This is a genomic window from Cupriavidus sp. FW306-01-F10A (assembly GCF_058782785.1).
Map to the genome: position 1 here is coordinate 1 of NZ_JBYSYA010000006.1, position 114664 is coordinate 114664.

Annotated in this window: 95 protein-coding genes and 1 pseudogene (1 of these 96 cut by a window edge); 43 read left to right on the forward strand and 53 right to left on the reverse strand. The window is 67.1% G+C overall.

Going from position 1 to position 114664, the window contains the following annotated elements; translation table 11 throughout:
- Both AC3WLF_RS10650 and AC3WLF_RS10655 read right to left on the reverse strand, forming a co-directional pair.
- Positions 1-1494: DUF6600 domain-containing protein (locus tag AC3WLF_RS10650; RefSeq protein ID WP_492358186.1), on the reverse strand; the 1494-nt coding region annotated here is incomplete at its 3' end.
- 288 nt (positions 1495-1782) lie between these two features.
- Positions 1783-3111, reverse strand: coding sequence for a putative bifunctional diguanylate cyclase/phosphodiesterase (locus tag AC3WLF_RS10655; RefSeq protein WP_011617609.1), 1329 nt, complete (start codon positions 3109-3111; stop codon positions 1783-1785).
- A 245-nt stretch (positions 3112-3356) separates the two neighbouring features.
- Here AC3WLF_RS10655 and AC3WLF_RS10660 point away from each other — a divergent pair, with 245 nt between their 5' ends.
- The 8 genes from AC3WLF_RS10660 to AC3WLF_RS10695 all read left to right on the forward strand — a co-directional run bounded on the left by AC3WLF_RS10660 (position 3357) and on the right by AC3WLF_RS10695 (position 12906).
- On the forward strand, positions 3357-5012 hold the full coding sequence (locus AC3WLF_RS10660; RefSeq protein ID WP_492317312.1) for a methyl-accepting chemotaxis protein: 1656 nt from the start codon (positions 3357-3359) through the stop codon (positions 5010-5012).
- 18 nt (positions 5013-5030) lie between these two features.
- Positions 5031-5507 carry a chemotaxis protein CheW gene (locus tag AC3WLF_RS10665; RefSeq protein ID WP_492317311.1) on the forward strand — a complete coding sequence of 159 codons (477 nt, stop codon included), beginning with the start codon at positions 5031-5033 and terminating at the stop codon, positions 5505-5507.
- Positions 5504-6775 (forward strand): CheR family methyltransferase, encoded by a 1272-nt coding sequence (locus AC3WLF_RS10670; RefSeq protein ID WP_492317310.1) that lies wholly within the window; start codon positions 5504-5506, stop codon positions 6773-6775. The genes AC3WLF_RS10665 and AC3WLF_RS10670 overlap by 4 nt, the downstream gene beginning before the upstream one ends.
- Positions 6768-7454, forward strand: a complete 687-nt coding sequence (locus AC3WLF_RS10675; RefSeq protein ID WP_492317309.1) for a chemotaxis protein CheW — start codon at positions 6768-6770, stop codon at positions 7452-7454. The genes AC3WLF_RS10670 and AC3WLF_RS10675 overlap by 8 nt, the downstream gene beginning before the upstream one ends.
- Positions 7451-9706 (forward strand): hybrid sensor histidine kinase/response regulator, encoded by a 2256-nt coding sequence (locus tag AC3WLF_RS10680; protein ID WP_492351582.1) that lies wholly within the window; start codon positions 7451-7453, stop codon positions 9704-9706. Before AC3WLF_RS10675 ends, AC3WLF_RS10680 begins: the two co-directional genes overlap by 4 nt.
- Positions 9703-10722: a chemotaxis response regulator protein-glutamate methylesterase gene (locus AC3WLF_RS10685; RefSeq protein WP_492317307.1), complete on the forward strand. Its 1020-nt coding sequence runs from the start codon at positions 9703-9705 to the stop codon at positions 10720-10722. Before AC3WLF_RS10680 ends, AC3WLF_RS10685 begins: the two co-directional genes overlap by 4 nt.
- Before the next feature lie 54 nt (positions 10723-10776).
- Entirely contained in the window at positions 10777-11796 is a 1020-nt protein-coding gene (locus tag AC3WLF_RS10690) for a diguanylate cyclase domain-containing protein (RefSeq protein ID WP_492358187.1), read from the forward strand.
- Positions 11797-12126: 330 nt separating this feature from the next.
- Positions 12127-12906, forward strand: coding sequence for a DUF4397 domain-containing protein (locus tag AC3WLF_RS10695; protein WP_492317305.1), 780 nt, complete (start codon positions 12127-12129; stop codon positions 12904-12906).
- A 97-nt stretch (positions 12907-13003) separates the two neighbouring features.
- On the opposite strand, the gene AC3WLF_RS10700 is transcribed toward AC3WLF_RS10695, so the two are convergent.
- The 4 genes from AC3WLF_RS10700 to AC3WLF_RS10715 form a co-directional block, all read right to left on the reverse strand.
- Positions 13004-13306: a helix-turn-helix transcriptional regulator gene (locus AC3WLF_RS10700; protein ID WP_035824204.1), complete on the reverse strand. Its 303-nt coding sequence runs from the start codon at positions 13304-13306 to the stop codon at positions 13004-13006.
- 224 nt (positions 13307-13530) lie between these two features.
- Positions 13531-15033: a tripartite tricarboxylate transporter permease gene (locus AC3WLF_RS10705; RefSeq protein ID WP_010811082.1), complete on the reverse strand. Its 1503-nt coding sequence runs from the start codon at positions 15031-15033 to the stop codon at positions 13531-13533.
- Positions 15034-15045: 12 nt separating this feature from the next.
- On the reverse strand, positions 15046-15507 hold the full coding sequence (locus AC3WLF_RS10710; protein ID WP_492351584.1) for a tripartite tricarboxylate transporter TctB family protein: 462 nt from the start codon (positions 15505-15507) through the stop codon (positions 15046-15048).
- 442 nt (positions 15508-15949) lie between these two features.
- Entirely contained in the window at positions 15950-17440 is a 1491-nt protein-coding gene (locus AC3WLF_RS10715) for an MATE family efflux transporter (RefSeq protein ID WP_492317304.1), read from the reverse strand.
- A 229-nt stretch (positions 17441-17669) separates the two neighbouring features.
- On the opposite strand from AC3WLF_RS10715, the gene AC3WLF_RS10720 reads away from it, so the two are divergent.
- Both AC3WLF_RS10720 and AC3WLF_RS10725 read left to right on the forward strand, forming a co-directional pair.
- Positions 17670-18458: an MHYT domain-containing protein gene (locus AC3WLF_RS10720; RefSeq protein ID WP_492317303.1), complete on the forward strand. Its 789-nt coding sequence runs from the start codon at positions 17670-17672 to the stop codon at positions 18456-18458.
- A 142-nt stretch (positions 18459-18600) separates the two neighbouring features.
- Positions 18601-20028, forward strand: a complete 1428-nt coding sequence (locus AC3WLF_RS10725) for an NAD-dependent succinate-semialdehyde dehydrogenase (RefSeq protein ID WP_492358188.1) — start codon at positions 18601-18603, stop codon at positions 20026-20028.
- Between the two features lie 66 nt (positions 20029-20094).
- Here AC3WLF_RS10725 and AC3WLF_RS10730 read toward each other — a convergent pair whose 3' ends face one another.
- The 6 genes from AC3WLF_RS10730 to AC3WLF_RS10755 form a co-directional block, all read right to left on the reverse strand.
- Positions 20095-20478 (reverse strand): cytochrome C oxidase subunit IV family protein, encoded by a 384-nt coding sequence (locus AC3WLF_RS10730; protein ID WP_010811077.1) that lies wholly within the window; start codon positions 20476-20478, stop codon positions 20095-20097.
- A 5-nt stretch (positions 20479-20483) separates the two neighbouring features.
- Positions 20484-21191: a heme-copper oxidase subunit III family protein gene (locus AC3WLF_RS10735; RefSeq protein ID WP_492317301.1), complete on the reverse strand. Its 708-nt coding sequence runs from the start codon at positions 21189-21191 to the stop codon at positions 20484-20486.
- A gap of 26 nt (positions 21192-21217) precedes the next feature.
- A complete protein-coding gene (locus tag AC3WLF_RS10740; protein WP_492317300.1) occupies positions 21218-21865 on the reverse strand; it encodes a bb3-type cytochrome oxidase subunit III in 648 nt (215 codons plus the stop codon).
- Positions 21862-23619: a cytochrome c oxidase subunit I gene (ctaD, locus tag AC3WLF_RS10745; RefSeq protein WP_010811074.1), complete on the reverse strand. Its 1758-nt coding sequence runs from the start codon at positions 23617-23619 to the stop codon at positions 21862-21864. Before ctaD ends, AC3WLF_RS10740 begins: the two co-directional genes overlap by 4 nt.
- Before the next feature lie 10 nt (positions 23620-23629).
- Positions 23630-24988, reverse strand: a complete 1359-nt coding sequence (locus AC3WLF_RS10750) for a cytochrome c oxidase subunit II (protein ID WP_492358189.1) — start codon at positions 24986-24988, stop codon at positions 23630-23632.
- Between the two features lie 263 nt (positions 24989-25251).
- Positions 25252-25755: a hypothetical protein gene (locus AC3WLF_RS10755; protein ID WP_492358190.1), complete on the reverse strand. Its 504-nt coding sequence runs from the start codon at positions 25753-25755 to the stop codon at positions 25252-25254.
- Between the two features lie 283 nt (positions 25756-26038).
- On the opposite strand from AC3WLF_RS10755, the gene AC3WLF_RS10760 reads away from it, so the two are divergent.
- Together AC3WLF_RS10760 and AC3WLF_RS10765 are read left to right on the forward strand one after the other, a co-directional pair.
- Positions 26039-26218, forward strand: coding sequence for a hypothetical protein (locus AC3WLF_RS10760; RefSeq protein WP_010811071.1), 180 nt, complete (start codon positions 26039-26041; stop codon positions 26216-26218).
- 43 nt (positions 26219-26261) lie between these two features.
- A complete protein-coding gene (locus tag AC3WLF_RS10765) occupies positions 26262-26426 on the forward strand; it encodes a hypothetical protein (RefSeq protein ID WP_010811070.1) in 165 nt (54 codons plus the stop codon).
- A gap of 56 nt (positions 26427-26482) precedes the next feature.
- On the opposite strand, the gene AC3WLF_RS10770 is transcribed toward AC3WLF_RS10765, so the two are convergent.
- Positions 26483-27499, reverse strand: a complete 1017-nt coding sequence (locus AC3WLF_RS10770; protein WP_492358191.1) for a LysR family transcriptional regulator — start codon at positions 27497-27499, stop codon at positions 26483-26485.
- 131 nt (positions 27500-27630) lie between these two features.
- Here AC3WLF_RS10770 and AC3WLF_RS10775 point away from each other — a divergent pair, with 131 nt between their 5' ends.
- From AC3WLF_RS10775 to AC3WLF_RS10785, 3 genes are read left to right on the forward strand one after another with little or no spacing between them, the layout of a single operon-like run.
- Positions 27631-28941, forward strand: coding sequence for an MFS transporter (locus tag AC3WLF_RS10775; RefSeq protein WP_492358192.1), 1311 nt, complete (start codon positions 27631-27633; stop codon positions 28939-28941).
- A 27-nt stretch (positions 28942-28968) separates the two neighbouring features.
- Complete coding sequence (locus AC3WLF_RS10780) at positions 28969-30000, forward strand: histone deacetylase family protein (RefSeq protein ID WP_492358193.1); 1032 nt, start codon at positions 28969-28971, stop codon at positions 29998-30000.
- Positions 29997-31238: a Zn-dependent hydrolase gene (locus AC3WLF_RS10785; RefSeq protein ID WP_492358194.1), complete on the forward strand. Its 1242-nt coding sequence runs from the start codon at positions 29997-29999 to the stop codon at positions 31236-31238. Before AC3WLF_RS10780 ends, AC3WLF_RS10785 begins: the two co-directional genes overlap by 4 nt.
- Before the next feature lie 39 nt (positions 31239-31277).
- Here AC3WLF_RS10785 and AC3WLF_RS10790 read toward each other — a convergent pair whose 3' ends face one another.
- The gene (locus tag AC3WLF_RS10790; RefSeq protein WP_010811065.1) at positions 31278-31460 is read right to left on the reverse strand and encodes a rubredoxin; all 183 of its coding nucleotides are present in this window, start codon (positions 31458-31460) and stop codon (positions 31278-31280) included.
- Positions 31461-31578: 118 nt separating this feature from the next.
- Positions 31579-35592, reverse strand: a complete 4014-nt coding sequence (locus AC3WLF_RS10795) for a DUF748 domain-containing protein (protein ID WP_492358195.1) — start codon at positions 35590-35592, stop codon at positions 31579-31581.
- Positions 35593-35863: 271 nt separating this feature from the next.
- On the opposite strand from AC3WLF_RS10795, the gene AC3WLF_RS10800 reads away from it, so the two are divergent.
- Entirely contained in the window at positions 35864-37174 is a 1311-nt protein-coding gene (locus AC3WLF_RS10800) for an MFS transporter (protein WP_492358196.1), read from the forward strand.
- Between the two features lie 81 nt (positions 37175-37255).
- On the opposite strand, the gene AC3WLF_RS10805 is transcribed toward AC3WLF_RS10800, so the two are convergent.
- Positions 37256-38344, reverse strand: coding sequence for an extracellular catalytic domain type 1 short-chain-length polyhydroxyalkanoate depolymerase (locus AC3WLF_RS10805; protein WP_492358197.1), 1089 nt, complete (start codon positions 38342-38344; stop codon positions 37256-37258).
- Positions 38345-38584: 240 nt separating this feature from the next.
- On the opposite strand from AC3WLF_RS10805, the gene AC3WLF_RS10810 reads away from it, so the two are divergent.
- Entirely contained in the window at positions 38585-39364 is a 780-nt protein-coding gene (locus AC3WLF_RS10810; protein WP_492351595.1) for a Crp/Fnr family transcriptional regulator, read from the forward strand.
- Positions 39365-39394: 30 nt separating this feature from the next.
- Here AC3WLF_RS10810 and AC3WLF_RS10815 read toward each other — a convergent pair whose 3' ends face one another.
- The 4 genes from AC3WLF_RS10815 to AC3WLF_RS10830 all read right to left on the reverse strand — a co-directional run bounded on the left by AC3WLF_RS10815 (position 39395) and on the right by AC3WLF_RS10830 (position 42398).
- Positions 39395-40264 carry a DUF2950 domain-containing protein gene (locus tag AC3WLF_RS10815; protein WP_492317290.1) on the reverse strand — a complete coding sequence of 290 codons (870 nt, stop codon included), beginning with the start codon at positions 40262-40264 and terminating at the stop codon, positions 39395-39397.
- A 3-nt stretch (positions 40265-40267) separates the two neighbouring features.
- Complete coding sequence (locus AC3WLF_RS10820; protein ID WP_492317289.1) at positions 40268-41614, reverse strand: DUF3300 domain-containing protein; 1347 nt, start codon at positions 41612-41614, stop codon at positions 40268-40270.
- A gap of 49 nt (positions 41615-41663) precedes the next feature.
- Positions 41664-42038, reverse strand: a complete 375-nt coding sequence (locus AC3WLF_RS10825) for a hypothetical protein (RefSeq protein ID WP_492317288.1) — start codon at positions 42036-42038, stop codon at positions 41664-41666.
- Between the two features lie 69 nt (positions 42039-42107).
- A complete protein-coding gene (locus AC3WLF_RS10830) occupies positions 42108-42398 on the reverse strand; it encodes a transposase (RefSeq protein ID WP_492317287.1) in 291 nt (96 codons plus the stop codon).
- Between the two features lie 829 nt (positions 42399-43227).
- Between AC3WLF_RS10830 and AC3WLF_RS10835 the strand changes: the two genes are divergently transcribed.
- Together AC3WLF_RS10835 and AC3WLF_RS10840 are read left to right on the forward strand one after the other, a co-directional pair.
- Positions 43228-44187, forward strand: coding sequence for a LysR substrate-binding domain-containing protein (locus AC3WLF_RS10835; RefSeq protein WP_492317286.1), 960 nt, complete (start codon positions 43228-43230; stop codon positions 44185-44187).
- A gap of 406 nt (positions 44188-44593) precedes the next feature.
- The gene (locus AC3WLF_RS10840) at positions 44594-45259 is read left to right on the forward strand and encodes a response regulator (protein WP_010811055.1); all 666 of its coding nucleotides are present in this window, start codon (positions 44594-44596) and stop codon (positions 45257-45259) included.
- A 26-nt stretch (positions 45260-45285) separates the two neighbouring features.
- On the opposite strand, the gene AC3WLF_RS10845 is transcribed toward AC3WLF_RS10840, so the two are convergent.
- Together AC3WLF_RS10845 and AC3WLF_RS10850 are read right to left on the reverse strand one after the other, a co-directional pair.
- The gene (locus AC3WLF_RS10845) at positions 45286-45747 is read right to left on the reverse strand and encodes a MarR family winged helix-turn-helix transcriptional regulator (RefSeq protein WP_492317285.1); all 462 of its coding nucleotides are present in this window, start codon (positions 45745-45747) and stop codon (positions 45286-45288) included.
- A 34-nt stretch (positions 45748-45781) separates the two neighbouring features.
- Positions 45782-47377: an MDR family MFS transporter gene (locus AC3WLF_RS10850; RefSeq protein ID WP_492317284.1), complete on the reverse strand. Its 1596-nt coding sequence runs from the start codon at positions 47375-47377 to the stop codon at positions 45782-45784.
- 108 nt (positions 47378-47485) lie between these two features.
- Here AC3WLF_RS10850 and AC3WLF_RS10855 point away from each other — a divergent pair.
- A pseudogene (locus AC3WLF_RS10855) lies at positions 47486-47641 on the forward strand (DHA2 family efflux MFS transporter permease subunit); the annotation flags it as partial.
- A gap of 98 nt (positions 47642-47739) precedes the next feature.
- Here AC3WLF_RS10855 and AC3WLF_RS10860 read toward each other — a convergent pair.
- The 20 genes from AC3WLF_RS10860 to AC3WLF_RS10955 form a co-directional block, all read right to left on the reverse strand.
- Complete coding sequence (locus tag AC3WLF_RS10860; RefSeq protein WP_492358198.1) at positions 47740-48747, reverse strand: bestrophin family protein; 1008 nt, start codon at positions 48745-48747, stop codon at positions 47740-47742.
- Between the two features lie 276 nt (positions 48748-49023).
- Positions 49024-49428 carry a cupin domain-containing protein gene (locus AC3WLF_RS10865; RefSeq protein WP_035824145.1) on the reverse strand — a complete coding sequence of 135 codons (405 nt, stop codon included), beginning with the start codon at positions 49426-49428 and terminating at the stop codon, positions 49024-49026.
- 4 nt (positions 49429-49432) lie between these two features.
- Positions 49433-49912 (reverse strand): carboxymuconolactone decarboxylase family protein, encoded by a 480-nt coding sequence (locus AC3WLF_RS10870; RefSeq protein WP_035824143.1) that lies wholly within the window; start codon positions 49910-49912, stop codon positions 49433-49435.
- A 73-nt stretch (positions 49913-49985) separates the two neighbouring features.
- Complete coding sequence (locus AC3WLF_RS10875; protein WP_492317283.1) at positions 49986-50738, reverse strand: SDR family oxidoreductase; 753 nt, start codon at positions 50736-50738, stop codon at positions 49986-49988.
- Entirely contained in the window at positions 50735-50881 is a 147-nt protein-coding gene (locus AC3WLF_RS10880; RefSeq protein ID WP_161786873.1) for a hypothetical protein, read from the reverse strand. Before AC3WLF_RS10880 ends, AC3WLF_RS10875 begins: the two co-directional genes overlap by 4 nt.
- On the reverse strand, positions 50878-51315 hold the full coding sequence (locus AC3WLF_RS10885) for a GNAT family N-acetyltransferase (RefSeq protein ID WP_492317282.1): 438 nt from the start codon (positions 51313-51315) through the stop codon (positions 50878-50880). Before AC3WLF_RS10885 ends, AC3WLF_RS10880 begins: the two co-directional genes overlap by 4 nt.
- A 118-nt stretch (positions 51316-51433) precedes the next feature.
- Complete coding sequence (locus AC3WLF_RS10890) at positions 51434-51664, reverse strand: DUF2798 domain-containing protein (RefSeq protein ID WP_035824137.1); 231 nt, start codon at positions 51662-51664, stop codon at positions 51434-51436.
- Positions 51665-51754: 90 nt separating this feature from the next.
- Positions 51755-52480: a cysteine hydrolase family protein gene (locus AC3WLF_RS10895; protein ID WP_492317281.1), complete on the reverse strand. Its 726-nt coding sequence runs from the start codon at positions 52478-52480 to the stop codon at positions 51755-51757.
- 68 nt (positions 52481-52548) lie between these two features.
- The gene (locus AC3WLF_RS10900; protein ID WP_035824135.1) at positions 52549-53538 is read right to left on the reverse strand and encodes an alpha/beta fold hydrolase; all 990 of its coding nucleotides are present in this window, start codon (positions 53536-53538) and stop codon (positions 52549-52551) included.
- Positions 53539-53747: 209 nt separating this feature from the next.
- A complete protein-coding gene (locus tag AC3WLF_RS10905; protein WP_492356045.1) occupies positions 53748-54338 on the reverse strand; it encodes a TetR/AcrR family transcriptional regulator in 591 nt (196 codons plus the stop codon).
- A 78-nt stretch (positions 54339-54416) separates the two neighbouring features.
- Entirely contained in the window at positions 54417-55850 is a 1434-nt protein-coding gene (gene pdxR / locus AC3WLF_RS10910) for a MocR-like pyridoxine biosynthesis transcription factor PdxR (protein WP_492317279.1), read from the reverse strand.
- A 462-nt stretch (positions 55851-56312) separates the two neighbouring features.
- Positions 56313-59633: a hybrid sensor histidine kinase/response regulator gene (locus AC3WLF_RS10915; protein WP_492358199.1), complete on the reverse strand. Its 3321-nt coding sequence runs from the start codon at positions 59631-59633 to the stop codon at positions 56313-56315.
- Positions 59634-59723: 90 nt separating this feature from the next.
- Positions 59724-60377: a helix-turn-helix transcriptional regulator gene (locus AC3WLF_RS10920; protein WP_492340407.1), complete on the reverse strand. Its 654-nt coding sequence runs from the start codon at positions 60375-60377 to the stop codon at positions 59724-59726.
- A gap of 237 nt (positions 60378-60614) precedes the next feature.
- The gene (locus tag AC3WLF_RS10925) at positions 60615-61256 is read right to left on the reverse strand and encodes a response regulator (protein ID WP_492317276.1); all 642 of its coding nucleotides are present in this window, start codon (positions 61254-61256) and stop codon (positions 60615-60617) included.
- A 136-nt stretch (positions 61257-61392) separates the two neighbouring features.
- Positions 61393-64722: a hybrid sensor histidine kinase/response regulator gene (locus tag AC3WLF_RS10930; RefSeq protein WP_492358200.1), complete on the reverse strand. Its 3330-nt coding sequence runs from the start codon at positions 64720-64722 to the stop codon at positions 61393-61395.
- 466 nt (positions 64723-65188) lie between these two features.
- Positions 65189-67753 (reverse strand): fimbria/pilus outer membrane usher protein, encoded by a 2565-nt coding sequence (locus tag AC3WLF_RS10935; protein WP_492317274.1) that lies wholly within the window; start codon positions 67751-67753, stop codon positions 65189-65191.
- Between the two features lie 116 nt (positions 67754-67869).
- Positions 67870-68640 (reverse strand): fimbrial chaperone, encoded by a 771-nt coding sequence (locus AC3WLF_RS10940; RefSeq protein ID WP_492317273.1) that lies wholly within the window; start codon positions 68638-68640, stop codon positions 67870-67872.
- Between the two features lie 102 nt (positions 68641-68742).
- Entirely contained in the window at positions 68743-69291 is a 549-nt protein-coding gene (locus tag AC3WLF_RS10945) for a fimbrial protein (RefSeq protein WP_492317272.1), read from the reverse strand.
- Between the two features lie 417 nt (positions 69292-69708).
- Positions 69709-71157 (reverse strand): sensor histidine kinase, encoded by a 1449-nt coding sequence (locus AC3WLF_RS10950; protein ID WP_492317271.1) that lies wholly within the window; start codon positions 71155-71157, stop codon positions 69709-69711.
- Entirely contained in the window at positions 71154-71876 is a 723-nt protein-coding gene (locus AC3WLF_RS10955) for a response regulator transcription factor (RefSeq protein ID WP_492358201.1), read from the reverse strand. Before AC3WLF_RS10955 ends, AC3WLF_RS10950 begins: the two co-directional genes overlap by 4 nt.
- A 250-nt stretch (positions 71877-72126) precedes the next feature.
- On the opposite strand from AC3WLF_RS10955, the gene AC3WLF_RS10960 reads away from it, so the two are divergent.
- A complete protein-coding gene (locus AC3WLF_RS10960) occupies positions 72127-74097 on the forward strand; it encodes a ligand-gated channel protein (RefSeq protein ID WP_492317436.1) in 1971 nt (656 codons plus the stop codon).
- Between the two features lie 425 nt (positions 74098-74522).
- Here AC3WLF_RS10960 and treF read toward each other — a convergent pair whose 3' ends face one another.
- From treF to AC3WLF_RS10980, 4 genes are all read right to left on the reverse strand, one after another.
- Complete coding sequence (gene treF, locus AC3WLF_RS10965) at positions 74523-76310, reverse strand: alpha,alpha-trehalase TreF (protein ID WP_492358202.1); 1788 nt, start codon at positions 76308-76310, stop codon at positions 74523-74525.
- 123 nt (positions 76311-76433) lie between these two features.
- Complete coding sequence (gene mdtD / locus AC3WLF_RS10970) at positions 76434-77858, reverse strand: multidrug transporter subunit MdtD (protein ID WP_492352389.1); 1425 nt, start codon at positions 77856-77858, stop codon at positions 76434-76436.
- A gap of 117 nt (positions 77859-77975) precedes the next feature.
- Entirely contained in the window at positions 77976-79079 is a 1104-nt protein-coding gene (locus AC3WLF_RS10975; RefSeq protein ID WP_492317267.1) for a metal-dependent hydrolase, read from the reverse strand.
- Positions 79055-79678, reverse strand: coding sequence for a hypothetical protein (locus AC3WLF_RS10980; RefSeq protein WP_492317266.1), 624 nt, complete (start codon positions 79676-79678; stop codon positions 79055-79057). Before AC3WLF_RS10980 ends, AC3WLF_RS10975 begins: the two co-directional genes overlap by 25 nt.
- A gap of 278 nt (positions 79679-79956) precedes the next feature.
- Here AC3WLF_RS10980 and AC3WLF_RS10985 point away from each other — a divergent pair, with 278 nt between their 5' ends.
- From AC3WLF_RS10985 to AC3WLF_RS10995, 3 genes are read left to right on the forward strand one after another with little or no spacing between them, the layout of a single operon-like run.
- Positions 79957-82803 carry an AMP-binding protein gene (locus AC3WLF_RS10985; protein ID WP_492317265.1) on the forward strand — a complete coding sequence of 949 codons (2847 nt, stop codon included), beginning with the start codon at positions 79957-79959 and terminating at the stop codon, positions 82801-82803.
- A gap of 59 nt (positions 82804-82862) precedes the next feature.
- Entirely contained in the window at positions 82863-83882 is a 1020-nt protein-coding gene (locus AC3WLF_RS10990; RefSeq protein ID WP_492352386.1) for a TerC family protein, read from the forward strand.
- 11 nt (positions 83883-83893) lie between these two features.
- Positions 83894-84319, forward strand: a complete 426-nt coding sequence (locus tag AC3WLF_RS10995) for a universal stress protein (RefSeq protein ID WP_492317263.1) — start codon at positions 83894-83896, stop codon at positions 84317-84319.
- Positions 84320-84346: 27 nt separating this feature from the next.
- On the opposite strand, the gene AC3WLF_RS11000 is transcribed toward AC3WLF_RS10995, so the two are convergent.
- Entirely contained in the window at positions 84347-86545 is a 2199-nt protein-coding gene (locus AC3WLF_RS11000; protein WP_492358203.1) for a TonB-dependent receptor family protein, read from the reverse strand.
- Positions 86546-86858: 313 nt separating this feature from the next.
- On the opposite strand from AC3WLF_RS11000, the gene AC3WLF_RS11005 reads away from it, so the two are divergent.
- Positions 86859-87479, forward strand: a complete 621-nt coding sequence (locus AC3WLF_RS11005; RefSeq protein WP_010811027.1) for a flavodoxin family protein — start codon at positions 86859-86861, stop codon at positions 87477-87479.
- Between the two features lie 73 nt (positions 87480-87552).
- Here AC3WLF_RS11005 and AC3WLF_RS11010 read toward each other — a convergent pair whose 3' ends face one another.
- Positions 87553-88512 carry a LysR family transcriptional regulator gene (locus AC3WLF_RS11010; RefSeq protein ID WP_492358204.1) on the reverse strand — a complete coding sequence of 320 codons (960 nt, stop codon included), beginning with the start codon at positions 88510-88512 and terminating at the stop codon, positions 87553-87555.
- A gap of 120 nt (positions 88513-88632) precedes the next feature.
- Between AC3WLF_RS11010 and AC3WLF_RS11015 the strand changes: the two genes are divergently transcribed.
- Both AC3WLF_RS11015 and AC3WLF_RS11020 read left to right on the forward strand, forming a co-directional pair.
- Positions 88633-89802 carry a M20 aminoacylase family protein gene (locus AC3WLF_RS11015; protein WP_492358205.1) on the forward strand — a complete coding sequence of 390 codons (1170 nt, stop codon included), beginning with the start codon at positions 88633-88635 and terminating at the stop codon, positions 89800-89802.
- Between the two features lie 67 nt (positions 89803-89869).
- A complete protein-coding gene (locus AC3WLF_RS11020) occupies positions 89870-91195 on the forward strand; it encodes an MFS transporter (RefSeq protein ID WP_492358206.1) in 1326 nt (441 codons plus the stop codon).
- Between the two features lie 10 nt (positions 91196-91205).
- Here AC3WLF_RS11020 and AC3WLF_RS11025 read toward each other — a convergent pair whose 3' ends face one another.
- Complete coding sequence (locus tag AC3WLF_RS11025) at positions 91206-92027, reverse strand: HpcH/HpaI aldolase/citrate lyase family protein (RefSeq protein ID WP_492356050.1); 822 nt, start codon at positions 92025-92027, stop codon at positions 91206-91208.
- An 11-nt stretch (positions 92028-92038) separates the two neighbouring features.
- On the reverse strand, positions 92039-93211 hold the full coding sequence (locus AC3WLF_RS11030; protein ID WP_492317255.1) for a CaiB/BaiF CoA transferase family protein: 1173 nt from the start codon (positions 93209-93211) through the stop codon (positions 92039-92041).
- 125 nt (positions 93212-93336) lie between these two features.
- Here AC3WLF_RS11030 and AC3WLF_RS11035 point away from each other — a divergent pair, with 125 nt between their 5' ends.
- Both AC3WLF_RS11035 and AC3WLF_RS11040 read left to right on the forward strand, forming a co-directional pair.
- Positions 93337-94314 (forward strand): LysR substrate-binding domain-containing protein, encoded by a 978-nt coding sequence (locus tag AC3WLF_RS11035; RefSeq protein ID WP_492356051.1) that lies wholly within the window; start codon positions 93337-93339, stop codon positions 94312-94314.
- Positions 94315-94421: 107 nt separating this feature from the next.
- On the forward strand, positions 94422-95405 hold the full coding sequence (locus tag AC3WLF_RS11040) for a Bug family tripartite tricarboxylate transporter substrate binding protein (protein WP_492358207.1): 984 nt from the start codon (positions 94422-94424) through the stop codon (positions 95403-95405).
- Positions 95406-95787: 382 nt separating this feature from the next.
- Here the strand turns inward: AC3WLF_RS11040 and AC3WLF_RS11045 are convergent, their stop codons facing one another.
- On the reverse strand, positions 95788-96351 hold the full coding sequence (locus AC3WLF_RS11045) for a winged helix DNA-binding protein (RefSeq protein WP_492352379.1): 564 nt from the start codon (positions 96349-96351) through the stop codon (positions 95788-95790).
- 106 nt (positions 96352-96457) lie between these two features.
- On the opposite strand from AC3WLF_RS11045, the gene AC3WLF_RS11050 reads away from it, so the two are divergent.
- The 14 genes from AC3WLF_RS11050 to AC3WLF_RS11115 all read left to right on the forward strand — a co-directional run bounded on the left by AC3WLF_RS11050 (position 96458) and on the right by AC3WLF_RS11115 (position 112952).
- A complete protein-coding gene (locus AC3WLF_RS11050) occupies positions 96458-97576 on the forward strand; it encodes an LLM class flavin-dependent oxidoreductase (RefSeq protein ID WP_153953330.1) in 1119 nt (372 codons plus the stop codon).
- Positions 97563-98090 (forward strand): flavin reductase family protein, encoded by a 528-nt coding sequence (locus tag AC3WLF_RS11055; protein ID WP_492358208.1) that lies wholly within the window; start codon positions 97563-97565, stop codon positions 98088-98090. Before AC3WLF_RS11050 ends, AC3WLF_RS11055 begins: the two co-directional genes overlap by 14 nt.
- 26 nt (positions 98091-98116) lie before the next feature.
- A complete protein-coding gene (locus tag AC3WLF_RS11060) occupies positions 98117-98896 on the forward strand; it encodes a cyclase family protein (RefSeq protein WP_492317251.1) in 780 nt (259 codons plus the stop codon).
- A 44-nt stretch (positions 98897-98940) separates the two neighbouring features.
- The gene (locus tag AC3WLF_RS11065) at positions 98941-99996 is read left to right on the forward strand and encodes a porin (RefSeq protein WP_492358209.1); all 1056 of its coding nucleotides are present in this window, start codon (positions 98941-98943) and stop codon (positions 99994-99996) included.
- Between the two features lie 190 nt (positions 99997-100186).
- Positions 100187-101521: an MFS transporter gene (locus AC3WLF_RS11070; protein WP_492358268.1), complete on the forward strand. Its 1335-nt coding sequence runs from the start codon at positions 100187-100189 to the stop codon at positions 101519-101521.
- A 137-nt stretch (positions 101522-101658) separates the two neighbouring features.
- Positions 101659-103854, forward strand: coding sequence for a thiamine pyrophosphate-dependent enzyme (locus AC3WLF_RS11075; protein WP_492358210.1), 2196 nt, complete (start codon positions 101659-101661; stop codon positions 103852-103854).
- A gap of 79 nt (positions 103855-103933) precedes the next feature.
- Entirely contained in the window at positions 103934-105394 is a 1461-nt protein-coding gene (locus AC3WLF_RS11080; RefSeq protein ID WP_492358269.1) for an indolepyruvate oxidoreductase subunit beta family protein, read from the forward strand.
- A 36-nt stretch (positions 105395-105430) separates the two neighbouring features.
- Positions 105431-105886: an acyl-CoA thioesterase gene (locus AC3WLF_RS11085; RefSeq protein WP_492317247.1), complete on the forward strand. Its 456-nt coding sequence runs from the start codon at positions 105431-105433 to the stop codon at positions 105884-105886.
- Positions 105887-105948: 62 nt separating this feature from the next.
- Entirely contained in the window at positions 105949-108276 is a 2328-nt protein-coding gene (locus tag AC3WLF_RS11090) for a bifunctional salicylyl-CoA 5-hydroxylase/oxidoreductase (protein WP_492317246.1), read from the forward strand.
- Positions 108277-108310: 34 nt separating this feature from the next.
- Complete coding sequence (locus AC3WLF_RS11095) at positions 108311-109435, forward strand: cupin domain-containing protein (RefSeq protein ID WP_492356056.1); 1125 nt, start codon at positions 108311-108313, stop codon at positions 109433-109435.
- 70 nt (positions 109436-109505) lie between these two features.
- A complete protein-coding gene (locus AC3WLF_RS11100) occupies positions 109506-110417 on the forward strand; it encodes a fumarylacetoacetate hydrolase family protein (RefSeq protein WP_492317244.1) in 912 nt (303 codons plus the stop codon).
- Positions 110418-110469: 52 nt separating this feature from the next.
- A complete protein-coding gene (locus AC3WLF_RS11105; RefSeq protein ID WP_492317243.1) occupies positions 110470-111504 on the forward strand; it encodes a carbon-nitrogen hydrolase family protein in 1035 nt (344 codons plus the stop codon).
- Positions 111505-112275: a maleate cis-trans isomerase family protein gene (locus tag AC3WLF_RS11110; RefSeq protein ID WP_492352372.1), complete on the forward strand. Its 771-nt coding sequence runs from the start codon at positions 111505-111507 to the stop codon at positions 112273-112275.
- Positions 112276-112334: 59 nt separating this feature from the next.
- The gene (locus AC3WLF_RS11115) at positions 112335-112952 is read left to right on the forward strand and encodes a flavin reductase family protein (protein WP_492358211.1); all 618 of its coding nucleotides are present in this window, start codon (positions 112335-112337) and stop codon (positions 112950-112952) included.
- Between the two features lie 15 nt (positions 112953-112967).
- On the opposite strand, the gene AC3WLF_RS11120 is transcribed toward AC3WLF_RS11115, so the two are convergent.
- Positions 112968-113426 carry a MarR family winged helix-turn-helix transcriptional regulator gene (locus AC3WLF_RS11120; RefSeq protein ID WP_492356058.1) on the reverse strand — a complete coding sequence of 153 codons (459 nt, stop codon included), beginning with the start codon at positions 113424-113426 and terminating at the stop codon, positions 112968-112970.
- Positions 113427-113488: 62 nt separating this feature from the next.
- Positions 113489-114664 carry the 3' portion of a DUF3526 domain-containing protein gene (locus tag AC3WLF_RS11125; protein ID WP_492358270.1) on the reverse strand. Its footprint extends 222 nt past the window's final position, so only the last 1176 of its 1398 coding nucleotides appear in the window; its start codon lies beyond the right edge, outside the window; its stop codon occupies positions 113489-113491.

Here is a 114664-nt window from a genome sequence, read left to right on the forward strand (position 1 = left end):
GGCCAGGTCGTCCGTGGCGGGCCGCCCCGGCGGGCGGGCGGCGATGGCCTGGCGCTCGAAGCCAGGGCGGGCCTGCGGCGGCAGCGGCCGCATCGGGGCCGATCCCACCAGGCTGCCCTTGACCGGTGCCACCGGCGGCGCCCCCCTGGCCTCGCCTGCCGGCAGGTTGCGCCATTCGTCGCGATGCATGCCGCGCACCGGGCGGCCTTCGACGAAATTGCGTGCGGGCATGCCGGTGATGGCGCCGGGCACGTTGCGGTTGGCGTAAGGCGGCGGCCGGCGGTCGCCCATCACGATGTTGTTGACGGTGACGCGGTTGATGCGGGCGACATAGGTCGGGCTGGCGCGATAGACCGGCCGGTACGCGTCGCGCGGCCCCAGCGGATACCAGGCCACGCCCGGCCCGCTGCCAATGCGCACGCTCCAGTTCGGCCCGCTGGCGCCGACGAAGGCCACCACCGCGGGGGCGTAGCACGGGCGCACGCGCGGGCCCGGCACCCAGCCCCAGCGCGAGCCCACATAGGCCCAGCGGCCGTAGTGCGAGGGCGCGAAGCCCCAGGGCGCGTCATCGATCCAGGTCCAGCCCCACGGCGCGATCCAGGCCCAGTGCCCGACGCTGTAGGGCGCCCAGCCGGCGCTGACCACGCGCGGGAACCAGACCGCGCCGTAGCCGGGGTCTTCCTGCCAGTCGCCGTAGCCGTCCAGCGCGGCGTAGCCCGGCATCTCGCGCGGCACATAGCGGGCGGACGGCGAGGCGTCTTCGCGCGCGTCGCGGGCCGCGGTCCAGCGGTCGAAGGCATCTTCCGGCGCGCCGCCGCCACCGGCGTCGGCCAGGTCGGTGCCGGCAAAGCGCATGCGGTCGCCGCGCTGCAGCTCGATCGAGCGGCTGTCGCCGTAGACCACGGCGCTGCCGTGGCGCATGGTCACGGTGGTGGTGCTGCCGTCAGGCGCCACGTCCAGCCGGTAGTCGCCCGGCTCGCGCGGCACGAAGGCCAGGTTGGGGGTGTCGACCTCGACCGTCTGGCCCGGCGGCAGCGCGCGCACGCGCAGCTGCAGCGTGCCCTGGGTCAGCTTGACCTGCGTGGCGCTGTCGTCCAGGTTCAGGATGCTGGCCGCAGTGGCGCCGCCCAGCCGGACCGCCACCGTGCCGGCATGCAGCTCGGCACGGCCGCCGTGGTCCAGCCAGAGCCGGTCGCCGGTGGTGAAGGGCCGGTTCAGGCCGGCGGCAGCCCAGTCATCCGAGCCTGCCGGCGCAAAGCTGAGGTTGCCGTCGACGGCGGTCAGCGTGGCAATGCGCGAGGAAGGATCGGCTTGCTGGTACTGGCCGTCAGTCGTCGGCGCATCAAGATAGGCCTCGCCGGGGGGGCCGGCCGGCACCTGGGCCAGTGCAGCAGCCGCCACCGCCAGGCCGGCGGCGGCGGCCAGGGCCGTCAGCGCCAGCCTGCCACGGAATTGGCCACGAGCAGGGGGGACAGATTGGGAAGGATCGAACATGGAAGTCAGGACCAGGACAAAACGCATAACGCACCGGAGCGGCCGGTCGATGTCAGCGGCAACCCTAATGTCACCATACATTGCCCCGGAAGCCGCGGCACGCCCGGCGCGGCAGACTTTGTAAGTTCGTATTTCGCCATGCGGCCATGCCGCGCAGGCAGGACCGCTATCCCAGGCAGGCTGCGGGCGGGCGGGGGGTCAGCGGGTGCCCGGGACGGGCAGGCTCGCCGTCAAAGGTGGAAACAACTTCCCTGACAGGGCGGGGGGCAAAACGGGGGCGGAAGCGGCTCAGCGGCCGGACTGCTGGCGCAGCATTTCGGTCAGGCGCTCGGCCGGCATCGGGCGGCCGTACAGGTAGCCCTGCGCCTCATGACAGCCGTTGGCCAGCAGGAAGTCGCGCTGCTCGGGCGTTTCCACGCCTTCGGCGACCACGCCAATGTGCAGGCTTGCGCCCACGTTGATCACCGAGCGCACGATTGCGGCATCGACCGGGTCTTCGGTCACGTTGCGGATAAAGGACTGGTCGATCTTGAGCCGGTCCACCGGGAACGACTTCAGGAAGCTGAGCGAGGCATAGCCGGTGCCGAAGTCATCGCAGGTCAGCGTCACGCCGTCGCGGCGCAGCGCCTGCAGCTGGTCCGCGACCTCGTCGCCCTGCTGCAGCGCGATGGTTTCGGTGATCTCGATCTCCAGGCAGTCCGGGGCCAGTTCCAGCGCGCGCAGCACGTGGCGCACCTCGGTCAGCAGCCGGCTTTCGGACAGCTGGGCCGCGAACAGGTTGATCGCCACCCGCGGCGGCTGGGGAAAGGCCAGCGACCACGCGCGCGCCTGGGCGCAGGCGGTCTGCAGCAGCCACATGCCGACATCGCTGGCGATGCTGCTGCCGGCCAGGGCGTCGATGAAGGCGGCCGGCGCCAGCAGCCCGCGGGTCGGATGGCGCCAGCGCATCAGCGCCTCGGCACCGTGCACGCGGCCGTCGCGCAGGTCGACCTGCGGCTGGTACAGCAGCTCGAACTGGCGCTGGGCATAGGCTTCGTGCAATGCCTGCACCAGCGACAGCCGCGTGGTCACGTCCGAGCGCATCTGCGGCTTGAAGAAGCGGATGGTGCGGCCGCCGTCGTGCTTGGCGCGGGCCAGCGCCAGGCTGGCCGCGGCCAGCACGTCTGACCCCTGTTCGCCGGCGGCGGGGATCACGCAGGCGCCGATGCTGGCCAGCACATGGTGGCGGCCACCCGCGTTCTCATGCGGGGAGGACAGCATCGAGAGGATCGCCGCACCGACATGGCGCACCAGCGTGGGATCGGCAATGGAGGGGAGCAGCACACCGAACTCGTCGCTGCCAATGCGGCCGATGGCGGCGTCGCGCGGCGAGGCGTCGCGCAGGCGGCGGGCCACGCGCTGCAGGATCAGGTCGCCTTCGGCATGCCCGTGCATGTCGTTGAAGGCGCGGAAATCGTCAATGCCGATCAACAGCAAAGCACAGCGGGGCACCGCCTCGCTCTGCAGGCGTGCCTCCAGCCGCTTCAGAAATCCCTGGCGATTGTCAACGCCGGTCAGCGGATCGAGATCCGAGCCTGGCGAGGCGCCAGTCGCCTTCGCCCCCGACTTGGCCACCATCCCTGCCCCATCTGTAATTGTCGACATTGTTACCCGCTAGCAATTTAGCAAGTGTGACGAAAACTTGGAAAAAATCAAGCAGTTCCGATTGTGGCGGGAATGGCTATGCGCCCGCGCAACGGCGCCGCATTGCGCGTTGAATCGGCTCCCGGCTTACAGTACCCTACCGCGCATCGAGGCCGCCCGCCGCCGCCGCGCTGCCCCTTGCTACCCCGAGAGGCGCCCCTGAGGCGGCTTTGCGGGGAATGGCCGCTCCTGAACAAGAACATCACCGGGACCACACCGTGAACGAATGGACCATCCGCACGCGCATCCTGGCAAGCTTCTCGCTGATCCTGCTTGTCATGGCACTGATGGGCGTTGTCTCCTACACCCGCCTGAGCGCCATTGAGCGCGAAACCACGCTGATGCTGAAGGACGCGCTGCCCGGACTGAACCACAGCACCGGCATCCGCGGCATCTGGGGCGAGCGGTACGTGCTGGCGTGGCAGACCATCAATGCCGCCGACGAGGCCGAGCGGCGCAGTTTCCAGCAACAGGGCCAGGACGCGGCAAGCCGGCTCGACAAGGTCGAGCAGCAGTACGAGACCTCGATCACGCGCGACGAAGACCGCGCCGCCTTCAGGGCCTATCGGGACGTGCGCGCGCGCTACGAACAGGCCGCCCAGGCGCTGTCCCGCCAGGGCGAGTGGAACGGCGCCGCAGCCGCGGCAGCGCTGCGCGGCGAAGCGCATGACCGCTGGGTCGAGGCGCGCAAGGCGGCCCAGCACCTGGTGGACGACAACAGCGCGGTCAATGCGCGGGCGGCGCGCGGCATCGACGACGCCGTCAATGCGGCCAAGATCGGCATCGAAGCGGCACTGATCGTGGCCCTGGTGGTCGCCATCGTCTGCGGCTACCTGCTGCTGCGCGCGATCACGGTGCCGATGCAGTCAATCGTCAGCCTGCTGTCCGGCATCCGCGGCGGCGACCTGCGCCTGCGCATGGCGCTGCGCCGCAAGGACGAATTCCAGGAAGTGGAGGCAGGTTTCAACCAGATGACGGGCGAGCTGACCTCGCTGGTGGGCCAGGCCCAGCGTACCGCGATCCAGGTCACCACCTCGGTCAACGAGATCGCCGCGACGGCGCGCCAGCAGCAGGCCACCGCCACCGAAACCGCCGCCACCACGACCCAGATCGGCGCGACCTCGCGCGAGATCTCGGCCACCGCGCGCGACCTGGTGCGCACCATCCATGAAGTCTCCAGCGCCGCCGAGCAGGCGGCCGGGCTGGCCGGCACCGGCCAGGTCGGGCTGTCGCGCATGGAAGGCACCATGCAGCATGTGATGGACGCCGCCGGCTCGGTCAATGCCAAGCTGGCCACGCTCAACGAAAAGGCCGGCAATATCAACCAGGTCGTGACCACCATCGCCAAGGTGGCCGACCAGACCAACCTGCTGTCGCTGAACGCCGCGATCGAGGCCGAGAAGGCCGGCGAATACGGCCGCGGCTTTGCCGTGGTGGCGACCGAGATCCGCCGCCTGGCCGACCAGACCGCGGTGGCCACCTACGATATCGAGCAGATGGTGCGCGAGATCCAGTCGGCGGTGTCGGCGGGCGTGATGGGCATGGACAAGTTCTCGGAGGAAGTGCGCCGCGGCATGTCCGAGGTCACGCAGGTGGGCGACCAGCTGTCGCAGATCATCGCGCAGGTGCAGTCGCTGGCGCCGCGCGTGCTGATGGTCAATGAAGGCATGCAGGCCCAGGCCGGCGGCGCCGAGCAGATCAACCAGGCGCTGATGCAGCTGTCCGAGGCCGCGCAGCAGACCGTGGAGTCGCTGCGCCAGTCGAGCCAGGCGATCGACGAACTGACGCTGGTGGCCAACGACCTGCGCAGCGGCGTCTCGCGCTTCAAGGTCTAGGGCCTGCGCCCCGCCGCCATGAAACTCTTCCTGCTGTTCCGCCTCGGCGCTGACCACTATGCGCTCGATGCCGCCGAGGTGGCCGAGGTGCTGCCGCTCACGCGGCTCAAGCAGATCCCCGGCACGCCGGCCTGGGTGGCGGGCCTGATGGAGCGCCGCGGCCAGCCGGTGCCGGTGATCGACCTGCCGGCGCTGGCCACCGGCGTGCCGGCGGCGCTGCGCACCAGCACGCGCACGGTGCTGGTCCACTACCGCCGCCATGGCGGCGAGGCCGGCCGGCTGCTGGGCCTGCGCCTGGAATCGGCCACCCAGACGCTGCGCTGCCCGGTGGAATCGTTTGTCGACGGCGGCATCGCCGGAGCCAGCCCGCGCTACCTTGGGCCGGTGCGGCACGACGCGCGCGGCCTGCTGCAGTGGGTGCGGGTCGATGCCCTGCTGCCGGACGACGTCCATGCCATGCTGTTTGCCGACACCTCCGGGGAGGCCGCGGCATGAGCACTGCCACGCACATCGAGGCCCTGCTCAAGGCCCGCATCGGCCTGGATGCGGGCGCCATCGGCACTGGCGCGGTGGCACGCGCCGTGCGTGAGCGCCAGCAGGCACGGCAGGCGCCGGACACCCAGGCCTACTGGGACCTGCTGCACGGCACCGCCGATGAATTCCAGGCCCTGATCGAGGCCGTGGTGGTGCCCGAGACCTGGTTCTTCCGGCATCGCGAAGCGCTGCTGGCGCTGGGCCGCCTTGCCGCCGAGCGCGCCTTTGCCGACGGCAGGCGCACCCTGCGCGTGCTGAGCCTGCCCTGCTCCACCGGCGAAGAGCCCTACTCGATCGCCATGGCCATGCTCGATGCGGGCGTGCCGGCGGGCCGCTTTGCCATCGATGCGGTGGACATCAGCGCCCGCGCGCTGGCCCGCGCACGCCAGGGCGAATACGGCGCAAACGCCTTTCGCAGCGCGCCGCTGGATTTCCGCGACCGCTATTTCACGGCCACGCCCAGCGGCTATGTGCTGGATGCACGCGTGCGCGCGCAGGTGCGGCTGCTGCAGGGCAACCTGGTCGATCCCGGCCTGCTGGCCGGCGAGCCGCCCTATGACTTCGTGTTCTGCCGCAACCTGCTGATCTACTTCGACGCGCCGGGGCAGCGGCATGCGGTGCAGACGCTGGCGCGGCTGGCCGCTGCCGACGGCATTCTCTTTGTCGGGCCGGCCGAGGCCAGCGTGCTGAGCGCGCAGGGCCTGGAGCCAGTCGGCCTGCCGCTGACCTTTGCCTTCCGCAAGCCGTCCGCCGTGCCCGCCGCCAGGGCGGCGCCGCGTGCGCCCGTGCACGCGGCCCAGCCGCCGCGCATGGCCGCACCGCCACGGCTGCCGCGGCCGCCTGCCTCGATGCGGCCCGTCCCGGTCACGCCCCCGCCCCTGCGGCCCGCAGCGCCCGCGCCTGGCAACGATCAGCGCGCCGCGCTGGCTGCCATTGCCGCCCAGGCCGACCGCGGCGAGCTGGAGGCTGCCACCGCAGCCTGCCTGGCGCTGCTCGAGCGCACCGCGGATGCCAACGCCGACGCCTATTGCATGCTGGGTGTGCTGCACGACGCCGCGGGCCGCGCCGCGCAGGCCCATGCCGCCTACCGCAAGGCGCTGTACCTGGACCCGGCGCACCAGGAATGCCTGTACCACCTGGCCGCGCTGCTCGATACCGAAGGCGATCACGATGGCGCCATGCGCCTGCGCCAGCGCGCGCAACGCCACACCCGCAAGCACCATGGCTGAGCCCCCAGGCATTCTCCTGCGCACCGAAAACGTCGACGACTGCTGGCGGCGCATCGGCGTGCGCGGCGACGGCTCGTGCCCCGCGCTGGCCGAGCACGCGCACTGCCGCAACTGCCCCACCTACGCCCAGGCCGCGGCCATGCTGCTGGACGCGCAACGGCTGGACGTAATGCCGGATGCACTGCCCGACGCCGCCACATTCGCCGACGATGACGGGGCCTTGCCGGCCGAACGCGGCACCGCGCTGGCCTGCCTGGTGTTCCGCATCGGCGATGAATGGCTGGCCCTGCCGACCGCCGCGCTGGGCGAAGTCACCGCGCCCTGCCCGATCCATTCGCTGCCGCACCGGCGCGATGCCGCCGTGCTGGGACTGGCCGCGGTGCGCGGCAACCTGCTGGCCTGCCTGTCGCTGGCCCGGCTGTTCGACGCGGGCGCCGGTGAAAGTGCCAGCGGCAGCCGCTTCCTGATCCTCGGGCAGGGCCGCGCCGCGATCGCGCTGCCGGTGGCCGAGGTGTCCGGCATCGCCCGCGTGCCGCAGCCCGCGCTGCAGCCGCTGCCCGCCACCCTTGCGCGGGCCTCGGCACGCTACACGCAGGCGCTCTTCCTCGACCAGGGCCGCAGCGTCGGGCTGCTCGATGCCGCACTGGTACGCCAGGCGCTGGCCAGGAGCCTGGCATGAATTCCGAGCAACTGCGCGACGCCTCGCTGCTGGAACTGTTCGCGCTCGAAGCCGATGCCCAGGCCGAAGTCCTCAATGCCGGCCTGCTGGCGCTGGAGCGCAACCCGGCAGCCGCCGAGCAGCTCGAAGCCTGCATGCGCGCCGCCCACTCGCTCAAGGGCGCGGCCCGCATCGTCGGGCTCGATGGCGGCGTGCGCGTGGCACACGCCATGGAAGACTGCCTGGTCGCCGCTCAGGGCGGCATGCCGCTGACCGCCGCGCATATCGACGCGCTGCTGCAAGGCACCGACCTGCTGCTACGCATCGGCCATCCGCCCGGCGGCGATCCGGGCTGGGCCGAGCACGCCGGCCGCGCCGAGATCGATGCAGTGGTGCAGCGGCTGGGCACGGTCGATGGCGGTGCCGCGGCGCCGGTCGTGCAGGCACAGCCAGCGCCGGACCCGTTACCGGAACCAGCGCCCGCGATACCGGCGCCGGCGGCACCGGCAGATGACACGCAGGAGCGCATGCTGCGCGTGAATGCCGACGCGCTTGACCAGTTGCTGGCGCTGTCCGGCGAGGCCATGGTCGAGTCTCACTGGCTGCGCCCCTTCGGCACCTCGCTGCAGAAGGCAAGGCGGCAACAGGCGCGCGCACTGCGCGCCGTCGATGCGCTGCAGGAAGCCTTGCAGGACGGCAACGCGGGCGCGGCTGCGCACACCGCGCTGGCCGAACTGCGCCAGCTGCTGGACGAAAGCCACGATCAGCTGGCCGCGCGGCTGGAAGAGTTCGAACAGTACGATCACCGCGCCACGCGGCTGGCGCGCCGGCTCTATGACAGCGCGCTGGCCTCGCGCATGCGCCCGCTGGCGGACGCGCTGACCGGCTACGCGCGCATGGTGCGCGACCTCGGGCGCACGCTCGGCAAGCCGGTGCACCTGGAGCTGATCGGCGCCGGCACGCAGGTGGACCGCGATATCCTGGAAGCACTGGACGCGCCGCTGGCGCACCTGCTGCGCAACGCGGTGGACCACGGCATCGAAGCGCCCGAGGTACGCGCGGCGCAGGGCAAGCCGGCGGAAGGCCGCGTCACGCTGCAGGCCCGCCACAACGCGGGCCGCCTGGTGATCGAGATCTTCGACGACGGCGCCGGCGTCGACCTGGAAGCCCTGCGCCACGCCATCGCGCGGCGGCGGCTGGCGTCCGAAGAGACCGCGGCACGGCTGTCGCAGGCAGAGCTGCTTGACTTCCTGCTGCTGCCGGGCTTCAGCATGCGCGACACGGTCTCCGAGGTCTCCGGCCGCGGCGTGGGCCTGGATGCGGTGCAGGAGATGGTGCGCCGCGTGCGCGGCAGCCTGCGCCTGACGCAGCAGCCGGGCCAGGGCCTGCACTTCCGGATGGAGCTGCCGCTGACACTGTCGGTGGTGCGCACGCTGCTGGTGGAGGTCGCGGGCGAAGCCTATGCCTTCCCGCTGGGCCGCGTGCTGCGCGCGGCCTCGGTGGCGCGCAGCGAGATCGAGCAGACCGAAGGGCACCAGCATTTCCGCCACGAAGGTCGCGCCATCGGGCTGGTCAGCGCGACGCAGGTGCTGCAACGCCCCGACGCTGACGCTGCCAATGCGCACGCGCAAGTGCCGGTGGTGGTCATCGGCGAGGCCGAGCGCATCTATGGCATTGCCGTCGACCGCATGCTGGGCGAGCGCCTGCTGGTGGTGCAGCCGCTGCCGGCGGCACTGGGCAAGGTCCGCGACATCGCCGCCGGCAGCCTCACCGACGACGGCACGCCGGTGCTGATCTTCGATGTCGAGGACGTGATCCGCTCGGTCGAGAAGCTGGTCTCCGAGGGCCGCATCGAAGGCGTGCGGCAGGCGGCCGTGGCCAGCGTCCAGGCGCGCGCGCGGCGCGTGCTGGTGGTGGACGACTCGCTCACTGTGCGCGAGCTGCAGCGCAAGCTGCTGGCCGGGCGCGGCTATGACGTGGCGGTGGCGGTCGACGGCATGGACGGCTGGAACGTGCTGCGCGCCGAGCCCTTCGACCTGGTCATCACCGATATCGACATGCCGCGCATGGACGGCATCGAACTGGTGCGCCGGATCCGGCAGGACGCCGCGCTGCGGCAGCTGCCGGTGATGGTGGTGTCGTACAAGGACCGCGAACAGGATCGCCAGCGCGGGCTCGAGGCCGGCGCGGACTATTATCTGGCCAAGGGCAGTTTCCACGACGCCGCGTTGCTCGACGCGGTCCATGACCTGATCGGCGAGGCACGCCCATGAAGATCGGCATCGTCAATGACTCGGCGCTTGCGGTAGCCGCGCTGCGCCGCGCGCTTGCGCTGGATCCGTCGTTCGAGATCGCCTGGGTCGCCGGCGACGGCGAGCAGGCGGTGCAGATGGCCGCGCGCCAGACCCCGGACCTGATCCTGATGGACCTGCTGATGCCGGTCATGGACGGCGTCGAGGCGACCCGGCGCATCATGTCCGCCACCCCCTGCGCCATCGTGGTGGTGACCATGGACCTGGGCCGCAACGCCTCGCAGGTGTTCGACGCGATGGGCCACGGCGCCATCGACGCGGTCGACACCCCCACGCTGGCCGAGCCCGACGCCCAGCTTGCCGCCGGGCCGCTGCTGCGCAAGCTGCGCAATATCGGCCGCCTGCTGGCCGGCCGCGTGGCCCCGCAGCATACGCTGACGGCGGCGCCACGCGCAGTGGCCGCACCACGGCTGGTGGCGATCGGCGCCTCGGCCGGCGGCCCGGCCGCGCTGGCCACGCTGCTGGGCGCGCTGCCGGCGGACTTCGGCGCCGCGGTGGTCACCGTGCAGCATGTGGACGAGGCCTTTGCCGCCGGCATGGCCGACTGGCTCGACGGACAGTGCAAGCTGCCGGTGCGCATTGCCCGCGCCGGCGACGCGCCCCAGGCCGGCACGGTGCTGCTGGCCGGCACCAACGACCACCTGCGCCTGGCCAGTCCCACGCGCATGGCCTACACCGAACAGCCCTGCGACTACCTGTACCGCCCCTCCATCGATGTGTTCTTCGAAAGCGTGGTGGAGCACTGGCGCGGCGACGTGATCGGCGTGCTGCTCACCGGCATGGGCCGCGACGGCGCGCTGGGGCTGAAGGCGATGCGCGAGCGCGGCTTCCTGACCATCGCCCAGGACCGCGCCACCAGCGCCGTGTACGGCATGCCCAAGGCCGCCGCAGCCATGGGCGCTGCCGCGGAGATCCTGCCGCTGCCGCGCATTGCGCCGCGGCTGGTGCAGGCATGCGGCGGCACCGTACCGCTTTGACCCAATGCAATACGTCGCGGCCGGCACCCGGACCGTGACACCCAGGAACTGAACATGCAACCGGAATCCCCCAACCAACCCGCAGCGCCTGCAGCCGACAAGGACTACCTTGCCATGGTGCTGCTGGTGGACGACCAGGCCATGGTCGGCGAAGCGGTGCGCCGCGCGCTCTCCACCGAGCCCGACATCGACTTCCACTACTGCGCGCAGCCTGACGAGGCCGTGGCGGTGGCGCAACGCACCAAGCCCACCGTGATCCTGCAGGACCTGGTGATGCCGGGCGTGGACGGCCTGACGCTGGTGCAGCGCTATCGCGAGAACCCCGCCACGCGCGACATCCCCATCATCGTGCTGTCGACCAAGGAAGAAGCCGCGACCAAAGGCGCGGCGTTTGCCGCAGGCGCCAACGACTACCTGGTCAAGCTGCCCGACAGCATCGAGCTGATTGCGCGCATCCGCTACCACTCGCGCTCCTACCTGAACCAGCTGCAGCGCGACGAAGCCTATCGCGCGCTGCGGCAAAGCCAGCAACAGCTGCTGGAAACCAACCTGGAGCTGCAGCGGCTGACCAATTCAGACGGCCTGACCGGCTTGTCCAACCGGCGCTATTTCGATGAATACCTCGGCGCGGAATGGCGCCGCGCGCTGCGCGAGCAAACCCAGGTGGCGCTGCTGATGATCGACGTCGACGCGTTCAAGGCCTACAACGACACCTACGGCCACGTCGCCGGTGACGAGGTGCTGCGCCGCGTGGCCGCGGTGATCCGCGACAATTGCGTGCGCCCCACCGACCTGCCCGCGCGCTTTGGCGGCGAGGAATTCGCCATGGTGCTGCCGGCGACCTCGCCGGGCGGCGTGCGGCTGCTGGCCGAAAAGGTGCGGCGCGCGGTGCAGGGGCTGGCCATTGCCCACAGCGGCTCCCCCACCGCCGACTGCGTCACCGTCAGTATCGGCGGCGCCGTGCTGGTGCCCCAGCCTGACCAGGCGCCGAACCAGGTAGTGGAAGCCGCCGATGCAGGCCTCTACCAGGCCAAGCGCAATGGCCGCAACCAGGTGATGATGGCGCAAGGCTGAGTCACTGCAGCAGCACAACTGCAACAACCAGTTACACACTGGCGGCCACCGGCCAACCGGGGCACCAGCCCGCCCACGTCCGCCAGGCCCCGCGCCTGCGGGCCTGGCCGGCCCCGCCACGCACGCACGCGTCACCGCTTGTCGGAATTGTCCGACATGCGATTCGGAGCCCCGCGCCTGTCTCGCCGTTGCGTTGATACCTATCGTTGCATCACGACAGGTGCAATCACTGCGCCTGCAACGAAAGACAGCCAACTGGCCACGCGACCGGCGCGCCCCCGCGCGGGCATGGGCCAGATCGTCTCTGACTCCAACAGCAAGAGGTGACCCATGTTCCGATCCAAGACCCTGTTCATCGGCCTCGCGTTAGCTGCAACCGCAGTCCTGACCGCCTGCGGCGGCGGTGATGACGGCATCGACGACCGCGTCGGGCTAAGCAAGCCGAGCATCCGCGTGATCCATGCAATCACCGGCGGCCCGAACGTCGACGTGCTGCAGAACGGCACCCTGACCAGCTTCGTGAACAAGCCTTACAAGTTCGTCTCGACCTACTTCAACGTGGAGACCGGCAACCAGCTGATCTCGTTCAACCGCACCGGCACGCAGACGGAAATCGGCCGCGCCACCATCGTCGCCGCCACTGGCCACAAGTACACGGTAGTGGCACTGCCCGGCGCGACCGCCGCGGAAACGCTGACCATCGACGACCCGTTCGAAAAGGGCCTGCTGTCGCACAAGGCGCGCGTGCGCAGCCTGAACGCCTCGTTCAATGCGCAGAACGTTGACATCTACCTGACCTTGCCGGCCATCGACCTGAATTCGGTGGGCCCGACCTTCGCCAACGTGGGCTACAAGCAGGCTGTGCCAGCCTCGGGCGCCGACTCGATCGACGTGGATGGCAACACCACCTACCGCCTGCGCATCACCACCGCGGGGACCAAGACCGTGATCTTCGATTCCGGCGCGCTGACGCTGGCCAACAACGCCGACTGGCTGATCACCACGATCCCGGTCGACGGCATCGGCGCGACCGTGCCGAACAAGATCAAGGTGCTGGTCGCACGCGGCGATGATGAGTCGCAAGCTGGTCTTGAACTCGTAACGCAGTAACAGCGTGCTTGCAGCTGCCTGCGGCAGGCGGGCAGCATGCAGGAGGCCGGTCCGCAGGACCGGCCTTTTTTGTCTGACGGGTGGCGGCTGACCGCCCTTACTGTTCTGCCCCCGGCTCCAGCTCCGCCTTCAGCACCGCCAGGTGCGACATATAAGCCTCCAGTTCCGCCCGCCCCTGTTCGGTGATGCAATAGACGCGGCCACTGCCTTCAACCAGTTCGGCAGTAATGGCCCGCGCCATCATCAGGCTGCGCAGGATCGGCCGCAACGAGCGGATATTCTTGTCGATGCCGCGCTCGCGCAGCCGGTCGACCAGGCTCAGGACCGTGGACGGGCTCGACTGGACGAGCTTGAGCACATAGATGCGTGAGAAAAACCGGTCAAAAATAGGCGGTTTCATGGGCGCTGTCGGCGCACCCGATGGTGCGGCAATCCTGATCATCATGCGCAGCCCATGACTGCTGCCGCAGTCGGGCACTCTCTGGGTTCTTGATGCGGGCGGACGCGAACGCGCGATCGGCCCGCGAAAGCAAACGGGGTGCGCTCAGGCACCCCGTTTGCTTGCGTAGCGGGCGCCGTCCGGCATGAGCCCGGCCGGCGCCATTCCGGGGAGCGCGCGTGGCGCTATTCTTCCTGGAACGCTTCTTCGCGCTTGGCCTTGATCGACGGCAGCGCCACCACTGCAACCAGGGCAGCGGCTGCGATCAGCAGTCCGACCGACAGCGGCCGGGTCACGAACACGGTGAAGTCACCGCGCGAGAGCAGCAGCGTGCGGCGGAAGTTTTCTTCCATCATCGGTCCCAGCACGAAGCCCAGCAGCAGCGGAGCGGGTTCGCAGCGCAGCTTCAGGAACAGGTAGCCGATGATGCCGAAGCCGGCGGCCATGAACACGTCGAAGGTCTGGTTGTTGACCGAGTACACGCCAATGCCGCAGAACACCAGGATCGCCGGGTACAGGAAGCGGTACGGCACGGTCAGCAGCTTCACCCAGATGCCGATCATCGGCAGGTTCAGGATGATCAGCATCAGGTTGCCGATCCACATCGAGGCGATCAGGCCCCAGAACAGCGCCGGGTTGCTGGTCATCACCTGCGGGCCGGGCTGGATGTTGTGGATGGTCATCGCCCCCACCATCAGCGCCATCACCGCGTTGGGCGGAATGCCCAGCGTCAGCAGCGGGATGAACGAGGTCTGCGCCGCGGCGTTGTTGGCCGACTCCGGACCGGCCACGCCTTCGATCGCGCCCTTGCCGAACTCATGTGCATACTTGGAGGTCTTCTTCTCCAGCGAGTACGCCGCGAACGAGGCCAGCGCCGCGCCGCCACCGGGCAGGATGCCAAGCGCCGAGCCCAGTGCGGTGCCGCGCAGCACGGCCGGGATCATGCGCCTGAAGTCTTCCCTGGTCGGGAACAGGTTGGTCACGCGGTTGGTGAAGGTCTCGCGCGCTTCCTTCTGCTCCAGGTTGGCGATGATCTCGGCAAAGCCGAACATGCCCATGGCCAGCGCCACGAAGTCGATGCCGTCGGTCAGTTCCGGCACGTCGAACGAGAAGCGCGCCGCGCCCGAGTTCACGTCGGTGCCGATCAGGCCCAGCAACAGGCCCAGCACGATCATCGAGATCGCCTTGGGCAGCGACCCCGAGGCCAGCACCACGGCGCCGATCAGGCCCAGCACCATCAGCGAGAAGTATTCGGCGGGGCCGAACTTGAACGCCAGCTCGGACAGCGGCGTGGCAAAGGCTGCCAGGATCAGGGTGGCCACGCAGCCGGCGAAGAACGAGCCCAGGCCGGCGGTGGCCAGCGCCACCCCTGCCCGTCCGCGCCTTGCCATCTGGTAGCCGTCGATGGTGGTCACCACCGATGACGATTCGCCAGGCAGGTTGACCAGGATGGCGGTGGTCGAACCGCCGTACTGGGCGCCGTAGTAGATGCCGGCCAGCATGATCAGCGCGGCCACCGGCGGCAGCGTGTAGGTGATCGGCAGCAGCATGGCGATGGTGGCCAGCGGCCCCAGGCCCGGCAGCACGCCGATCAGGGTACCCAGCACGCAGCCCAGGAAGGCGTAGGCCAGGTTCTGCAGCGACAGGGCCGTGGAAAAGCCCAGCGCAAGGTGATCAAACAATTCCATGGTCGGCGCTCCTTAACCGGTGATGAAGGCCGGCCACACCGGCATCTGCAGGTTGATGCCGTAGACGAATGCGCCAAGGCTGATCAGCACCAGCACCACCGCGTTGAGCAGCGCGCCCTTCCAGCTGAATTCATGGCTGGCCATCGACGACACCATCACCAGCACGAACACCGACAGCACCATGCCCAGCGGCTTGAGCAGCAGGCCGAACAGCACCACCGAACCGAGGATCCACAGCAGCGTCTTCAGGTCCCAGCGCGCCAGATGGTCTTCCTCGCCCCTGGGCGACAGCGAGGACAGCAGCACCACCGCCCCCAGCACTGCCAGCACCAGTCCCAGCAGGAATGGAAAATATCCGGGTCCCATCTTCGCGGCCGTTCCCATGGAATAGCCGCGGGCGACCCAGGAAAAGCCCAGACCGACCAGAACGAACATCAGGCCGGAGGCAAAGTCCTTTTGGCTGCGTATGCGCAAAACGATTCTCCTCAAAGTTCACGAAATGCCATGCCGGGGACGCACTGGCTCGGGCGGCAAGGCATGCGGCGCGCATGCTCCCCGACGGTGACCCGAACCTTAGAGACGTGATCTTTCAGGTGCCTTTCATTTGTCTTGGTTTAGGGGTATTCACCGATACCCCTTGAAAACAAGGCAAATCCAGCCGAAGCGTGCAAAAAAATACATCACAACGTGATGTATTTTCTGGTGAATGATCCGGAAGAAAAGTCGACGGGAATGTCAGGCGAACAAGACGGCACGCGCGCTTGCGTCAAGGCAAGGCGCGGCCGGAAGGACGTGCGCCTGCTCTGGCCAGGCAGGCGACGCGTGCGCTGGGAGGGAGTGCCAGCGATGACACGATGACACACCGATCTTTCGAATGGCTTTCAAAGCCGGCGGCACGATCACGGGCCGCTGCAGCTCAGCGCACGCCTGCGGGCTCGGGCGTTGCCGAGGCGGCCTCCTCGACGACCTCGCCCGCGTCTTCGCAGGGCGTTCCCATGCTGGTATCGGGCGCCTGCCCCACGGCTTGCGCCGGGTGCGGCATGGTGGGCAGGATATGGCTGCGGCGCCAGTTGCCGAAGCGGTAGTAGCCGGCCGCCAGCACCAGCGACACCACCGAGCCCAGCGGAAAGCTCCACCAGATCGCTTCGGCGCCGATGCGCGGCCCCAGCAACCACGCGAACGGCAGCCGGATCACCCACATCGACAGGAACAGGATCACCAGCGGCGCCATCACCGCGCCGGTGGCGCGCACCGTGCCGAAGATGACGATGGTGAAGCCAAACAGGATGAACGACCACAGCACCACCACGTTGATATGCTGCGCGATACCGATGGCCACGCCGTCAGTGCCCAGGAACAGCCCCAGCGAATGCCGGTTGAACAGATAGATCAGCGCGACCAGCGCACCGGTCATCACCACATTGATCAGCAGCCCCACGCGCGTGATGCGCGACACCCGCTGCCACAGTCCGGCGCCGACGTTCTGCGCCACCATCGACGACACGCTCGCGCCTACCGCCAGCGCGGGCATCTGCACATAGGTCCACAGCTGCGAGGCCACGCCGTAGGCGGCGGTGGTCTGCGAGCCATAGGCATTGACCAGCGCCATCATCACGATCGCCGACGACGAGATCACCACCATCTGCAGGCCCATCGGCAAGCCCTTGACCACCAGCGCCCGCAGGATTGCCGGATCGGGCCGCAGCAGCGCAAGCTGGCCACGGTGCAGCAGCAGGAAATGGCGGCGCCGGTACAGCAGCACCATCATCGCCGCCAGGCTCGCCAGCTGCGCGATCAGCGTGGCCAGCGCCGAGCCCGCGATGCCCAGCGGCGGGACCGGGCCCATACCGAAGATCAGCACCGGGTTGAGCGCCACGTCCAGCACCACCGACAACAGCATGAACCAGAACGGCGTGCGCGAATCACCCGCGCCGCGCAGCGTCATCATCACGAAGTTGTAGAAGTACATGAACGGCAGCGCCAGGAAGATGATGCGCAGGTAGCTCACCGCCAGCGGCGCGGCGTCTTCCGGCGTGTGCATCGCCGCCAGGATGGCCGGCGTATAGAAATAGCCCAGCGCCGAGGCCAGCACCGACAGCGCGACAAAGAAGGTGGTACTGGTGCCGACCACGCGGCGTGCCTCGTCCAGGTCGCGCGCGCCCACGGCCTGTCCGATCATGATGGTGTTGGCCATGCTGATGCCGAACACCACGCCCAGCAGGAAGAACAGGATGATGTTGGCGTTGGAGGTTGCCGTCAGCGCGGCCTCGCCCAGGAAGCGGCCGACCCAGACCGAATTGATCGAGGCGTTCAGCGACTGCAGGATGTTGCTGCCGAGCACCGGCAGCGAGAACAGCAGCAGGGTGCGGCCGATCGGGCCGGTGGTCAGTCTGGCGTCAGGCTTCATGAGGCGTCGCGCATGGGGAAATCCGCCCAGTCTATTCCTGCCCGGAGGCGGCTACAAGGACACACGGCCGGCACGGCGCCATGCTTTTTACCTGTATGAGTTATTCCCCTCCGGTTGCGGCCCCCTGCATACTCGGCACGGGACCACCGCGTCCCAGGCCGGCTGCCGGAAGCAATGCCCGGCATGCGCGTGCGCCCTTCAGTCGCAGTCAAAACGAGGAGGTGGGGTCATGTTTGTCGGTTTCCAGCCTGTTTCCGGCGCCCTGGTGCCGTTTGCCTATGACTGGCCGATGGTGGGCCTGTCGTTCCTGATCTCTGTCTGCGGCGCCTACGTGGGCCTGCGCTGGTCGCGGCGCGTGCGCATGCCCGACGGCCGCCTGGACGTGGACCGGCTGTTGTGCGCCAGCGTGGCGCTGGGCGGCGGCGCGGTCTGGTCGATGCATTTCATCGGCATGGTGGCCTACCAGACGCCGACGCACCGCGAGTTCGGGCTGTTCATGACGCTGGCTTCGCTGGTGGTCGTGATGGTGCTGGCCGGCGCCGGGCTGGCGATCGCCTCGCGCCCGCGCGGCAGCCGTACCGACAACGTGGTCAAGGGCGGCGTGCTGACGGGGCTGGGCGTGGTGGCGATGCACTACACCGGCATGGCCGCGATCCGCTCCAACACCCGCTTCGACTGGGACCTGGCCATCATCGGGCTGTCGGTGGTGATCGCGGTGGTGGTGTCGGTGGTGGCGCTGTGGCTGGCCACCACGGTGAAGACCCGCGGCAAGCAGCTGGCAGCTGCAGTGGTCATGGGCGTTGCCGTCTGCGGCATGCACTACACCGGCATGTCGGCGGGCACCATGATCTGCACCAGCCCGACCTACGCGCCCAGCCTGTTCGCCATCGAGGGCGACAGCATCGGCTATGCGGTGTTCGGCCTGACGCTGATCACGCTGCTCGTGATCCTGGTGGTGGAAGCCACCCGCACCGGGGCTGAAGTCGTGCCGGTGGCGCGCACGCGCGATACCGCCTGATATCGGCTGATATCGGCTGATATCGGCTGAACCGGCCGCGGGGACATTCCCGCACTTTCCTCCTGGAAACACACCCGGCGCGCTGCATGAACGCGGCCGCCGGGTTAAGCTTGCGGTTTCACCGCCCACCAGGAGAACACGCATGTACCAGGATCTCGCCCTCTATATCGACGGAGAATTCATCAAGGGAGGCGACCGGCGCGAGCAGGATGTCATCAACCCGGCCACGCAGGAAGTGCTGGGCAAGCTGCCGCACGCCAGCCGCGCCGACCTGGACCGCGCGCTGGCCGCTGCGCAGCGCGCCTTTGAAACCTGGAAGAAGACCTCGCCGCTGGAGCGCGCCAAGATCCTGCGCCGCGTGGGCGAGCTCACCCGCGAGCGCGCAAGGGAGATCGGCCGCAATATCACGCTGGACCAGGGCAAGCCGCTGGCCGAAGCCGTCGGCGAAGTGATGGTCTGCGCCGAGCACGCCGACTGGCATGCCGAGGAATGCCGCCGCATCTACGGCCGCGTGATCCCGCCGCGCCAGCCCAATGTGCGCCAGATCGTGGTGCGCGAGCCGATCGGCGTGTGCGCCGCCTTCACGCCGTGGAACTTCCCGTTCAACCAGGCCATCCGCAAGATCGTGTCGGCGCTGGGCGCGGGCTGCACGCTGATCCTGAAGGGGCCGGAAGACTCGCCCAGCGCGGTGGTGGCGCTGGCGCAGCTGTTCCATGATGCGGGCCTGCCCCCGGGCGTGCTCAACATTGTCTGGGGCGTGCCCGGCGAGATCTCGACCTACCTGATCGAATCGCCGATCGTGCGCAAGATTTCGTTCACCGGCTCGGTGCCGGTGGGCAAGCAGCTGGCGGCGCTGGCCGGCGCGCATATGAAGCGCGTGACCATGGAGCTGGGCGGCCATTCGCCGGTGCTGGTGTTCGACGACGCCGACATCGACCCCGCCGCCGAGATGCTGGCGCGCTTCAAGCTGCGCAATGCCGGCCAGGTATGCGTATCGCCGACGCGCTTCTACGTCCAGGAGAAGGCCTATGACCGCTTCCTGGCGCGCTTTACCGAGGTGATCGGCTCGATCAAGGTCGGCAACGGCCTGGAAGACGGCACCCAGATGGGGCCGCTGGCGCATGAGCGCCGCGTGCTGTCGATGGAGCAGTTCCTGGACGATGCCAGCCAGCGTGGCGGCAAGGTGGTGGCCGGTGGCTCGCGCCTGGGGGACAAGGGCTATTTCTTCGCGCCCACCGTGGTCACCGACCTGCCCGACGACTCGCGCCTGATGACCGACGAGCCGTTCGGCCCGGTGGCGCCGGTGACGCGCTTCAAGGACACGACCGAGGTGCTGCGCCGCGCCAACAGCCTGCCCTTTGGCCTGGCCTCGTATGTGTTCACCAACTCGCTGAAGACGGCGACCGAAGTGTCCAACGGCCTGGAAGCCGGCATGGTCAACATCAACCACTTCGGCATGGCGCTGGCCGAGACCCCGTTCGGGGGCATCAAGGATTCGGGCATCGGCAGCGAAGGCGGCCAGGAGACCTTCGATGGCTACCTGGTGACCAAGTTCATCACCCAGGCCTGAGCGCCCGGGCGCGGTGCAAGGCGGCTTGCCGCCGGCTCCCTCCCCGGGGCCGGCGGCGCCTCCCCGTCAGCGGAAGAAGATGCCGCGCGTCAGGAACGTATGATTCGCTTCTTCCGCCATCAGCCAGACCAGCACCAGCAAGCACAGCGGCGGTACCAGGATGGCGCAGATCAGCGCCATGCGCTCCCATGCCATGTGCATGAACACTGCCACGATCAGCCCCGCCTTCAGCCCCATGAACACCAGGATCAGCGTCCAGCGCAGGTAGCCGGTGACATGGAAATAGTCGACCAGGTACGACAGCGTCGACAGCACGAACAGCAGCAGCCAGATCTTCAGGTACAGCCCGATGGGATGCTGCTGGCCGGAGTGCGCGGCATGCCCGGCATCGTTGCCGGAGCCATGCGCTGGCGTCACCGGGGTTGCGGGAGTTGCCGGATTCGATGCCATGGCAGTCACCAGAGATAGAACAACGCAAAGATAAAGACCCAGACCAGGTCGACGAAGTGCCAGTACAGGCCCGCGATCTCCACGATCTGGTAGTTGCCGGTGGCCTCGTAGCGCCCGCGCAGCACGCGCGTGGCCACGATCAGCAGGTACACCACGCCGCACGACACATGCAGGCCGTGGAAGCCCGTGATCATGAAGAAGGTCGAGCCGAACTGCGCCGCCCCCATCGGGTTGGTCCACGGACGCACGCCCTCGTCCACGATCAGCTTGGTCCATTCGAAGGCCTGCATGCCGACGAACATGACGCCGAACAGCGCGGTGACGAACATCAGGATGGCGCACTCGCGGCGCGCGCGCCGGTAGGCAAAGTTGACCGCCATCGCCATGGTGCCGCTGCTGGTGATCAGCACGAAGGTCATGATGGCGATCAGCAGCAACGGGATGTCGGCGCCACCCACGTGCAGCGCGAACACCTCGCTGGGATTGGGCCACGGCACCGTGGTCGACATGCGCACGGTCATGTAGCCGGTCAGGAAGCAGCTGAAGACGAAGGTGTCGGACAGCAGGAAGATCCACATCATGGCCTTGCCCCACGACACCTTGAAGGCCTGCTGGTCCGACGACCAGTCGGCCAGCAGGCCGCGCACGCCGCCCACCGGGGGCGCGGGCGCCACGCCGGGTGGGCCCGATGGCGAAGACAGTTGCGTTGACATGCCGGTCCTCCTTGCTGCCGCCGCCGCTAGGCCGTGCCGCAGATATAGCGCACCAGTTCGGGCGTGAGCCACCCCAGCGCCGCCAGCAGCACCACCCATACCGCCAGCAGGAAATGCCAGTAGCGCGCGCACAGCCGCATGCGCAGCACCGCGGCCTCGCCGCTGCCGCGTGACGACATGGCAAAGCCCCAGCCGGCCAGGCCGCCCAGCACGTGCAGGCCGTGCATCGCGGTCAGCAGGTAGAAGAAGCTGCCGGCCGGGTTGCCGGCAGGCATCACCTGCATCGCGCCCAGTGCCTGCCAGGCCCACAGCTGCGAGGCGACGAAGCCGGCCGCGCCCAGACCGCCCAGGCGCAGCGCCTGCCTGGCCACGGCCATCTCGCCCCGGCCCGCGGCGCGCGACGACACCGCCATCGCCACGCTGCCCGCGGCCAGCAGCGCGGTGGACAGCCACACCTGCCAGGGCAGCCCGATGCGGTGCCAGTCCGGGCTGTCCATGCGCAGCGCATAGGCGGTCAGGAACAGCGCAAACAGCGAGGTCACCACGCCCATGAACACCCACAGGCCGATGCTTGCGGGAGCGCGCCCTTGCGGCCGGTGGTTGGCGGCATTCTCGTCGGACGGGTTGCCGCCGAAATCGTCGCGGCTGACCTTGTACAGGGCTTCGGCGTTCATGCGACGGCTCCGCGGCTGGCATGCGGTTCAGGCTCGGCGCCGCCCTCTTCCGGCGGCGCGTTCTGCGCGATAAAGTCCTCGCGCGCGCCCGGCACGCTGTAGGCATAGGCCCAGCGGTACACCACCGGCAGGTGCGGCCCCCAGTTGCCGTGCGCGGGCGGCGTCTGCGGCGTCTGCCATTCCAGCGAGGCCGCGCGCCACGGGTTGGCGTCGGCCTTGCGGCCATGCCACAGGCTCCACACCAGGTTGAAGACAAAGAGCAGCTGCGCCGTGGCGACGATGAAGGCGGCCACCGAGATGTACATGTTCATCACATGCGCCGACTCCGGGATAAAGGCGTAGTTCTCGTAGGCGTAGTAGCGGCGCGGCATGCCCAGCACGCCCAGGTAGTGCATCGGGAAGAAGATGGCGTAGGTGCCGACGAAGGTGACCCAGAAATGGATCCGGCCCATGCTGTCGTCCAGCATCCGGCCAGTGACCTTCGGGTACCAGTGGTAGAGGCCGCCGAACACCACCAGGATCGGCGACACGCCCATCACCATATGGAAGTGCGCCACCACGAAGTAGGTGTTGGACAGCGGGATATCCACGCTGACATTGCCCAGGAACAGCCCGGTCAGGCCACCGATGACGAAGGTGCTAATGAAAGCAATCGCGAACAGCATCGGCACGGTGAAATGAATATCGCCGCGCCATAGCGTGATGACCCAGTTGTAGACCTTGATCGCGGTGGGGATGGCGATGATCAGCGTGGTGGTGGCAAAGAAGAAGCCGAAGTATGGGTTCATGCCGCTGACGAACATGTGGTGGGCCCACACCACCACCGACAGCACCCCGATCGCCAGGATTGCCCACACCATGGTGCGGTAGCCGAAGATGCTCTTGCGCGAATGCACGCTGACCAGGTCCGAGACGATGCCGAAGGCCGGCAGCGCGACGATATACACCTCGGGGTGGCCGAAGAACCAGAACAGGTGCTGGAACAGCAGCGGGCTGCCGCCCTTGTACTGCAGCTGCTGCCCCATCGACACCATCGCCGGCATGAAGAAGCTGGTGCCGAGGGTCTTGTCCAGCAGCATCATCACCGCCGACACGAACAGCGCCGGGAACGCCAGCAGCGCCAGGATGGTGGCCATGAAGATGCCCCATACCGACAGCGGCATGCGCAGCAGCGTCATCCCTTCCGTGCGCGCCTGCAGCACGGTGGTGACGTAGTTGAGGCCGCCCATGGTGGCCGCGACGATAAAGATCGCCAGCGACACCAGCATCAGGATGATGCCCCAGTCATGGCCCGGGGTGCCGGGCAGGATGGCCTGCGGCGGGTATAGCGTCCAGCCCGCGCCGGTGGGCCCGCCGGGCACGAAGAAGCTGGCCAGCAGCACGATCACCGACAGCAGGTAGACCCAGAAGCTGAGCATGTTGAGGAAGGGGAACACCATGTCGCGCGCCCCCACCATCAGCGGGATCAGGTAGTTGCCGAAGCCGCCCAGGAACAGCGCGGTCAGCAGGTAGATCACCATGATCATGCCGTGCATGGTGACGAACTGGTAGTAGCGGTTGGCGTCGATGAACTCGAAGCGCCCCGGGAAGCCAAGCTGCATGCGCATCAGGTTGGACAGCGCCACGCCCACCAGGCCCACCACGATCGCCACGATGGTGTACTGCACGGCGATCACCTTGTGGTCCTGGCTCCAGACATAGCGGGTCCAGAAGCTCTGCGGCGCGTGATGGGCGGCATCGTCGGCATAAGCCATGCGGGTCTCCTCACTTCCTGGCGGGCGCGGGTGCCGCCGAGGGCGGCACGGCCACGGCCGTCGAAGTCGTATAGGTGCCGGACGCGGCCCCGGGCGTGGCAGCGGGCGCCCCAGAGCCAGCGGTTGCCGTGGTGGCGGCGCTGGTCGCGGCAGCCGGGCCGGCGGGCACGTCCGCGGGCGCCACCGGCGCCACCGTGCCGGCTTCCGCCGCGCCGCTGGCGGCCGACTTGATATAGGCGGTCAGCGCCGCGACCTCATCCTCGCTCATCGGCAACTTCGGCATTACCGGGCCGAAGCCCTTGACCAGCCGCGCATTGGGGTCGGTGATCTCCTTGTGCAGGAACGCATCGTCCACCTTGGCGCTGCTGCCATCGACAAAGGTCTCGGTCTTGCCGTACAGGCCCTTCCAGGTCGGCCCCACGCCCGGATTGCCGTCGATGCTGTGGCAGCCGACGCAGCCCTTGCTCTGCGCCAGCGCGCGTCCCTTCTCGACGGTGCCGGCGTCGCCCGCGGCGCCGGGTGCGGCAGCGGCCATTGCCGCCGGCGGTGCCGCGGCCTTCGCCAGCGTCATGGCAAAGGTCTGCTGCCTGGCCAGCCATGCCTCGTACGCAGCCGGTTCTTCCACCACCACCGTGCCGCGCATGTTGTAGTGCCCCACGCCGCACAGCTGCGCGCACAGGATATCGAAGCGCCCCGCCTGCGTCGGCGTGAACCAGAACGACGTCACCATGCCCGGCACCATGTTCATGCGCGCGCGGAACGGCGGCACGTAGAAGTCATGCAGCACGTCCTTGGAGCGCAACAGCACCTTGACCGGCTTGTTCAGCGGCAGGTGCACCTCCGGTCCGACGATCACGATATTGTCCAGGCCGCGCGGATCGTCGGGGTCCAGCCCGAGCGGATTCGCACCGGTGACAAAGCGCGCATCGGAAGCACCCAGCTGGCCGCTCTTGCCGGGAAAGCGGAAGGCCCAGGACCACTGCTGCCCCACCACTTCCATCACCATCGCTTCGCGCGGCGGGCGCACGTAGTCGGCATAGACGAACAGGCCCGGCGCCAGCAGCAGCACCACGCCCAGCGTGGTGCCGCCGATCAGCCACAGTTCGAGCTTGCTGTTCTCCGGGTGGTAGGACGCGCGGTGGCCGGTGCCGCCATTGGGATGCGGCGCCTCATGCCGGAAGCGCCAGACGATGTAGCCGACAAACAGGTTGATGCCGATGAAGAAAATGCCGGTGATGACCAGGGTAATGGTCAGCGTGTCGTCCATCTGCTGCCAGTTGGACGCCAGCGGGGTCGCCCACCACGGGCTCATGAAATGGAAGAGCACCGAAGCGACGACCATGACTACGAGTGCGATGGCCAACGCCATATCCACCCTCCTCCTCGCGCGCGGCGAGGGATGCGCAAGTCACGCAGGTAGACATAAGACTAGTGCATGCCGTCAGGTCACTGCAAGGCGACATGCCAATGCATTGGTGTCGCACTGCACAAGCGCGCAGTGCGAGAAAAAGCGGCGGCGGGAACCCCTGGTTCCGGCCGCCGCAGGCCTTGCGCGCGTACCCGCCCAAGGGCTGGCGCGCGCAACGCAACCGTCATGAGCCGGCGCTCGCCGCGCCCTGCCCCGAAGCGCTGTCAGTGCGATACGTCCTTGCTCTCCAGCTTCCAGTAGCATGCCGCCGCGGCCATCCCGAAGATCAGATGCCCGATGAAGGTATGCCACCCGCGCACCTCGACAAACCAGTGGAAGGCCAGCGTCATCACATAGAAATTGAAGAAGTACACCACCATGCCAAACACGGCGCCCGCCAGCATTGCCATGCCCAGGCTCGAATCCAGCGTGAATGGCGCGATGATGGCCGCCAGGATCATGCCCAGCACGGCGCCCAGCACGAAATGGATCACCAGCGCCGCGGCCACCGTGCCGACGGTAAACGTTGCGCTCTGCAGCACGTCCTGGCCCATCAGGATCCCGGCGATCATGCGCGTGGCGATCCACGGGTTCACGCCCGACACCATCGACGACCAGAACAGCTCCAGCACCAGCAGCAACGCCCCGGCCGCCAGCCCCGAGACCGCTGCCGCGGTCCAGTCCGGCTGCCGCCGCACGTAGTGGTGCGATTGGATGTGAAGTTCCATAGCCACCTCCGTCTCTCTCGGTCCGCGGGGCATTGGACTTGAATGGGAACGGGGCCCCGCGTCTCTGATCAGCATAGGACACGTGTTTCCCGCTTCGGGGTTCGCATGGCGAAAAACGTGGGGCATGCGTACGCAGCGCAACGCCTGAACCGTCATAAGTGCGCGCATCGGTACCTGGGTGGCATCCGCATCTCGCGGGTTCGGGACAATCCCGATGCGCGCAGCCATGCATCGGGCACACACTGCCTATACTGGAATCACAAAAGAGAGACAGGAGACCGCCATGCACTTCACCGCGCATGATCTTGTATTCCTGATTCCGATGGCGCTGGTAGGCGTGATCGCCATGGGTTCGATTCCGGTGACCGCCAAATACCTGCGCATCAGTTGCCGGACCATGGGCGCCCTGATCGGCGCACTGGTTGCGGTGTTGGTGCTAGAGGCATTACCGCTGCTGATCTGACCCCCAGAGGTCGGACAGACGGTTTTTGGGGAGGAGGGCCGTTATGTCGATCGGCCTGCTTGCTGCCGTCATGGCGGCGCTGCTGTTCATTACCGTCTTGCGGGCCATCTGGCGCTGCAGCCATCCGTACCGGATGCGCTACCGGCGTTGCGCTGCACAACGGCAACGCGCCGGGCTGTGCCGGCATACGCTGCGACGGCACGGCTAGGCCCCAACAAGCCTTCTCTTGCACATTGCCCGGTACGCGAACCGGGCAGTAGTCCGTCACGCCGTCGGCGCGCGCAACGCCGCCAGCGGCGCGTTCACTGACTCTCCCAGCCGCTCCATCAGCGAATAGCGCGCCACGTAGTGGCGGAAGTGCTCGATGAACGCGGCCTCGGCCGGCGTCTGGCGCCGCTCCGGATTCCACAGCAGGTACATGTCGATATCGGCCACGCCCTCTTCGGGCGGCAGGCGCCACAGCCGTTGCTGGGCGACATCGTCGGCAACGATATGTTCGGGCAGGCAGCCAATGCCATAGCCCGCGAACACCAGCCGCCGGATTTCATCGAGGCTGGGCGAGGTCGCGACGATCTGGCCGGAAAAGCCGTGCTGGTCGCGGAATACGGCCAATGGCGCCAGCACGTCGCCAAGCTGGTCGCTGCTGAACGAGACGAAGTTCTCGGCCAGCAGGTCGGCAATGGCCAGCCCGGTGCGCCCGAACAGCCGGTGATGGCGCCCGCAGAAGATGGCATAGCGCTGGCGCAGGAACAGCATGTGCTCAAGCCCGTCGCCCGACTGCCGGCCCGGCTGCCGGTACAGGCTCAGGCCCACGCCGCCAGCCTTCTGCGCGAGCGCGTCCGCAATCTCGGTGCTGCGCATCACGTCCACCTGCAGCGTGACGCGCGGATGCTGCCGATGGAACGCGGCCAGGCATTCGTCATAGACGCCGGAATGGATCCGGCTCACGGTCAGCAGCCGCAGCAGGCCGCTGACTTCGTCCTGCTGCTCCGCCAGTTCAGCCCCCAGCCGCGCCACGCTGCCATAGACGTCGGTGGCGATGCGCAGCACTTCTTCGCCGGCCCGGGTCAGGCGGAAATTGCTGCCGCGCCGCTCGATCAGCGTGTGTCCCAGGTGCTCTTCGAGCCGGCGCAAGGCCAGGCTCACCGCCGGCTGGGTGATATGCAGCCGCACCGCGGCGCGGCTCAGGCTGCGCTCGTGGACGATGGTCAGGAAGGTGCGCAGCAGGTTCCAGTCGAGCCGGTCGGTCAGCAGGGCCCGGTCCAGGGCAGAACGCTCCATCACGCCACCGTATAAATTAAAATTATATGAAAAATAAATAATAGAAATTTGACTGATATTTGTCAACGCGCGATAACTCCTCCCACAGCTGCCCCTGATGCAGCGGCACAAACATAGTGAGGAGCCAGTCCATGCAAGTGTCCCCTTCCGGCACGCGCCAGCCCGTGCGCGCCGCCACCGCCGCCTTTGTCGGCACCATGATCGAGTGGTACGACTTCTACATCTACGCCACCGCGGCCGCGCTGGTGTTCGGCCCGTTGTTCTTTCCCGGCGGCGATCCCTTCCTGAGCACGCTGGCGTCATTCGGCACCTTCGCGGTCGGCTTCTTTGCCCGTCCGCTCGGCGGCATCGTGTTCGGCCATTGGGGCGACCGCATCGGCCGCAAGCAGGCGCTGATGATCACGCTCATGATGATGGGCGTGGCCACCATCGGCATCGGCCTGCTGCCGACCTACGCCACCGCGGGCGCGGTCGCGCCGGTGTTGCTGGTGCTGCTGCGCGTGGTGCAGGGCATCGCCGTGGGCGGCGAATGGGGCGGCGCGGTGCTGATGGCGGGCGAGCATGCCCCCAAGGGCCGCCGCACCTTCTTCGCCTCGTTCGCGCAGCTCGGCAGCCCGGCCGGCCTGATCCTGTCGCTGCTGGCTTTCCGCGCGGTCACGTCGATGGAGCACGACGTGTTCATGGACTGGGGCTGGCGCCTGCCATTCCTGGCCAGCGCGGCGCTGCTGCTGGTGGGCGTGGCGATCCGGCTGGGCGTGAATGAATCGCCCGAGTTCGCGCAGGTGCAGGCGCAGCGCAAGACCGCCAGGCTGCCGCTTGCCGAGGTCTGGCGCACGGCCCGCGTGCCGGTGCTGCTGTGCATCGGCGCCAATACCATCGGCATTGCGGGGGTGTACTTCACCAACACCTTCATGATTGCCTACACCACGCAATACCTGTCGCTGCCCAGGACGCTGATCCTCGACTGCCTGTTCGCCGTCGCCATCATCCAGTTCCTGGCGCAGCCGCTGGCCGCCTGGCTGGCAGAGAAGCTTGGCGGCGCGCGCTTCCTCAAGCTGGCCGCGCTGCTGGCGATGGCTTCACCCTATCCGATGTTCCTGCTGGTGCAGACGCGCCAGGCGCCGGCCATCGTGCTCGGCATCGCGCTGGCGGTAGTGTGCATGGCGAGCTTCTATTCGGTGATCGCGGGCTTTGTCAGCGGTGTCTTCGAAACGCGCGTGCGCTACTCGGCGATCTCGTTGTCCTACCAGGTCTGCGGCGCGGTGGCGGGCGGGCTGACACCGCTGGTGGGGACCGTCCTCGCGCAGCGCTTCCAGGGCCAATGGTGGCCGCTGGCGGTGTTCTACACGTTGCTGGCCGGCGTGTCGCTGCTGTGCATCGCCTGTATCGATTCACGCCAGCGCCAGCAACAACAGCCCGCCGCGCAAGGCGCGCAGGCCTGACGGCTTTCCACAGAGGTTGCAAACCCCATGCTGACGTTTTTCCATCCCGAGCAATTGCTGCACCATCCGCAGAGCTACTACTCGCGCGGCAAGATGCGCTCGCCGCAGGAGCTGCCCGCGCGGGCGCAGCGGCTGGTGCAGGCGGCAGAGGCGCTTGGCTTCGCGCTGCACGCCCCCGCCGACCACGGCCTCGCGCCGCTCGCCGCGGTGCACGACCAGCCTTACCTGCAGTTCCTGCAGGACGCCCATGCCAGCTGGCGCGAGCTGCCGGAGGACTGGGGCGACGAGGTCATGTCCAATATCTTCGTGCGCGAGCCCAACGCCCTGCGCGGCGTGCTGGCGCAGGCCGCGCGCTATCTCGCCGACGGCAGCTGCCCGGTGGGCCTGAACACCTGGCGCTCGGCCTACTGGTCGGCGCAGAGCGCGCTGGCCGGCGCCCGCGCGCTGCTGGACGGCGCACGCCGCGCCTACGCCTTGTGCCGGCCGCCAGGCCATCATGCCCGGCGCGACGCGGCGGGCGGCTTCTGCTACCTGAACAATGCCGCGATCGCCGCCCAGGCCCTGCGCGCGCGCTTTGGCCGCGTGGCCATCCTCGATACCGACATGCACCACGGCCAGGGCATCCAGGAGATCTTCTACGACCGGGCCGATGTGCTCTACGTGTCGATCCACGGCGACCCGACCAATTTCTATCCGGTGGTCGCGGGCTTCGACGATGAGCACGGCCGCGGCGCCGGCACCGGCCACAACCTCAACCTGCCGATGCCGCACCGTTCGCCCGAGTCCGTCTTCTTCGACAAGCTGGACACGGCGCGCGGCGCCATCGAACGCTTCCAGGCGGACGCGCTGGTGCTGTCGCTCGGCTTCGACATCTACCGCGAGGATCCGCAGTCGCTGGTGGACGTGTCCACCGCCGGCTTCGGCCGCCTCGGCCGCGCCGTTGCGGCACTGGGCCTGCCCACGCTGATCGTGCAGGAAGGCGGCTACCACCTCGATTCGCTCGCCGCCAATGCAACGGCCTTCTTCGGCGGCATCCAACAGCCAGGGACGGGCGTATGAACGCAATCACGATCAATGGCGAACGCCTGTGGCAAGCGCTGATGGACCTGGCGCGGATCGGCGCCACGCCCAGGGGCGGCAATGCGCGCCTGGCCCTGACCGCGCTGGACGGGCAGGCGCGCGACCTCGTCACCGGCTGGATGCGAGATGCCGGACTGACAGTGCGCATCGACCGCGTGGGCAATATCTTCGGGCGCCGGGCGGGCCGCAACGACGCGCTTGCCCCGGTCATGACCGGCAGCCATATCGACACCCAGCCCACCGGCGGCAAGTTCGACGGATGCTATGGCGTGATGGCCGGGCTGGAAGTCATGCGCACGCTCAACCAGCACGGCGTGACCACCGAGGCGCCGCTGGAGCTGGCGATCTGGACCAATGAGGAAGGCGCGCGCTTCGTGCCGGTGATGATGGGATCGGGCGTGTTCGCCGGCGTTTTCCCCGAAGCCACCGCTTTGACGGCAACCGACAACGCCGGCAAGTCCGTTGCCGGCGAACTCGCGGCGATCGGCTATGCGGGCACCGCGCCGGTCGGCAACAAGGTTGGCGCGTACTTCGAGGCGCATATCGAGCAAGGCCCGATCCTCGAGGCCGAGGACAAGGTCATCGGCGTGGTGACGGGGTCGCTTGGCCTGCGCTGGTATGACGTCACGGTGACGGGCATGGAGGCGCATGCCGGCCCCACCCCCATGCCGCTGCGCCGGGACGCCCTGCATGGCGCGTCGTTCCTGTTCCAGGAAGTGGCGAAGATCGCGAACGACTTTGCGCCCCATGGCCGGGGGACGGTCGGGGTGGTCAATGTCCACCCGTCTTCACGCAACGTCATCCCGGGGCGGGTGCAGTTCAGCGTCGACCTTCGCCATCTCGATGGCGGCCAGCTCGACCGGATGGAAGCAAGGCTGCGCGCAGCGTGCGCGGCGCTGGCCAGCGGCAGCACCACAGGTGCCGCGCTGGCGGTGGAAGTCGAAGCGATCCAGCGCTTCGAGCCGACGCCCTTCGCGCCCGAGCTTGTGGCGCAGGTCCGGCACGCGGCCGCGGCGCGTGGCTACACGCATTGCGACATCGTCACCGGCGCTGGCCACGACGCGGTCTACCTGGCCAGGGTGGCGCCGACGGCGATGATCTTCGTGCCGTGCAAGGACGGCATCAGCCATAACGAGATCGAGGACGCCAGGCCCGAGCATCTCGAGGCGGGCGCCAATGTGCTGCTTGCCGCCATGCTGGCGCAAGCCCGGGGCTGAGCCCGCATGGGTCGGCCGGACAGGAAAGTGCGTGCGGCGTTACAGCTCGATCATGGCGAATTCGGCCTTGCCGACGTCGCATTCCGGGCAGCGCCAGTCCTCGGGGATGTCTTCCCAGCGCGTGCCGGGGGCGATGCCGTCTTCCGGCCAGCCCTGTTCTTCGTCGTAGACCCAGCCGCAGATCACGCACACCCAGGTCTTGTAGGCGACGGCGGCTTCCAATTGATCCTGCTGCAAAACACACTCCTGAATCGGCTATGGAACGGATTGTCCGGGCCGAATCATACCGGTTTTCCGGGCCGGGCCCGTGGCGGCGCCGCACCGTGCGCCGCCGCCCGGGCTAGCCGCGAATGGAGAAGTCCACGCGGCTGGGCGCGCCCTTGTCCTTGATGCCCTCGGCGCTGAGCTTGGGCGCGGTCAGGAACAGCCGGCTCTCCGGCACCTTGCCCTCGCGTTCGAGCGACTGCTTGACCACCAGTGCGCGTTGCTCGGCCAGGCGCTTCAGGTCGGCCTCGGTGACCGTGGCGTTGGCCATCAGCAGCTTTTCCATTTCCTCGGGCGGCAGGGATTTGGTGAAGCCGACGAAGTTGCGCGGCTTCTTCATGGACGTGCGCTTGTAGACCTGCTCCAGGTACTTCGGGTACTCCTGTTTCGAGACCTTGATCTCGGCGCCCTGCTCGCCGGCTTCGTCGTTGCCGGCCTCGCCGCCCGCCTGGGCGCTGTCGCGCTGGTCGCGCCGCTTCTGCTCGGCCACGCGCGCATCCAGCCACGCGCGGCGCGCGCCGGCCTCGTCGGTGGCCGGGTCGATGCGGCCGCTGATTTCCAGCCGCAGCGCGGGCCTGTCGTTGAGCGCCTGGCCCAGCTTGGTGATCTTGTCCCTGGCCGCCGGCGTCAGCGCCGCGGTGCCGGGCGCGAACTCGACATAGCCCAGCTCCTCGCCCCCGCCGCCGCCAAAGGCCGAGGCGATCAGCGAGAACGGCGACGTGATCGCCTTGGTCAGCAGGTTGACGATCACGCGCACGATCACGCCGCCGATGCTGAACTCCGGATCCGACAACGAGCCCGACACCGGCAGGTTCACGTCGATCACGCCGTTGCGGTCCTTCAGCAGCGACACCGCCAGCAGCACCGGCAGCTTGGTCGCATCCGGGCTGTCGACGCGCTCGCCGAAGGTGAGCTGGTCCAGGAACAGGTGGTTGCTCGCATCGAGCTTGCCGTTCTCGATCTTGTAGGCCACGTCCACCGTCAGCTTGCCCTTGGTGATCGGGTAGCCGGCGTACTTGGCCGCATACGGCGTGAGCCGCGTCAGTTCCACGCCCGAGGCCTTGGCGGCAATGTCCAGGAACAGCTGCTCACCCAGCGGATTGAGCTTGCCGCTGATATTGACCGGCGCATCGTCGTCGATGCGGCCATCCAGCACAAGGTCGGCCGGCGTGGGGTCGCCCGACGACACCTTGGACACCTTGCCCTTCATGCCGGTCAGGTTGGCCGTGTAGTTGGGCTTGACGAAGAAGTCCGAGAAATTGATATTGCCCTTCTCGACCGAGACCCCGCCGATGCGCACCTGCGGCTTGGGCCCGCCCGGCTTCTGCTCGACCTGGGCCGTGCGCGTATCACCGGTCTGCACCGGCGGCGTTGCCGGCGCCGAGGCCGGGTTGGCCTGCGTCAGGCTGGTGGATGGCGCCGCCTCGCCCTTCTCGGCGCCGCCGGCCATCACGTCCTGCAGGTTCAGGCGGCCGTTGGCATTCAGGATCACGCGGGCATAGAAGTCAGACAGCGCGACATTGCCCAGGCTCACGCGCATCGGGCCCTTGCTCTCGTCCATGGCGAAGTCGATGCCCGACACCGCCAGTGAACGCCAGCGCAGGAAGTCTTCGCCGCTGACGCGGTCCACCGTGCGCACGTTGCCGGTTTGCACGTTGCCGCTGAACTGCGCGGCGATGGGCTTGCCGGTTGGCGCATCGACATTGAGCTTGCCCTTTGCCGTCAGCGTGCCGGTGCGCAGGGCGGCGTTGAAGCGGTCAGCCATGTAGGGCTGGAGCGGGCTCACCTCGACCTCGCGCAGGTCCAGCTGCAGCCGGCTGGCGGGGACGGTCGGCAACACCGTGCCATCGACGCCGATCACGCCGCGGCGACCGGATTCGGCATGCAGCTTGAGCGGCACCGCCGCCGGCGTCAGCGGCCAGGCGACCGCGCCGGTGCTCAGCGCGATATTGCGGAACTGGTGGATCACCGGGCGGCCGCGGTTGGCCCCGGCCGGCTGGTAGTCGGCCAGGCGGGCGCTGCCGCCTTCCACCGTGACCTTGCCGATGTCTGCCTTCCAGCCGCCACCCGCTGGCTTGCCGTTGGTGGCGGGTGCGGCCGCCGCTCCATTCCGGCGCGGCGTGGCGCGCACCTGCTGCGCCGATTCGGTAGCCCACAGGCGCGCCATCTCGATCAGCTCGCCGCTGTGGTCGCGCGTGGCAGCGAGCTGCGGCCTGGCCAGGGTGACCTGGCTGGTGGCGAAGGTCTGCTTGGCCAGGTCGAACTGGATATCGTCCAGCACCAGTTTTTCAGCCTGCAGCAGCGGCAGGTTGGCGCCCTCGCGGTCGGCGGCGCGCTCACGCGCGCGGCGTGCGCCGCGCGGGGCGGCATTGTCGTTGCCGGCGGGTCTTGCACTGGCATCGGCATCGCGTGCGGCGGCCGCCGGCATCGTCACCGGATCGCGCGTGGCCACGTAGAGCGGCGCCAGTTCCAGCCGCGATTTTTCCAGCACGAACTGGAACTGCGGCGTGCCCCACGACATGCGGTAGTTCAGTTCGGCATTGACCGCGGTAGTGCCGAACTGGCTGCGCAGCTCGCGCGGCCACCATGCGGCAAACCCCTGCGGCCGCAGGCCGGTGGTTTCCAGCGTGCCGGCCATCGAGCCGTCGCGCAGCAGCAGGTCGCCGGCATGGTGCAGGGTCTGGCCATCGGCCACGGTCAGCGTGGCCTCGATCCTGGCCGGCTTGTCGCCGTCGGTGCCGGCAAAGCCCTTGACCTCGGCATCGAGCGGGCCGAGTGCAAGCTTGCCCGGGCCCGACGGTGCCAGTGCATCTTCAAAGCCCAGCCGGGCCTGCCTGACGACGATGCGGTCGACCGCATAGCGCCACGGCACGTCTTTTGGCGCCGCCTTGGCCGGCGCCGCCTGCACCCCCGAGGCGGCGGCCGCTGCGGGCGCCGAAGCAGGCGCCGGTGCGGCGGCAGGGGCAGCCGCCGGCGCGGGCGCCACGCCATCCGTGGATTTGCTGACCGCCTGCGGCAGGAACGCCGTGGCCAGGTTCAGCGAGCCATCCGCGCGCCGCGCGGCTTCCACGCCCAGCCCCTCGATCTCCACGCTGCGCAGCTGCGCGCGGTGGGCCAGCGGCTCGAGCTTGCCGATATCCACCGCCAGGCGGCCGCTCTTGACCAGCGGCTGGCCGGCGCGCGTGACGACCTCGGCATCGCGCAACGCGGCCGTGCCCATCACCAGCATCTCCTGCGTGTCCTTCTGCTGGCGGAAGGCCACGGTCAGGCGCGTATCGAGCTTGCCGGACCTGACCTCGGCATCGCGCAGCGGCGGCGCGAACGCCATCAGCCGCGCGATCTCCAGGCCGTCAAGGTTGACCTTGAGCCGGGTCTGGCGCGAATCGGCAAACGGCAGCACTTCGCCGTCCAGCGCCAGCGGCGTGCCGTTGACCCGTGCGCTCAGCGTGGGCCGCGTCACGATCTCGACGTCATGCGGCAGGTTCGACAGGAACGGCAGGGTCAGCGTCAGGTTGTCGACGCGCAGGCTGGAACCGAGCTGCTTGTCGTCATAGCCGAAGCTGCTGCCGGTAACCGCGATGTTGTTGACCGAAAAGCGCGCCGGCTTGGCATCGGGCGGCTTGGGCGGCAGGGCCGCAAGCTTCTCCTGGACATCGGCAAAGCTCATGCGGCCGTCGGCGCCGCGCACCACGTGCACGGCCAGCCGGTCGACGTGGAGGTTGTCCACCACCGGCGCCAGGTGCCAGACCGAGGCCAGCGAGGTATTGGCCTCGGCCTCGCCCAGCGTCAGCGCGGGGGTCTTGCCATCGCGCTCATAGATAGTGAGATCGGTCAGCGTGGCCGCCAGCTCGAACGGGCGCACGTGGGCCTTGCCCAGCGTGACCTTGCGCCCCAGCGCCTCGGTCGCGTTCTTTTCAACCAGGTATTTGAGCAGCGGCGGGCCGCCAAAATACCCGGCCAGCCCAAACACCGCGAGCGCCGCGACCACGCCGCCGGCGACGCGCGTCGCCAGCCGCCCGCGTGGCGTGGCAGCCACTGCCTGGATGGATTGCTTGAAAGCCATGTCGTTCCAGAAGATCTGACCCCGCATTCCGGCGCTGCACAATGGTTTGTGCCCCGGATTTCACATTTTTCGACATTATGGCAACGGTTTCGGACAAAGCAAAGAAATCAGAATTGACCTCTCAACGCCGCATGGGCCGATCTGGTATCTTTACGTCCTTTGCGAAGCGTTTCGTCGCAAGCCTGCGGCTTACCCGCCACATCATGCCTGCCTCCCCTGCGCTGTACCCTCCGGCCACACCCATCACGTATTCCGTGCTGCACGCTTCGCATGCGATCTCTTCCATGCGAGTCCATTCATGTCTACCACCAGCAGTACCGCCGCAGGTGTCGGCGCGCCGCGAGCCAGCGCGGGCCCGCTGACCGGCCAGGATTACAAGACCCTTGCCCTTGCCGCGCTCGGCGGCGCCCTTGAGTTCTACGACTTCATCATCTTCGTTTTTTTCGCGACGGTCATCGGGCAGCTGTTCTTCCCGCCGTCGGTGCCGGACTGGCTGCGCCAGTTGCAAACCTTCGGCATTTTCGCGGCCGGCTACCTGGCCCGGCCGCTGGGCGGCATCATCATGGCGCACTTCGGCGACCTGCTCGGCCGCAAGAAGATGTTCACGCTGTCGATCCTGCTGATGTCGGTGCCCACGCTGCTGATGGGCCTGATGCCCACCTACCAGTCGATCGGCCTGGCCGCGCCGGTGCTGCAGCTGGTGCTGCGCATCCTGCAAGGCGCGGCCGTCGGCGGCGAAGTGCCCGGCGCCTGGGTGTTCGTATCGGAGCACGTGCCGGCGCGCCATGTCGGCTATGCCTGCGGCACACTGACCGCGGGGCTGACTGCCGGCATCCTGCTGGGTTCGCTGGTCGCCACCGGCATCAACAGCGTCTTCACCCCGGCCGAGCTGGCCGACCACGGCTGGCGCATGCCGTTCCTGATCGGCGGCGCGTTCGGCATCGCCTCGATGTACCTGCGGCGCTGGCTGCATGAGACACCGGTCTTCGCCGAACTGCAGAAGCGCAAGGCGCTGGCCGCGGAAATGCCGCTGAAGTCGGTGGTGCGCAACCACCGCGGCAGCGTCGCGGTGTCGATGCTGCTGACCTGGATGCTGTCGGCCTGCATCGTGGTGGTGATCCTGATGACGCCCACCTTCCTGCAGAAGCTGTACGGCTTTGACGCGCGCACGGCGCTGGTCGCCAACAGCGTCGCCACGCTGTGCCTGACGGTCGGCTGTGTCGTCTCCGGCGCACTGGCCGACCGCATCGGCGCGCGTCGCACGCTGTTCGTCGGCGGCCTGCTGCTGGCCATCTGCGCCTACATGTTCTACACCACGATCTTCACCCGCCCCGACCTGCTGCTGCCGCTCTATGCGCTGACCGGCTTCCTGGTCGGCACCATCGGCGCGGTGCCGTTCGTGCTGGTCAATGCGTTCCCGGCGCAGGTGCGCTTCTCGGGCCTGCCATTCTCGTACAACGTGTCGTATGCGATCTTCGGCGGGCTGACGCCGATGGTCGTCACGCTGATGCTGAAGCAGGATTCGCTGGCGCCGGCCCACTATGTGGTCGCGCTGTGCGTGCTGGGCATGGTGACTGCGCTGTTCGTCAAGGACCGCTCGCGCGGCTGACGCGGCTGCGGCAACGAAAAAGGGAGGACAGGCGCCCTCCCTTTTTTGTGCGCGCTTGATGCGCATTGTTGCTGCCCGACTTCAACGCCGGTGCTGGCTGAAAAACTGCCACATCAGCGTGCTGGCATCCGGGCCGATATCGCTGTGGTAGCCATAGCTGGCATCGCCGCCGCTCCAGGCGTGGCCCAGGCCCTCCACTTCCACCAGCGTGACCAGGTCGCGGCGCCAGCGCCCGAAGCGGTATTCATGGGACCGGCCCGGCGCTTCGTCTTCCGGGTCGGACTGCGCGGGCGTAGCGGCGAGCCGGTCTTCCAGGCCGTTGTAAGCCAGGAACTGCCGGGCCAGCAGACGGCCATTGACCGGATGCACCGCGTCGTCGGCCAGGCCGTGGATCACCAGCGCGGGCATCTCGGGACCGCCCGGTGTCACGCCGGCGGCATCCAGCAGCCATGACGGATCGGCCGCCGAGCCTTGCTGCATGGCCCGCAGGCCGGCGCGCGGGTTGTCGGCCGCGCCGATGACCACGCCGGAATGCAGCGCCGCGGCCGCCACCTTGCCCGGGTAGCGCAACGCCACCACCGCGGCCATGGCCGCGCCGGCGGACATGCCGGCCAGGTAGATCTCGCGCTCGCGCACGTCGTGGCGCGCAGCCAGCGCATCGATCAGCGCGGCTACCGCCTGCGCCTCGCGTCCGCCCTCGGCGGCGCCCAGGTCAAACCACTGCCAGCAGCGCTGTACCTGGCGCCGCAAGGGCTGTTGCGGGTAGGCCACGATAAATCCCTCGCGCTCGGCCAGCGCATTCATGCGGGTGCCGGCCGACAGGTCATCCGGCGTCTGGCGGCAGCCATGCAGCACCACCACCACCGGCAACGGGCCGCGATGGGCCTTGGACGGTATGTAGAGGTGATACGAGAGTTGCGGCACCAGTTCGCCCGGCAGCGGCGCCAGGCGCAGCCTGTGCGCCTGCCAGGTACCGGGCAGGGAACCCGGCGCGGGTGCTGGCCGGGCGGGCCGGAGCTTGCCCGGCGGGCGGTCAGGCCGAGCCGGCGTGAGCGGATTAAGCGAATCCACGCGGTCCAGCCAGGACTTCACCTGGGCTTCCGTGCGGGCTTGCGCACGGCTCAGTCGCCGGATCTGCGCGTGCCAGTCAGCGGCAAAGCTTTTGGTCATGAGGACTCCTGATCGTGTGACGCGATCTCCTCCTGTGCCTTTATTGTTGCAATGCAGCATATCACAATCAGCATTACGCCCGCCGGCGTACTCCCGCGCTTATGGCACAAACGCAACGAGCCTCGCGCCCGCAATGCGAAATTTTTAAACTAGCCACACGAAAGAATGCAGATCGCAGCGAGATGGCTTGCGTTGCCGACGTTTTATACTTGGCCATCGTCACCGGAGGACAATGACACCATGCCGGACAACGGCGCCCCAGCCTGCCTGCTCTGCCTCTTTCGCCACGTTTGCCACAATGCCGGGGCGCAAGCTCCCCTGCCGCACGTGCCGATGGCGCTGCAGCCGGAGCGGGTAGAAGTGCGCACCGGCGAGCATGTGTTCCGCCAGGGCCGCCCTGCGCTGACGGTCTACCCGCTGCGCCATGGCAGCGCCAAGCAGGTCTATGAATCGCCGCTGGGCTGGCGGCAGGTAACGGGTTTTTCGCTGCCCGGCGATGTGCTGGGGCTTGAGCCGCACGAAGGTCCGGTCTATGGGACTGGTGTAATCGCGCTGCAGGATGCAGTGGTTTGTGCGGTCTCGGTCGAATCCCTGCGCACCCTCATGCAGTCCGCCCCATTCCGTGAAACGGTGCTGGAAGCGATGCGCCGCAACGCCGAGCGCGAACGCGTGCTGCTGGTGGCGGTGGGGTCGATGAGGGCGCCACAGCGCCTGGCCATGCTGCTGCTCGACCTCGCCGGCGAGCAGGCGCGCCGCGACGGCAACCGCGACGGCGCGCTGACGCTGGCCATGTCGCGCACGGACATCGCCAGCCTGCTTGGGCTGACCCTGGAAACGGTGTCGCGGCTGCTGTCGCGCTTTGCCTCGGTCGGGCTGATCTCGGTGCGCCAGCGGCACCTGCGCATCATCGACCGCGACGGGCTGGCCGCGGTCTATGCCGACCTGGATCCGGTCCCGCGGCCGGCGGCGGCCAGATCAGAAGCCTACGGCGGGGAGTTCGGCGAACCCCGGCTGGCCTAGGCGGCTGGCCGGGGCTCTGGGGCCAAGGGCTCAGCGGTCCGCCACGCGCTGCCAGCCGGCAGGCGAAAAACTGCGGATGGTCTTGGCGCGCGATGCCGTGCCGGGCCCGAGGTCGCGCTCATAGAAGACGCGGTCGCTGCCGAGCATGAAGGTATGCACGCCGGTATCGCCATAGCGGGCCGGCCAGGCAATCAGGCCGTACTTGGCGTCGCTGCCCTTGGCCGGCGGCAGGATCCGGTAATGGTAGCCGTAGAAAGCATCCGCGGCGGGCGTATCCGGGCCCATGGCAAGCGCATCGGGGCCGATCGGGCTCGCGTCCTGCTCGCTGGCCGCGGGCCAGTACAGGCCGTTGGTCTTGCCCGGCGCGCTGATCAACTGGGTCGCGTAGCGCCCCTGCCCCACCTGCTCCGCGTAGCGCTGCTGGGCATCGGCCAGCTGCAGCAGCGTTTCCATCGTCACCAGTTCATTGCGCCCGAGCCGGCGGCGGCGCACTTCCTGCTGGCCGGCACGCAAGTCGAACTGCCAGCCGTCCTTCTGCTTCGCCAGCGGCACGGGGAAGGTCCATCCGCTCTGCCCGACCGCGATCAGCGCGCGGCGCTCGCCATCGGGCTGCACGGCATGGTGGCGCGCCCAGGCGCCAAGGAATTCGTAGACGTCGTCGCGGTTGATGGAGCCCTCCGGCACCAGCGACTGGTATTGCTTGCCCAGCACGCGCTGCAATGCGTCGCCGTCGCTGCGCGCGATGGCATCACCCAGCGCCTCGGCGGCAGCGTCAGGGCTGGGGAAGACCTGCTGGGCCATCGCCGGCAGGGACAGGGACAGGGCCGCGGCCGCCGCCAGCGTGCGCAGCGCGCGCGCTCCGGCTGCGGCAGAGAAGGGATTAGCGGTCATGTGCATCATGATTTACCTCCGACCATGGCCGAAATGTTCGCCGCCGCCGAGCCGGCCTCCACCGCCGCCGCCCAGTCCACCGCCCTGGTGCACGCCGCCCTGGTGGAGCCCGGCCGGGCGCGCTTGCGGCGCTTCCCGGTGCGGCATCGCCGCGCGCTGGGTCTGCTGGCGCATGCGGTCGCCGTTGCCGGCATCGCGCAGCGCGCTGTCCCGGTTGGCATTGCGGGCACGGTCGCGGGCCTGGGCCTGGTCTGCGCGCTGGCGGTCAGCACCGGCCGGCCGCGGATTCTGCACGCCAGCGCCGGCGGCACCCGGGCGCGAGCGGTCTGCCACCCCGCCCGCATGGCCCGGTATGGATTGTCCGGTACGGCCCTCGAACGACTGCGCGGCGCGCTCTCGCGCCTGGTCGCGCTGGGAAGGCTGGCGTTGCACCCCGCCGCCGGCGGCCCCTACGCGCTGGCCGGGTTGAACACCCTGCTGGCGGCTGGCGAGGCCAGACTGGCGCTGCTGGTCATAGCGACCGCGCACCGCCGCATTGTTGTAGGGAACGTTGCCGCGGTTGGCGGGGTTGTGCTGCCAGTTCACGTTGGCACGGTTGACGTCCAGGCGCTGGTTGACGTTGATGTTGTTGTAGCGGTTCACATTGATGTTGACGTCGTGGCTATTCCAGTTGAACCCGCCCCACATCGCATCGACCGCCGCCACGCCAAGCCCGAAGCCGATGCCCGTTACCAGTGCCGTGGCAAACACGGAGCCGGGCGGCGGCGGGTAATAGGCCGGCGGATACGCGGGGTACGCCCAGGTGCCGTAGACCGTGGTCGGGTTGTAGGTCGGCACGTAGACCACCTGCGGATTGGCCGGCTCGATCTGCACGATCGTGGTGCCGCCGGTGGTCTGCGTCACGACCTTCTGCTGCTCGGTCGTCTTCAGCGTGCCAGCTTTCTGCGCCTGCACCCGCAGCCGCTGCACGGAATCCATCACGTCGTTGGGCTGGGCCAGGAACGCGTCGCCGACCGACTGCACCCACTGCGGCTGGCGGCCCATCATGTCGAGCACGGAGGGGAACGCGGCCAGCGACTGCACGCTGGGGTCCCAGGCCTGGCTGGCGACCGCCTTGGTCGCGGCATCGCCAGACAGGCTGGGATTGGCCTTGGACCATTGCGCCGCAGCTGCGACGTCGGCGGGATAGGTGGCAGCCATCAACACCTGCGACAGCAGCGCATCGGGATACAGGGCAATCGGCGCGGTCAGCTGGTCAAGCTGGGCATTGCTCAGCTTGGACTGCGCCATCGCTGGCCCGAGCGGCGCCATCAGCATCAGCGCCAGGCACCATGCGAAGAGGTGTTTGAAACGGTGCATGTCGGCTCTCCACAAATACGCAGGTGACGGCCTGCTGCCGGGGGGCGCCTCAGCGGCGCTGCTGCGTGCATTCCTGGCGATACGCCTCTTCCAGGCGCTTGCGGTCTGCCTGGCGTTCCAGTGTCGGATATGTGCGCCCGTCGGCAGTGGTTACCGACGACTTGCCGGTGGACCACTGCGGCCCGCCGGGCAGCGCGTTGATCTGGTCCAGCAATGACTGGCAGTGCTGCCGCTGCGACGCAGACACCTTGCCATCAGGTCCTTCCACCACGGCCGTGGCTTCGTCCAGCATCCGTGGCGGCGGCGGGGCCACCATCGGAGTGCCGGCGGCCGCGGCCGCCGATGCAGCACTGGCCGCCCACGCGGGGACGACCACCATGGCGGCGCATGCCAGCACGCCCGCCTTGATCAGAAACTTCGTCAAACCAATACTCCAGAACCCTCCGCGGCACGTGGAAGCGACACCGCGGCGCATTGCAAGAACCGTCCGCCGCTAGCGATCCTTGCCAGTGCCATTGCGGCGGCCGGTACGGTTGCGCATCAGCTCAAGCTTGAGCAGCGCATCCGCAAGCATACTCTTGAGCCGGGCATTCTCTTCCTGCAGCTCGCGCAGCTTGCGGCCGTCACGTACATCACCCTGGCTGGGCTGGCCGTAACGGGCACGCCATCCGTAGAACGAAGCATCGCTGAAACCATAGCGCGCGCACAGCTCACGCACTGGCACGCCGCTGGCCGCCTCGGCCAGGTAGCTGCGGATCTGCTCTTCCGAATACCGTCTGTTCACGAATCTCTCCGCATCACAACGGCGGGCGACAAGCGGCGCCAGCCGCGCCGCCAACTGTGCCGACTCTAGCCCTACGTTAGCCCACGGCCGCGCCAAAAAGCAATTCAGTGTCTTCGCTGCGCGAGTTAAGAAAATTATCTCTGCGCAAGCTGCCGCCGGCGCTGGCGCGCATTGCCAAATTTCGTTAAGCCAATTTGGAATCCAGTTAGATCATTCTCACTGCGCATCGCGGAAACGAAGATGCCGGCCGCCATAACACATGGGCATGACGACCTTCTGCACGGCTGTAATCGTGCATGAATCGCCCGGTGGCCCCGATTTCAAGCCATGTATTGATGTACAGACAAAGAGGTACTAAACAAAATTAGAAGACTGTCATCAATTCAAGTTTCTATGACTTTTGCTGAGCATGTATTAAGATTCCTCGGCACAACTAAATTTCGCACGCCTTCGCGCGGCGCCCTGGCGGCGCCGGCAGAAGAGCGGCCAGGCAGCCCGCACCACCCAGACGTGGTGCGCGTTCACGCTGCCAACAGTACCGGGCCTGAAGGATCGAATCGTCACTGCGCCATTTGTCGACGCAAGTCGGACATTTAGGAGTCGTGCCATGCGTTTTCGCAGCATCCTGCCCGGGCTTTTGCCCACCTTTTTTTCATCCGGACATGCCCGCAGCGCGCGCCGTGCATGTCGCTTGCGCCTGTCACTGTCAGGGACCGGATCATTGCCCTGACACCAGGCCGCGCTTGCGCCCTTTGTCCGACGCAGCGCTGTAGGTGTCGGACCAACAAGAAAATAAAGAAAACAAAGTCATGGATCGGGAGAAGTCGGAATGCGTCACGTCAGCACGAAGTTGTTGCATGTCTTTGTCCTGGTCATGGAATACCGGGACCTCAGCGCCGTTGCGGCCTGCACGCAGGGACGCGTGCCGACGGTGGCCTATAGCCTCGCGCGCTTGCGCGAAATCACCGGCGATCCGCTGTTCGTCAAGCGCAACGGGATGCTCGAACCCACACCGCATGCGCTGCGCCTGGAGCAGACGGCGCGGCAGATCCTGGCCAAATGGAACCAGCTGGTGCGCCCCGGCGAGCCTGGCCTGAGCAAGCGCCGTGCCGACGGCAGGCGCGTTTCGATCGGCTTTTCATCGTCGATCGGCGACCCGGTCATCACCGAGATCCTGACCGCACTGTGCGAGCAGTTTCCGCGAGACAGCTTTATCACGCGCCCGGTGATCGCCGACGCCACCCTTGCCGGCCATCTCGGCAGCGGCGAACTGGACTGCGCCTTCATCGTCGACAGCGGCCACGACCCCGAACGCGTGCGCCAGCACAACATCATGGCCACGCCGCGCCGGCTGGTCAGCGCCACGCGCGGCGGCAGCCATGACGAAGGCGAAAGCGACTGGATCCTGCTGCAGGAAGACTGCGAGGCCGGCAGCCCGCTGCGAGCCTTCCTGAGCCGCCAGGCCAGCACTCCGGGGCATCGCGAGACCGTGGTCCCGTCATGGCATACCCAGATCACGCTGCTGCATTCGGCCGGGGGCATCTGCCCGGTGCTGGACTTCAACGTGCCGCTGGTCACGCGCGAGCGCAAGACGCGCCTGCTGGCACCGCCGAGCAGCTTCCCGGAATGGGCGGCACTGCATTTCTGGGCACCGGAGCGCAGCGGCGACAAGGGCGTGCTGCGCGACATCATGGATGTCGGCAGCGCCGTGCTGCGCGACCCGCTCAAGGCCATCGACAGCCGCCGCAACGGGCGCGCCGCAGCCCACGCGCAATCCGCGCTGGCCTGACGCAACGCCCGCAGCAGCGGCGCCCGCAAGGCGCTGGCAGCCCGATGGCGCCAGCGCCTTTTGCTTTGGCTGCGCAGCGGCGGCGGCGGCGGCGTTCTTATTACAGTCTTGAGACATTTTTTCGAGCGCTGACCCTGCGCTACACTCGCGCCACTTTGCCCGGTGCAGGCCGCTGCGCCAAGGCGGCGCTTTGCGAATCCTCCTAGTTTCGCCAGACCGCGCGGCCGATATCCTGCAATGGCATTGCTGCGGTCCGGCCGTCTCCCGTTTGGCCCGGTCCCGGGGCAATGCACGCAGTTGTCTGGCGTCGTATTGTTTGGCGTCGTTTTTGCGCCGCACGTCTCGCTGACGTGCGGCGTTTTCTTGATGCCGGCGCTGCCACGAACAAGAATCGAGGAGCAACCAGATGACATTGAGGATCCTGCTTGCCGACGACCACCCCCTGGTCAGCGCGGCCGTCGCGGACCGCCTGCATACCCAGACCGGGTGGGAGGTGTGCGGCTGCGTGACCAGCGCGACGGCCTTGCTGAACAGCGTGGAAAGCCTGCGTCCCGATGTCGTGATCACCGACTACCACATGCCCGCGCACGGCGAGGGCAACAGCGACGGCCTGCGCCTGCTTGCCAGCCTGCGGCGGCGGCATCCGTCGCTGGCCGTGATCGTGCTGACCATGATCACCAATCCGCTGGTGCTGCGCTCCATCCTCGACACCCAGGTGCACGGCCTGCTGCTCAAGGACTCGCCCCTGTCAGAACTGGTAACCGTGGTTTGCCGTATCCAGCGGGGCTTCCACTACATCGGCAAATCCGCGCTTGAAGTGCTGTCGCAGGCCGATCCCGGCAACCCGGCCACACCAGGCCAGGCCGGCGCGGAGCGCCTGTCCCGGCGTGAAATGGAAGTATTGCGGCTGTACCTGACCGGACGGTCCGTGAGCGAGATCGCCGTCCTGCTCTGCCGCAGCGTCAAGACCATCAGCCGGCAGAAGAACTGCGCCATGCAGAAGCTCGGCGTCACCAACGACCGGGAACTGTTTGAATTTGCGGCGCTTAACGGCATGCTGCTGACTGCCTGAGCGCCGGCGGCACGGCCGCGGCCGTATCAGGCGGCGTCGGCTGCCTGTGCCGCGTGGGCCTGCGCGTATGCGATGCCGGCCTCCAGCCGCGCCAGGCCGCGCGACAGCTCGCGCATGGTCGACGGCGACACCTCGGCAAGCACATCCTCCAGAAAGGCTGAGCGCAGCGGCATGGCGTGCGCCACCACCTGCTCGCCGGTCCGTGACAGCGTGACATGGGTCACGCGGTTGTCGCGTTCCGAGGTGCTGCGCTCCACCCAGCCAAGTTCCTGCATGGCCTTGAGCTGGCGCGTCAGCGCGCCGGGGTCCATGCCGACCAGGTCAGCCAGCGCCTTCTGGCCGATCGCGCCCTCCTGGTGATGCAGCGCATGCAGGATGCGCCAGCGGGGCAGCGGCAGCCCCAGGCGCTGTTCGAACGCAGCCGCGTAGGCGCGGTAGGTGCGGCCGAACTGCTGCAGTACGGCCACGCTTTGTCGCTCCAGTTCCATCCATTTTCCTCAGGTTACGTTGCAGGCCGGCGCTTCAGTCGGCGGCCATGGCGGGCGCCGGCGCCCGGGTCAGCTTGATCGACGGCACCCGGCGGGCGCACCACACGCCCAGCGCGGCGGCCACCGCAGCCACCACCAGGCCAAGGTGGATGGCAGTGACCAGCGACACGCGCGCCTGTTCCAGCAACAGTGCGCCATTGTGCCCGGCTTGCTCGAGCTGGCCGAGCAACGCGACTTGCGACGCCTTGTCGATCAGCACCTGCGGATCCGCCATGCGCGCCGTCCATTGTCCGGCATTGGCGGCGGACAGCGCATGTTCCACACCGCCGGTATAGCTGCGCGTGACCAGCGTGCCCACGATCGCGGTGCCCACCATGCCGCCTACCATGCGCAGCGATTGCAGCATGGCTGTGGCAATGCCAAGGTGTTCGCGCCCTGCCGTCTGCTGCGCAAACACCGTCAGGTTCGGCATGATAAAGCCGAGCCCGAACCCGCCGATCAGCATGATCGTCAGCAAGACGCCGTGCGGCATGCTGCGCGTCGCCTGCGACAGGCCCAGGCAGGACACCGCCAGCATGCCAAAGCCGGCATAGAGCATGGTATTCGGGCGACGGATGCGCGTAACGATGCGCCCGTTGAGAATGCTGCCAGCGGTGATGCAGACCACCAGCGGCGTGATCAGGATGCCCGCCTCCTTCGGCGAATAGCCAAAGCCGCCCTGGAACAGGAGCGGCGCATAGAGCAGCAGCGCGAACATGGTGAAGCCCGTGAACACCGCCAGCCGGAACAACGGCGCCAGCCCCGGGTTGCGGAACATCTCCACCGGCAGGATCGGGTTGGCACAACGCTGCTCCCACTGCCACAGCGCCACCAGTGCCACCGCCGCCAGCACCAGCAAGCCGCCCGTATAGGCATCGAAGCCGCGTGCCGGCAGCAGTTCAACGCTCAGCTGCACGCACCCCAGCCCGGCTGCGATCAGCAAGGCACCGAGCCAGTCCACGCGGATCGGCCCGCTGTGCGCCTGCTGGCGCAGGTGCGGCAGGTAGCGCCACGCAAACCACAGCCCCAGCACGCCAATCGGCAGGTTGACATAGAACACCGCGCGCCAGCCGTACCACTCCGTCAGCAGCCCGCCCAGCGACGGCCCCACCGCATTGGCAATGCCGAATGCCGCGCTCATCATCACCTGCCAGCGCAGCCGCACATGCGTATCCGGAAACAGGTCGGCAATGCAGGCAAAGGCGGTGCCGACCAGCATGCCGCCGCCAATCCCCTGCAGCGCGCGCGCCAGCACCAGGAACGGCATGCTCGGCGCCATGCCGCACAGCGCCGAGGCCACCGAGAAGACCACGATCGATGCCAGCACGAACGGCTTGCGCCCGTAATAGTCCCCCAGCCGCCCGAACACCGGCACGGTAATCACCGATGTCAGCAGGTAGGCCGTGGCTACCCAGGCGTAGTACTCGAAGCCTTGCAGCTCGGCCACCACGGTCGGCAGCGCCGTGCCGACCACGGTCTGGTCCAGCGCCACCAGCATCACCACAAAGGCCACGCCCAGCATGGCCAGCAGGGACTCGCGAAACGGCAGCACCTGGCCGTTGGCCTCAGACTTATCTGGCTGTGGGGTCATTTTATTGCTCGATCAATCGTTGCATTATCAAGCATTATAGGGGCAGATCGGTCAGCCGCGTCATGGCCTTGTGATCGCGAGAAATAAAGTCGGTCGTATGGAAATTTCGGCCCCATCGCCAACCCGGCGCTGGGCGGCTGGCTAACCGACGGCTACGCGTGGTCGTGGATCTTCTACATCAACGTGCCGGTCGGCCCGGTCGCCGCCGCCGTTACCTGGGCGATCTACCGCGACCGCGAAACGCCGACTCGCAAGCTGTCGATCGCGGCTGCGCACTGAGCGATAAGACGACGCACGGCCCGCAGACATGACAGGATGCCTGACTAAGTGGTCGGAGGTGGGAAAGCGATAACCTTGAGTGGTCAGAGGACAATACCGTGCCCGGCCGTTGGCGCGGGGATATCGCACTTCTCGCCAAGCATGTCCATGAGTTCGTGTTCGATCTTCCGGCAGATCTGTGCCATGGGCACATCATTGGCGTTTCCTTCGAACGGGTTCTCCGTGCTTTCGCCCACTTGCTCCAGCGCGAGGTACATCCAGGAGATCATCGTGCCAAATGGAATGACCAGCCAGATCATGTTGCCATGCATGACGCCTGAAACGCTGGCATTGAGCTTTTCGAACTCTGTAAGAATGCCCAAAGGCAGTAGCAGACAAAACGTACGGACAAAGAGCTTGTTGACGACCGCATATTGCCTGGGATACGGATAGTCCTTGATACGCTCCGCCCGTCCTTGCTGCGCGAAGAAGCCTCTGATCGATCCTACCAACTCCAGATAGAAGGTATTGCCGATCTCGCCAGCGTCAAGGAACCGCCTGATCGTCGCTGACTGCGTTCCCAGCAACCGGCTTGTCTTGCTCTCGACGTGCGCAAGCGAGTCGAGTTCGGCCTGTGGCAGATAACGCGCAAGCGCCTCGTCCAATGGAGTCTCCCACTCTGGAACCCGGTAGTACTTCCGGTACTCCACGTTGGATGCCTTGCCCGCGCTTTCCCAGATCCTTGGGGTTCTCAGTTGATAGCGGAGCGCCGTCAGCCATGCGCAATGCCGGAGAACCAGATCCCGCCCGGCCGCCTGCCCTGCCAGAAAGTCCCGGCTCATCACACCCAGACACCGGCTGCCGTTCAAGATCTCAGTCCAGATCTGCTGTGCCTCCAGGGCCCTGCTGTAGGTCTGCACGTTCCGGAAGCCCACGATGAATGATGTGGCGGTGCCCAGCAGCACCACAACCGAGACCGGGATTGACAGCCATTTCAGCCCGAAGAACTGATAAAGGACTACGGGCAGCGAACCGCATGCTAGCGAGGCATAAAGTTGCCGTCTCGACCAGAACGTGAACTCGGATATTGTGTACGATTTTCCCAGGTGCATGGTGCGCATCTCGCGGCGGGGCGGCAGGTCGCGGGTCCGAGGGCCGAACTGCCGGCAGGCAGCACGGCCAACCGCCCTCACCACCGACCAGATCGCTGGCCCGGGACCTGATTTTGTGATGGTGATATTGCCAAGAAACCGACGTAGTATCAATTTCCGTCCCACAACCCTTCACGCCACCCTGGAAAACAGCGGCACGGCAAGAGCATGCGGTAGCGCCGCTCTTGCCGGCCGGACAGTGCGCACCGGCATTGCCGGTGCCAAATTGGACGACGACTACTTCACCGGCGTCAGGATCGGCGCGCCCTTGTTCTTGATCAGGAACACGACAAACTTTGCTGGCTGCGTCTTGCTGGCATTGCGTCCGACGGTGTGGATATCGTTGGGACCTTCGTGGAAGGTATCGCCCGCTTTGAGCGTTACCTCTTTTCCGCCCTTGAGGCCCATGACGATGCTGCCCTCGAGCACGTAGACGAAGGCGTGGGCGTCATGGCGATGCACGGGATCGGCACTGCCCGGCGGATACTCCACGATGATCATCTCGGCTTCCTTCCCCGGATATTCGGGCAACGCTTCCTTGACCAGGGGCGTGACACTCGCCTCCGGCGCGGCGGCGGCCGGCTTTGCAACCGTCAGGCACGACAACACAAGTGCTGCCGCAACGGAAGTGACCGTCTTCATGGCATCACTCCAGGTTGGCCTTGTCGAGCCCGAACGCCTTGTCCGACGAACCAGGCACCATGCGGAATGCCACGTTCAGGCGGTTCCAGGTATTGATCGCCCCCACGAGGAAGGTGAGGTCAGACAGTTCCTTCTCGCTGTACTGGGTGCGCACGCGCTCATAGATATCGTCGGGCACGCCTTCGGCGGGAAGCCTGGTCAGCACCTCGGTCCAGGCCAGCGCCGCGCGTTCGCGCGGCGAGAACAGCGTCGACTCGCGCCAGATCGCCACATGATGCAGGCGCAATTCGCGCTCGCCGTGGATCTTCGCCATCTTGATATGCATGTCGACGCAGAACGCGCAGCCATTGAGCTGCGATGCGCGAATCTCGACAAGCTCGCGAATGGGCTGTTCGATCGTGGTCTTCTGGAACAGCGCGCCGAACTCCATGAGCTTCTTGGAAAGTTCCGGGGATTGCTGGAAGTAATTCGTACGTTGGGTCATGTTTGCTCCTGGTGATCTGCTCAATGTGGGACTGACGAACCGGTGCTGCTTACGTGGGCATGCGCCCTGCGGACTATCGTTGCTGCGATTGACGCAGCCATTCCTCTAAGCCGATGCGCCCGAGGCGCGCCTCGCCCAACGGCACCAGCGAATGTTCCTCGACCCGGCCGCCGAAGTAGCGGGCCTCGGGGTCGCGCACGACTTCACGCGGGTCGCCCACCGCCTTGAGATAGCGGGCGACGATCTCGTTGAACGGGGCTCGTTCCGGGCCGGCGATCTCGACGATGCCGTTTCGCGGTGGTGCGAGCGCTACATCGGCAGCGAGTCCGGCGACGTCGTCCGCAGCAATCGGCTGGAACAGCCCAGGCGAAAGGCGGACGACATTTCCTTGCGCACTGGAATCGGCGATGCCGCCGATGAATTCCATGAACTGGGTCGAGCGGATGATGGTGTAGGGGATGCCCGAGGCCTCTATCAGTTTTTCTTGCGCGACCTTGGCGCGGAAATAGCCGTTTTCGGGCGTCCGGTCGGTGCCGACGATGGACAGCGCGACATGGTGCTGAACGCCCGCTGCGGTCTCCGCCGCGTGAAGGTTGCGGCCGGAAGTCTCGAAGAATGCCAGTACCGCCTTGTCTTCAAACGATGGGGAATTGGCAAGGTCGATCACCACCTGGGCGCCGGTCAGGGCCTCCTGGAGCCCCTCGCCAGTGATGCTGTTGACACCGCTCCTGGGCGAGGCGGCCATGACCTCGTGGCCGCCCTGGCGCAGAATGGCGACGGTCTTCGAGCCGATCAGGCCAGTCCCGCCAATGATGACAATCTTCATGATGCTTCTCCGTGCTGAGGAAGGTGGAACGATTCCATGTTAGGGAGCGCGGCATCCCCGCGCCAGATCGACTCGGAGCGCCGGCTCGTGGAATAGTCACGGCGCGGGCAGCAATCGAGCAGCAGCAGGTTGAGGAGCTTCATTGCAGCTCCATGCAGAAGTGGAGGCCCTTGGCGAGCAGGCCGGAACGGAAATAGAAGCGCTGGGCCAGCGCGTTCGCGAGTGCGGTATCCAGGACAAGTCGCTGGCAGCCTTCTGTGCGTCCAAGCTCGCAAAGCGCTTGCAGCAGACGCTCGCCGTGACCCTGCCCCCGGCCCTCGGCATCGGTAATCAGGTCGTCGACGTACAGAAAGCGCCCGTGGATCAGGTTTTCAAGACGCCGATATCCGGCCAGCGCAACAGGTTTGCCGTCGTCCCAGAGCGCGAGCAGCCGGTACCCTTGTCCACTTTGCACCATGACGGTGTCGAGAAAGTCTTCCGGCATTTGCAGCTTGGGGCGCAGTTGCCGCATGACAGGGAAGCAGGCGCGGATCTGGGCCTCCGTTTCCGCATGTCCGAGCGTCAGGTTCTTGGTCATGGTGCCGATGCGTGCTGGTTTGTGCAGCCTTCAATGTAGTTGAGCGATGACACAGTCAACAGGCACATGTTTATCGATTTCAACTAGGCCATCGACCATCGACATATGACGGTATGACCTAAGAGTGGTTTGTCATGCGATCGACCAGGCAGCGAATGATGGGCGTGGCCGACACGACAACCGGCAGCATGGTCAGCCAGGAAACGCTCCAGGACCTTAGCCAGTGCTGAAAGAACAGGCCTTCTTCTGCAAATGGAAGGCTTGCGATGGCAGCAGCGATGGAGCAGGTCAATCCGGCCTGGATAACACCATAGGCGAAATAGCTGTAGCGCGAAGGAATCTTAGGCATGTGAGTCGCCTCTATGCATTCTTTGAACTAGACAGTCATGCACCCTGCCATTGCCGCGCCAGGGGCTGGCGCCCTGGCGCACGACAGGCGCTACGCGGCTGCTCCAACCTTTCCTGCCAACCGCTGCACGGTTTCGTTGGTATCCCACAGCGCGTTTGCGATGAAGCGGAAGTTGACCAGTGCCGCGTGATATCCGTCCCCTTCGGGTAGCTTCGGCCCTGCAACGGCGTCGCGCACGACAGCAACTTCGAAACCTTGCTCCAGCAGATCCCGCAGATGGGATTCGACGCACAGATTGGCGGCCATGCCAGCAAGGATCACCTGGTCGACGCGCTGCTTGCGCAATTGCAGGACAAGGTCGTTGGCCTGCGGGCCGTACAGCTTGTGCGTGGAGCAGATGATGGTCTTGCCATCCTCGATATACGGCTTGAGTTCCGGCATGAAGTCCGCGCCCGAGTCACGGAATCCGTCCAGGTTCAGCGCGCCCGGACGGTCGAACATGCCGATGGCATGCTGGAACATTTCGGCGGGGCCTTGCACTTTCCATGTGTGGTCATGGGGAAAGTAATAGTGGGGAGAGATGGCGACCGTGATGCCCGCCTGTTTTGCGGCCTCGAACAGACGGACTAGGTTGGCCACGAGGTTCTGCTCCGTCACGCTTTCTCCGACCACGCCCCAGCTGCGGCCTTCGGGGCTCATGAAGTCGATCTGCGGGTCAATCACGACGAGCGCGGTGCGTGGCAGGTCCAGCGTAATGCCGGACTTCGGCAGAGCCGGATCAACGGGATCTGCATAGAGGGTGTGGTGGTTGCACATGGGAAGTACCTCTTATGGTGAGCCGATCTGCCGGCGCCTTCGTGGGGTCCGGCAGATGCGGCGTCGTTTCAACTACGGATGAATGCCAACAGGTCGGCGTTGAATCTATCTTTGTGGGTGTCGGTGAGCCCATGCGGCGCACCGGGGTAGACGATCAGCTTCGCGTTCCTGACGAGCTTTGCCGATGCGCGTCCAGCGGCGTCGATCGGCACGATCTGATCGTCGTCGCCGTGGATGATCAGGGTCGGCACATCGATCTTCCTGAGATCCTCGGTGAAATCGGTCTCGGAGAATGCCTTGATCGAGTCGTACGTACTCTTGTGTCCACCCTGCATGCCCTGCGCCCACCATGCGTCGATCAACCCCTGCGACGGCTTTGCACCGGGTCGGTTGAAGCCATAGAACGGCCCCGCCGGCACGTCCTTGTAGAACTGGGACCGATTGGCAAGTTGTGCGGCACGCAGGCCGTCGAATACTTCGATTGGCAGTCCGCGCGGATTGGCGGCGGTCTTCACCATCAAAGGCGGCACGGCTGAAACCAGCACCACCTTTGAAACGCGTCGCGTACCGTGCCGGCCGATGTATCGGGCCACCTCGCCACCACCCGTGGAGAAGCCCACCAGGATAGCGTCCCGCAGGTCGAGCGTCTCGAACACCGTGGCCAGATCGTCGGCATAGGTGTTCATCTCATTGCCATTCCATGGCTGACTTGAACGGCCGTGGCCACGACGGTCATGTGCAACGGCACGGTGCCCTTCCGAAGCAACAAGGATCATCTGGGATTCCCAACTGTCCGAGCTCAGTGGCCAGCCATGACTGAATACAACGGGGCGACCGGCGCCCCAGTCCTTGAAATAGAGCTGGGTGCCGTCCTTTGCCGTGATGTAGCTGCCTGAAGCCTTGCCGCTTGCCTTTGCGGTGTTCGCCTTTTCTGCCGACGGTGCTGCCGCCGCAGGTCCGGGCAAGCCGGAAGCCACCAGCGCGCCGGCTGCGGCCGCGCTGCCCAACAGCAGGTTACGTCGCGATAGGCCTTGGTCGAGGCTGCGATCTGAAGACATGGTGAGACTCCTTTATTGGCGCGTGCGCGCGTTGCCTTGAATAGGTCTGAGCGTCAGGTGCCTGGTCATGGTGCCGATGCGTGCTGGTTTGAGCAGGCTTCAATGTAGTTGGGCGATGACACAGTCAATAGACACATGTTTATCGTTTTCAACTAGGCCATGCCCTGAATATATATGACCAGTCGTCTATTTAAAATCGCAAAAAAATCTCAGTACAACAAGCGCTTGAGGGTGACTTGCAGAAATCGTCGGCAGGCGTCGCCATTGCGCTCGACCTTGCTGCGCAGGACCGCCCCTTCCCAGGCTTCGATAATGATGGACGCGAGCTGCGCGGAATCAACGTCCGCTGGCAGTTCCTGGCGCAGCCTGGCCTCATCAAGGCAGGCTGTGATGATACCTTCCCAGCGCGCCAGAATGCGCTCCAGAGCCGTTCGGACTTCACCGCTGGTATTGGACAATTCGAGAGAAAGGTTGCCCACCAGGCACCCGAGCCTGAAATCTTGTGCCGCGTGGTCCGCCACCAGCAACTCGAACAACTTTTCGATCCTGGCCAACGGCGTGATGCGCGCGTCATACATCACTTTGCCATGGCGTTGCTCAATGGCATCCCAATAGGCTTCGAGCACTTCGGCGGCAAAGGCTTCCTTGCTGTCGAAATAGCTGTAGAAGGAACCCTTGGGAACATCGGCGGCAGCGACGATGTCCTGCACGCCGGACCCGTTGAAACCGGCGCTGTGAATCACACGACCACCGTCGATAAGCAGCCGGCTACGGATTTCGGGGTTGGGGGGTCTTGGCACGTCGCAATAGTTAGTGAGCAGATGGGAAGGACAATAGACGACTGGTTGACTATTTGTCAAGCGCCCGATGGCGATCGTCTATGCTTTCAGCGCGCGCATCAGCTCGGCAACCAGGCGATCGGCTTCAGTCTGAGTGCGCAGATTGGTAAACCCCATCATCAAGCCACGCCGCCCTGGCGCACCGTACCGCCAGGCGGTCAGCGAATGGACGGCGAATCCTGCCTTGCGCGCACGACGGGCCATCGCCAGATCGTCAAGATCGTCCCTGACGTCGATCAGAAGGTGCATGCCGCCATCCTGCAGGCAAACAGTGAAGCCGTCCGTCTTGTATGGCGCCAGCGCCTCGGCCAGCATTGCGCGTCGTCGCGCGTAAAGCGTGCGCATGCGTTTGATATGCCGGGCGAAGTGCCCCTGCGCAATAAACTCCGCCACCACGGCTTGCAAGAGTTCGGGGCAGCCGCCATGCACCGTGCGCCTGCAGGCCAGATCCATGGTCGGCACCAGACTTTGTGGCACGACCACGTAAGCGAGCCGTAGCCCCGGGTACAGCACCTTGCTAAGCGTGCCGCAATAGATCACCCGGTCGCATGTGTCCAGGCTCTTCAAGGCCGGCAACGGGTGGCCGCGGTAACGAAACTCGCCGTCGTAGTCGTCCTCGATGATCCATGCGCCCCGCTCACCGGCCCAGTCGAGCAGTTCGACGCGACGTTGCAGTGTCAGTGCCACGCCAGTCGGGCTCTGGTGCGATGGCGTCACTACGGCCAGGCGCGCCTCTGGAAAATGCTGACGCCCAAATTCGACGTCGAGGCCATGATCATCCACTGGCACATTCCGGACCTGCAGGTTCAGGCGCCTGAGTGACTGGGCAGTCGGAGGGTAGCTGGGATCCTCAACCCAGGCGCTTTCGCCCGCCAGCCTGAGCGCATCCGCAATCAGCGCAAGGCTGGCCGTATAAGCCGGCACGACGAACACCTGGTGCGGCTGGGCGTCGATGCCCCGTGAGCGCTGCAGGTAAGCGGCCAGCGCTTCTCGCAGCGGGCCAAATCCGGCTGACGCCGGCCTGGTCAGCGAGCCGGCGCTGCGTATTTGCCGCGCCATCAACCTCGTCCATAGTTTTCGCGGGAACTCATCCAGCGCGGGAAGCCCCAGTTGCAACGGCGCGGGGATTCCACCATCCGTTTCGAGTGAAACCTCGGCAAGTTCCTGGTCCGGTGGCGTGCGGCTGGATCCAGCCGCGGCGGCCACGCGGTGGGGGCGCGATGGCGCAATTTGCTCGGAAACGAACGTTCCCGCAGGGCCTCTGGCGATGAGGTAACCTTCACCCAGGAGCCGCTCATAGGCGACCTGAACGGTCCCGCGCGCCACGCCGAGCTCGCCTGCAAACGCACGCAAGGATGGCACCCGCTGCCCGGGTTTCAGTTGCCCTTGCTGGATCGAGGCACGAATCCGAGCGTAGATCTGCTCATGCAGCGGCGCTGCGTTGGATGGGTCCTGAGCCGGTGACTTCGTCATAGCCTGGCAGACGTATCCGGACAGTGCCGCAACGCCGATGCATGGGAACGCGAATCATTGCCGGCGATGGCAACGGATCGGATGTGGGTGTGATCTTGACCTCCGATCATACCCCAGGGCGCGCATCCGCCGGGACCCGGCCCGTGACGGCCTGAGAAAGCAAATGGGCGGAGATTCAGAGTCTCCGCCCATGCCCCTGAAGGCATGGGCGATGATGCGCTGCGCGTGATGTGCATCGATGAGGCCGCCTTCCGCGAAATCCTGAGCCGTCTCGTGAAGTGTCTTCAGCAGTTTGCTAGCCATGGTTCGCCACCTCGATCAGTTTGCCCTGCGCAAAAAAACGCCTGCTGGGCAAGCAGGCGGCAGGGAAGTTTCTCGCGACGGGACGCACCCGGGAGAATGCGGAGCGATCGGGAAGACGCTCCACGGATGCAGTATCGCGCCCGGCGCGTGACCGCTCCATCAGGCATGCCTTAAATCGGCCGTGTAGTTGGCACCCTGCGTGCCGCCTTGCGACTCCAGCCCGTCTGCCAGCTGTTCCAGTTCAGCATGGAAAACCTGCCAGTCCGGACCAATGGCAACCAGCCCCGAGTGCCGGACCGCCTGCTCCAGCCAGCGGCACGCCTGGCTCTGCAGCGCATGGCCCATTACCGACAGCGCCCCGGCCAAGCCGTGCAACCGTTGGGCAAACGCTTCGGCGTCGCCCGCCAGCAGCGCCTCGGCCAGTGCGCGCTGGTCGCGCCGCAGCGCGTCGGCATGCAGCAGTGTGTCGCCGCCTGCATGCTGGCCCGGCGTTGCCCGCGCGGCCATATGGGCGCCGGACAGGTCTTCCAGCAGTAAGCGCAGCGTGCCCAGCCCCACTGGCTTGGTCAGGCATCGGTCGATGCCGGCCTGCTGGCATCGCTCGGCCACATCGGGCCCCACGCTGGCGGTGACGGCAACGATCGGCGTGGCCAGGCCGGCATCGCGCAGGCGCCGCGCCAGCGTGAAGCCGTCCATGCCAGGCATCTGCAGATCGGTCACGACCAGGTCGTAGTGCCGGCCCGATGCCATCAACAGGGCCTCGGGCCCGTCACTGGCCAGATCGACCTTATGCCCCAGGTTTTCAAGCTGCTCCCGCATCACCACCTGGTTGATCGGATGGTCTTCCACCAGCAGCAGCGCCAGCTGCGCGGCAGGCGCATGCTCGCGCGCCGACAGCGGCGCCTGCGTTTCCGTCACCTCCACGCCTGCCGCTGCCGCGATCGCCGCGAGCAAGCCGCGCCATGCATAGGGCGATGCCACCACCGGCGTCTGCGTCAGGTCCGGCACTGCCGGCGCCATGGCCGACACCACCACATCGGCGTCATTGCAGCGCGGCATGGCCTGCTCGTCGCACACCAGGACATCGACCGGCGTGGCCGGCGGCGCGGCGGGGTCATACTTGACCGCCCGTGCGCCATAGAACTGCAGCAACTGCTCCACGCCCTGGTAGAGCTCGCGCAAGGTGACATTGAGGCCGACCGTCAGTCCACGCAGCGCGGTCCGCGGCCAGGCGTCGGCCGACGCCGCGGCACCGGCGCTGGCCAGCGGCAGGCTGACGGTAAAGCAGCTGCCCAGGCCGGGCTCGCTGACCACCCGTATCTCGCCAGACATCAGTTCGACCAGCCGGCGGCAGATCGACAAACCAAGGCCAGTGCCGCCGTAGTGGCGCGTGTCCGGCTGCTCGGCCTGGACGAAAGGCTCGAACAGCCGGATCTGGTCTCGCCCGGCGATGCCGATGCCTGTGTCGATGACGCGGATTTCCACGCTGCCGCCCGCCTTGCGCATGGCCGTGACGATCACCTTGCCTTGCTCGGTGAATTTCACCGCATTGCTGATCAGGTTGGTCAGGATCTGTTCGAGCTTGACCACGTCAGCCATCACCGGCTCTACCAGCGAAGGATCATTGATGCAGAGCAGGCGCAGCTGCTTGCGCGCCGCTTCCGCGGCAAAGCGCCGGGTCACCTCCTCGACGACTTCCTCGACGCGGCACGGTCGCAGCTGCAATGACATCTGCCCGGCCTCGATCTTGCTGAAGTCCAGCACGTCATTGATGATGTAGATCAGCGACTGCGACGCGTGCTGCATCACCGCCAGCTGATCACGCTGGCGCAAATCGAGCCGGGTCATGCCGAGCAGCTCGATGCTGCCCAGCATGCCATTGAGCGGCGTGCGGATTTCGTGGCTCATGGTGGCCAGGAACGACGATTTGGCATGGTTGGCGGTATCCGCCGCGCGGATCGCCTCGCGCAAGCGCGCTTCGCTGCGCCGCGCCTCGGTGACGTCGTTGAGTGCGTACAGCACGGCGGCACGACCTTCGTAGGTAATTTCTACCAGCCGCACCTCCAGGGACCGCATCTCGCCGTTGCGTCCGGCCATGTCCACCTCGAAACGGGGCAGTACCTGCGGCGGGCCTTCAGCATTGGCATGGCCGCCGCTCAGGCGCGCGTCGCAGGCATCTTGCAGCTGCGTCAGCCCGGCGGCAGTGGCCTGCTCGATGATGGCCTTGGCGGCGGTATTGGCCAGCAGCACTTGCCGCGTGCTGCGCTCGACGATCATCAGGCCCACCCCGGCCACTTCAATCACGAAGCGCCCGAGCGCATCGCTTTCCTGCAGGCGCAAGGACTGGCGCTGCGCCGGGCGCATGATGCGGCGGTCGATCAGCCAGATCCACGCCAGGATCAGCATCGACAGCGAGCCGCTCAGGCCCAGCATCCACAAGGCGTTCCTCCGGAACTGGTGCCATACATGGCCCAGTTCGACCACGCCGACCGTGCGCCAGCCCCACGCGTCAAGCTGGTATTCCAGCACGACGACATGATCCAGCAGCCCTTGCCATACCAGCGCCGATCGCACCCTGCCCGGGTGCGCGCCCTGCGCTGCCAGCGATGCCGCGACCGGCTGGCCGAGGGCGCCGGCCGGCATGCCGTCCGCGCTCAGCACCATGCCGCCATCGGTCACCAGCATGAAATCGCCATCGATGGTCTGCCCGTCCGGCAGCATCGGCGACAGCGGGAACTCCATGGCCAGGATCGCGGCCGGCTCGCCGCCGGCTTGCACCAGGGTGGCGAAGGTCACGGTGCGCATGCCGCTGACCCAGTCCTGCGCCGGCGGCAGCACCACCGCCTGGCCCGGGTGGGCGCGCAGGCGTGCGACCAGCGCGTCATTGCGCAGGCGCGCGAGCGTCTCGCGCAGGAAGGTCCGGGGCACGCCATCGCGCTGCATGAGCGCGCGTGCCGGGTCCAGCCGGCGCGGGATGACATAGAGCTGGTCGGCCTGCAGGTCTACCAGGTAGGCGTTCTGCACCTCGCGGTATTGCTGGTTGTTGACGCGGAAAGTGAACGTCATCATGTCGGCCAGGCTTTTCAGCCTGGCGGCCGGCGCCCTGGCGGGGGCAGGCGGGACCAGCAGCGGGCTGTACTGGCGGTCGCCCCGGCGCCGCAGGCGGTCGGTCCATTGCTCATCGCTGACGGCAGCCAGTTCATCGGCCAGGCCGATATCGGAAAGCCGCGTCAGCGATCCCTGCGCGCGCACCGTCAGCGCCTCGGCCCAATGCAGCTTTGCCTGCAATTGCTCGGACTGCGACTGCAGCACCATCTCCTGACGCTCGACCGCCTCGTGCAGGCGATAGCGCAGCAGCACCCCCCAGGACAGTACGGTCAGTCCCAGCACGCAGGCCGAGAACAGGTAGACCAGATAACGGATCTGGCGAATGCTCAACGGCAACGCGGAGCTGCTGTCGATCGACATCAGCCGTTTCATTGAATACCTCGTCTTAACATCGAGACTGTCCGCAGCGTCCGGCCAGTGCATGGGTCGTAGTGCACGCTGCGGCAAGCGGCGTGCCGGGCCTCACAACATGCCGCGCCGGATGGCAAAGGCGGCAAGCTCCACGTCGTTCTCGGCGCCGATCTTGCGCATGACGCTCTGCTTTTGCGTACTGATCGTCTTGACGGTCCGGCCGGTGCGCAAGGCGATCCCGGTAACGGACATGCCCGACAGGTAGAGGCGCAGCACTTCGCTTTCACGCCTGGTCAGCAACTCCGCCCAATCGCCGTCCGGCGGACCGCTGCAGGACCTGCCCCAGATCAGCGTGCAAGCGATTTCCGATACGGAAGCCAGCCCCAGGTATGCCATCCAGACCGCCTTCATGATCTCGTCGACGCCGTCCCTGGCGGTCACGACATTGCGGCAGCCGTCCTTGAGCAACTGCAGTACGGTGGCGCGGTCGGCGACGTTGGCGATCGCGACCACGCGCTGCCCGCCCAGTTCGGCGAGCCGCGTGCCAATTCGCGCATAGCCGGAAGGCTCGCGGTCTTCGGTGTCCCACAGCGGGTAACGCAGTGTCACGACATCACACGAGCCTTGCCGCAGCGCTTGCACCAGGCTCGGTTCGTCGCCCACCACGCCGGCCAGTTCGATGCAGGCGCTGGCCGCGAGCCGCCGGCCCAGCAAGCGACGCATGACAGGTTGCGAGTCCGCGATGATCACCCGGATTTTTTCCATGGCGCCTTAGGCTCCAGCGTTGTCATTCCTGCGTTCAGGATGAACCATGCGCCTGGCTTTCGAAATCAGCCAAGCCTGAAAAAAGCGGGGATATTTCCGAGGGGAGGAATAGCGCACTCGCCGTCGCACGGCAGGAGCCGGCCGGCATCGGCACAGTCAGGAGTGCTGTTCAGCGGAGGGAGGGGAAATGCGACGCGGCCCGGGGACCGGCCCGCAAGGGAGGGGACGATGCCAGGATCAGGGGCCGCCCAGCAGGCCGTTTGTCCTGGCGTACTCGTAGAGTTCGTAGTCGTTGGTCAGGCCCAGCTTCTTCATGGCGATGCTCTTCTGCGCGCTGATGGTCTTGCTGCTGCGGTTGGCCTGGCGTGCAATCTCGATGACCGGGACACCAGCTGCACACTGCCGTATCACTTCCAGTTCGCGGCGCGTCAGGACCGGCCGCTGCGACGGCTCATCCAGGCCACCCGAGGCCAGGATCGCACGCACCGATGCCGGCTGGTAGCTCAGCCCGCTGAACGCGGCACGTACCGCCGGCACCAGCTCCTGGACCGGATCGGTCTTGTTCAGGATCACGGAAATGCCGACCTTCTGGATATTGCGAATCAGCGCCGGATTATCCAGCATGGTCATCACCACGATCCGGGTGGTGGGATAACGGCGGCGCAGCATCTGCAGCATCGGCAGGCCGTCGCCAAACTGGCCGCCCGGCATGGAGTAATCGGTCACGATAACGTCGCAATCCGTGCTTTCAAGCAACTCCACCAATTGGGTGGAATTTGCGGCACTTCCGACGATTTGCGTGCCCACTTCGTTCGCCAGCACCCGGCTCATCCCGTCAAGCACGACGGGGTGGTCGTCTGCGATGATTACCTTGATCATTTAGGATCCCCCTTGTTTTAATCGGCTCTGCGGCCGCCTACCGGTGCGCCGCCGAACCGTGCCGGCATTCAATGCCGGTCATTTTCGCTGATCTGAATATTAGGAGTCTTCCGAAAAACCCAAATTAAGGCATTCCTTAAATAGTATCCGGCCAATCGCGTCGGGCCGCATGCTGGCTGCCCTCATGGTTTTCAGGATCGTCGAAGTATGCGGCAAGATACAACGCCAGGTTGTCGACATGGGCTTGCACGGCTGCCAGCGCCTGGGCGGCATCCAGCTCCAGTTCCCGGCACAGTTCGACGATCTCCTCGCCATCTTCGGCATGCGCCATGGCCCCCCTCATACGATGGGCATGATGGCGGATTGCCTTCAGTTCCCCGCTGGCTGCCGCGGCGGATAGTTGCTTGAAATCCTCGCGCATGGTGCGCTCCAGCAACGCCATGCTGGCAACGTTATCCTCCACGCGGGCGGAGCCAGCCGTGCCCGCGGCCCCTTGTGCCAGGCCAGGCACATGCGCCGGCAGCACGTCGCGCAGACACTCGGCCAGGTCGCCCAGCAGGATCGGCTTGGACAGGTAGCGATTCATGCCGGCCTCCAGGCAGCGCTCGGCCTCACCCTGCGCGATGCTCGCGGTAAGCCCGACGATGGGCAGCGTTGCCCCCTGCGCGCGCAGCCTGCGGCTCAGTTCGTAGCCGTCCATGCCGGGCATGTGGACATCCGTCAGCATCAGGTCAAACTTGTGCTGGCGCAACACGGCAAGCCCTTCTTCGCCACTGGCCGCAAGCGTCGGCCGGCAGCCAAGGCGCTCAAGCTGCTGCTGCATCAGCAGCCGGTTGTAGGGATGGTCGTCGACCACCAGTATCTCCAGCCCAAGCTGCGGCGTGGGGTCGACAGGCGCAGCCAGCGGCGGCGCACTGACCGGCGTCATGCCGGCCGCCTTGCAAAACGCCCGCAGGATGCCCGCCTGATGATAGGCATTGACCAGCCAGCTGCCGGCGATCAGCTGTGGTTCCGCCGGGCCATCGGCGCGCAAAAAGACCAAGCCGGCATAGCCTTCGGGAATGGCCTCGATGTGGCGGGTGGCAACAAGCAACACCATCCCCGGTTCCGGCGCCGGCCCACGGCAAGCGACCGCCCTGCAGCCCATGGCGCGCAGATTGTCGATGGCATGGTTGCGAATCTCGTCATTTTCCGACAGTACGGCCACCGGCGGCAACACCGGCTCCACCTGTTCGCGCGGCCCGGCTTCCGGCAACCTCAGCAATACTCGGAAGACGCTGCCCTTGCCCGGTTCGCTCTGCACGGAAATACTGCCGCCCATCAGGGCGGCCAGGCGTCTGCAGATCGACAAGCCCAGGCCCGTCCCGCCAAAGCGCCTTGCGGTCGAAGCATCTGCCTGCACGAAAGGCTCAAACAGCCGCGCCTGGACCTCTGGCGCAATGCCTGGCCCGGTATCCGCCACCTCAAGCCGGATGCCGATCCTGCCGTCCGCATCGGGCGCTTCGCTCTGGGGCGCGCGCTGCAGGCGCACGATGACATGGCCCTCTGCCGTGAATTTCAGCGCGTTGGCGAGCAGGTTGCCGATAATCTGGCGCACCCGCACCGGATCCCCGATCAGGCAAGGCAAGCCGGGCTGTGGATAGAACGGCAGCGCAATGCCTTTTTGCAGCGCGATCGGCGCCTGCGCGCGAACCGTCGATTCCAGCAGGTCGACCGGATCGAACGGCACGGCGTCCAGTTCGATCTGGCCGGCTTCCGCGCGGGAGTAGTCAAGCAGGTCATCCAGTATCTGCAGCAAGACTTGCGACGAGGACTGGATGGTCGACAGCATCTCGCGCTGGCTGTGTGCCAGCTTTGTCAGGGACAGCAGCTCCAGCGTGCCCAGCATCCCGTACAGCGGCGTCCGGATTTCGTGACTCATGGCGGCCAGGAACTGCGATTTGGCGGCGCTTGCCTCATCCGCCAGCTGGCGTGCGCGCGAGAGCGCGCGGTGCGCTTCGCGTTCGTCGGTGACATCATGGATCGCACACAGCAGTACGTCTTCACCCTCGAAGCGGGTGTGGCGGCCGACAACCAGCAAGTCGCGTGCCCCCCCGTGGTCGGATGGCACCTGCAGCTCCAGCCGCGCGGGCTGGTCACCCCGCCGCGCCAGCATCTCGTCCAGCCATGGCCGGCCCGCCGTGCGCGTGTCGAGCGGCAGCCATTGCGCGGCCAGCGCGTTCTCGACCCGTACATGCGCATCGGCTGTGCGCACCACCCGCAGGCCGACCGGCGCGGCCTGCATCACGGTACGGTTGAAGCGTTCGCTATCCTCGATCCGTTCAGCGTTTTGCTGCATCGGCACCAACACCCGGCGCCGCAGCGTGCCGGCACCGGTCAGCACCGCGAGCACACCAAAGCCGTAGAGCAGAAGCGCAGCCGCCAGCGCCGGGCCATGATCCGCCAGCGCCTGAGACAGCGGATAAGCGTAGGCCGCGCGCCAGCCACGGTCGCGTGCCATGAGGCCAATCATCAGGCTGCCCTGCTCGAACCAGTAGGCGACGTTTTGCCGGCTGCTGCCCAACTCACGCGCCACCCGCTCACCCAGAGCTTGCGGGCGCAGCCAGCCGGCGTCGCTGCCCTGGTACAGCAGTCGCCCTTGCTCATCGAAGAACATTGCCCGCCTGCCTGACGCGGGGTGCGTGGCATCCGGGATGCTGACGTCGTCCATCAGCGCGCGTGCAGGAATGGCCGTCGCGCCATACGCCACGAGATTTCCGCTGGCGTCGCGGACTGGCAGGAAGCAGCTCAGGATCGGGCCCCGCTCGATGGTGCCCTGGTATGGCCCGGTCCACAGCGGTGAGGCGACCGGCGTCTCAGGTTGCGCTTCGCGCGACCGGTTCGCCAGCGCTTTGGCCCAGTTGCTGACAACATCAGCGACCAGCGGCCCGCTCAACGCCAGCGCACCCGGAAGCGCCGGTGTCACGAATGCCTGGCTCCCGTCAGCAGACAGGAAAACCGAGCGCATCCCCTGCGGCGCCTTACCCCAGTATGCGCGCTCGAAGATGGCGAATCGAACGATGTGCGAAATCGTGTCGGGACGCCCCGCCGCTGGCGCGGGCGCGCCCGTCAGCATGGTGGCCTGATTGGTCAGGCCAGGCACTTCGACGGTACGGGCACTGCCTGGAGGCACGCCCGTCAGCATGGCTTCGAGCTGGCCAGCCAGGCGGTCGCTGCGCGCCAGCCGATACTCCGGCCCGGAGATTTCTGCCATGCGCCGGATGAAATACTCGTGCGTAGACTTTACCTCCAGAACCGCGCCGAAATGCAGGCGGCTGGCCGACGCCTGTTCCCAGAGGATGCGCTCAAACAGGCTATGGAGGAACAGGGCAAGGAAGCTGCTGATCACGACGATCAGCAGGGCAACGACAACGGTGAGCAGGCGTCCGTGCACCTGCGTGTTCGCGCGAGACAGCCAGTTGACCATTGGCGACCCTCCTTCTCGGCAACCTGCCTGAGGCCGGTCCGGGCACCGGGCATCAGCAAGTGCCCACGATGGATATGGCAATGCCTCCGGATTATGCATCAACATTGCGGATCGTCGGGGCCGCCATGCCCAGGATGCAGGTGGCCGGCGTGCGCCGGGGAGGCAGAGCCGAAGCTGGCCAGGGGGCATATGCCCCGGCATAAGCGGGGCATGTCAAATCAGGACATGGCGAGTGACGCTGGTGCTGCCTGGCGGCAGCACCAGGCTTCTTGCCGCGCGTGCTTGCGCACGGCAAAAGATCGGACGGAGTCTTTCCGGGCGCCCCGCTTCACAGACCGGTCATGGTGGACGTCATCGCCGCTGTCCCCGCCATTTGATGCGAAGCTGTCATGCCCGGGAGTCAATACGTCATTGGGAGCAATGTCGGTACGCAGCCGGCGGTCGGACAAGATTGTTTCAGGCTCGATCAACGGCACCCCGCGTCCACGATCTGGTAAGTCGTGCCCGCTTCGCTGCCAGCCTTCGGCAAGACATAGTCCAAAGTGCAGCGCTGTGCAGCGCCCTTGCCCCAGCTCACCATCAACTGGCCGGAATCTGCCTTGAGACCGCGCGCAATGACACGACCACCCTGAGCGACGGTACCAATGCTCTGCCCTTGCGCGCCCGTCACCTCCGCGCCAAACGGCAGCGGCTTCCCATCCGGCCCATTGGCACGCAGAATCGCCGCCCGCCCTGGGTTGTCCGTCTCGAACTTCATCTTCACGATCGCACCCGCGGTCGGCGCCACGTTCTGCTGCGTGGTCTTCAGCTCCACGCTCATCGGCAGCCCTTTCGGGTCGATCTCGATCTGGTTGGTGGCGAACGGCGTCAGGGTCGGCACCAAGGCGTGGCCCCAGGGGTCCACGCGCAGGCCGCTGCCGTTGGCCAGGCGCGCGCCCGCGGCATCCTTGGCCTCGATGATGGCCATGGTGTCGCCCATCGTCGGGGTGAACGCCACGCCGCCCGCATAGGCCACGATGCCGCCGCTGATGCCCAGGCCTGCCTGCGAGAAGTTGCGGCCCGTGCTGGCGCTGGCCGTCATGGTAGCCATCGGCGACACATAGCCGACGTTGGCGCCGACAGAAGCAGCATCCCTGGTGTTGCGGCCACCGGTGTAGCCGGCGTTCACGCCATAGGTGAAGGCGTTGTCCTGGCCCAGGGTGCCCGTCACTGTTTCCTGCAGCGACGTGCCGCCCGTGGAATCGTGGCTCAGGCTGGTCATCGAGTACGGCGCGTGCTGGCCCTTGCCCAGCGGGATACCCACGTTGAGCATCACCCGGGTGTCCCACTTGCCTGAGCCGACGTTGAACTGGCGCGACGCTGAGACGCCATAGTTGATGCGCTTGTAGCTGTTGTTATAGCCCGCCTGGAACTGGGTATCGGAACCGCCGCGGTTCCAGTAGTTCTGGGTGGAACCGGACAGGTAGAACGAACCATAGCCTTGCGGCAGCATCTGGTTGATGGTCATCTGCAGGCGTCCGCGCTGGATGCCGCCCAGGAACATGCCAGGGCTCAGGCCGCGCTGGTCCAGGTCGCGCAGCGCCATGGCATCGGTCATGCTCAGGTAGCCGCTGCTGGAATAGCGGTAGGCGGCCACCGTCAGGTTCGTATTGGTCGGTGCCACCCGCTTGCTGTACGACAGCCGCATGCTCTGGCCGCTCCGGTTGGGTGCATTCTGCAGGTTGGTCCAGGCCTGGGTCACGTCGGCGCCGAAGGCACCGAAGTCCGTGTTCAGCGCCCCGCCGCCCATCACCGCGGTGTAGTCCTGCGCCGCGATGACGCCGCCGTAGCCGGTCACCATATTGCTGATGCCGTGCTGCACGGTTGCCTGCATCAGCATCGGCTTGCTCTGGATCGACGTATTGCGGTACTGGCCGACGGTCACGCTGTAGCGCGTGACGCCCGGGCGCAGCGCATTGACGGCTGCGGCGTAGGGCACGCGCGAGGTATGCACGCTGCCATCGGCCTCGGTGACCACCACCTCGAGATCGCCGCCGTAGCCGGTCGGATACAGGTCATTGATCTCGAATGCGCCGGGGGCCACCGTGGTTTCGTAGATGATGTTGCCGCCCTGGCGGATCTGCACGCGGGCGTTGCTGTTGGCAATGCCATGGACCACCGGCGCATAGCCGCGCTGAGATTCCGGGTACATCCGGTCGTCGCTGGCAATCTGCACGCCACGGAAGCCGAAACTGTCGAACATGGTGCCATCGGTGAAGGCATCACCGATGATCAGCTGGCTCCTGATCGGCGCAATCGAGCGCTGCAGGCTGGTCTGCACGCTCTGGTAGCGCGTGCCCTCGACGTCGCCGTGCGTCAGGTTGCCCAGATGGCGGAAGCGCCAGCCACCGAAGTTGAGTCCGGCGTTCACCCCGACATAGCCCTGCGTGGTCGATATCCCGCTCGAATCGGAGTGGTAGACGTTGGCGTTGTACTGCAGGCGCGCCGCGGTCACGCCTTCGTCCCAGTACTTGGGATCGACATAGCCGCGCGCCGAGCGCGACATGGCAATCTGCGGCACCGAGACGTCCAGGCGCTGCTCGCCGTTGTCGAAGCTGGCCGTGGCATCGGGGATCAGGTCGGGCAGCGATACGCAGCCCGTGTCCAGCCGCGCCGACGTCTCCGGTGCCAACCTGGTCAGGTCCACCCCCACGCGCTGGATCGCGGCACGGTCAAAGCACGGCTGCACATTGCGGCTGTCTTCGCCCACCTGGCGCATCGTCACTTCGGCACGGCCCAGCCAGACTTCGTTGACGTACAGCTCTGCGCGATAGTTGCCCGGCAAGGCCACGTTGCCCTTGTTGAAGCGGCTCACGTCGATGCGGGCACCGCCGGGCTGCTGCAGAAAGGTGTCGTTGAATTCCACTTCCGCCACCAGCGTCGGCGCGCCGGTGGGCGCCGCCCACGCGCCTACGCCAGCGAACAAGGACAACACCACCGCACTGGCCGGACGCAGCCGGGACGGGAAGGAAGAGGTCTTCTGGGTTTTCATGGGTTTATGCCGGAGTTCTGGCCATGCGCGGGCAAGACTTGCCCCTGCCGCTTGTTGCGGCATCGTCAATCGGAGACATCAGCTTGGAAATACGCCGGGCGCGGCCCGGCGTGTGGTCAGCGCGAAGCGGCCTGGGCGGCGCTGCTGCCCAGTGCGGCTTCGCCGCTTACGGCGCCGCCGTAGTCATTGATGGCGTTGTAGCGAACCTTGGCCTCGGTGCCTTGCGCAACATCGCCGGTCAGCGGGAACGTCCTGGTTTCGCCCGGGCCGATCATGCCGCCTTCTTCAAACTTCGCGGTCTTGCCGCCGCCAGCCAATTCGAGCTTGGCGAAAGAAACGTGATACTTGCTGGGGTTGCTCGCTTCAAGCGCCGGCTTGCCGCCTGCCTGGGTAACGCGCCAGCGGATGCTGCCAGGGGCGTCGTCGGCGTTGCCCTTCAGGCCCGCGGGGCGGAAGAACAGCTTGATGCGCGAGCGGAAAGCCAGCTGCAGCTTGTTGACATCAGCTTCTTCGGCGGTGGGCTTTGGCGGGATCTCCAGCACATTGAGCCAGAACACGGATTCGCGGTCCTGCGGCAGTGGCTCGCCGGTGTAGAGGATGCGCAGCGTCTGGCCCTTCTTCGGGTCGATGCGCGAAACCGGCGGCGTCACGGTGAACGGGACTTCGATGGATGATGGGGCAGCCCTCGGGTCGCCCTTGTCGATCCACGCCTGCGTCAACGCCGGCGACTGGCCTTCATTGGTCAGCTTGATCGTGGTCTCGGTGTCTTTTGCGTTGTAGATGACCCGCGTCCCCGCTATGACCACGGAAGCTTGCGCGTGCAGCGCGCTCATGAGCCCCAGCGCGATCACGCCGGCGGAAATCAGGGACTTGATGGACGTTTTCATGATGGTTGCGGCGGACTTGACCGGGTGAAGCGGCACACACTTCCATGTTCCGAAGGCGCGGAGCGCGCCGGTAACACGCTCCGCGCCCCGTGGTGCCAGGGCTTACTGGTAAGCGATCGAGTACATCACGGTCGAGTTGGCGGCACCGGCCGTTGCTGCGCCAGTTGCGTAGTACTGTGCGTAGTACGGCAGCGTGGCCGAGCCGCTGTTGATGGCGACGACGCCGGAATTCTGCGACGCATCGGTAAAGCCGGCCTTGATCGGGCTGTTATTGGTGCCGCCGTTCAGCAGGCGGATCTGCACGTTGGTGGCGCCGCCGGCGGCCACGATCAGGTTGCCGGTGGTGGTGTCGGTGGTCGGGCCTGCCTCGAAGAAGGTATGCACATTGCCTGTGTCTGGCGTGCAGTTGGTCAGGGCGATATAGAACGGCGTCTGGCCAGCGGTGTCACCAGCCTGGGCCAGGGTGGAGGCCGAAACGGTCGGCAGTGTCACGGTAAAGTTCTTGCTGCCCGTGCCGTTGCCGTTGATCGTGCAGGTCTGTGCGGTGATCTGGCCGTTGAAGGTGATCTGGCCGTCGGCAGCGTGTGCAAACTGCGCGCCCATGGCGGTACCGGCGATGATCAGAGCAGCGAGGAGCTTGGTATGGGTCATGTTGGGGTGATTCAAATATGTTGATAGGTAGATGGCTTTCGGATCCAACGGATCCCGCCCTGCCCCGTGCCGCCATTGAACCGCCAGATTTGCGCTGCAGTTGCCGGTTGCCCCGGGGACAGCTGAACTATATGTATGGCACTTAATGCCACCAATCAGGCAAGCCTTAGATCGTGCTCGGAATTTTTTCCCTTGCTGCGAAGAGGCGTCGCCGTGGTTCTTATGCGTCATGGCGCATATGTCCGGCTTGCCGGCGCAGGGCAAATGTGCCTGCGAAAAGCTTGGACGGTGAAGGGACAGGCGCCGGATCGATCTGCATCATGGCAGCCGCCTTGAAGCGCAGCATCTGGCCAAAGGGTACACGCCACTTGCAGCGGCTGCATGGCGCAAAGGCCATCTCCGCAGCATCCGTCGCCCCTAATTTGTCTGGGTCTCGGCCACGCCAACAGCGCCGCCACACGTCCTGCGCGGCAGGCAGACCTGCAGCGCCAGCCCGCGCGGCGCCACATTGCGCGCCGACACCGTGCCGCCATGCGCGGCAATGCCCGCTTGCGCAATGCTGAGCCCCAGTCCCGCCCCGGTCGGATGCCCCGGACCGCTGCGCACGCGGTAGAAGGGCTCGAACAGGCTCGCCAGCGCGTCTTGCGGCACGCCGGGCCCGCCGTCGACGATATCGAGCCGGATCGCCGTCTCATCAGCCTGCAGCGTCACGGTCACGGGCGCAGCGGGATCGGTGTACCGGATCGCATTGCGCAGGATGTTCTCGATGGCGCTGCCCAGCCCCGCGGCATCGGCCTCGACGATCAGTGCATCCGGGGGAGTCCAGCGGATCGCCACGCCCCGGGCCGCGGCTTCGAAGCGGGCATCGGTGACGATGACGTCGACCAGTTCCGCCAGATCGATCGGGCCGCGCACTGGTGCCTTCGCATGCAGCCGCGCCAGCTGCAGCGTGCGTTCGACCAGCGCATCGAGCCGCTCCGCCTCGCGCTCGATGCGCGCGAACTGCAGGTCGAGCGTGGCGTCGCGCCGCCGCGCCAGCTCCAGCGACAGGCGCAGCCGCCCCAGCGGCGACCGCAGTTCATGCGCAATATTGCGCAATAGCTGCTCGCGCCAGTCCATCAGGCGCTGCAGGCGATCGGCCATGGCATCGAAATCGCGCGCGAGCAGACCCAGCTCGTCGGCGCGGCGGGCCAGCACGGGCGGCGTGCGCGTGGCCAGCTCGCCGTCGGCAAGCGCATGCGTGGCTTCGCGCAGGCGCCGCACGGGGCCGGTTACATGCCGCGTCAGCGCCCAGCACAGGGGCGCCGACAGGCCCAGCGCGCACAGGCCGAGCGCGAGCACCACGGGCGACAGGTGCAGCACCTCCCAGCGCGACGAATCGAACGGCAGGAACAGCATCAGGAGCTCGCCGCCTTCCGGCAGCGCGATGGGTTGCGGGTCCCACCATGACACGCGCGCGCCGGGCCTGGGCTCATGCGCGACAGCATGGCCGATCAACCCCGCGCGCCACATCGGCACCAGCCGGTCGGCCAGGCGGTTGCGCAGCCGCGCCGGCAACGGGCGGCCCAGCAGTTCCTGCAGCGTGTCGTCGACAATGTAGATGTCCAGCGCCGAGGCGTGCGAATCCATCGCCCGCAGCCAGCGCTCGAGTCCGGGGCGCCCCTGGGTCTGGGCGACCTCGAGCGCATCCTCGGTCAGCGCCGCGGGGCTCAGGCCATCGAGCGTGTCGAAGCGGTACCAGGCCACCGCGGCCGTCAGCGCCATGCCGATGCCAACGATCGCGGCCATGCCCAGCCAGAAGGTCAGGAAGTTGCGCCAGAACAGCGGCAGCGGAAACAGCGCGCGCACGCGGCGGCGCCAGTTCACGGCGCCTGCACCAGCATATAACCCTGCCCGCGCAGGTTGCGGATCAGCAGCGGCGAAGTGATGCCGTCCAGCGCCAGCTTGCGGCGCAGCGCGCTGATATGCGTGTCGAGGCTGCGGTCGTAGCGTTCCGGCACGCGGCCCAGCGCGAACCGGCCGATCTCGGCGCGCGCGACCACCCGGCCCGGCGCCCGCATCAGGATTTCCAGCACGCGCTGCTCGGCCCCGGTCAGCGGCGCCTCGGCGTTGCCGTGGATGGCCAGGCCGGATGCCAGGTTCAGGCGCAGCGCGCCAGCCTCCAGCCACGAGGCCTGTGCGGGCGCGGCAGGCGCGGCGCCGTGGAAACGGCGCAGCACCGCATGCATGCGCGCCTTGAGCTCGCGCGGGCTGAACGGCTTGCTCAGGTAGTCGTCGGCGCCCAGTTCCAGCCCCAGCACGCGGTCGGTTTCATCGCCGTGCGCGGTGAACATGATCACCGGGCGCTGCGAGCGCGCGCGATGCAGCCGGAGCAGGTCCAGGCCGTTGCCGTCAGGGAGCATCAGGTCCAGCAGGGCGACGTCGTAGTCGTTGCGGGCCAGCAGGGTCTCGCCCTGCTGGCGGGTGTGCGCCAGCGTGACGGTGCAGTGATCGGGCTCCAGGTACTCGCGCAGCATTTGCGCCAGTTCCTGGTCGTCGTCGATCAGCAGCACGCGCGCGAGCGGCGTGTGGAAGCACATCAGCATGCAGCTTGCCGGGAGCCTTGCGGGCGTGGACGTGGCCGCCGGTCCCCGGTTCCGTCAAGAAACGTCAAGAAAACAAAAGCTATCCAAAGTGACTGGTAGGCACCTTCATTTCGAATTTTAATATGAGAATGATTGTTATTTACAGAAGACGGGGAAAATGATGAAGTTCAGGCAGGTCGCCGGGATCGGGTCGGCAACAACGGCGGCGGCAGGATTGGCAGCACCGGCGGGCGTACAACAGGGTCAATGGATGCGGATGCTGGCGGCAGTATGCGCCGCCTCCGGCATGACGGGAGCCTGGGCCCAGGCGCAGGCGCCGAAGACGGAAGCTACCCTCGCCACCGTGGTGGTGACGGCGGCCGGCAGTGAGCAGGACATCCGCGACGCGCCCGCGTCGATCAGCGTGGTCACGCGCAAAGACCTGGAGAACAAGGCCTATCGCGACATCAACGATGCGCTGGTGGAAGTGCCGGGCGTGATCGTCAGCGGCGGCGGCGACCGGACCGACATCAGCCTGCGCGGCATGGGCGCCAAATACACCCAGATCCTGATCGACGGCAAGCGCCAGAGCTCGCGCGAGACCCGCACCAACTCCGACTCGTCCGGCGTGGAAAGCAGCTGGACGCCACCGCTGTCCGCGATCGAGCGCATCGAGGTGGTGCGCGGCCCGATGTCGTCGCTGTACGGCTCCGATGCCATGGGCGGCGTGGTCAACATCATCACGCGCAAGGTGCCGAGGACATGGACGGGCGAGCTGCGCGGCGACGCCACGCTGCAGGAGAACAGCGACTCCGGCAATCTCTACCAGGGCAACTTCTACCTGGCCGGCCCGCTCAAGAGCGACCTGCTGGGCCTGCAGCTGTACGGCCAGAGCACGCACCGCATCGAGGACGATATCGACTACGGCTTCCGCGGCCGCCGCGCCGAGAGCCTGACCGCCAAGCTGGCGCTAACGCCCACGCGCAACCATGACATCGTGTTCGAGGCCACCGGCATGCGCCAGCTGCGCAGCGAGACCGTGGGCAAGACCGTGCCGCCGCTGCCGCCCGGCACCGCCTGCCCGCGCAGCGGCTGCCCCACCTCCTCCGAGACCGACTACCGCAGCGAGAAATACGCGCTGTCGCATACCGGCCGCTGGGGCTTCGGCGTCTCCGACAGCTATATCCAGCAGGAGGAATTCGACAACCGCAGCCGCCGGATGAAGATCAAGAACCTGGACCTGCGCACCAGCTGGGCCATGCCGCTGGGCAACCATATGCTGTCGGTCGGCGGCGAATACCTGAACCAGCGCCTGAACGACCAGACCGGCAACCAGATCGCCGGCGGCCCGAACCAGGTCGAGCGCTACCAGTGGGCGCTGTTTGCCGAGGACGAGTGGCGCCTGGCGCAGAGCTTTGCCCTGACCGGCGGCGTGCGCATGGACCATGACCAGAACTTCGGCCAGCACTACAGCCCGCGCTTGTACGGCGTGTGGCATGCGGCCGAGCGCTGGACGGTCAAGGGCGGGGTCTCGACCGGCTTCCGTGCGCCGGACCTGCGCCAGACCGTGGCCGGCTGGGGCCAGACCAGCCGCGGCGGCAATATGTACGGCAACCCGGACCTGAAGCCCGAGACGATGTTGTCGCAGGAACTGGGCCTGCTCTATGACAAGGGCAACGGCCTGCAGGCGGGCGTGACGCTGTTCAACAACGACTTCAAGGACAAGATCACGCGCGTCGCCTGCCCGGCCACGCAGTGCACCGACGGACCCAACCGGTTCGGCGCCAACCCGACCACCTACATGAACGTGGACCGCGCCTACTCGCGCGGGGTGGAAGCCAGCCTGCGCTGGCCGATCGCGCAAGCGTGGTCGCTGACCGGCAGCTATACCTATACCAAGTCGGAACAGAAGAGCGGCCAGTACCAGGGTCAGCCGCTGAACCAGTTGCCGATGCACCTGCTGGTGGCCACGCTGAACTGGCGGCCGAGCGAGAAGGTCAATGCCTGGGCGCGCGTCAACTACCGCGGCAAGGAAAGCCAGCCGATCACGGGGCCGTCTTCCAGCACCGTGGTGGCGCCGTCATACACCTTTGTCGACCTGGGGGCGACCTATGCGGTTACCAAGAACGTGTCGGTGTTTGCCGGGATCTACAACCTCTTCGACAAGCAGGTGAACTACACCGACTATGGGCATGTAGAGGATGGCCGGCGGTACTGGATGAGTGTGGCGGTGAAGTTTTGAATGGTGGCTGCATCAACGCCTTCGGCTGCGCTCCGCGCAAGCCCTCAATGACCGTCAACGCATTTGAGCCTGCGCAGCAGCCGTAGGCGTCCCCGCGATGCGGCTGGCAGCAGGCGGCCTACGCCCTGCACGGGGATCGTTCAATAGCGGGTTAACGCAGGCACTATCCCTGACTCACATGGCGTAGCAGGGTCGAACGGCCAACCACGCCGAACGGCAAGCACCACCGTGCGAACCACCAACGCCGTGGAATTGATTGCCAGCCGCATAGGCGACGCGTTTCTTGGTTACTTCTTGTCGCTCGGACAAGAAGTGACTCGCCGGCTACGCCGGCGAAACAGCCCACGCTAGTCAAGAGCGAAAACCGACCGCATTGAGCAGCAATGCCAAATCCCCCAACGCGATCCGACCGCAGTGTGCCCACCTCAGGTCACCACATCATCCCCCCGGCACGTTGCCGGCACTTCCCCATAGAGAGCCATCAACGCCCCCGCAACCGCATTGGTCCAGCCAAAGCCATCCTGCAACGGATACTCGCCCCCACCCCCGCCCCGGGCCGCCCCTTCGATATGCCGGATGCGATATTTCTCCACCAGCTTGCATTCATGGGTGTAGAGACTGGCCACGGTCGCCAGCCAGCGCTGCGCGATCTCGCGCGCCAGGTCGTCGTGGCCATAGCGCACCAGCCCGCGCACGGCCAGCCATTGCAACGGCGCCCAGCCATTGGGATGGTCCCATTGCTGGCCCGAAGCACATTCCGTGGTGGCCAGCCCGCCGTCAACCAGCAGCCGGTCCTTCACCGCCTGTGCCACGGCTTGCGCCTGCGGCGGCAGCGCAAGACCGAGATAGAGCGGCATCACCGTTGCCGCGGTCAGGCACAAGCGCGGCGCGCCGCGGCACCAGTCGTAGTCGACAAAGGCGCCGGCGGGGTCGTTCCACATGTATTGCAGGATGGCTGCCTCGCGCCGCCGCGCCGCTACGCGATAAGCCTCTGCCGCGGCATCGCCCGCCTGCTCGCACAGCGCGGCGAGGCGCGTTTCCAGGTGCCAGAGCAGTGCGTTGAGGTCGACCGGCAGCATCGCCGTGGTCCGGATGGTGGCAAGGTCCGCGGGCTGGCCGGTGGGCGTGGATGGCGAATCGAGCCAGCGCGAGCTGAAGTCCCAGCCCGATTCCGCCGCGGCGCGCAGGTCGCGGAACACCAGGTGATGCGGCCGGCCGCTGCGCATCGCGGTCTCCATGTCTTCCAGGAAGGCTTCCTCGCGCGGCCACGGGCGGTCGTCCCAGTAGCGGTTCAGCACCGCGCCGTCGGGCAGGCACACCACCCGCCGGTGCGCATGGCCCGGCCGCACGCAGTCGGCACCGTCCATCCAGAAGGCGTATTCCCGGCGCAGCTGCGGCAGGAAGTCGATGGCGCTGGCCAACTGCTCGCGCTCGAGCAGGTCCACCATCAGCGCAAACACCGGCGGCTGCGAGCGGCTCAGGTAGTAGTTGCGCGTGCCGTTCGGCACCAGGCCATAGGTGTCGATCAGGTAGGCGAAGTTCCGCGCCATCTCCACCATCAGGTCGCCGCGCCCGCTGCCGGCCAGCCCCTCCATGGTGAAGTAGGAGTCCCAGTAATACAGCTCGCCGAAGCGCCCACCCGGCACCACATAGCGGTGCGGCAGCGGCAACAGCGACGACAGCGGCGGATGGGCCACGGGCTCGCGCGTCAGCACCGGCCACAGGCCATCGATATGTTCGCGCAGGGTGCTGGCCGGGTCTGACACGTAGTGGCTCTCCGGCACGGTGGCGCGGGTGAAATGCGCCTGCACGAAATCAGCCAGACAGAATCCCGGCGTGTCGCGCGTTTCGCGGTAGCGCGCCACGATCTGGTCCGGGTCGCAGTTGGGAATGCAGTCAGGGAAGGTCTTGCTGTCGGCAAACAGGCCGCTGTGCTGGACGTCGACGAACAGCTCGCAGTAGCGCGCCGCGGGCGACAGCATGTCGGCGCAGGCGCAGCCGGGCAGCGTGTGCGGCGGCGGGCAGTCCCGGTCCGTGACCAGCGCCGGCTGCGCCGCCGCATGGACCTTGCCGGGCGCCGCCGATGGCCCCGGCACCGCGCCGGCGCCGTCAGGGGTGGCCGGGGCCGTGCGCGGCACCGTGCTGCCGCCGGCAGTGGCGCCTGACGACGGCGGAATGGCGGGTTCGGTCTCGGGCTTGCCTGTCGGCTGCATGGGCGCCTCCTTGCACCGGGCGCTGCCGGCTCATTTGGATAGGAGCCGCGAAGTGCCGGGTAAGTTCGCGGCCGCCCCCCGCAAAGCGGCCCATGTGTCACGCAGGCGCCAGGGCGCAGGCGTTCACACCTCCTTCTCGCCATGCTGCACCGGTATCGCCGGCGCAGCTTCGCGCACCCCCAGCTGCATGAAGATCCAGGCCGACGCGCACGTGATCAGCCCCATGCAGACAAAGGTGGCATGAAACGCCGGCAGCACCGCCGTGGAATCTCCGCCGAAGCGGTGCTGGAAGGTCGCCAGCAAGGCGCCCGCCGCGGTCACCGCCAGGCTCATCGACAGCATCTGCACCATCGACAACATGCTGTTGCCGCTGCTGGCGCCGGCCCCGCTCAGGTCCTTCAGCGTGACCGTGTTCATGGCCGTGAACTGGATCGAATTGACCATGCCGAACAGCGCCAGCAGCGGGACCAGCAGCCACAGCGGCAACTGCGGCGTGATCAGCGCAAAGGCGGCCATCACCAGCCCCACCACGAAGGTATTGGCCACCAGCACGCGGCGGTAGCCGTGGCGCTGGATCAGGCGCGTGGCCAGGCGCTTGGAGGCCATGCCTGCGGCGGTGACGGGCAACATCATCAGGCCGGCATCGAACGGCGAATAGCCCAGGCTGATCTGCAGCGTCAGCGGGATCAGGAACGGCATCGAGCCGTTGCCGATCCGTGCGAACAGGTTGCCCAGCAGCCCCACGCTGAAGCTGTGGATGCGGAACAGCCGCAGCGGGAACAGCGGCTGCTTGCGCCGGTTGGCGTGCAGCCCGTAGGCGGTCAGCGCGGCCATGCTGGCGATCAGCAGCATCAGCACGGTGGCGTGCTGGAAGCCCAGCCCGGCCAGCCCGTCGAGCGAGAACGACAGCGACAGCATGGCGATGGCCAGCAGCAGGTAGCCGGCGATGTCGAAGGGCCCGATGCCGGTCAGCCGCGCGTTGGGCATATAGCGCACCGTGGCCAGTGCGCCCAGCAGCCCGACCGGCACGTTGATCAGGAAGATCCAGTGCCACGACAGCACCTGCGTCAGCCAGCCGCCCAGCGTCGGCCCGATCAGCGGGCCGATCATGCCGGGGATGGCGACGAAGCTCAGCGCCTGCAGGTACTGCTCGCGCGGGAAGGTGCGCAGCACCGAGAGCCGCCCCACCGGCAGCAGCATGGCCCCGCCCACGCCCTGCACCACGCGCGCGCCGATCAGGAAGTTCAGCGTCGGCGCGTAGGCGCACAGCAGCGAACCCACCACGAACAGCCCGATGGCGGTCTGGAAGATGGTGCGGGTGCCGAAGCGGTCAGCCAGCCAGCCCGAGGCCGGGATGACCACCGCCATGGTCAACGAGTAGGCAATCACCACCGACTGCATCCGCAGCGGACTCTCGCCCAGGCTGTGCGCCATTGATGGCAGCGCGGTGTTGACGATGGTCGAGTCCAGCGTCTGCATGAAGAAGCCGACCGCCACCACCCACAGCATGATGCGGCGGGTGCGGTCGTCGGGCTGGGGTGTGGTCATGTGGCGGGCTCCGGGCCGGCCGGGCCCCGGAATCCCGGTATGCGCCGGCCAAAGCCGACACCTTAAAGGTCTATCGCGGAACAGGCAAATCGATGCGTGGCCAAGCGCCGCGCTGCCCTAGTCCAGGCGCTGGCGCTGGTCCTGGCTGAAATAGGCAAGCCGGTACAGCCGCCACGGTGCCTGCGCACTGTCGCGGCAAAAGCCATAGCGGAAAGTGTCTTCCAGCGCGGGCAGGTCGTAGCGCAGGTCGGTGAACCAGACGCAGGCGACCGCTGCGCCCGGCGGCACGGATGGTGATGCCCGCATCGACGTGATGGCGGACAAGGCCGGATAGACCGCGAACTGCCTGAAATCGGCAAAGTCCGGCCGCACCCAGAGCTGCCATGCCAGCGCCTGCTCAGCCGGCGCCTCCGGCAGCCGCGGCCGCTGGGTCCAGGCCATGCGCCCGGGCGGCTCGTAGGCCCTGGCCATGGCCGGCAGGCGGCCCAGCACCTGCCATTGCGGCACCCAGGCCGGATGCCCGGCCAGGTTGACGTGGGCGACGCGGTAGTCCGTCTCCGCGCGGGCAATCAGTTTCCAGTTGAACGGAGAGAACGGCTGGGGCAGCGCATCCACGCGCTGCGCGTGGATGCCGGCGGCACGCAAGGATTCGTTGCCCAGTTCCAGCGCCCGTTGCCTGAGCACAGCCTGGACGCCGACATAGGCGCACAGCAGCGCCATGCCCGCCAGTGCCGCCCGACCGCGCCACTGCAGCGCTAGCAACAGTGTCAGGACCAGTCCGGACACGACAATGCCGCTCAGCAGCGGATCGATCAGGAAGCTGGTACCAAGGCTGAAGCGCCGTTCGGAGCCGGGATAGAAGATGCGGGTGCCATAAACGGTGATCAGGTCCAGCGCGATGTGGCTGGCCACGCCAAGGCAACTGACGGCGAACGCTTCCCTCCAGGCCTCGCGCCGGCGCGCCGCCAGGCAGAACAGGCCGGCAAGCAGCGCGCCCCAGGCAGGGAGCAGCAGCAGCGAATGGGTCGGCCCCTGGTGCCACTGCGCCAGGAAACGCAGCGGATGGACCAAAAAGCCCAGGAAATCGATATCCGGAAAGGCACCGGCGGCAGCGCCAAGCAGCAGGCGTTCGCGCGTGCTGAGTCGCCGGCCGGGGACCTCGGCCATGGGGATGGCAAACGCTGCCTGCGCCCCCATCAAGGCATGGGTGATCGTGTCCATCCGGACCGGGCTTCCTTGTCGACAGGGCGGCGCCAGGCCAGGCGCTCGGCGCAGCGCAGTTGGCGTTCGAGCCACGCCTGCGTGCGGCCGGAATCCGGCGAACGGTCGCGCAGCCAACAGCCAAAGGTGGAAAGGAAGATTCCGGTCAGCACGACCTCGCCCAATTCGCGGCGCCAGCCGGATTCGGGCAGGCGCGCCGATTCCCGCAGCCATTGCACGGTGCGGCTGATATGCTGCAGGCCCTGCACCTGCAGATGCACGTGCTCCGGCTGCAGCTTGTAGCGCAGCATCTGGGCGGTGAGCTGCCGGTGCGGGGCCAGCGCCTCGAGCCAGGCGAGGATGGCCTGCTCCAGGCGCTCGCGGTGGGACAGGGCGGCCCAGCCTTCACGCGTGGAAGCACGCACGAGCGCAAGGTCGGCCCGTTCGAACCAGGCCTCGGCCAGGTCGTCTTTCTGCCGGTAATGCCGATGGATCTGGTCCAGGCCAATGCCCATGTCGTCGGCGACGTCATGCAGGTGCAGGGCATCCCAGCCGCTGCGCTCGCCCAGCATCAGGGCAACCTCCAGGATCCGGCCGGCCAGGGCTGCATCATCGTTCATGGCTTTGCCATCCTCGGGAATGCGCGTCCGCGCTCTACCTTCCAGCATAGAAAGGCAGCCCGCACGCGGGCGCGGATTTCATTGTCATGTGCACGATGCTGCCGGATCGGCGTGCAGTCGGGGGCCTGCCCGCCTGTGCCCGGTTCGGCACCTGCCTCGACAATTTCCCCACGCAGCCTATCTTTAGGGTGTCAGTCCAGGCGTCATCGGCAAGGGCCGCCGTGCCAGCCAGCACTCGGCGGCGGCCGCGGTGTCGCGTGGACAGAGGCCGTACGCGCATGAAAGCGGATTCTCCCCCGAGGCAGAACTACGAAGATGCCCTGCTCGGCATCGTGCGGGAGATGTCTTCGGCCATGCGCCCGCCGGCAGAGTCCGAAGTGACGGCCGCGCTGGACAGCACGCTCGAAGGCGACCTGGGCTTCGACAGCCTGACGCGCGCCGAGCTGCTGACCCGCCTTGAACACCGCTTCGGCGTCAGCCTGCCGGAGCAGGTGCTGGCCCAGGCCGACACCCCGCGCGCGCTGCTGCGCGCCTTGCTCGCCGCCCAGGACCTGCCGCCCGGCGCGAGCGGCACGCACCTGCGCCAGGCCCGCCCTGCCCCGGCGGCACAGGCGCCCGACAGCGCCGCCACCTTGCCGGACGTGCTGCGCTGGCACTTGCGCAGCCACCCGGAGCGCACCCACATCATCCTGCAGGACGGCGACGGCGCAGACACGCAGATCAGCTTTGCTCAACTGCACCGCGGCGCCGCGGCCATCGCCGCCGGGCTGGTGTCCCGCGGCGTGAGCGCGGGCACGGCGGTGGCCATCATGCTGCCTACCAGCCCCGACTACTTCTACAGCTTCTGCGGCGTGCTGCTGGCGGGCGGGATTCCGGTACCGCTCTACCCGCCGGCGCGGCTGGCGCAGATCGGCGACCACCTGCAGCGCCACGCCGGCATCCTGGCCAACGCGCAGGCGCCGGTCCTGATCACGGTGGCACAGGCGCGGCCGCTGGCGGCCCTGCTCAAGGCCAGCACGGGAACGCTGCATAGCGTGCTCACGCCGCAGGAGCTGGCGGACGGCGGCGGCGCCCCGGTCCATCCGATGCTGCGCACGCACGACATCGCCCTGCTGCAATACACCTCGGGCAGCACCGGCTCGCCCAAGGGGGTCGTGCTCAGCCATGCCAACCTGCTGGCCAACCTGCGCGCCATGGGCAAGACCCTGGCCGTCGGCTCGCAAGACGTCTTTGTCAGCTGGCTGCCGCTCTATCACGACATGGGCCTGATCGGCGCCTGGCTGGGCAGCCTGTACTACGCCTACCCGCTGGTGGTGATGTCGCCGCTTGCCTTCCTGGCGCGGCCCGAGCGCTGGCTCTGGGCGATCCACAAGTACCGCGGCACGCTCTCGGGCGGGCCCAATTTCGCCTTCGAGCTGTGCCTGCGCAAGCTGGCCAATGCCGACCTGGCCGGGCTCGACCTGTCCAGCTGGCGCTTCGTCTTCAATGGCGCGGAGCCGGTAAGCCTGCAGACCATGCGCGCCTTCATGGAGCGCTTTGCCCGCTACGGCCTGCGCCCGCAGGCTGCCGCGCCGGTGTACGGGCTGGCGGAGGCCTCGCTGGGCCTGACCTTTCCGCCGCTTGGCCGAGGGCTGGCGGCCGACCGCATCGACCGCGACGAATTCACGCGCACTGCCGTGGCCGTGCCCGCGGGCGAACACGCGCCCACTGGCGAGCGCGAGACCCTGGAATTCCCGTCCTGCGGCCGGCCGCTGTCCGGCCACGAAGTCCGCATCGTCGACGCCACCGGACGCGAACTGGGCGAGCGGCATGAGGGCCTGCTGCAGTTCCGCGGCCCTTCGGCCACCAGCGGCTATTTCCGCAATCCCGTGCAGACCCGCCAGCTGTTCGACCGCGGCTGGCTGAACACCGGCGACTATGCCTATATGGCGGCCGATGAGGTCTATATCACCGGGCGCGCCAAGGAAACCATCGTGCGCGGCGGCCGCAATATCTATCCCTACGAACTGGAGCAGGCGGTCGGCGCCATCCCCGGCATACGCAAGGGCTGCGTGGCCGTGTTCGGCAGCCCCGATCCGGATAGCGGCACCGAACGCATCGTGGTGATGGCGGAGACCGCAGAGAAGGATGTGCAGGCGCGCCGGGCGCTGCACCGGCAGGCGCTGAAGACCGCCCTCGACGTGCTGGGCATGCCGCCCGACCACATCGCCCTGGTGCCGCCGCACAGCATCCTGAAGACATCGAGCGGCAAGATCCGGCGCGCCGCCTGCCGCGAGCGCTTCGAGCACGGGCGCCCCGGCCGCGGCGTGGAAGCGCCCTGGCTGCAGATCGCGCGCTTTGGCTGGCGCGCGCTGCGGCCGGAGCTGCGGCGCGGCCGGCAGACCGCCGCGGGCCTGTCCTACGCCCTCTATGCCTGGCTCCTGTTCGCAACGCTGGCGCCGGCGACCTGGCTGGCATCGGTTGCGCTGCACCGGCCGGCACTGGGCTGGACGCTCAGCCACCACGTTGCCCGGCTGTTTCTCAGGCTGGGCGCGGTGCCCTGGTTCGTGCAAGGGCTTGAGCACCTGCCGCGCGACCGGCCCTGCATCCTGGTCTCGAACCATGCCAGCTACCTGGACGGTATCGTGCTGGTGGCGGCGCTGCCCACGCCGGTATGCATGGTCGCCAAGCGCGAGCTGCAGGGCCAGCGCATTCCCGGCACCTACCTGGCCAGCATCGGCGCCGACTTCATCGACCGCTTCGATAACGTGCGCGAGCACGAGGACGTGGAGCGCGTGGTGGCCGCGGTGCGCGCCGGGCATTCGGCGCTGTTCTTCCCCGAAGGCACCTTCGGCCGCGCGCCGGGGCTGCAGGCATTCCGCTCGGGCGCCTTCCTGGCGGCCGCGCGGGCCGGCGCGCCGGTGGTGCCGGTCGCCATCCGCGGCACCCGCTCGGTGCTGCGCGACGGCCAGTGGCTGCCGCGCCGCGGGCCGATCGGCGTGGTCATCGGCAGCCCGCTCTGGCCGGACGGCGCAGACTGGCCCGCCGCCATGCGCCTGCGCAACACTGCCCGCGCCGAGATCCTGCACTACTGCGGCGAACCGGATGCGCGGCGCACGACGCACCGGGATGCGAGGCGGGCCTAGTGTGCCGCGCCGCGAGGAACTTGCCATGACATCTGCCGACGGAGCAGGACACTAGCGGCATGGATACCTTTGCCACCGCGCCGATGTGGGCCGGCTTCCTGGTCCTGGTGCTGGGAACGCTGGTCATCGACGTGTTCGTCCTTGGCGGCCGGCACGCGCACCGCGTTTCGACGCGCGAGGCGCTGGGCTGGACCCTGGCCTGGTCGACGCTGGCCGTGCTCTTCGGCATCGCGCTGTGGTGGCTGCTGGCCGGGAGCGCCGGACGCGAGGCCGCAGACCGCAAGGTGCTGGAGTTCTATACCGGCTACCTGATCGAGCTGTCGCTGTCGGTCGACAATATGTTCGTGTTCGCGATGATCTTCGGCTACTTTGCGGTGCCGCCGGAGTTGCAGCGCAGGGTGCTGCTGTTCGGCGTGGTCGGCGCGATCGTGATGCGCGCCGTCATGATCCTGCTCGGCGTTTGGCTGATCAGCGAATTCTCGTGGATCCTTTATGTGTTCGGCGTGTTCCTGCTGTTCACCGGCATCAAGATGCTGTTCGTTTCCAGGCGTACCCCCGATCTCTCGCGCAATCCCATCGTTCGCTTCCTGTGCGCGCATATGCGGATCACCGCGGACTATCGCGGCGAGCACTTCTTCGTGCGCATCGACGGCTTGCGCCATGCGACGCCGATGTTCCTGGTGGTGCTGCTGGTCGAGGCGACCGACCTGGTGTTTGCCGTCGACAGCATTCCGGCCATCTTCGCTGTCACCACCGATCCCTTCATTGTCTTCACCTCGAACATCTTCGCCATCATGGGGCTGCGGGCGCTGTATTTCCTGCTGGCCAACCTGGCGCAGCATTTCCATTATCTGAAGTACGGCCTGGCCATCGTGCTGGCCTTTATCGGCGCCAAGATGCTGGCCGAGCCGTGGTTCCATGTGCCGGTGCACTGGTCTCTCGGCGCCGTCGCCATGACGTTGTTCGTGTCCGTCCTGGTCAGCCGGGCCAGGGCCAGGCGCACGCTTGCGCACGCCGGGGACGAACTGGGCGGCCACTGCGCCCCGCGTGAGCGCAGGGCGGGGAACCGGCGCACATAAGGAGCGATTCCATGAACAAGATCCTGCTTGCGACCGACGGGTCGGCCTATAGCGACGCGGCCGCCCGCTACCTGGTACAGAATCCCCTGTTCAGCCGCGACTTCGTGGTACACGTGGTGCACTGCGAACCGGATGTGGCTGGCGACATCAAGACCTTCATCGACCGGTCCACCCTGGATGCCTGGCATCGCGAACAGAACGAGAAGGCGATGCAGTCCGTGGCCAGCATCCTGGGCGAGGCCGGTATCGCTTGCGAGTGCCATGGCTTCGTCGGCTTCGCACCGGCCCGCATCGTCGAGTATGCGAGCAGTATCGGCGCCAGCCTGATCGTGATGGGTTCGCACGGCCGCGGCGGATTCCTGGATGCCATCATCGGCTCGGTGGCCAGGCGGGTGCTTGCGCACGCGCACTGCCCGGTGCTGCTGGTCAGGAGCTAGCCACAGCAGAGCGCCACCCGGCGCATCTCACAGGGCAGCGCGCAGCCCCAGGAAGAAGCGCCGCCCGGGCGCGGGTTCGAAATACCGCCCGTTGGCCTCGTTGACGATCACAGAGCCGATATAGCGCCGGTCGGTGAGGTTGTCGATGCGGCCGAAGACGTAGAGCCGGGTCGGGCCGATGCGGAACTCATAGCCGGCGCGTAGGTTGAACACCGCATAGCCTGGCGCGGCCTGCGTGTTGAGGTCGTCGGCGTAGACGCGGCTGTCCACGCGCAGCTCGGCCCCCAGCGTCAGCGGCGCTGCCGGCCGCCATGACAGGTCCGCGCCCAGGCTGTGGCGCGCGGTGCCGGGCAGGCGCTTGCCGGCCGCCACGGTCTGGCCCTGCGCGTTGACGAAGCTGTCGCCGAAGTAAGCATCGAGCCAGGTATAGGCCAGTCCTGCCTCGATACGGCTGCCGCCGCCCTTGCCTGGCGTGCCCACCTCACCGAGAAAGCCACCGCGCCAGCCCAGTTCGAAGCCGCGCCGGTGCACGCCGCTGACATTCTGGTAGACGGTGCGCCCGGCATTGTTCGATTGGGGCACCACCTCGTCGTGGCTGTCGGCATCGAACAGCGCCGCCTCCAGCCGCTGCCCCGCCGCCTGCCACTTGATGCCGATCTCGCCCTGGCGGCTGGTGGAGGCCTGCAGCCCCAGGTTGCTGCCGACGCCGCCGGGGCCGTAGGCGACTTCGGTCAGCGTCGGCGTCTCGAAGCCGCGGCCGAGGTTGGCGTAGAGGTTGAGTGAGTCGAGCGCGTGCCACACCACGCCAAGCACGGGGCTGAGGTTGCTGTAGGTTGCGTTGCCACTGTCATCGGGGCTGGCCGCATTGATGAAGTGGTCATCAATGCCAAGCCGCACCCGGCTGGCGCGCACGCCGCCCACCAGTTGCCAGGACGGGTGGAAGGTCCAGTCGAACTGTGCAAAGGCGCCGAGGTCGGTCGCGGTATTGGTCTCGTCGCGGCGCAGCGCGCCTTGCGTGCCGTTCTGGTTGACGTAGCCGTTGCGGCCATCGCGCATGCCGTTGGCTTCGAGCCCGGCGCTCCACAGCAGCGGCAGGCCGGCGGCGGTGGTGGTGCGCCGGCTCCATGACAGCGCGGCGCCGCCGTAGGTGCGGTCCAGGTCGACGATGCCGCCGGCCGAATTCGGCGCGGCACCGCTGAAGCCCAGCCGCTGGTACAGGTTGCGCGTGCCGCCGTACAGGCGTGCCGACAGGCTGTCGGTCCCGGTCAGCTGGTGGTCCACCACCACGCCGGCCTGGGCCTGCTCGACATTCTTGCCGGTATCGAACTGGGTCGCCGCGGGCACCGCCTGGCGCGGGTTGGCATCGGCCTGCGCGCGCGTGAGCCCCAGCGGGTCCTGCGCCAGCGGCTGGTTGAAATAGTTGAACTGGCCGGTCACGCGCGTGCCGCTCGCCGGCTGCGCCACTACCTTGGCATTGAGCTGGTAGCGGCGCGCCGCGCTGTGGTCGCGGTAGCCGTCGGTCTGGTAGGTCCAGGCGTCGAGCGAACCGCCAAGCCGGTCGTTGCCGCCGGCCAGCGCGATGCCCGCCTGCCACTGGCCATCCGAGCCGAAGCCGGTCGACGCGCGCCCGCTAAAGCCATCCCTGGGCGGATCGGGCGTGAACACCTGCACCACGCCGCCCGACGCATTGCCATACATCTGTGCAAACGGGCCGCGCAGCACCTCGACGCGGCTGGCGTTGGCAAGGTCGGCAGTGGAAGCCTGGCCCTGCCCGTCCGGCATGGTGGCCGGGATGCCGTCGACATACAGGCGCACGCCGCGCACGCCGAAGGTGGAGCGCGTGCCAAAGCCACGCACCGCCAGTTGCAGGTCCTGCGAGTAGTTCTGCCGGTCGCGCACCGCCACGCCCGGCACGCCGGCCAGCACCTCGGACAGGTTCACCAGCGGCGTGGCGCTGCGCAGCGGATCGACCGGCACGCTGTCCACCGCCGCCGGCGCATCAAAGCGGCGCTGTTCGCTGCGGGTGGCGCTGACCACCACGTCGGGCAGGGTTTCGGCGGTGGCGGCGGCCATTGCCGTGCCGGGCGGGTCGGCAGCACGCACGCCGGAGCTGGCCAGGACCAGCGCAGCGAACGCCAGCGCGGAGCGGTTCGCGAACGGGATGCTGGGGTTACCGGAACGGCGCTGCTGCCGGACCGCCAAAATCTGCCTGCCGCCTGGTTTCATGGGATCGGAAAGCGGTTGCGGGTTCTGGCGCGGATGTGGAGGCGCCGCGCACAGGTGAATGTGTCGCAACTTTATCGTCTCCACAGCACTATTGCCACGCGCTTGGCCGCGGGGAAAACCCGCGGACGAGATGGAGCCGGCACCGGATTCCGGTTGTTCAGAAAAATTCAACAACTGATTGCATGGACGCTCACGCAGCCCGCCCCACGGCTCCCTACACTGCTTTCACCACCCGCCGCAACCGCACCAGTCCATCACGCGATGCAGCATAAGGGTATTCAGATTTTCGCTACTACCAAGGGGATCCGCCATCATGACCACCGCACAAACCCGCGTCGCCATCGTCTACCACAGCGGCTACGGCCACACCGCCAAGCAAGCCCAGGCCGTTGCGCGCGGCGCCGGCAATGTCGCAGGCACCGAAAGCCTGCTGATCCCGGTCGAGGACATCGACCAGCACTGGGACACGCTGGAACAGGTGGACGCCATCATCTTCGGCGCGCCGACCTACATGGGCAGCGCCTCGGCACAGTTCAAGGGTTTTATGGACGCCACCTCGCGCAATGTCTTTGCCAAGGGCGGCAAGTGGGCCAACAAGGTCGCAGCCGGCTTCACCAACGCGGCTTCGCGCTCCGGCGACAAGCTGGCCACGCTGCAGCAGATCGCGATCTTCGCGGCGCAGCACGGCATGCACTGGGTCAACCTGGGCCTGCCCCCGGGCCACAACAACTCCAAGTCGACCGAAGACTCGCTGAACCGCCACGGCTTCTTCCTGGGCGCCGCCGCTCAGTCCAACGCCGATGAAAGCGCCGACGTGGTGCCGCCGCTGGCCGATCTGCGCACCGCCGAGCACCTGGGTGCCCGCGTGGCCGAAGTGGCGCAGCAACTGGTCGCGGGCCGGCGCGCGCTGGCGGAACTGAAAGAAGCTGCCTGATCCGGCCGCACCCAGACGCATCGGCCCCGCATGGGGCCGATTTTCTTTTCCGGGCAGTCGCGAGCCTGGGCGGTCAGTACAAGACTTCCAGCGCGTCGAACAACTCGCTGTCCTTCTGCGCCGCCGAGCGCGCGCGGCGCCGGATTTCCTGCAGCAGGCAATCGGTGAAGCACTGCGCCGCGGGGCTGCCTACCGCATTGTGGCGCGTGATGATGCCGAGCCGGCTGGTCTCGAACTGCTCGGCCAGCGCAAAGACTTGGACCCAGCTGCGCATCGACTCGGTCAGCAGCAGCGGCCGCGGGCAATAGCTGATCATGCCGGCATTGCGGATCAGCTCCAGCAGCAGCGCGGTGGAGTGCGCGCAATGCAGCCGCGCCGGGTCGATGCGCGCTTCATGCTGCCAGAACAGGTTGCGCATAAAGGACTCGTAGCTGGCCGCGGTGTAGTTGACGACCCAGTCCTGCTCCAGCAGTCCGTGCAGCGACCGCGCATCCGCGCACGGATGCCCGCGCCGCGCGATCACGCACGAGGTGTAGGCAAGCAGCGGCTCGCACTCGAATTCCTGCGTGGACATCGCCGCCGTGAACGGCCCCACGGCAAAGTCCAGCGTGCCTTCGCGCAAGCGGGGCAAGGCCACCGCGGTCAGGCCTTCGAAGATCTCCACCTGCACGCCCGGCATGCGCTCGCGAAAGCGCAGCAGCACGCGCGGCAGGAAAGTCAGCATGACCCAGGGCGTGACGCTGATGCTCAGCCGCCCCACCCCCTCGCCGCGCAGCGTGGCCAGTTCTTCACCGGCGCGGGCGAGCTGCCCGACCACCAGCCGGGCGTGGCCCAGCATGCGCTGCCCCGCCTCGGTCAACGCCACGCCGCTGGCGGTACGCGACAGCAAGGGCAGCCGCGCCTCGCTTTCCAGCTCGCGCAACGCCTTGGTGACCGCCGCCTGCGACAGCCCGACCAGTCGGGCGGCGGCGCGGATGCTGCCGGCATCGGCAACGGCTACCAGCGCCTGGATCTGGTGGAGTTTCATCGTCATGGCGGTTCGGGATGGTGACAACCAATGGTTGTCAGGATAACAGTATTGCGGCTATCGGCACGCACGGGCCCTGCATAAGATCGCCCCACGCAACCCCCCGACCAAGCCTCCGGAGACCCCATGCATCCAGATCCCGTCCTGCCCGGCATCCGCGCCATCGAAGCCGAGATGGTGGACCTGCGTCACCGTATCCACGCCCATCCCGAGCTCGGCTTCGAGGAATTCGCCACCAGCGACCTGGTGGCGGAATGCCTGCAGGCCTGGGGCTATGCCGTGCATCGCGGCCTGGGCGGCACCGGCGTGGTGGGCACGCTGCGTCACAGCGAAGGCCGCGCCATCGGCCTGCGCGCCGACATGGATGCGCTGCCGATCCGCGAAGCCACGGGCCTGCCGTATGCCAGCAAGATCGACGGCAAGATGCATGCGTGCGGCCATGACGGCCACACCGCCACGCTGCTGGCCGCGGCCCGCTACCTGGCCGAGCACAAGCCTTTCCGCGGCACGCTGCACGTCATCTTCCAGCCGGCCGAGGAAGGCATGGGCGGCGCGCGCGAGATGATCCGGGACGGCCTGTTCCGCCTGTTTCCCTGCGATGCGGTGTTCGCGCTGCACAACATGCCCGGCCACCCGACCGGCAAGTTCGGCTTCCTGGGCGGGCCGTTCATGGCCTCGTCCGATACCGTCACGATCCGCGTCACCGGCCGCGGTGGCCACGGTGCGGTGCCGCACCGGGCGGTCGATCCGGTGGTGGCCTGCGCGTCGATGGTGATGGCGCTGCAGTCGGTGGTGGCGCGCAACGTGAACCCGCTCGACATGGCCATCGTGACCGTCGGCGCGATCGAGGCCGGCAAGGCGCCCAACGTGATCCCCGAGAGCGCCGAGCTGCGCCTGTCGGTGCGTGCGCTCAAGGCCGAGGTGCGCGACCTGCTGCAGGCGCGCATCACCGCGCTGGCGCATGCCCAGGCCGAAAGCTTCGGCGCCAGCGCCGAGGTGCACTACGACCGCCGCTACCCGGTGCTGGTCAACGACCCGGCCACCACCGGGATGGCGCGCGAGGTCGCGCGTGAATGGCTGGGCGAGGACGGCCTGATCGACAACATGGTGCCGCTGACCGGCAGCGAGGACTTCTCTTTCATGCTCGAGGAATGTCCGGGCTGCTACCTGATCGTCGGCAATGGCGATGGCGAGGGCGGCTGCATGGTGCACAACCCCGGCTACGACTTCAACGACGCCTGCCTGCCGCTTGCGGCCACCTACTGGGTCAAGCTGGTCGAGCGCTACCTGCGCTGAGCCACGCTGCGCCATCGACAATGACCGGCCAAGAGGCCGGCGCCACCCCACCCCACGGAGACACCGAATGCCCACTTCCCTGCCCGCGCAGCCGCTGGACGGCGCTTATGCCGCGCCCCCGGCCAGCCGCGCCGCACCGCGCCGTCGCGTGATCGCAGCCATCACCATTGGCAACGGCCTGGAGTTCTACGATTTCACCGTCTACAGCTTCTTCGCGGTACTGATCGGCAAGCTGTTCTTTCCCGTGGCCGGCAGCTTCGGCCAGCTGATGCTGTCGCTGGCCACGTTTGGCGTGGGCTTTGTCGCGCGCCCGCTCGGTGGCCTGCTGATCGGGCTCTACGCCGACCGCGTGGGGCGCAAGCCGGCCATGGCGCTGACGCTGTGGCTGATGGGGCTGGGCTCGCTGCTGTTCGTGGTCACGCCCACCTATGCGCAGGCCGGCCTGGCCGCGCCGCTGCTGATCGTGCTCGCGCGGCTGCTGCAGGGCTTTGCACTGGGCGGCGAGGTCGGCGCCTCCACGGCGCTGCTGATGGAGTACGCCGACGACCATTCACGCGGCTACTACGGCAGCTGGCAGTTGTTCAGCCAGGGCGTGAGCGTGCTGCTGGGGGCGGTGGTCGGGCTGTCGCTGACCAACGGCCTCTCGCCTGATGCCCTGCAAAGCTGGGGCTGGCGCGTGCCGTTCGCCATCGGCATCCTGGTGATCCCGCTCGGCCTCTATATCCGCCGCCATCTGGAAGAAACCGCCGAAGCGCCGGCCGCCGGCGCGCCGGGCCATGAACGTGCAGGCCTGTCTGAAATCTTCCGCGGACATGGCCGCGTGGTGGTTGCCGGCGTGCTGGTGACGATCGGCGGCACCTCCGCGACCTATATCGTGCTGCACTACATGACCAGCTACGCGGTGACGGTGCTGAAGATCCCGCTCGGGCTCAGCATGGCCGCCGGCTGCGTCGCCGCGCTGGTGCAGGTGGCCCTGTCTGCGTATGCCGGCAGGCTGTCCGACCGCATCGGCCGCAAGCCCGCCATCCTGTGGTCGCGCGTGGCGATGCTGGTGCTGGTCTACCCCGCCTTCCTGCTGCTCAACGCACGGCCGTCGCTCGGCACGCTGCTGGCCGTGGTCGCGATGCTGGCCCTGCCGCTGGTGCTGAACGTGGTGCCGTCCGTGGTGCTGATCACTGAGTTGTTCCCGCGCCGCATCCGCGCGAGCGGGTTGTCGGTGGTCTATTGCATCGGCGTGCTGGTGTTCGGCGGCTTCGCGCAGCTGATCGCCACCTGGCTGATCGAACTGACCGGCAATGCCGGCGCGCCGGCGCTGTATGTGATCGGCTGCGGCCTGATTTCGCTGGTCGGGCTGGCGATGGTGCCGGAGACGGCGGGCAAGCGGCTGGACTGACTGTGGTGGACTACGCTCCGGACAAGATCCGGCGCGCGCGCTCCAGCACCGGGCGGTCCACCATCTTGCCGTCCACCGCCACCGCGGCGCCGTCGGCAGCGGCGGCCGCGGCCATGACGCGCCCGGCCCAGTGCCGCTCATCGGCCGACGGCGCCAGGCCGTCGTGCACGCCGCGGACCTGGCCCGGGTGGATCACCAGCTTGGCGCCAAAGCCGAAGGTCCGGGCGCGGCGCGTTTCCGCGGCAAGTGCAGCGTCATCGCCGATTGCGGTGCAAACGCCATCCACGGGCGCGGGCAAACCGGCCGCGCGGGAATGAAGCACCAGCCGGCTGCGAAAGTAGTGCAACGCTTCACCGTCGTCCTGCACGTCGAGATCGAACATCAGGTCGATGCTGCCGAACAGCAGCCGGACCACGCCGCCGGCACGGGCCAGCTCGCGCAAGCCGGCGAAGCCGGCGGCGTTCTCGACCAGCGGGAAACAGCGCACACCGGGCAATGCCGCAGCCAGCGCATGGACGCCGGCCGGATCGGCCTTCGGCAGCACGATTTCCGCGACACCCTGTGCGCGGCACCAGGCGAGGTCGTCTTCGTAGTACGCGGTATCGGCGCCGTTGATGCGCACCAGCATGGCGACGCCGGCTGCCGCTGCCTGCTGGCCCAGCGCCGCCCATGGGGCGCCAAGCCCGTCGCGGGCCTGCCCCTTGTCGGCGGGCGCGACCGCATCCTCGAAATCGACAATGACGGCATCGGCGCCGGAGCCGATCGCCTTGGCGATGCGCTCCGGGCGCGAGGCCGGGACAAACAGGTAGCTGCGAGGATTGGCGATCGGCATGGCTGCTCCTTTCAGACTGCGCCGGCCGAGCGCAACGCGGCAATCTGCGCCGCGGTCTGGCCCAGTTCGGCCAGGATGGCATCGGTGCTCGCGCCGAGCGCCGGAATCGGGTCCATGCGTGCCTCGGTCATGCCCGGCGGCAGCAACGCCGGCACCGGGCCCACCGGCGTGTCGACCTGGCGCCAGCGCTGGCGCGCCGCCAGCTGGGGGTGGTCCCAAACGTCAGCGATGGTATTGACCCGCGCATTGGCAATCCTGGCGGCCTCCAGCCGGTCGACCACTTCGGTGGCGGTCAGGCCCGAGAAGCTGTCGACGATGCGCGCGCGCAGCGCAGCGCGGTTCTGGTTGCGCAGGCTGTTGCTGGCAAAGTCGGGATGCGTGGCGAGATCGGGTTCGCCCAGCACTGCCTGGCAGAACACGACCCACTCGCGCTCGTTCTGCAGTCCCAGCATCACGGTCTTGCCATCGCCGGTCGGAAACGGGCCATAGGGATAGATGGTGGCATGTGCCGCGCCCGCGCGCGGCGGCGGCTCGGCGCCATCGAAGGCGTAGTAGAGCGGGAAGCCCATCCACTCCACCATCGATTCCAGCATCGAGATATCGATGCGCTTGCCGCGCCCGGTCTTGCCGCGTTCCAGCAGCGCGGCCAGGATATTGGTATAGGCGTACATGCCGGCCGCAATATCGGCCACCGAGGCACCTGCCTTGACGCCGTCGTCCGGCGTGCCGGTCACGGAGACAAAGCCGGACTCGCTCTGGACCAGCAGGTCGTAGGCTTTCTTGTCGCGGTACGGGCCGTCGCTGCCATAGCCCGAGATATCGCACACGATCAGGCGCGGGTACTTTTCGCTCAGGCTATCGAAGTCCAGGCCCAGGCGCGCGGCCGCGCCGGGCGCGAGGTTCTGCACCAGCACGTCCGCGCGTTCGAGCAGTCCGGCCAGCACGGGGGCGGCCCCGGCGTGCTTGACGTCGAGCGTCAGGCTCTCCTTGGAGCGGTTGGTCCAGACGAAGTGCGAAGACAAGCCGCGCACGCGCGTGTCGTAGGCGCGGGCAAAGTCGCCGCTGCCAGGCCGCTCGATCTTGATGATGCGCGCGCCCAGATCCGCCAGCTGGCGGGTGCAGAACGGGGCCGCGATCGCCTGCTCCAGGGAAACGACGGTGATGCCTTCGAGGGGATGGGGCATGGTGGTATCCGGTTTTGCGCAATGTCCTGACGGCAATCTACCGGAGCGGGCCGCACCTGGGAAATACCGATTGCCGAGGGGATCATAAGTAGAATGAATACCTTGGAATTCTCCCGGAGCCTGCCATGGACCTGCGCGCCATGCGCTATTTCATCGCCATCGTCGACCAGGGCAGCCTGACGCGGGCAGCCGAAGTGGTCTGCGTGGCGCAGCCCGCACTCAGCCAGCAGCTGGCGGCACTGGAAAAAGAGCTGGGCGTGCCGCTGGTCCACCGCGGCGCCAAAGGTGTCAAACCCACGGAAGCCGGCCGCACGCTCTATCGCCACGCCCGCAATATCCTGCGGCAGGTGGAGATCGCAGGCGCCGAGGCCCGGGTGGCCGGCACGGATGTTACCGGCATGGTTGCCATCGGCCTGCCCACCACGGCGGCAGCGGCATTCGGCATGCCGCTGATCCGCGCGGTGCGCGCCCGCTATCCGCAAATCCGGCTGCAGCTGTTCGAGAGCATGAGCGGTTATATCTCGGAGCTGCTGGACCACAACCGGCTGGACTTCGCCATCCTGTTCCGCGATGTGCCGTCGCGCGCGGTGGAACTGGAGCGGCTGGCGAGCGAATCGCTATACCTGGTCGGGACGCCTCCCGTGACGCGCGGGCGCGCAACGGCGCAAGCGAAGTCCCGGGTGCAGGCCGGTGCGGAAGGCGCCACGGTCGCGATCAAGGCACTGGGCGAGCTGCCACTCGTGCTGCCAAGCGGCTCGCAGGGCCTGCGCGAAGTGGTCGAGCTTGCCTTCGCGCAGGCCGGCGTGTCGCTGAACGTGGTGGCCGACCTGGATTCGCTGCCCTTCCTGCTGGCGACCGCGCGCGAGGGCCTGGCGTGCACCATCCTGCCCGCGTCGTCGCTGTCCGACGCGGACAGCGAAGTGCCGCGGCACCTGATCGTGCCGGAACTGCGCCGCACGCTGTCGCTGTGCTGGCCACGCGCGCTGCCGCGCACCAGCGCGGCCGAGGCCGTGGCGGAGGTGCTGCGTGAACTGGTGGCCGAGCGCATTGCGGCAGGCGGGTCGCTCAAGCCGCTCATTCCGCCGCCTGCGGCCGATCAATAAAACTTATGCCCGTAGTCGGCGATTGAATTTCACGCCGGCGCGGCAGTCGGCTAGAGTTGCCACCAGCCTGGGCCGGCATTCACGGCCCCGCAATTCCAGGAGACACCATGCAACGCACCCGCCGCGCCCTGGCAGCCGCCGCTGCCCTGGCCGCCTGCCTGCCGCTGTTCAGCGCCAGGGCCCTCGCCGCCGCCCCCTATCCGACCAGGCCCATCCAGATGATCGTGCCGCAGGCGCCGGGCGGCACCAACGACATCGTCGCGCGCCTGGTCGCCGCGACCCTGTCGCAACGGCTCGGCCAGCAGGTGGTGGTGGAAAACCGCCCGGGCGCCGGCGGCAATATCGGCACCCAGGCAGCGGCCCGCGCCACGCCGGACGGCTACACGCTGCTGATGACCATCAGCAGCACGCAGGCCATCAACCCGTCGCTGTACCGCAGCATCCCGTTCGACCCGGTCAAGGATTTCGAGCCGATCGCCCCGGTGGCAAGCGTGCCGAACGTGCTGGTGGCCAATCCCGCCTTCCCCGCCAAGTCGCTGCCCGAACTGATCGCGATGGCCAAGGCCAAGCCGGACTACTACCGCTATGCCTCCGCCGGCAATGGCACGCTGAACCACCTGCTGGGCGAGATGCTCAACAGCATGGCCGGCATCAAGCTCGAACACGTGCCCTACAAGGGCGTCGCGCCGGCGCTGAACGATGTGCTGGGCAACCAGGTGCCGCTGGCCTTCGCCAGCCTGCCGTCGGTGCTGGCCCATATCAAGGCGGGCAAGGTGCGCGCGCTCGGCGTCAGCTCCGCCAAGCGCTCGCCGTTCGCGCCGGACATTCCCGCGATCAACGAAACCGTGCCCGGGTATAGCGGCGACCTCTGGGTCGGCCTGTTCGCGGTAAAGAATACGCCGAAGGACGTGACCCAAAAGCTCGGCCAGGCCATGCAGGAGATCCTGGCGGACAAGACCCTGCGCGACAAGCTGGCGGCACAGGGCGCCGAAGTGATGACGGGCACGCCGCAGCAGTTCAGCAAGATGCTGGCGTCCGACATGGACAAGTGGGCCCGCATCGTGAAGGCATCGGGCGCGCAGGTGGACTAAGCGCAAAACGGACACCCAGGCGGCACGCCAGCGGGCATGCCGCCACTCCCGCACACCCCCAACCCTATCGGGCAACGAGCGCCGCCAGCTCCAGCACCCACCGGTCGCGACATTATCGCGACAAGACCCCTTCCAGCAGCTTTCCTCAAGAGGTAGTTCCTGCCTTCGGCTAATCGTCGGGCCAGACAGCCCCACGACGGCGAACCATCAGGGCCATCCCTCTTGGTGTTTCCCCTAACTCAAAATGCCTTGGCGAAGCCTGCGGGAGTGCGCTACATTTGCATCAAATAAATCTTTTATTTGATTATTTATTTGATGCGCGCGATACGTCACGCGCCACCAGGAGACAGCGCCCCCCGATGAGTTTCCAAAACCACGCCTTCTAGCGACGGCGGTGATAGGTCGCGATTTCACGCGTAGCGATCTCGTAGACCTTCTCCAGTTGTTCCAGCTGTCCGGCCGCCCTCAGCGCGCCGGGCTTAGGGCCGAATTCGCCTTGCGCGGTCTCGAGCAGTGTCTCGCGCCGCAAGCGGGCAAATTCGTCGCACACCCTTATGCCTTCGTCAGTGGCGAAGTAGTAAATGCCCGTGCGTGCGCTGCCGTATTTGTCGACCAGTTCGGCCTTGAGCAGCTTGCGCAACTCATATTGCATGTTGGGCACGTCCTGGCGGTTGGTCATGTGCAGCAGGTCCTTGATGGTCTTGGGCCGCTCATGCATCCGGATGATGTGCAGCAGGGTATTTTCCTGCCCGCTCAGCGTAATCCCGGTCACGGCCGCCAGGCATTCGGACTGCCACCGCAGGAACGACTGATAAACCCGCATGACGGCGTATTCGAGGTCGGTGATCTCGACGCTGAAATCATCCGTCGCCAGGTGCCAGCGATGTTGTTCGGCAGTACGGTCGATTTTCGCGGATGGCGTGGAGTTACTCGAGGTCTTGGGCATTGTCAGCTCGACGCACGTTGCGTGCGTGGGTTTTTCAGGGCAGTACGGGCGCCGCATTATCCGCGTGCGGCGCATGCTAGGGATTCTACTTGGCCGGGAGATACGCATGAGAAAAATTCTGAACACGAAGGACTTTGTACTGGGCACGTTTGCGACCAATTGCTCGGGTGGCATGTCGGTGACCAAGATCGGCGAGCGCTGGGACAACTCGTGGGAAAACAACGCGAAGCTGGCCCGGATGCTGGACGATGCCGGCATCGACTTCATGCTGCCGATCGCGCGCTGGATCGGCTACGGCGGCGAGACCGACTTCCACGGCTCGGTGCTGGAAACGATCACGTGGGCGGCCGGGTTGCTGGCGCAGACCAAGAACCTGACCGTATTCGCCACCATCCACACCGCGGCCAACCACCCGGCGGTGGTGGCCAAGCAGATCGCGACGCTGGACCAGATCGGCCAGGGCCGCGCGGGCCTGAACATCGTGGCGGGCTGGAACCGCCCCGAGTACGAAGCCCTGGGCCTGCCGCTGGCCGCCGGCCACGACAAGCGCTACAGCTATGCGCAGGAGTGGTTCGACGTCATCAAGCAGATCTGGGAGCGCGACGGCGCCTTCAACTATGACGGCGAGAACTTCCACCTGAAGGGCATCTACGGCCTGCCCAAGCCGTGGCACGGCGAGCGCCCGCCGATCCTGAACGCCGCCGGCTCCGGCGAAGGCCGCGACTTCGCCATCCAGAACGCCAACTTCCTGTTCACGCCGGCGATCGACCTGGCGCGTTCCAAAGTGGAAGTGGCCGAGCTGAAAGCCAAGGCCCGTGCGGCGGACAAGCCGGTGCAAGTGCTGACCTTCTCGCACGTGGTGTGCCGCCCGACCGAGCAGGAAGCGCGCGACTACCTGCGCCACTTTGCGCAGGACAACGCCGACTGGGCCGCGGTGGACAACCTGGTGGCGCTGCAGTTCGCCAACGCGCAGTCGTTCCCGCACGACCTGCTGGCGCTGATCCGCGACCGCATGGCGGCGGGCCACGGCGGCTTCCCGCTGGTGGGCACGCCCGAGCAAGTGGCCGATGGCATCTGCGCGCTGGCCGAAGCCGGCTTCAAGGGCACCACGCTGTCGTTCGTCGACTACGTGAAGGAGTTCCCGTACTTCCGCGACACGGTGCTGCCGATCCTGGAGGCACGCGGCCTGCGCCAGCCCGGAGGGTCGAAAAATGGCGGCCAGTAAGCACGACCGGCTGGCGGCGCTGCAGCAACAGTTCAAGCAGGCAATGCGCGGCTTCGCCGGCGCGGTGACCGTGGTGACGGTGGCCGAAGGCGAAGAGCGCAGCGGCTTCACCGCAACCTCGGTGTCGTCGTTCTCGGCCGAGCCGCCGATGGTGGTGGCGTCGATGAAGGCGAGGAGTTCTTCGGCCGGGCTGCTGCAGAGCACGCGGCGCTTCGGCGTGAACCTGCTGCGCGTGGAGCAGCAGGCGATCGCGCAGCGCTTCACCGGCTTTGGCGGCGAGGCCGGCGCCGCGCGCTACGGCAGCGACGCCTGGACCCAGCTGACCGCAGACGGCGCCCCCGTGCTGGCCGATGCCGTGGTGGCAATGGATTGCGAGGCCGAGGAACTGCTGGAGCGCCACGGGCACATCCTGATCATCGGGCGCGTGCGGGCGGTCCATGTGTCCGAACAGGCCCCGGCGCCGCTGCTCTACTGGCAGGGACGGTACACGCGGCTGGCGCACGCTTCGGCCTGATACGGCGTACACAACAAGGAAACCCCATGAGCAACACCGTGCAACAGCTTGCCGCGGACCTTTCCGGCGGCAAGGCAAGGATCATCGACCTGACGCAGACCCTGTCGCCGGACTTCCCCGCGCTGGTGCTACCCCCCGAGTTCGGGCAGGTGTGGGCGTTCAAGATGGAACGCATCAGCCAATATGACGACAAGGGACCGGGCTGGTACTGGAACAACTTCTCCTGCGGCGAGCATACCGGCACGCATTTCGACGCGCCGGTGCACTGGATCTCGGGCAAGGACCACGCCAACAACACCGTGGACACCATCGACCCGGCCAACTTCATCGCCCCCGCGGTAGTGGTCGATGCCAGCGCCGAAGTGGCGGAGAACCCCGACTGGGTGCTGACGGTGGCGCACCTGCAGCGCTGGGAAGCCGACCACAGCCGCATTCCCGCCGGCGCCTGGGTGCTGCTGCGCACCGACTGGAGCAAGAAGACGGATCCGGCGGAGTTCCTGGGGTTGCGCGACGACGGCGCTCACACGCCTGGGCCAACGCAAGAAGCCGTCGAGTGGCTGATCCATGAACGCAATGTCCACGGCTTCGGCGTTGAAACCATCAACACCGATGCCGGCCAGTCCTACGCCTGGCCGCTGCCCTACCCGTGCCACACGCTGATGCACGGCGCGAACAAGTACGGCCTGCAATGCCTGAAGAACCTGGACCAGCTTCCGCCCACCGGCACGCTGATCGTGGCGGCACCGCTGAAGATCCAGAACGGGTCGGGCAGTCCGTTGCGGGTACTGGCGATCGCGGCCACCTGACAGAGCCGCAGACGTCCACAAGAAATGAGAAAGGAAGGGAGACAATGAAACACCAACGCAGGATCCTGCTGGCCGCCGTGGCGGCCGCCGGCAGCCTCGCCTCCGGCGCCGCGCAGGCCCAGAGCACCGTGCAGCTCTATGGCACGATTGACGCCTTTGCCGGCTCCGTGCGTGCCAGTGGCGATGCCCACAGCACCGCGGTCGTCGACAGTTCCGGCCTGACCACCTCCTACTGGGGCATTGGCGGGCAGGAAGCACTCGGCAACGGCCTGAACGCCGAGTTCACGCTGGAGAGCTTTTTCCGTACCGACAACGGCAAGGTCGGCCGCTTCGACGGCGACGTCATATTCGGGCGCAATGCCTATGTTGGCCTGAACGGAGGCTTCGGCGCGATCAAGCTCGGCCGCAACACCACGCCGTGGTTCGTGTCGATGTTGCTGTTCAACCCGCTGGCGGATTCGGCCGTGTTCTCGCCGATGTTCCTGCATGCCTACACCACGCCGCCGGGCGCGCCGGTCGGCAACTCGGTCGCAGGTGACACCGCCTGGGACAACTCGGTGCTGTACCAGAGCCCCGGTTTCGGCGGGCTGCGCTTCAATGCGATCTACGCCACCGGCGAGAGCACCGGACACCAGGGCAAGCAGAACTACGGCGGCAATGCCACCTACTTCAACGGCAACTTTGGCGCCACGCTGGCGGTGCAGCGCGTGGGGGTCAATGCGCCGGAATTCGCGGCCAGCGGCGCCAGCTACCAGATGGCCTACCTGGCGGGCCTGTCCTACGACTTCAAGGTGGTCAAGCTGTTCGGCCAGTACGCGCGGTCGGACAACAGCTTCAGCACGCTGAGCCGGCAACGCAACCGCACCATGCAGGTGGGCGCGAGCGCCCCGCTGGGGCCGGGCTCGCTGATGGCAACGTGGGTGCGTACCTGGCAGGGCGGCAACGAGACGCTGGGCTCGGCCCGCCGCGACACCACCACGCTGGCCTACGACTACCCGTTCTCCAAGCGCACCGACCTTTACGCCGCCTGGCGCTATGACAAGGTGACCGACCTGAATCCGGGCAACACCTTCGGGCTGGGCCTGCGCCACAAGTTCTAGTGGCAGCCTCGGCGCCTCCAGTCGAGGCGCCGACCAGATTTCCTTCGTCGCTCCAAAAAAATATTTCCACAATCATATGTTTATGCCTAAACTATGTGGAACGACAACAAACGCGTGGCGACGATCGCGCGAAACAGGTTCCCTGGCGGCCTCTCCGGTTCCCTATCCGCCACCCATCAGGAGACAGACAATGACCCCAGCTGGCACCATTCAGCCCTGGCACCCCGCTTCTCGCGCGACCTATACCGTACTTTTCGTATGCTTCCTTGCGATTCTCTTTGAAGGCTATGACGTCGGCGTCATGGGAGCGGTATTGCCCGCACTCGCCGACGACCGCAACTGGAACCTGACGCCGCTGGAACTCGGTGCCCTCAGCAGCTATGCCCTGGTCGGCATGTTCTTTGGCGCCTTCCTGATCGGCACGCTGAGCGAGATGATCGGGCGCCGCCGCATGCTGCTGCTCTGTGTTTCCCTGTTCTCGCTGACCATGCTGGGCGCGTCCTATGCGCCGACGCCGGCCATCTTCGGCGTCTTGCGCTTCATCGGCGGGCTCGGCCTTGGTGGCGTCATTCCCGTAGCCGCCGCCTTGACCATCGAGTACTCGCCGCCGCACCGCCGCAGCTTCAACTATGGGCTGATGTACTCGGGGTATTCCGTGGGCATCCTTTGCGCCGCACTCATTGCGATGTGGCTGTTGCCCAGCCTTGGCTGGCGTGGCGTGATTGGCCTGGGTGCCGTGCCGATGGTGTTGATACCCCTGATGGCGTGGATGCTGCCCGAATCGCTGGAGTACCTGGTGGGGCAAGGGCGAATCGATGAAGCGCAGGCATTGGCCGATCGCACCGGTCATGGCCGGCTGCCGTCACAAGTCCGGCCCGCCAGCAGCGCCGCCCGCGCCACCTGGCGCGACGTGATGTCGAGCATGTTCGCCCGCAAGCAGCTGCGCGCGACGGCGTGCTTCTGGATCGCACTGTTCTTCGGCTTGCTGCTGGTTTATGGCCTCAATACGTGGCTGCCGACCATCATGCGCAAGAATGGCTACGACCTCGGCTCCAGCCTTTCCTTCCTGGTTATCTTCAGCCTCGCTTCCGCGGTGGGCGGCCTGTTCCTGGGCAGCGCGGCCGACAAGATGGGTGCGCGTGGCACCGTCGCGGTCTTCTACCTGATCGGCGCTCTCGCCATCGGCGCGCTGATGTTCCGCAACTCCGTTGTCGTCAACTACCTGCTGGTCGCGCTGGCTGGCGTTGGCAGCGTCTCGGCATCCCTGATCCTTACAGGCTATCTGGCCGGCTACTACCCGGCACACGCACGGGCCGCGGCAACAGGATGGGCCCTGAGCTTCGCGCGAATCGGCGCCATGAGCGGCCCGCTCGTCGGCGGTTACGTGGCCGGCTCAGGCCTGAGTTTCGGCTGGAACTTCATCACGTTCTCCATTGCGGGCCTTGTCGCTGCACTGGCTGTGGCGCTGCTGCCATCGGCACGGCAACCAGTCGTGGCCCGCGCCGTCCAGCAAAGCAACGCATAAAGCGCCTGAAAAGGGAATTCGGCTTCCACGGAAGCCGTCCACGTGACCTCGAGTTCCGCGCATATATATGATTATGCAAATATTTATGTTCAAACTATATTCATCTCGCCACAACGTGGGCGTCAGGAAGAGAAGCCATGGCTGAGCGTTCGTTTGCCGAAGAAGTCAAGAAGTTGCGCCTGGGTTCCGGCGAGGTATTCAGCGGCGAGGGCATCCTCGCGGTCACCAAGGCGCTGCTGGAGTCCGGTGTCGCCTACGTCGCCGGCTACCAGGGCTCGCCGATCTCGCACCTGATGGACGTGCTGGCCGATGCGCAGGACATCCTTGCCGAGCATGGCATCCGCTTCGAGAACAGCGCGAGTGAAGCCACCGCGGCCGCGTCGCTGGCCGCCTCGGTCAACTACCCGCTGCGCGGCGCGGTCACGTTCAAGGCCACCGTGGGCACCAACGTGGCCTCGGACGCGCTGGCCAACCTGGCATCGGGCGGGGTCACCGGCGGCACGCTGATCATCGTCGGCGAAGACTACGGCGAAGGTTCCTCGATCATGCAGGAGCGCAGCCACGCGTTCGCGATGAAGTCGCAGATGTGGCTGCTCGATCCGCGCCCCAACCTGCCGTGCATCGTGCAGGCGGTGAAGGACGGTTTTGACTTGTCCGAGGCGTCCAATACTCCGGTGATGCTGCAGTTGCGTGTGCGCTCGTGCCACGTGCACGGCCAGTTCGTCGCTTCCGAGAACCGCCGCTCGAAGTTCTCCATCCAGGACGCGCTCGAGAACCCCACGCGCGACCTCAGCCGCATCGTGCTGCCCCCGGCGAGCTTCGTGCACGAGCACGAGAAGATCAAGCAGCGCTGGCCCGCCGCCGTGAAGTTCATCGAGGAACGCCAGCTCAATGAGTTCTTCCAGGGCGAGATGGATGACATCGGCATCGCCGTGCAGGGCGGCAGCTACAACACGCTGGTCCGCGCACTGGAGCAGCTCGGCCTGGCCGATGTGTTCGGCGAGTCGAAGATCCCGCTGTACGTGATGAACGTGGCCTACCCGCTGATCGATTCGGAGTGGGAACGCTTCTGCGCGGGCAAGCGCGCCGTGCTGGTGCTGGAAGAAGGCCAGCCCAACTTTATCGAGCAGAACGCCGCCAACATCCTGCGCATGGCCGGCACCACCGCGACGCTGCATGGCAAGGACCTGCTGCCGCTGGCCGGCGAGTACAACACCGCGACCGTGCTCAAGGGCTTGCGCGCCTTCCTGGAGCAGTACGGCAAGCTTGAACCGCTGCCTGAGCCGAAGCCGGCACGCAAGGTGATCCCGCTGGTGCAGGCGCCGGCCGCCACCGTCGACGCCGTGGCTGCCGAGGTGCTGGAACCGCAGAAGCTGGTCGACGAGAGCGTGCATGCGCGCCCGCCCGGTTTCTGCACCGGCTGCCCGGAGCGCCCGATCTTCACCGCGATGAAGCTGGTCGAGCGCGAGATCGGCGAGCACCACGTCAGCGCCGACATCGGCTGCCACCTGTTCTCGATCCTGCCGCCGTTCAACCTCGGCAACACCACCATGGGCTACGGCCTGGGCGGCGCCAGCGCTGCGGCGCTGAACGCGCCCGGCGGCAAGCGCGCCATCTCCGTGATGGGCGATGGCGGCTTCTGGCACAACGGCCTGACCAGCGGCATCGCCAACGCGGTCTTCAACAAGAGCGATAACCTGACCATCGTGGTCGACAACAGCTACACGTCGGCCACCGGCGGGCAGGACATCCTGTCCTCGACCGCGCTGAACGACACCCGTAGCACCGGCCACGCCATCGAGGACGCGGTCAAGGGCGTGGGCGTCAAGTGGGTACGCACCATCCGCCGCACCTATGACCTGAAGGCGATGAAGGCCACCCTCAAGGAAGCGCTGACCACCGGCGCCAAGGGTCCGAAGGTGCTGATCGCGCAGAGCGAATGCATGCTGAACAAGCAGCGCCGCGAGAAGCCGAAGACGCGCAAGGCGATCGCAGACGGCCAGCGCGTGGTACGCGAGCGCTTTGGCGTGGATTCAGACACCTGCACCGGCGATCACTCGTGCATCCGGCTGTCCGGCTGCCCTTCGCTGACGATCAAGCCCAACCCGGACCCGCTGCGCACCGATCCGGTCGCCTCCGTGCTGGACAGCTGCGTGGGCTGCGGCCTGTGCGGCGAGGTGTCGCACGCTGCGGTCCTTTGCCCGTCGTTCTACCGCGCGCAGATCGTCACCAACCCGACCCGCATCGACAAGCTGCGCCAGCGCCTGCGCGACGCCGTGATCGGCTTCCTGCAGCGCCGCGATGCCGCGCGCCGCACCCGCCTTGCATTCTGAACACCAAGTTTCGAGAGGTTCAATCGTGAACGCACCCAACAACCTCAGCGCCAAGCCGATCAAGGTCGCCATCCTCGCCATGGGTGGCGAGGGCGGCGGCGTGCTGGCCGACTGGATCGTGGATCTGGGCGAGCACAACGGCTATATCGCGCAAACCACGTCGGTGCCCGGCGTGGCGCAGCGCACCGGCGCTACCATCTACTACGTCGAGTTGTTCCCGCGCGACCTGGCCGAGCAGGCCGGCCGCCAGCCGGTGCTGGCGCTGATGCCCACCCCTGGCGATGTCGATGTGGTACTCGCCTCCGAACTGATGGAAGCCGGCCGCGCCGTGCAGCGCGGGCTGGTGACGCCGGAGCGCACCACGCTGGTGTGTTCCACCCACCGCGTGTACTCCATCGCCGAGAAATCCGCGATGGGCGATGGCCGCGTCGACAGCAACGAGCTGATCGCCCACGCCGGCAAGGCCGCCAAACGCTTTGTGCGCTTCGACATGGCGCAGGCCGCCGAAGCCAGCGGCAGCGTCATCAGCGCCGTGCTGTTCGGCGCGCTGGCCGGCACCGGCGTGCTGCCGTTCAGCCGCGCGCAGTTCGAAGCCACCATCGAGCGCGGCGGCGTGGGCGTGAAGCCCAGCCTGCGCGCCTTCGGCGCGGCCTTCGCCACGGCCGAGGCCGCCGAGACGCCCGCCGCGGAAGCCGCAAAGCCGCTGGGCGAACTCAAGCCGCAGGATCCCAGGGTTGCGCAGTTGCTGCATCGCGCCCGCACCGAACAACCGGCCGAAAACTGGCCCGTCGTGGTCGAAGGCGTGCGCCGCATGATCGACTACCAGGACGTGGCCTATGCCGGCCTGTATCTGGATCGGCTGGCCGCCGTGCGCCAGGCCGTCGGCAAGGACGACAGCGCCCTGCTGCGCGAAACCGCGCGCCACCTGGCGCTGTGGATGTCGTACGAGGACACCATTCGCGTGGCCGACCTCAAGACCCGCGACTCGCGCTTCGCGCGGGTGCGGGGCGAGGTGCGCGCCGGCGACAAGCAATTGCTGGCGATCAACGAGTTCATGCACCCGCGCCTGGAAGAAATCTGCGAGACCTTGCCGGCCGGAATCGGCCGCTGGCTGATGCAGCCGCATTTCGTGCACCGCCTGGTGCGCCACTTCACCACCTCCGGCCGCGTGGTCACCACCAGTTCGTTGCGCGGCTACCTGATGCTGTGGGCGGTGTCGCGCCTGCGCGGCATCCGCCGCAGCACGCTGCGCTATGCGCTGGAAACCGAGCGCATCGAGGGCTGGCTGGCCCAGGTACTGGCCGCCGCGCGCCTCAATCCGGCGCTGGCGCTGGAAGTGGTGCAGTGCCAGCGGCTGGTGAAAGGCTACAGCGACACCCATGTGCGCGGCCTGACCAACTACCAGACCCTGATGAACGCCGTGATGCGGGCCGGCGCCCGCCTGGCCCCGGCCACGCTGCGCGAGTTGCGCGAGGCCGCGCTGGCCGACGAGCACGGCAAGAAGCTGAAGGAAGCCCTCGCCCGCCACGCGCTGGCGTGACCCACACGGGCCAACCCCTAGCAGGAACCGCAGACCATGAGCACTACGCATACCTTCCGGCGCCAGCACAAGATCCATTTCTCGGAATGCGATCCGGCCGGCATCGTCTTCTACCCGCAGTACTTCGTGCTGTTCAACGACCTCATCGAACGCTGGGTCGACTGCCTGTTGCCGGCTGGCTATCACGGCGTGATCGGCGCACGCCGGCTGGGCATGCCGACCGTGCACCTGGAGGTGGACTTCAAGGCGATCAGCCGCTTTGGCGACCAGGTCTGGCTCGAGCTGGAAGTGGTGCGGGTCGGCGGCAAGTCGATCACGCTGAACTGGCGCTGCACGGGCGCAGACGGCGAGCTGCGCATGTCGGCCACGCAGACCATCGTGATGACTTCGCTGGACACGCACCTGGCGCTCCCGGTGCCCGATGACCTGCGGGGCGCCATCGAACACGGTCCTGCCCCCGCAGACCAGCCTTATCCCGAAATCACCGTCTGAATGCCGACGGACCCGCAGCGCGGGTTCCAAGGGCTCCGGTAGTAACCTGATTGGAAGCAGCCATGAACATTGTATGTATCGGCGGTGGCCCCGCCGGCCTGTATTTCGGCCTGTTGATGAAACTCCAGGATCCCGCCAACAAGGTCGTGGTGGTCGAGCGCAACCGTCCCTATGACACCTTCGGCTGGGGCGTGGTGTTCTCCGACGCCACCATGGACAACCTGCGCGAGGCCGACCCGGTCTCGGCCGAGACCATCGGCGATGCGTTCAACCGCTGGGACGATGTCGAAGTCCACCTCAAGGGCCGCGCGGTGCGCAGCGGCGGCCACGGCTTTATCGGCATCGGCCGCAAGAAGCTGCTGAACATCCTGCAGGCGCGCTGCGAGGAAGTCGGTGTGGAACTGGTGTTCGAGAACTACGTCGAGGACGACCAGGCCATCGCGCGCAAGTACAACGCCGACCTGGTGCTGGCTTCCGACGGCCTCAACAGCGTGGTGCGCAAGCGCTATGCCGACACCTTCCGCCCCGACATCGACACGCGCAACTGCCGCTTTGTCTGGCTGGGCACGAAGAAGGTGTTCGACGCCTTCAACTTTATCTTCGTGCCGACCGAGCATGGCTGGTTCCAGGCACATGCCTACCGTTTCGAAGACGGCACCTCGACCTTCATCGTCGAGACCCCGGAAGAAACCTGGAAGGCCGCCGGCATCGACCAGATGAGCCAGGAAGAAGGCATCGCCTACTGCGAGAAGCTGTTCGCCCCGTACCTGGACGGCAACCCGCTGATCAGCAACGCCGGCCACCTGCGCGGCTCGGCGATCTGGATCCAGTTCCCGCGCGTGATCTGCGAGAAGTGGGTGCACTGGAACACCCTGGCCGGCGACAGCGGCGTGGAGAAGAAGGTGCCCGTGGTGCTGATGGGCGATGCCGCCCACACCGCGCACTTCTCGATCGGCTCCGGCACCAAGCTGGCGCTGGAAGATGCCATCGAGCTGGCGCGCACCCTGCGCAACATCGACGGCTCGCTGGAAGATGCGCTGAAGCACTACGAAGCCGTGCGCTCGGTGGAAGTGCTCAAGATCCAGAACGCCGCGCGCAACTCCACCGAATGGTTCGAGAACGTCAAGCGCTATGAAGACCTGGAGCCCGAGCAGTTTGCCTATTCGCTGTTGACCCGCTCGCAGCGCATTTCGCACGAGAACCTGCGCGTGCGCGACAAGGCCTGGCTGGAAGGCTACGAATCGTGGCTGGCCGAACGTGCCGGCACGGAGGCCGCCGCCGTACCGCCGCTGCTGACGCCGTACACCGTGCGCGGCGTGGAGTTGAAGAACCGCGTAGTGGTGTCGCCCACCGCCATGTATTCCTGCCAGGACGGCGTGCCGGGCAACTTCCACATGGTGCACCTTGGCAGCCGGGCACTGGGTGGCGCCGGCCTCGTGATGGTGGAAATGACGGCAGTGTCGCCGGACGGCCGCATCACGCCGGGCTGCCCGGGCCTGTGGAGCGACCAGCAGGCGGCGGCGTTTGCCGGCATCGTCGGTTTCGTGCACGAGCACACCAGCGCGCGCATCGGCGTGCAGATTGGCCACGCCGGCCGCCGCGGCTCGACCCAGCTCGGCTGGGAGCAGATGGATCACCCGTTGGCCGAGGGCAACTGGTCGCTGATCGCGGCCTCCGCCCTGCCGTACCTGCCGGGCGTTTCGCAGACACCGCGCGCCATGACCCGCGCAGACATGGACCGCGTACGCGATGACTTTGTCGCCGCCACCCGGCGCGCGGCGGCTGCCGGCTTCGACTGGCTGGAGCTGCAGGCGGGCCATGGCTACCTGCTGTCGGGCTTTATCTCGCCGGTGACCAACCAGCGCACCGACGAATATGGCGGCGCGCTGGAAAGCCGCATGGCCTTCCCGCTGGAAGTGCTGCGCGCGGTGCGTGCGGCATGGCCGCAGGACAAGCCGGTGTCGGTGCGTATTTCTGCCACTGACTGGGTCGAGGGCGGCAACAGCGCCGACGACGCGGTGGCCATGGCACGCCTGTTCAAGGAAGCCGGTGCGGACGTGATCGACTGCTCTTCGGGGGAGGTCAGCCCCGAGCAGAAGCCGGTGTACGGACGCATGTTCCAGACCCCCTTCGCCGATCGCGTGCGCAACGAGGCGGGCGTGCCGACGATCGCCGTCGGCGCCATTACCGAAGCCGACCAGGTCAACGGAATCATCGCGTCGGGCCGTGCCGATCTGTGCGCCATCTCTCGCCCGCATCTGGCCGACCCGTCCTGGTTGCTGCGCGAAACCGCGAAGCTTGGCTACCGCCGCGTCGAATGGCCGAAGCAGTACCTGCTGGCCAAGGACCAGCTTGAGCGCAACCTCGGGCGCGCGGCCGCGGGGGCCTGATGGCTTCCCTATGAACTCACCAGAGAGGAAGACGATGTCGAATACCTCGTATGACACCTACCGCGAAAACGTAGCCGGCCGCGCCGATGTGGAAGACACGCCCGAGCTGGTTTCTTACTACAAGGAGCTCGATGCGCTCAAGACCGGCGCGCTCTGGACCGTGGCCAACAAGATCGAGCCGTGGCAGCCGAAGTCCGAATCGGTGCCGGTGCTGTGGCGCTACCGCGACCTGCGTGACCACGTGCTGCGCTCGGTCGACCTGGTGACGCCGGAGAAAGCCGGCCGCCGCGTGATCTACCTGAACAACCCGGGCCGCCAGGACGTTTCGGCGGCGGTGGGCTGGCTCTACTCGGGCCTGCAGGTGATGCATCCCGGCGAGGCCGCCTCGGCACACGCGCACTCGTCGTCGGCGCTGCGCTTCATCATGGAAGGCAGCGGCGCCTACACCATCGTCGACGGCCACAAGATGACACTGAACGCCAACGACTTCGTGCTCACGCCCAACGGCACCTGGCACGAGCATGGCGTGGCGGCCGAAGGCACCACCTGTATCTGGCAGGACGGGCTGGACATCCCGCTGGTCAATGCGATGGAAGCCGGCTTCTACGCCGTGCACCCGGATCTGCAGCAGGCCGTGACGCACCCGGTCGACGACATGCCGGCGATCTGGGGCGGCAAGGGCCTGCGCCCGCATGAGGGCAACTGGAGCAAGCCGTATTCGCCGCTCTACAAGTACGAATGGGCCCCGACCTGCGAGGCGCTGGTGCGCCACAGCAAGGTCACCGACGGCAGCCCGTTCGACGGCGTGCTGATGCACTACGTCAACCCGGTCACCGGCGGCCCGGTGATGCCGACCATCGGCGCCAGCATGCAGCTGCTGCGTCCGGGCGAAGCCACCAAGGCCCACCGCCACACGGGCAGCTTTGTCTACCAGGTAGCCAAGGGCAGTGGCTACTCGGTCATCAACGGCCAGCGCTTCGACTGGACCGAGCGCGACATCTTCTGCGTGCCGTCGTGGGCCTTCCATGAGCACGCAAACGCGTCGGCCAGCGATGACGCCGTGCTGTTCTGCTTCAACGACCTGCCGGTAATGCATTCGCTCGGGCTTTACCGCGAGCAAGCGCTGGCGGAGAACGGCGGGCATCAGGTGGTCCTTTGAACCTCAGCAGTACCTATTTTCCAAATTGTGCAGCCGCACCGATTGCGGCCTTTTCCGGAGTTATCAAACCATGCGTCTCGTAACCTATCGCGCTGAAGTCGCTGCCGCCGCCCGCCTGGGTGCCATCGTCGACGGCAATGTCGTTGACCTCGCCCGCTTCGGCGCCGCCGTCGGCGTGAGCATTCCCTCCACCATGCTCGAGTTCATCGACCTGGGCCCCGAGGCAGTCCGCTCGACCAGCGCGCTGCTGGACGAATACCGCGGCAAGCTGCCGTTCGGCGTGGCCGTGCCGGCCTCGAACGTCAAGCTGCTGGCGCCGATCCCGCGCCCACGCAAGAACATCTGGGGCATCGGCCTGAACTACGTCGAGCACGTCGCCGAATCCAGCCGCAGCCTGGACACCTCGAAGGAACTGCCGAAGGAGCCGGTGATCTTCTCCAAGCCGCCCACCACCGTGATCGGCCCGGGCGACGCGATCGAGCACAACAAGGAAATCACGCAGCAGATGGACTGGGAAGTTGAGCTGGCCGTCATCATCGGCACGCGCGGCAAGGGTGTGAAGGAGGCCGACGCGCTCAACTACGTGTTCGGCTACAGCGTGATGATCGACATCTCGGCGCGCGACTGCCGCCGCGCCGGCCAGTGGATCTACTCCAAGGGCCAGGACACCTATGCCCCGTTCGGCCCGGTCATCGTCACCGCCGACGAAATCGCCGACCCGCACACGCTGGACCTGTCGCTGACCGTCAACGGCGTGACCAAGCAGAGCTCCAACACCCGCCACATGCTGTTCAAGGTGCCGGCGCTGATCGCGGACATCAGCAAGGGCATGGCGCTGGAACCCGGCGACATCATCGCCACCGGCACGCCCGACGGCGTGGGCGCGGGCCGAACCCCGCAGGAGTGGCTGTGGCCGGGCGACACCGTGGTAGCCACGGTGGAAGGCATCGGCGAGCTGCGCCACCCGGTGGTAGCTGTCTAAATCCCGTCATCCCCGCGCAAGCGGGGATGACCGCTGCAAGCGAGGCACACATATGCTCAATCTGCCCAAATTCAAGGCTGCGGCCGTCCAGGCGGCTCCGGTCTTCCTCGATGCCGACGCCACGGTCGACAAGGTCTGCCGCCTGATCAAGGAAGCCGCCGACAACGGTGCGAAGCTGGTCGCCTTTCCGGAAGTGTTCGTGGCCGGCTACCCGTACTGGAGCTGGCTGACCAACCCGGTCGACGCCAGCCCCTGGTTCGAGCGGCTGGTCAAGGCTTCCATCGAGATCCCCGGCCCGGAGATCCGCAAGATCGCGCAGGCGGCGCAGGCCAACCACATCAACGTGATCGTCGGCGTGAACGAACGCAGCCGCACCGGCGTCGGCACCCTCTTCAATACGCTGGTGACCATCAGCGACGAAGGCCGCATCCTGGGCCGCCACCGCAAGCTGGTGCCGACCTGGGCCGAGAAGCTGACCTGGGCCAATGGCGACGCCTCGGCGCTGCGCGTGCACCAGACCAGCGTCGGCCCGCTCGGCTCGCTGGCCTGCGGCGAGAACACCAACACGCTGGCGCGCTTCTCGCTGCTGTCGCAGGGCGAGATGATGCACGTGGCCAGCTATATCGCGCTGCCGGTGGCCCCGGCCGACTACGACATGGCCGAGGCCATCAAGGTGCGCGCCGCCGCCCACTGCTTCGAGGGCAAGGTGTTCACCGCGGTGTCGTGCTCGACCGTGTCGGAGGAGATCATCGAGGCCATGAGCCCGCTGAACCCGAAGGCGCGCGAGCTGCTGTCGCGGCGCAACAGCGCCTTCTCCGGCTTCCTCGGGCCGGACGGCCGCGTCATCGGCGAGCCGCTGATCGACGCGGAAGGCATCGTCTACGCCGACATCGACCTGTCCCGCTGCATCCAGCCGCGCCAGATGCACGACATCACCGGCCACTACAACCGCTTCGACATCTTCGACCTGCGCGTCGACCGCCGCCCGCTGCAGCCCGCCCAGTTCCTGGACGGCGCCAGCCAGGCCTTCGACCTCGACGCCGAGGAAGCGGAACTCAACGCATTCGACCTTTTCGAGAGCAAGTAAATGTCTTTCCTGCTGACGCCCCAGAAGCCGCTGCGCATCGGGCAGATCGTGCCTTCCTCCAACACCACCATGGAGACGGAAATCCCCGCCATGTTGCGCGAGCGCGAGAAGGATTTCGCCGAGCGCTTCACCTTCCACTCCAGCCGCATGCGCATGAAGAAGGTGGTGAAGGAAGAGCTGGAGGCGATGGACCGCGACAGCGACCGCTGCGCCATCGAGCTGTCCGACGCACGCGTGGACGTGCTGGGCTACGCCTGCCTGGTGGCCATCATGAGCATGGGCAAGGGCTATCACCGCGTCTCCGAGGCGCGCCTGACGCAGCGCACCGTCGACAACGGCAACCCTGCGCCGGTGGTGACCAGCGCCGGCGCGCTGGTGGACGGCCTGCACGCCATGGGCGCGAAGCGCGTCTCGGTGGTATGCCCGTACATGAAGCCGCTGACGAAGATGGTGGTCGAGTACATCGAGAGCGAAGGCATCGAGGTCAAGGACTACACCGCGCTGGAGATCCCCGACAACCTGCAGGTCGCCGCGCAGGATCCGGCCGACCTGCTGGAGATCTACAAGCGCATCGACACCACCGGCGTCGACGCCATCGTGCTGTCGGCCTGCGTGCAGATGCAGTCGCTGCCGTCGATCCAGAAGGTACAGGACGAATCGGGCATCCCGACGGTGTCGGCGGCGGTGGCCACCACCTGGCAGATGCTGCGCAAGCTGAACCTGCGCGCCGAGGTCGCCGGCTGCGGTGAGCTGCTGAGCGGCAAATACTGAGCGCCATCCCACGCTTTGGTCGCCCCTGCCCGTGCAGGGACGACGTTTCGCACACGCACATGGACGACATTCATTTCTACGAGCCCACGCGCGGCCATGGGCTCAGGCACGATCCGCTGGCAGCCATTGTCGGTCCGCGCCCGATCGGCTGGATTTCGACGGTGGACAAGGCCGGGCGTGCCAACCTGGCACCCTACGCATTCTTCAACGTCTTCAACTACACGCCACCGGTGGTGGCATTCTCCAGCGTCGGCTACAAGGACACCGTGCGCAACGTCGAGAACACCGGCGCCTTTGTCTGGAACCTGGTGACGCGCCCGCTGGCCGAGCGCATGAACGCCACCAGCGCGGGCGTGGCGCCGGAAGTCGATGAGTTTGGCCTGGCTGGCCTGACGCCGGTACCGTCGCGGCTGGTGTCGGCGCCGCGCGTGCAGGAGAGCCCGGTATCGTTCGAGTGCCGCGCTACCAAAGTCATGCAACTGAACCGGGCCGACGGCGCCATGCTCGATACCTGGATGGTGCTGGGCGAGGTGGTCGGCGTGCATATCGACCGGGCCTTCCTGCCGGACGGGGTCTATGACACCGCCGCCGCACGCCCGATCCTGCGCGGCGGCGGTCCGGCTGACTACTATGAGGTCAGCAAATCGACGCTGTTCCAGATGTGCCGGCCGGCCTGAGGCGCGGCCGATCCCTCAGTTGGCAGGGCGGTGCAGGTGGATCAGCAGCTTCAGCGTGGCGCGCAGCTCGTCGGCCTTCTTCTTGCCGAGCGGCGCCAGCACATGGTCCTCGTGGGCCCGGGCCTGTGCGATCAGGGTGGAGGTCAGCTTCTGCCCGCGCGGCGTGATGCGCACCAGCGTGATGCGCCGGTCGGTCCCGTGCGGGATGCGCTTGACGTAACCCTGCGCCTCCATGCGGTCGAGCAGGCGCGTCACCGTGGGCTGCTTGGTCACCGAGATCTGCGCCAGTTCCCCGATGCTGATTGGCTTGCCGCCGGACAGCGTGGACAGGACGCGCCAGTCTGAGATGGTGAAACCATTGGCTTGCACGATCACGTGGAATTCCCCCGAGATCAGCTGGCTGGCCTGGGCCAGCAGGGCCGGGGTGTAGTTGTCGACGAAATCGTCGTCGGCGGTGTCGATGGGCTGGTTCATGCGGTCCGATGGGCGGGAAGCGGCCTCGTCGGCCGCGCGACGGGCAGAACATACCACGGCAGTCAAGGGCGCGCCAACCGCGCCCGGAACACAAAGAGCAAGCCCAGCATCGCCGCTGCCAGTCCGAGTTGCTGCAGTCCGCCAATCCCCACCGCCCCGCGCTCTCGTTCAACCCACTCGAACCGCGGCGCGTTCCGATATTCATCCGTCGACACACCGCGATAGCTCATGATGCGCGGGACGAAGTACGCGCGCCACTGCACTTCGAAGCGGTCCACCCGTGCCATGAAGCTGGCGTACCGCGGCGCGTCGCTGCCCGCCAGCCGGTCGGCGGCAAGCAGCAGCGACAGCGGCGGCGAGAGCCAGGCCCATCGCTCCGCCTGCGTGAAGCGCACCGCACGCGCGTGGTCGAACGCGGACGCGACCGGCCGGATCCGCGCTGCCTGGTCGAGGTAGCGCGGCATGAAGCTGACCGGCCATGCGTGCTGCCGTGCCGTGGCCGGGGCCCACTGTGGATTGGCCTGATACCACTCTTCCACCAGCTCCGACATCCTGGCTTCCGCGCTCTGCTGCGCCGCGCGGATCTGGACGATTGCCGCCAGCCGTGACGGCATCGGCATCGTGCGATCCGCCAGCGCCGCGACCATCGCAGGCGTGCCGAAGGTGGCGATGGCCCACAGGCCAAGCCCGGCCAGCACCGCCGTGGCGCCGGAACCGGGCAGCAGGTTGAGCGCAGCGCTGGCCGCACTCCAGAACGCGATGAACGCCGTCACGCAAAACAGCCATGCGAGATACGCCGACAGCGTTGCCGCGGGGTCCAGCAGGAATGCCAGCGCGGAAGCGAGCACGGCAATCAGCCAGACCGCGCCCGCCCGAACCGCGATGGCGGCGAACAGCACACGCCCGCCGGCCGCACCCTGCGCCATCGACATCCGCCACGTGCCGTGTTCGCGCTCGCCCTGGACCATGCCTGCGCACAGGCACACCAGCAAGAGCGGCGCCAGCAGCGCGATCGCCGTCGCCAGGTCGAAGGTGCCGTAGCGCTGCAACAGCGGGTTGGCCAGCCGCTCCTCGTTGCGCGCGTCGGTGTGGCGGCTCTCGACAGTGACGCGAATCGACGGCGGCAGCAGGTCCAGCACGCTGCTCGCCAGCGCCAACCCGCCACCTGGCCGCAGCTGCGCCACCGGGGCATCCGACCTGGCGAACCGGAATGCCGCCATCGCGGCCTGCTCCGGAGA

What these genes read in the sequence shown, in the direction of transcription:
- AC3WLF_RS10655 (WP_011617609.1), bottom strand. Translation starts at nt 3,111, where the DNA reads ATGGTGGCCAAGTCGGGGGCGAAGGCGACTGGCGCCTCGCCAGGCTCG.
- AC3WLF_RS10660 (WP_492317312.1), top strand. Translation starts at nt 3,357, where the DNA reads ATGGCCGCTCCTGAACAAGAACATCACCGGGACCACACCGTGAACGAA.
- AC3WLF_RS10665 (WP_492317311.1), top strand. Translation starts at nt 5,031, where the DNA reads ATGAAACTCTTCCTGCTGTTCCGCCTCGGCGCTGACCACTATGCGCTC.
- AC3WLF_RS10670 (WP_492317310.1), top strand. Translation starts at nt 5,504, where the DNA reads ATGAGCACTGCCACGCACATCGAGGCCCTGCTCAAGGCCCGCATCGGC.
- AC3WLF_RS10675 (WP_492317309.1), top strand. Translation starts at nt 6,768, where the DNA reads ATGGCTGAGCCCCCAGGCATTCTCCTGCGCACCGAAAACGTCGACGAC.
- AC3WLF_RS10680 (WP_492351582.1), top strand. Translation starts at nt 7,451, where the DNA reads ATGAATTCCGAGCAACTGCGCGACGCCTCGCTGCTGGAACTGTTCGCG.
- AC3WLF_RS10685 (WP_492317307.1), top strand. Translation starts at nt 9,703, where the DNA reads ATGAAGATCGGCATCGTCAATGACTCGGCGCTTGCGGTAGCCGCGCTG.
- AC3WLF_RS10690 (WP_492358187.1), top strand. Translation starts at nt 10,777, where the DNA reads ATGCAACCGGAATCCCCCAACCAACCCGCAGCGCCTGCAGCCGACAAG.
- AC3WLF_RS10695 (WP_492317305.1), top strand. Translation starts at nt 12,127, where the DNA reads ATGTTCCGATCCAAGACCCTGTTCATCGGCCTCGCGTTAGCTGCAACC.
- AC3WLF_RS10700 (WP_035824204.1), bottom strand. Translation starts at nt 13,306, where the DNA reads ATGAAACCGCCTATTTTTGACCGGTTTTTCTCACGCATCTATGTGCTC.
- AC3WLF_RS10705 (WP_010811082.1), bottom strand. Translation starts at nt 15,033, where the DNA reads ATGGAATTGTTTGATCACCTTGCGCTGGGCTTTTCCACGGCCCTGTCG.
- AC3WLF_RS10715 (WP_492317304.1), bottom strand. Translation starts at nt 17,440, where the DNA reads ATGAAGCCTGACGCCAGACTGACCACCGGCCCGATCGGCCGCACCCTG.
- AC3WLF_RS10720 (WP_492317303.1), top strand. Translation starts at nt 17,670, where the DNA reads ATGTTTGTCGGTTTCCAGCCTGTTTCCGGCGCCCTGGTGCCGTTTGCC.
- AC3WLF_RS10725 (WP_492358188.1), top strand. Translation starts at nt 18,601, where the DNA reads ATGTACCAGGATCTCGCCCTCTATATCGACGGAGAATTCATCAAGGGA.
- AC3WLF_RS10730 (WP_010811077.1), bottom strand. Translation starts at nt 20,478, where the DNA reads ATGGCATCGAATCCGGCAACTCCCGCAACCCCGGTGACGCCAGCGCAT.
- AC3WLF_RS10735 (WP_492317301.1), bottom strand. Translation starts at nt 21,191, where the DNA reads ATGTCAACGCAACTGTCTTCGCCATCGGGCCCACCCGGCGTGGCGCCC.
- AC3WLF_RS10740 (WP_492317300.1), bottom strand. Translation starts at nt 21,865, where the DNA reads ATGAACGCCGAAGCCCTGTACAAGGTCAGCCGCGACGATTTCGGCGGC.
- ctaD (WP_010811074.1), bottom strand. Translation starts at nt 23,619, where the DNA reads ATGGCTTATGCCGACGATGCCGCCCATCACGCGCCGCAGAGCTTCTGG.
- AC3WLF_RS10750 (WP_492358189.1), bottom strand. Translation starts at nt 24,988, where the DNA reads ATGGCGTTGGCCATCGCACTCGTAGTCATGGTCGTCGCTTCGGTGCTC.
- AC3WLF_RS10755 (WP_492358190.1), bottom strand. Translation starts at nt 25,755, where the DNA reads ATGGAACTTCACATCCAATCGCACCACTACGTGCGGCGGCAGCCGGAC.
- AC3WLF_RS10760 (WP_010811071.1), top strand. Translation starts at nt 26,039, where the DNA reads ATGCACTTCACCGCGCATGATCTTGTATTCCTGATTCCGATGGCGCTG.
- AC3WLF_RS10765 (WP_010811070.1), top strand. Translation starts at nt 26,262, where the DNA reads ATGTCGATCGGCCTGCTTGCTGCCGTCATGGCGGCGCTGCTGTTCATT.
- AC3WLF_RS10770 (WP_492358191.1), bottom strand. Translation starts at nt 27,499, where the DNA reads ATGGAGCGTTCTGCCCTGGACCGGGCCCTGCTGACCGACCGGCTCGAC.
- AC3WLF_RS10775 (WP_492358192.1), top strand. Translation starts at nt 27,631, where the DNA reads ATGCAAGTGTCCCCTTCCGGCACGCGCCAGCCCGTGCGCGCCGCCACC.
- AC3WLF_RS10780 (WP_492358193.1), top strand. Translation starts at nt 28,969, where the DNA reads ATGCTGACGTTTTTCCATCCCGAGCAATTGCTGCACCATCCGCAGAGC.
- AC3WLF_RS10785 (WP_492358194.1), top strand. Translation starts at nt 29,997, where the DNA reads ATGAACGCAATCACGATCAATGGCGAACGCCTGTGGCAAGCGCTGATG.
- AC3WLF_RS10795 (WP_492358195.1), bottom strand. Translation starts at nt 35,592, where the DNA reads ATGCGGGGTCAGATCTTCTGGAACGACATGGCTTTCAAGCAATCCATC.
- AC3WLF_RS10800 (WP_492358196.1), top strand. Translation starts at nt 35,864, where the DNA reads ATGTCTACCACCAGCAGTACCGCCGCAGGTGTCGGCGCGCCGCGAGCC.
- AC3WLF_RS10805 (WP_492358197.1), bottom strand. Translation starts at nt 38,344, where the DNA reads ATGACCAAAAGCTTTGCCGCTGACTGGCACGCGCAGATCCGGCGACTG.
- AC3WLF_RS10810 (WP_492351595.1), top strand. Translation starts at nt 38,585, where the DNA reads ATGCCGGACAACGGCGCCCCAGCCTGCCTGCTCTGCCTCTTTCGCCAC.
- AC3WLF_RS10815 (WP_492317290.1), bottom strand. Translation starts at nt 40,264, where the DNA reads ATGATGCACATGACCGCTAATCCCTTCTCTGCCGCAGCCGGAGCGCGC.
- AC3WLF_RS10820 (WP_492317289.1), bottom strand. Translation starts at nt 41,614, where the DNA reads ATGCACCGTTTCAAACACCTCTTCGCATGGTGCCTGGCGCTGATGCTG.
- AC3WLF_RS10835 (WP_492317286.1), top strand. Translation starts at nt 43,228, where the DNA reads ATGCGTCACGTCAGCACGAAGTTGTTGCATGTCTTTGTCCTGGTCATG.
- AC3WLF_RS10840 (WP_010811055.1), top strand. Translation starts at nt 44,594, where the DNA reads ATGACATTGAGGATCCTGCTTGCCGACGACCACCCCCTGGTCAGCGCG.
- AC3WLF_RS10845 (WP_492317285.1), bottom strand. Translation starts at nt 45,747, where the DNA reads ATGGAACTGGAGCGACAAAGCGTGGCCGTACTGCAGCAGTTCGGCCGC.
- AC3WLF_RS10850 (WP_492317284.1), bottom strand. Translation starts at nt 47,377, where the DNA reads ATGACCCCACAGCCAGATAAGTCTGAGGCCAACGGCCAGGTGCTGCCG.
- AC3WLF_RS10860 (WP_492358198.1), bottom strand. Translation starts at nt 48,747, where the DNA reads ATGCACCTGGGAAAATCGTACACAATATCCGAGTTCACGTTCTGGTCG.
- AC3WLF_RS10865 (WP_035824145.1), bottom strand. Translation starts at nt 49,428, where the DNA reads ATGAAGACGGTCACTTCCGTTGCGGCAGCACTTGTGTTGTCGTGCCTG.
- AC3WLF_RS10870 (WP_035824143.1), bottom strand. Translation starts at nt 49,912, where the DNA reads ATGACCCAACGTACGAATTACTTCCAGCAATCCCCGGAACTTTCCAAG.
- AC3WLF_RS10875 (WP_492317283.1), bottom strand. Translation starts at nt 50,738, where the DNA reads ATGAAGATTGTCATCATTGGCGGGACTGGCCTGATCGGCTCGAAGACC.
- AC3WLF_RS10880 (WP_161786873.1), bottom strand. Translation starts at nt 50,881, where the DNA reads ATGAAGCTCCTCAACCTGCTGCTGCTCGATTGCTGCCCGCGCCGTGAC.
- AC3WLF_RS10885 (WP_492317282.1), bottom strand. Translation starts at nt 51,315, where the DNA reads ATGACCAAGAACCTGACGCTCGGACATGCGGAAACGGAGGCCCAGATC.
- AC3WLF_RS10890 (WP_035824137.1), bottom strand. Translation starts at nt 51,664, where the DNA reads ATGCCTAAGATTCCTTCGCGCTACAGCTATTTCGCCTATGGTGTTATC.
- AC3WLF_RS10895 (WP_492317281.1), bottom strand. Translation starts at nt 52,480, where the DNA reads ATGTGCAACCACCACACCCTCTATGCAGATCCCGTTGATCCGGCTCTG.
- AC3WLF_RS10900 (WP_035824135.1), bottom strand. Translation starts at nt 53,538, where the DNA reads ATGTCTTCAGATCGCAGCCTCGACCAAGGCCTATCGCGACGTAACCTG.
- pdxR (WP_492317279.1), bottom strand. Translation starts at nt 55,850, where the DNA reads ATGACGAAGTCACCGGCTCAGGACCCATCCAACGCAGCGCCGCTGCAT.
- AC3WLF_RS10915 (WP_492358199.1), bottom strand. Translation starts at nt 59,633, where the DNA reads ATGAAACGGCTGATGTCGATCGACAGCAGCTCCGCGTTGCCGTTGAGC.
- AC3WLF_RS10920 (WP_492340407.1), bottom strand. Translation starts at nt 60,377, where the DNA reads ATGGAAAAAATCCGGGTGATCATCGCGGACTCGCAACCTGTCATGCGT.
- AC3WLF_RS10925 (WP_492317276.1), bottom strand. Translation starts at nt 61,256, where the DNA reads ATGATCAAGGTAATCATCGCAGACGACCACCCCGTCGTGCTTGACGGG.
- AC3WLF_RS10930 (WP_492358200.1), bottom strand. Translation starts at nt 64,722, where the DNA reads ATGGTCAACTGGCTGTCTCGCGCGAACACGCAGGTGCACGGACGCCTG.
- AC3WLF_RS10935 (WP_492317274.1), bottom strand. Translation starts at nt 67,753, where the DNA reads ATGAAAACCCAGAAGACCTCTTCCTTCCCGTCCCGGCTGCGTCCGGCC.
- AC3WLF_RS10940 (WP_492317273.1), bottom strand. Translation starts at nt 68,640, where the DNA reads ATGAAAACGTCCATCAAGTCCCTGATTTCCGCCGGCGTGATCGCGCTG.
- AC3WLF_RS10945 (WP_492317272.1), bottom strand. Translation starts at nt 69,291, where the DNA reads ATGACCCATACCAAGCTCCTCGCTGCTCTGATCATCGCCGGTACCGCC.
- AC3WLF_RS10955 (WP_492358201.1), bottom strand. Translation starts at nt 71,876, where the DNA reads ATGCTGATGTGCTTCCACACGCCGCTCGCGCGCGTGCTGCTGATCGAC.
- AC3WLF_RS10960 (WP_492317436.1), top strand. Translation starts at nt 72,127, where the DNA reads ATGCGGATGCTGGCGGCAGTATGCGCCGCCTCCGGCATGACGGGAGCC.
- treF (WP_492358202.1), bottom strand. Translation starts at nt 76,310, where the DNA reads ATGCAGCCGACAGGCAAGCCCGAGACCGAACCCGCCATTCCGCCGTCG.
- mdtD (WP_492352389.1), bottom strand. Translation starts at nt 77,858, where the DNA reads ATGACCACACCCCAGCCCGACGACCGCACCCGCCGCATCATGCTGTGG.
- AC3WLF_RS10975 (WP_492317267.1), bottom strand. Translation starts at nt 79,079, where the DNA reads ATGGACACGATCACCCATGCCTTGATGGGGGCGCAGGCAGCGTTTGCC.
- AC3WLF_RS10980 (WP_492317266.1), bottom strand. Translation starts at nt 79,678, where the DNA reads ATGAACGATGATGCAGCCCTGGCCGGCCGGATCCTGGAGGTTGCCCTG.
- AC3WLF_RS10985 (WP_492317265.1), top strand. Translation starts at nt 79,957, where the DNA reads ATGAAAGCGGATTCTCCCCCGAGGCAGAACTACGAAGATGCCCTGCTC.
- AC3WLF_RS10990 (WP_492352386.1), top strand. Translation starts at nt 82,863, where the DNA reads ATGGATACCTTTGCCACCGCGCCGATGTGGGCCGGCTTCCTGGTCCTG.
- AC3WLF_RS10995 (WP_492317263.1), top strand. Translation starts at nt 83,894, where the DNA reads ATGAACAAGATCCTGCTTGCGACCGACGGGTCGGCCTATAGCGACGCG.
- AC3WLF_RS11000 (WP_492358203.1), bottom strand. Translation starts at nt 86,545, where the DNA reads ATGAAACCAGGCGGCAGGCAGATTTTGGCGGTCCGGCAGCAGCGCCGT.
- AC3WLF_RS11005 (WP_010811027.1), top strand. Translation starts at nt 86,859, where the DNA reads ATGACCACCGCACAAACCCGCGTCGCCATCGTCTACCACAGCGGCTAC.
- AC3WLF_RS11010 (WP_492358204.1), bottom strand. Translation starts at nt 88,512, where the DNA reads ATGACGATGAAACTCCACCAGATCCAGGCGCTGGTAGCCGTTGCCGAT.
- AC3WLF_RS11015 (WP_492358205.1), top strand. Translation starts at nt 88,633, where the DNA reads ATGCATCCAGATCCCGTCCTGCCCGGCATCCGCGCCATCGAAGCCGAG.
- AC3WLF_RS11020 (WP_492358206.1), top strand. Translation starts at nt 89,870, where the DNA reads ATGCCCACTTCCCTGCCCGCGCAGCCGCTGGACGGCGCTTATGCCGCG.
- AC3WLF_RS11025 (WP_492356050.1), bottom strand. Translation starts at nt 92,027, where the DNA reads ATGCCGATCGCCAATCCTCGCAGCTACCTGTTTGTCCCGGCCTCGCGC.
- AC3WLF_RS11030 (WP_492317255.1), bottom strand. Translation starts at nt 93,211, where the DNA reads ATGCCCCATCCCCTCGAAGGCATCACCGTCGTTTCCCTGGAGCAGGCG.
- AC3WLF_RS11035 (WP_492356051.1), top strand. Translation starts at nt 93,337, where the DNA reads ATGGACCTGCGCGCCATGCGCTATTTCATCGCCATCGTCGACCAGGGC.
- AC3WLF_RS11040 (WP_492358207.1), top strand. Translation starts at nt 94,422, where the DNA reads ATGCAACGCACCCGCCGCGCCCTGGCAGCCGCCGCTGCCCTGGCCGCC.
- AC3WLF_RS11045 (WP_492352379.1), bottom strand. Translation starts at nt 96,351, where the DNA reads ATGCCCAAGACCTCGAGTAACTCCACGCCATCCGCGAAAATCGACCGT.
- AC3WLF_RS11050 (WP_153953330.1), top strand. Translation starts at nt 96,458, where the DNA reads ATGAGAAAAATTCTGAACACGAAGGACTTTGTACTGGGCACGTTTGCG.
- AC3WLF_RS11055 (WP_492358208.1), top strand. Translation starts at nt 97,563, where the DNA reads ATGGCGGCCAGTAAGCACGACCGGCTGGCGGCGCTGCAGCAACAGTTC.
- AC3WLF_RS11060 (WP_492317251.1), top strand. Translation starts at nt 98,117, where the DNA reads ATGAGCAACACCGTGCAACAGCTTGCCGCGGACCTTTCCGGCGGCAAG.
- AC3WLF_RS11065 (WP_492358209.1), top strand. Translation starts at nt 98,941, where the DNA reads ATGAAACACCAACGCAGGATCCTGCTGGCCGCCGTGGCGGCCGCCGGC.
- AC3WLF_RS11070 (WP_492358268.1), top strand. Translation starts at nt 100,187, where the DNA reads ATGACCCCAGCTGGCACCATTCAGCCCTGGCACCCCGCTTCTCGCGCG.
- AC3WLF_RS11075 (WP_492358210.1), top strand. Translation starts at nt 101,659, where the DNA reads ATGGCTGAGCGTTCGTTTGCCGAAGAAGTCAAGAAGTTGCGCCTGGGT.
- AC3WLF_RS11080 (WP_492358269.1), top strand. Translation starts at nt 103,934, where the DNA reads ATGGGTGGCGAGGGCGGCGGCGTGCTGGCCGACTGGATCGTGGATCTG.
- AC3WLF_RS11085 (WP_492317247.1), top strand. Translation starts at nt 105,431, where the DNA reads ATGAGCACTACGCATACCTTCCGGCGCCAGCACAAGATCCATTTCTCG.
- AC3WLF_RS11090 (WP_492317246.1), top strand. Translation starts at nt 105,949, where the DNA reads ATGAACATTGTATGTATCGGCGGTGGCCCCGCCGGCCTGTATTTCGGC.
- AC3WLF_RS11095 (WP_492356056.1), top strand. Translation starts at nt 108,311, where the DNA reads ATGTCGAATACCTCGTATGACACCTACCGCGAAAACGTAGCCGGCCGC.
- AC3WLF_RS11100 (WP_492317244.1), top strand. Translation starts at nt 109,506, where the DNA reads ATGCGTCTCGTAACCTATCGCGCTGAAGTCGCTGCCGCCGCCCGCCTG.
- AC3WLF_RS11105 (WP_492317243.1), top strand. Translation starts at nt 110,470, where the DNA reads ATGCTCAATCTGCCCAAATTCAAGGCTGCGGCCGTCCAGGCGGCTCCG.
- AC3WLF_RS11110 (WP_492352372.1), top strand. Translation starts at nt 111,505, where the DNA reads ATGTCTTTCCTGCTGACGCCCCAGAAGCCGCTGCGCATCGGGCAGATC.
- AC3WLF_RS11115 (WP_492358211.1), top strand. Translation starts at nt 112,335, where the DNA reads ATGGACGACATTCATTTCTACGAGCCCACGCGCGGCCATGGGCTCAGG.
- AC3WLF_RS11120 (WP_492356058.1), bottom strand. Translation starts at nt 113,426, where the DNA reads ATGAACCAGCCCATCGACACCGCCGACGACGATTTCGTCGACAACTAC.